This is a genomic window from Rhizobium sp. BK251 (assembly GCF_004345245.1).
In the GTDB taxonomy this organism is placed as follows: Bacteria; Pseudomonadota; Alphaproteobacteria; order Rhizobiales; family Rhizobiaceae; genus Rhizobium.
The window spans coordinates 342,934-451,549 of sequence record NZ_SLUQ01000007.1 but is presented as its reverse complement, the minus strand read 5'-3'; the positions used below and the strand labels follow the sequence as shown (position 1 = coordinate 451,549).

Annotated in this window: 128 protein-coding genes, 1 tRNA gene and 4 pseudogenes (1 of these 133 cut by a window edge); 82 read left to right on the top strand and 51 right to left on the bottom strand. The window is 59.8% G+C overall.

Going from position 1 to position 108,616, the window contains the following annotated elements; translation table 11 throughout:
• Positions 1-10 carry the end of an AraC family transcriptional regulator gene (locus EV286_RS20240; RefSeq protein ID WP_132958951.1) on the top strand. It extends 908 nt beyond the left edge of the window, so only the last 10 of its 918 coding nucleotides appear in the window; its start codon lies off the left edge, out of view; its stop codon occupies positions 8-10.
• 170 nt (positions 11-180) lie between these two features.
• On the opposite strand, the gene EV286_RS20235 is transcribed toward EV286_RS20240, so the two are convergent.
• Entirely contained in the window at positions 181-366 is a 186-nt protein-coding gene (locus EV286_RS20235) for a hypothetical protein (protein ID WP_245500772.1), read from the bottom strand.
• A 275-nt stretch (positions 367-641) separates the two neighbouring features.
• On the opposite strand from EV286_RS20235, the gene EV286_RS20230 reads away from it, so the two are divergent.
• The 3 genes and pseudogenes from EV286_RS20230 to eutB all read left to right on the top strand — a co-directional run bounded on the left by EV286_RS20230 (position 642) and on the right by eutB (position 4,743).
• A complete protein-coding gene (locus EV286_RS20230; protein WP_132958949.1) occupies positions 642-926 on the top strand; it encodes a GlsB/YeaQ/YmgE family stress response membrane protein in 285 nt (94 codons plus the stop codon).
• Between the two features lie 383 nt (positions 927-1,309).
• Positions 1,310-2,335 (top strand): annotated as a pseudogene (adhP, locus tag EV286_RS20225) (alcohol dehydrogenase AdhP); the annotation flags it as partial.
• A gap of 59 nt (positions 2,336-2,394) precedes the next feature.
• Positions 2,395-4,743, top strand: a complete 2,349-nt coding sequence (gene eutB, locus EV286_RS20220) for an ethanolamine ammonia-lyase subunit EutB (protein ID WP_132958948.1) — start codon at positions 2,395-2,397, stop codon at positions 4,741-4,743.
• Positions 4,744-4,925: 182 nt separating this feature from the next.
• Here eutB and EV286_RS20215 read toward each other — a convergent pair whose 3' ends face one another.
• From EV286_RS20215 to EV286_RS20160, 12 genes and pseudogenes are all read right to left on the bottom strand, one after another.
• Entirely contained in the window at positions 4,926-5,636 is a 711-nt protein-coding gene (locus EV286_RS20215; protein ID WP_132958947.1) for a cytochrome c3 family protein, read from the bottom strand.
• 3 nt (positions 5,637-5,639) lie between these two features.
• A complete protein-coding gene (locus EV286_RS20210) occupies positions 5,640-6,146 on the bottom strand; it encodes a nitrate reductase cytochrome c-type subunit (RefSeq protein ID WP_132958946.1) in 507 nt (168 codons plus the stop codon).
• Positions 6,116-8,620, bottom strand: coding sequence for a periplasmic nitrate reductase subunit alpha (gene napA, locus EV286_RS20205; RefSeq protein ID WP_132958945.1), 2,505 nt, complete (start codon positions 8,618-8,620; stop codon positions 6,116-6,118). Before napA ends, EV286_RS20210 begins: the two co-directional genes overlap by 31 nt.
• Positions 8,595-8,876, bottom strand: coding sequence for a chaperone NapD (locus EV286_RS20200; protein ID WP_132958944.1), 282 nt, complete (start codon positions 8,874-8,876; stop codon positions 8,595-8,597). The genes napA and EV286_RS20200 overlap by 26 nt, the downstream gene beginning before the upstream one ends.
• Positions 8,869-9,099 (bottom strand): annotated as a pseudogene (locus EV286_RS20195) (4Fe-4S binding protein); the annotation flags it as partial. The gene EV286_RS20200 and the pseudogene EV286_RS20195, both read right to left, overlap by 8 nt.
• A 79-nt stretch (positions 9,100-9,178) precedes the next feature.
• Positions 9,179-9,376 (bottom strand): periplasmic nitrate reductase, NapE protein, encoded by a 198-nt coding sequence (napE, locus tag EV286_RS20190; protein WP_132958942.1) that lies wholly within the window; start codon positions 9,374-9,376, stop codon positions 9,179-9,181.
• Positions 9,377-9,784: 408 nt separating this feature from the next.
• Positions 9,785-10,534 (bottom strand): ribonuclease activity regulator RraA, encoded by a 750-nt coding sequence (locus EV286_RS20185; protein WP_132958941.1) that lies wholly within the window; start codon positions 10,532-10,534, stop codon positions 9,785-9,787.
• A gap of 21 nt (positions 10,535-10,555) precedes the next feature.
• Positions 10,556-10,828, bottom strand: a pseudogene (locus EV286_RS20180) (enolase C-terminal domain-like protein); the annotation flags it as partial.
• A gap of 54 nt (positions 10,829-10,882) precedes the next feature.
• Positions 10,883-11,980 (bottom strand): ABC transporter ATP-binding protein, encoded by a 1,098-nt coding sequence (locus EV286_RS20175; protein WP_132958940.1) that lies wholly within the window; start codon positions 11,978-11,980, stop codon positions 10,883-10,885.
• Positions 11,981-11,990: 10 nt separating this feature from the next.
• The gene (locus EV286_RS20170; RefSeq protein ID WP_132958939.1) at positions 11,991-12,881 is read right to left on the bottom strand and encodes a carbohydrate ABC transporter permease; all 891 of its coding nucleotides are present in this window, start codon (positions 12,879-12,881) and stop codon (positions 11,991-11,993) included.
• Positions 12,878-13,837, bottom strand: a complete 960-nt coding sequence (locus EV286_RS20165) for a sugar ABC transporter permease (protein ID WP_132958938.1) — start codon at positions 13,835-13,837, stop codon at positions 12,878-12,880. Before EV286_RS20165 ends, EV286_RS20170 begins: the two co-directional genes overlap by 4 nt.
• Positions 13,838-13,913: 76 nt before the next feature.
• A complete protein-coding gene (locus tag EV286_RS20160; protein WP_132958937.1) occupies positions 13,914-15,392 on the bottom strand; it encodes a sugar ABC transporter substrate-binding protein in 1,479 nt (492 codons plus the stop codon).
• A gap of 208 nt (positions 15,393-15,600) precedes the next feature.
• Here EV286_RS20160 and EV286_RS20155 point away from each other — a divergent pair, with 208 nt between their 5' ends.
• The 7 genes and pseudogenes from EV286_RS20155 (at position 15,601) to EV286_RS32875 (ending at position 22,101) form a co-directional block, all read left to right on the top strand.
• Positions 15,601-16,311 (top strand): GntR family transcriptional regulator, encoded by a 711-nt coding sequence (locus tag EV286_RS20155; protein ID WP_132958936.1) that lies wholly within the window; start codon positions 15,601-15,603, stop codon positions 16,309-16,311.
• 52 nt (positions 16,312-16,363) lie between these two features.
• Complete coding sequence (locus EV286_RS20150; protein WP_132958935.1) at positions 16,364-17,530, top strand: mandelate racemase/muconate lactonizing enzyme family protein; 1,167 nt, start codon at positions 16,364-16,366, stop codon at positions 17,528-17,530.
• Positions 17,531-17,589: 59 nt separating this feature from the next.
• Positions 17,590-18,951, top strand: a complete 1,362-nt coding sequence (locus tag EV286_RS20145; RefSeq protein ID WP_132958934.1) for a mandelate racemase/muconate lactonizing enzyme family protein — start codon at positions 17,590-17,592, stop codon at positions 18,949-18,951.
• Positions 18,952-18,968: 17 nt separating this feature from the next.
• Positions 18,969-20,168 (top strand): mandelate racemase/muconate lactonizing enzyme family protein, encoded by a 1,200-nt coding sequence (locus EV286_RS20140; RefSeq protein ID WP_132958933.1) that lies wholly within the window; start codon positions 18,969-18,971, stop codon positions 20,166-20,168.
• A 677-nt stretch (positions 20,169-20,845) separates the two neighbouring features.
• Positions 20,846-21,019: pseudogene (locus EV286_RS32885) on the top strand (Arm DNA-binding domain-containing protein); the annotation flags it as partial.
• Positions 21,020-21,079: 60 nt separating this feature from the next.
• Positions 21,080-21,502: a site-specific integrase gene (locus EV286_RS32880; RefSeq protein WP_348633576.1), complete on the top strand. Its 423-nt coding sequence runs from the start codon at positions 21,080-21,082 to the stop codon at positions 21,500-21,502.
• Complete coding sequence (locus EV286_RS32875) at positions 21,433-22,101, top strand: site-specific integrase (RefSeq protein ID WP_348633575.1); 669 nt, start codon at positions 21,433-21,435, stop codon at positions 22,099-22,101. The genes EV286_RS32880 and EV286_RS32875 overlap by 70 nt, the downstream gene beginning before the upstream one ends.
• A 155-nt stretch (positions 22,102-22,256) precedes the next feature.
• On the opposite strand, the gene EV286_RS20125 is transcribed toward EV286_RS32875, so the two are convergent.
• The 3 genes from EV286_RS20125 to EV286_RS20115 form a co-directional block, all read right to left on the bottom strand.
• On the bottom strand, positions 22,257-22,691 hold the full coding sequence (locus EV286_RS20125) for a type II toxin-antitoxin system HicB family antitoxin (protein ID WP_132958932.1): 435 nt from the start codon (positions 22,689-22,691) through the stop codon (positions 22,257-22,259).
• Positions 22,692-22,705: 14 nt separating this feature from the next.
• Positions 22,706-22,879 carry a type II toxin-antitoxin system HicA family toxin gene (locus EV286_RS20120; protein ID WP_245500770.1) on the bottom strand — a complete coding sequence of 58 codons (174 nt, stop codon included), beginning with the start codon at positions 22,877-22,879 and terminating at the stop codon, positions 22,706-22,708.
• A gap of 189 nt (positions 22,880-23,068) precedes the next feature.
• Positions 23,069-23,611, bottom strand: a complete 543-nt coding sequence (locus tag EV286_RS20115; RefSeq protein WP_132958930.1) for a hypothetical protein — start codon at positions 23,609-23,611, stop codon at positions 23,069-23,071.
• 108 nt (positions 23,612-23,719) lie between these two features.
• Between EV286_RS20115 and EV286_RS20110 the strand changes: the two genes are divergently transcribed.
• The 10 genes from EV286_RS20110 (at position 23,720) to EV286_RS20065 (ending at position 29,461) form a co-directional block, all read left to right on the top strand.
• Entirely contained in the window at positions 23,720-23,956 is a 237-nt protein-coding gene (locus EV286_RS20110) for a helix-turn-helix domain-containing protein (RefSeq protein ID WP_348633570.1), read from the top strand.
• A gap of 127 nt (positions 23,957-24,083) precedes the next feature.
• Entirely contained in the window at positions 24,084-24,401 is a 318-nt protein-coding gene (locus EV286_RS20105) for a hypothetical protein (RefSeq protein ID WP_132958928.1), read from the top strand.
• A gap of 209 nt (positions 24,402-24,610) precedes the next feature.
• Positions 24,611-25,456 carry a hypothetical protein gene (locus EV286_RS20100; RefSeq protein ID WP_132958927.1) on the top strand — a complete coding sequence of 282 codons (846 nt, stop codon included), beginning with the start codon at positions 24,611-24,613 and terminating at the stop codon, positions 25,454-25,456.
• On the top strand, positions 25,453-25,701 hold the full coding sequence (locus tag EV286_RS20095) for a DUF6074 family protein (protein ID WP_132958926.1): 249 nt from the start codon (positions 25,453-25,455) through the stop codon (positions 25,699-25,701). The genes EV286_RS20100 and EV286_RS20095 overlap by 4 nt, the downstream gene beginning before the upstream one ends.
• A gap of 178 nt (positions 25,702-25,879) precedes the next feature.
• Positions 25,880-26,182: a hypothetical protein gene (locus EV286_RS20090; RefSeq protein WP_132958925.1), complete on the top strand. Its 303-nt coding sequence runs from the start codon at positions 25,880-25,882 to the stop codon at positions 26,180-26,182.
• The gene (locus EV286_RS20085) at positions 26,179-27,309 is read left to right on the top strand and encodes a hypothetical protein (RefSeq protein WP_132958924.1); all 1,131 of its coding nucleotides are present in this window, start codon (positions 26,179-26,181) and stop codon (positions 27,307-27,309) included. Before EV286_RS20090 ends, EV286_RS20085 begins: the two co-directional genes overlap by 4 nt.
• Entirely contained in the window at positions 27,302-27,523 is a 222-nt protein-coding gene (locus tag EV286_RS20080) for a hypothetical protein (RefSeq protein ID WP_132958923.1), read from the top strand. Before EV286_RS20085 ends, EV286_RS20080 begins: the two co-directional genes overlap by 8 nt.
• The gene (locus EV286_RS20075) at positions 27,520-28,173 is read left to right on the top strand and encodes a ribonuclease H (RefSeq protein WP_245500769.1); all 654 of its coding nucleotides are present in this window, start codon (positions 27,520-27,522) and stop codon (positions 28,171-28,173) included. The genes EV286_RS20080 and EV286_RS20075 overlap by 4 nt, the downstream gene beginning before the upstream one ends.
• A 63-nt stretch (positions 28,174-28,236) precedes the next feature.
• On the top strand, positions 28,237-28,752 hold the full coding sequence (locus tag EV286_RS20070) for a transcription termination/antitermination NusG family protein (protein ID WP_132958921.1): 516 nt from the start codon (positions 28,237-28,239) through the stop codon (positions 28,750-28,752).
• Between the two features lie 430 nt (positions 28,753-29,182).
• The gene (locus EV286_RS20065; RefSeq protein ID WP_132958920.1) at positions 29,183-29,461 is read left to right on the top strand and encodes a hypothetical protein; all 279 of its coding nucleotides are present in this window, start codon (positions 29,183-29,185) and stop codon (positions 29,459-29,461) included.
• Positions 29,462-29,678: 217 nt separating this feature from the next.
• Here the strand turns inward: EV286_RS20065 and EV286_RS20060 are convergent, their stop codons facing one another.
• Positions 29,679-29,918 carry a hypothetical protein gene (locus tag EV286_RS20060; protein ID WP_132958919.1) on the bottom strand — a complete coding sequence of 80 codons (240 nt, stop codon included), beginning with the start codon at positions 29,916-29,918 and terminating at the stop codon, positions 29,679-29,681.
• A gap of 155 nt (positions 29,919-30,073) precedes the next feature.
• Here EV286_RS20060 and EV286_RS20055 point away from each other — a divergent pair, with 155 nt between their 5' ends.
• The 19 genes from EV286_RS20055 to EV286_RS19965 all read left to right on the top strand — a co-directional run bounded on the left by EV286_RS20055 (position 30,074) and on the right by EV286_RS19965 (position 47,683).
• Positions 30,074-30,553, top strand: coding sequence for a DNA-packaging protein (locus EV286_RS20055; protein WP_132958918.1), 480 nt, complete (start codon positions 30,074-30,076; stop codon positions 30,551-30,553).
• Entirely contained in the window at positions 30,519-32,102 is a 1,584-nt protein-coding gene (locus tag EV286_RS20050; protein WP_245500768.1) for a terminase, read from the top strand. Before EV286_RS20055 ends, EV286_RS20050 begins: the two co-directional genes overlap by 35 nt.
• A 2-nt stretch (positions 32,103-32,104) precedes the next feature.
• Positions 32,105-32,413 carry a hypothetical protein gene (locus EV286_RS20045; protein ID WP_132958917.1) on the top strand — a complete coding sequence of 103 codons (309 nt, stop codon included), beginning with the start codon at positions 32,105-32,107 and terminating at the stop codon, positions 32,411-32,413.
• Positions 32,413-34,656 (top strand): hypothetical protein, encoded by a 2,244-nt coding sequence (locus EV286_RS20040; protein WP_132958916.1) that lies wholly within the window; start codon positions 32,413-32,415, stop codon positions 34,654-34,656. The genes EV286_RS20045 and EV286_RS20040 overlap by 1 nt, the downstream gene beginning before the upstream one ends.
• A 65-nt stretch (positions 34,657-34,721) precedes the next feature.
• Positions 34,722-34,952: a hypothetical protein gene (locus EV286_RS20035; protein WP_132958915.1), complete on the top strand. Its 231-nt coding sequence runs from the start codon at positions 34,722-34,724 to the stop codon at positions 34,950-34,952.
• Positions 34,949-35,140 carry a hypothetical protein gene (locus tag EV286_RS20030; protein WP_132958914.1) on the top strand — a complete coding sequence of 64 codons (192 nt, stop codon included), beginning with the start codon at positions 34,949-34,951 and terminating at the stop codon, positions 35,138-35,140. The genes EV286_RS20035 and EV286_RS20030 overlap by 4 nt, the downstream gene beginning before the upstream one ends.
• On the top strand, positions 35,137-35,418 hold the full coding sequence (locus EV286_RS20025; protein WP_132958913.1) for a hypothetical protein: 282 nt from the start codon (positions 35,137-35,139) through the stop codon (positions 35,416-35,418). Before EV286_RS20030 ends, EV286_RS20025 begins: the two co-directional genes overlap by 4 nt.
• Positions 35,415-35,786: a hypothetical protein gene (locus EV286_RS20020; protein WP_132958912.1), complete on the top strand. Its 372-nt coding sequence runs from the start codon at positions 35,415-35,417 to the stop codon at positions 35,784-35,786. The genes EV286_RS20025 and EV286_RS20020 overlap by 4 nt, the downstream gene beginning before the upstream one ends.
• Positions 35,787-35,826: 40 nt before the next feature.
• On the top strand, positions 35,827-36,894 hold the full coding sequence (locus EV286_RS20015) for a hypothetical protein (protein ID WP_132958911.1): 1,068 nt from the start codon (positions 35,827-35,829) through the stop codon (positions 36,892-36,894).
• A gap of 32 nt (positions 36,895-36,926) precedes the next feature.
• Positions 36,927-37,919 (top strand): phage major capsid protein, encoded by a 993-nt coding sequence (locus tag EV286_RS20010; protein WP_132958910.1) that lies wholly within the window; start codon positions 36,927-36,929, stop codon positions 37,917-37,919.
• A gap of 17 nt (positions 37,920-37,936) precedes the next feature.
• The gene (locus tag EV286_RS20005) at positions 37,937-38,458 is read left to right on the top strand and encodes a hypothetical protein (protein WP_132958909.1); all 522 of its coding nucleotides are present in this window, start codon (positions 37,937-37,939) and stop codon (positions 38,456-38,458) included.
• A gap of 57 nt (positions 38,459-38,515) precedes the next feature.
• Positions 38,516-39,139 carry a hypothetical protein gene (locus tag EV286_RS20000; RefSeq protein WP_132958908.1) on the top strand — a complete coding sequence of 208 codons (624 nt, stop codon included), beginning with the start codon at positions 38,516-38,518 and terminating at the stop codon, positions 39,137-39,139.
• A 3-nt stretch (positions 39,140-39,142) separates the two neighbouring features.
• A complete protein-coding gene (locus EV286_RS19995; protein WP_132958907.1) occupies positions 39,143-39,511 on the top strand; it encodes a hypothetical protein in 369 nt (122 codons plus the stop codon).
• A 10-nt stretch (positions 39,512-39,521) separates the two neighbouring features.
• Positions 39,522-40,463 carry a hypothetical protein gene (locus tag EV286_RS19990; RefSeq protein ID WP_132958906.1) on the top strand — a complete coding sequence of 314 codons (942 nt, stop codon included), beginning with the start codon at positions 39,522-39,524 and terminating at the stop codon, positions 40,461-40,463.
• Positions 40,464-42,080, top strand: coding sequence for a hypothetical protein (locus tag EV286_RS19985; protein WP_132958905.1), 1,617 nt, complete (start codon positions 40,464-40,466; stop codon positions 42,078-42,080).
• Between the two features lie 2 nt (positions 42,081-42,082).
• On the top strand, positions 42,083-42,517 hold the full coding sequence (locus EV286_RS19980) for a GNAT family protein (protein ID WP_132958904.1): 435 nt from the start codon (positions 42,083-42,085) through the stop codon (positions 42,515-42,517).
• Positions 42,514-43,461 (top strand): tail fiber domain-containing protein, encoded by a 948-nt coding sequence (locus EV286_RS19975; RefSeq protein ID WP_132958903.1) that lies wholly within the window; start codon positions 42,514-42,516, stop codon positions 43,459-43,461. Before EV286_RS19980 ends, EV286_RS19975 begins: the two co-directional genes overlap by 4 nt.
• 1 nt (position 43,462) lies before the next feature.
• Positions 43,463-45,616, top strand: coding sequence for a hypothetical protein (locus EV286_RS19970; protein WP_132958902.1), 2,154 nt, complete (start codon positions 43,463-43,465; stop codon positions 45,614-45,616).
• On the top strand, positions 45,617-47,683 hold the full coding sequence (locus EV286_RS19965; RefSeq protein ID WP_132958901.1) for a hypothetical protein: 2,067 nt from the start codon (positions 45,617-45,619) through the stop codon (positions 47,681-47,683).
• Here the strand turns inward: EV286_RS19965 and EV286_RS19960 are convergent.
• The gene (locus tag EV286_RS19960; protein WP_132958900.1) at positions 47,648-47,887 is read right to left on the bottom strand and encodes a hypothetical protein; all 240 of its coding nucleotides are present in this window, start codon (positions 47,885-47,887) and stop codon (positions 47,648-47,650) included. The two genes, EV286_RS19965 and EV286_RS19960, sit on opposite strands and share 36 nt — an antisense overlap.
• A gap of 99 nt (positions 47,888-47,986) precedes the next feature.
• On the opposite strand from EV286_RS19960, the gene EV286_RS19955 reads away from it, so the two are divergent.
• Positions 47,987-49,171 carry a hypothetical protein gene (locus tag EV286_RS19955; RefSeq protein WP_132958899.1) on the top strand — a complete coding sequence of 395 codons (1,185 nt, stop codon included), beginning with the start codon at positions 47,987-47,989 and terminating at the stop codon, positions 49,169-49,171.
• A 3-nt stretch (positions 49,172-49,174) separates the two neighbouring features.
• Positions 49,175-49,615: a hypothetical protein gene (locus tag EV286_RS19950; RefSeq protein WP_132958898.1), complete on the top strand. Its 441-nt coding sequence runs from the start codon at positions 49,175-49,177 to the stop codon at positions 49,613-49,615.
• Here EV286_RS19950 and EV286_RS19945 read toward each other — a convergent pair.
• Positions 49,612-49,890, bottom strand: a complete 279-nt coding sequence (locus tag EV286_RS19945) for a hypothetical protein (protein ID WP_132958897.1) — start codon at positions 49,888-49,890, stop codon at positions 49,612-49,614. The genes EV286_RS19950 and EV286_RS19945 overlap by 4 nt on opposite strands.
• A gap of 132 nt (positions 49,891-50,022) precedes the next feature.
• Here EV286_RS19945 and EV286_RS19940 point away from each other — a divergent pair, with 132 nt between their 5' ends.
• The 5 genes from EV286_RS19940 (at position 50,023) to EV286_RS19920 (ending at position 52,192) form a co-directional block, all read left to right on the top strand.
• Positions 50,023-50,718: a hypothetical protein gene (locus EV286_RS19940; RefSeq protein WP_245500767.1), complete on the top strand. Its 696-nt coding sequence runs from the start codon at positions 50,023-50,025 to the stop codon at positions 50,716-50,718.
• A 24-nt stretch (positions 50,719-50,742) separates the two neighbouring features.
• Complete coding sequence (locus tag EV286_RS19935; RefSeq protein WP_132958896.1) at positions 50,743-51,051, top strand: cell wall anchor protein; 309 nt, start codon at positions 50,743-50,745, stop codon at positions 51,049-51,051.
• A gap of 7 nt (positions 51,052-51,058) precedes the next feature.
• Positions 51,059-51,310, top strand: coding sequence for a hypothetical protein (locus EV286_RS19930; RefSeq protein WP_132958895.1), 252 nt, complete (start codon positions 51,059-51,061; stop codon positions 51,308-51,310).
• Between the two features lie 5 nt (positions 51,311-51,315).
• Entirely contained in the window at positions 51,316-51,768 is a 453-nt protein-coding gene (locus tag EV286_RS19925; RefSeq protein WP_132958894.1) for a hypothetical protein, read from the top strand.
• A gap of 145 nt (positions 51,769-51,913) precedes the next feature.
• Positions 51,914-52,192 carry a hypothetical protein gene (locus tag EV286_RS19920; protein ID WP_132958893.1) on the top strand — a complete coding sequence of 93 codons (279 nt, stop codon included), beginning with the start codon at positions 51,914-51,916 and terminating at the stop codon, positions 52,190-52,192.
• 134 nt (positions 52,193-52,326) lie between these two features.
• Here EV286_RS19920 and EV286_RS19915 read toward each other — a convergent pair whose 3' ends face one another.
• The 5 genes from EV286_RS19915 to EV286_RS19895 form a co-directional block, all read right to left on the bottom strand.
• Entirely contained in the window at positions 52,327-52,839 is a 513-nt protein-coding gene (locus EV286_RS19915) for a sigma-70 family RNA polymerase sigma factor (protein WP_207909893.1), read from the bottom strand.
• A gap of 310 nt (positions 52,840-53,149) precedes the next feature.
• On the bottom strand, positions 53,150-53,440 hold the full coding sequence (locus EV286_RS32265) for a hypothetical protein (protein WP_245500766.1): 291 nt from the start codon (positions 53,438-53,440) through the stop codon (positions 53,150-53,152).
• A 259-nt stretch (positions 53,441-53,699) separates the two neighbouring features.
• Positions 53,700-54,011: a hypothetical protein gene (locus EV286_RS19905; protein ID WP_245500765.1), complete on the bottom strand. Its 312-nt coding sequence runs from the start codon at positions 54,009-54,011 to the stop codon at positions 53,700-53,702.
• A 433-nt stretch (positions 54,012-54,444) separates the two neighbouring features.
• Positions 54,445-54,744, bottom strand: a complete 300-nt coding sequence (locus EV286_RS19900; RefSeq protein WP_132958891.1) for a hypothetical protein — start codon at positions 54,742-54,744, stop codon at positions 54,445-54,447.
• The gene (locus EV286_RS19895) at positions 54,741-54,965 is read right to left on the bottom strand and encodes a hypothetical protein (protein WP_132958890.1); all 225 of its coding nucleotides are present in this window, start codon (positions 54,963-54,965) and stop codon (positions 54,741-54,743) included. Before EV286_RS19895 ends, EV286_RS19900 begins: the two co-directional genes overlap by 4 nt.
• A 204-nt stretch (positions 54,966-55,169) precedes the next feature.
• On the opposite strand from EV286_RS19895, the gene EV286_RS19890 reads away from it, so the two are divergent.
• Positions 55,170-55,754, top strand: a complete 585-nt coding sequence (locus tag EV286_RS19890) for a hypothetical protein (protein ID WP_132958889.1) — start codon at positions 55,170-55,172, stop codon at positions 55,752-55,754.
• Positions 55,755-55,904: 150 nt separating this feature from the next.
• Here EV286_RS19890 and EV286_RS19885 read toward each other — a convergent pair whose 3' ends face one another.
• Positions 55,905-56,102, bottom strand: a complete 198-nt coding sequence (locus EV286_RS19885; protein WP_132958888.1) for a hypothetical protein — start codon at positions 56,100-56,102, stop codon at positions 55,905-55,907.
• Positions 56,103-56,241: 139 nt separating this feature from the next.
• Here EV286_RS19885 and EV286_RS19880 point away from each other — a divergent pair, with 139 nt between their 5' ends.
• From EV286_RS19880 to EV286_RS19865, 4 genes are all read left to right on the top strand, one after another.
• On the top strand, positions 56,242-56,517 hold the full coding sequence (locus EV286_RS19880) for a hypothetical protein (RefSeq protein ID WP_132958887.1): 276 nt from the start codon (positions 56,242-56,244) through the stop codon (positions 56,515-56,517).
• A gap of 74 nt (positions 56,518-56,591) precedes the next feature.
• Positions 56,592-57,314: a hypothetical protein gene (locus EV286_RS19875; protein ID WP_132958886.1), complete on the top strand. Its 723-nt coding sequence runs from the start codon at positions 56,592-56,594 to the stop codon at positions 57,312-57,314.
• A complete protein-coding gene (locus EV286_RS19870; protein ID WP_132958885.1) occupies positions 57,311-57,547 on the top strand; it encodes a hypothetical protein in 237 nt (78 codons plus the stop codon). The genes EV286_RS19875 and EV286_RS19870 overlap by 4 nt, the downstream gene beginning before the upstream one ends.
• Before the next feature lie 73 nt (positions 57,548-57,620).
• A complete protein-coding gene (locus EV286_RS19865; protein ID WP_132958884.1) occupies positions 57,621-58,301 on the top strand; it encodes a hypothetical protein in 681 nt (226 codons plus the stop codon).
• Between the two features lie 178 nt (positions 58,302-58,479).
• Here the strand turns inward: EV286_RS19865 and EV286_RS19860 are convergent.
• Positions 58,480-58,555 (bottom strand) — tRNA-Thr (locus EV286_RS19860).
• A 236-nt stretch (positions 58,556-58,791) separates the two neighbouring features.
• Here EV286_RS19860 and EV286_RS32035 point away from each other — a divergent pair.
• The 5 genes from EV286_RS32035 (at position 58,792) to EV286_RS19845 (ending at position 60,973) form a co-directional block, all read left to right on the top strand.
• Positions 58,792-58,944 carry a hypothetical protein gene (locus tag EV286_RS32035; RefSeq protein ID WP_165932892.1) on the top strand — a complete coding sequence of 51 codons (153 nt, stop codon included), beginning with the start codon at positions 58,792-58,794 and terminating at the stop codon, positions 58,942-58,944.
• Between the two features lie 67 nt (positions 58,945-59,011).
• Complete coding sequence (locus EV286_RS32030) at positions 59,012-59,149, top strand: hypothetical protein (protein WP_165932891.1); 138 nt, start codon at positions 59,012-59,014, stop codon at positions 59,147-59,149.
• 185 nt (positions 59,150-59,334) lie between these two features.
• Positions 59,335-60,108 carry an NAD kinase gene (locus tag EV286_RS19855; protein WP_245500764.1) on the top strand — a complete coding sequence of 258 codons (774 nt, stop codon included), beginning with the start codon at positions 59,335-59,337 and terminating at the stop codon, positions 60,106-60,108.
• Between the two features lie 17 nt (positions 60,109-60,125).
• Positions 60,126-60,629 (top strand): hypothetical protein, encoded by a 504-nt coding sequence (locus EV286_RS19850; RefSeq protein ID WP_132958883.1) that lies wholly within the window; start codon positions 60,126-60,128, stop codon positions 60,627-60,629.
• 116 nt (positions 60,630-60,745) lie between these two features.
• Positions 60,746-60,973, top strand: coding sequence for a hypothetical protein (locus EV286_RS19845; protein WP_132958882.1), 228 nt, complete (start codon positions 60,746-60,748; stop codon positions 60,971-60,973).
• A 72-nt stretch (positions 60,974-61,045) separates the two neighbouring features.
• On the opposite strand, the gene prfB is transcribed toward EV286_RS19845, so the two are convergent.
• The 3 genes from prfB to EV286_RS19830 all read right to left on the bottom strand — a co-directional run bounded on the left by prfB (position 61,046) and on the right by EV286_RS19830 (position 66,198).
• Positions 61,046-62,177 (bottom strand): peptide chain release factor 2 gene (gene prfB / locus EV286_RS19840; RefSeq protein ID WP_132958881.1). Its coding sequence is split into 2 segments (ribosomal slippage): positions 61,046-62,107 and positions 62,109-62,177, totalling 1,131 coding nucleotides; the frame shifts between segments, so codons are not numbered across the junction.
• 110 nt (positions 62,178-62,287) lie between these two features.
• Entirely contained in the window at positions 62,288-64,747 is a 2,460-nt protein-coding gene (locus EV286_RS19835; RefSeq protein WP_132958880.1) for a penicillin-binding protein 1A, read from the bottom strand.
• Positions 64,748-65,007: 260 nt separating this feature from the next.
• Positions 65,008-66,198: an N-acetylmuramoyl-L-alanine amidase gene (locus EV286_RS19830; protein WP_132959049.1), complete on the bottom strand. Its 1,191-nt coding sequence runs from the start codon at positions 66,196-66,198 to the stop codon at positions 65,008-65,010.
• Between the two features lie 715 nt (positions 66,199-66,913).
• Here EV286_RS19830 and EV286_RS19825 point away from each other — a divergent pair.
• Complete coding sequence (locus tag EV286_RS19825; RefSeq protein ID WP_132958879.1) at positions 66,914-69,742, top strand: ribonuclease E/G; 2,829 nt, start codon at positions 66,914-66,916, stop codon at positions 69,740-69,742.
• A 193-nt stretch (positions 69,743-69,935) separates the two neighbouring features.
• Here the strand turns inward: EV286_RS19825 and EV286_RS19820 are convergent, their stop codons facing one another.
• Together EV286_RS19820 and EV286_RS19815 are read right to left on the bottom strand one after the other, a co-directional pair.
• Positions 69,936-71,144, bottom strand: a complete 1,209-nt coding sequence (locus tag EV286_RS19820; RefSeq protein WP_132958878.1) for a cytochrome P450 — start codon at positions 71,142-71,144, stop codon at positions 69,936-69,938.
• Positions 71,145-71,230: 86 nt separating this feature from the next.
• Entirely contained in the window at positions 71,231-72,187 is a 957-nt protein-coding gene (locus EV286_RS19815; RefSeq protein ID WP_132958877.1) for a helix-turn-helix domain-containing protein, read from the bottom strand.
• A 321-nt stretch (positions 72,188-72,508) separates the two neighbouring features.
• On the opposite strand from EV286_RS19815, the gene EV286_RS19810 reads away from it, so the two are divergent.
• Positions 72,509-73,315: an SDR family oxidoreductase gene (locus EV286_RS19810; RefSeq protein WP_207909906.1), complete on the top strand. Its 807-nt coding sequence runs from the start codon at positions 72,509-72,511 to the stop codon at positions 73,313-73,315.
• 47 nt (positions 73,316-73,362) lie between these two features.
• Here EV286_RS19810 and EV286_RS19805 read toward each other — a convergent pair whose 3' ends face one another.
• On the bottom strand, positions 73,363-73,923 hold the full coding sequence (locus EV286_RS19805) for a dihydrofolate reductase family protein (protein WP_132958875.1): 561 nt from the start codon (positions 73,921-73,923) through the stop codon (positions 73,363-73,365).
• Positions 73,924-74,108: 185 nt separating this feature from the next.
• Between EV286_RS19805 and EV286_RS19800 the strand changes: the two genes are divergently transcribed.
• Complete coding sequence (locus EV286_RS19800; protein ID WP_132958874.1) at positions 74,109-74,894, top strand: alpha/beta hydrolase; 786 nt, start codon at positions 74,109-74,111, stop codon at positions 74,892-74,894.
• A 238-nt stretch (positions 74,895-75,132) separates the two neighbouring features.
• On the opposite strand, the gene EV286_RS19795 is transcribed toward EV286_RS19800, so the two are convergent.
• Entirely contained in the window at positions 75,133-76,290 is a 1,158-nt protein-coding gene (locus tag EV286_RS19795) for an aminotransferase class I/II-fold pyridoxal phosphate-dependent enzyme (RefSeq protein ID WP_132958873.1), read from the bottom strand.
• A 196-nt stretch (positions 76,291-76,486) separates the two neighbouring features.
• On the opposite strand from EV286_RS19795, the gene EV286_RS19790 reads away from it, so the two are divergent.
• The 5 genes from EV286_RS19790 to aat all read left to right on the top strand — a co-directional run bounded on the left by EV286_RS19790 (position 76,487) and on the right by aat (position 80,304).
• A complete protein-coding gene (locus EV286_RS19790; RefSeq protein ID WP_132958872.1) occupies positions 76,487-77,254 on the top strand; it encodes a DsbA family protein in 768 nt (255 codons plus the stop codon).
• A 142-nt stretch (positions 77,255-77,396) separates the two neighbouring features.
• The gene (gene aroQ / locus EV286_RS19785) at positions 77,397-77,834 is read left to right on the top strand and encodes a type II 3-dehydroquinate dehydratase (RefSeq protein WP_132958871.1); all 438 of its coding nucleotides are present in this window, start codon (positions 77,397-77,399) and stop codon (positions 77,832-77,834) included.
• 21 nt (positions 77,835-77,855) lie between these two features.
• Positions 77,856-78,326 carry an acetyl-CoA carboxylase biotin carboxyl carrier protein gene (accB, locus tag EV286_RS19780; protein WP_132958870.1) on the top strand — a complete coding sequence of 157 codons (471 nt, stop codon included), beginning with the start codon at positions 77,856-77,858 and terminating at the stop codon, positions 78,324-78,326.
• A gap of 10 nt (positions 78,327-78,336) precedes the next feature.
• The gene (gene accC, locus EV286_RS19775; protein ID WP_132958869.1) at positions 78,337-79,683 is read left to right on the top strand and encodes an acetyl-CoA carboxylase biotin carboxylase subunit; all 1,347 of its coding nucleotides are present in this window, start codon (positions 78,337-78,339) and stop codon (positions 79,681-79,683) included.
• Between the two features lie 6 nt (positions 79,684-79,689).
• Positions 79,690-80,304, top strand: coding sequence for a leucyl/phenylalanyl-tRNA--protein transferase (gene aat / locus EV286_RS19770; protein WP_132958868.1), 615 nt, complete (start codon positions 79,690-79,692; stop codon positions 80,302-80,304).
• Positions 80,305-80,307: 3 nt separating this feature from the next.
• Here aat and EV286_RS19765 read toward each other — a convergent pair whose 3' ends face one another.
• From EV286_RS19765 to gatB, 5 genes are all read right to left on the bottom strand, one after another.
• Complete coding sequence (locus EV286_RS19765; RefSeq protein ID WP_132958867.1) at positions 80,308-80,736, bottom strand: DUF2155 domain-containing protein; 429 nt, start codon at positions 80,734-80,736, stop codon at positions 80,308-80,310.
• 92 nt (positions 80,737-80,828) lie between these two features.
• A complete protein-coding gene (locus tag EV286_RS19760; protein ID WP_132958866.1) occupies positions 80,829-81,224 on the bottom strand; it encodes an NADH:ubiquinone oxidoreductase subunit NDUFA12 in 396 nt (131 codons plus the stop codon).
• A gap of 104 nt (positions 81,225-81,328) precedes the next feature.
• Positions 81,329-81,805, bottom strand: coding sequence for a GNAT family N-acetyltransferase (locus tag EV286_RS19755; protein ID WP_165932890.1), 477 nt, complete (start codon positions 81,803-81,805; stop codon positions 81,329-81,331).
• Positions 81,805-82,308 (bottom strand): GNAT family N-acetyltransferase, encoded by a 504-nt coding sequence (locus tag EV286_RS19750; protein ID WP_132958864.1) that lies wholly within the window; start codon positions 82,306-82,308, stop codon positions 81,805-81,807. Before EV286_RS19750 ends, EV286_RS19755 begins: the two co-directional genes overlap by 1 nt.
• A 5-nt stretch (positions 82,309-82,313) precedes the next feature.
• Positions 82,314-83,816 carry an Asp-tRNA(Asn)/Glu-tRNA(Gln) amidotransferase subunit GatB gene (gatB, locus tag EV286_RS19745; protein WP_132958863.1) on the bottom strand — a complete coding sequence of 501 codons (1,503 nt, stop codon included), beginning with the start codon at positions 83,814-83,816 and terminating at the stop codon, positions 82,314-82,316.
• A 136-nt stretch (positions 83,817-83,952) separates the two neighbouring features.
• Between gatB and EV286_RS19740 the strand changes: the two genes are divergently transcribed.
• The gene (locus EV286_RS19740; protein WP_132958862.1) at positions 83,953-84,270 is read left to right on the top strand and encodes a DUF1294 domain-containing protein; all 318 of its coding nucleotides are present in this window, start codon (positions 83,953-83,955) and stop codon (positions 84,268-84,270) included.
• Here the strand turns inward: EV286_RS19740 and EV286_RS19735 are convergent.
• Entirely contained in the window at positions 84,255-84,761 is a 507-nt protein-coding gene (locus EV286_RS19735; RefSeq protein ID WP_132959048.1) for a GNAT family N-acetyltransferase, read from the bottom strand. The two genes, EV286_RS19740 and EV286_RS19735, sit on opposite strands and share 16 nt — an antisense overlap.
• A 313-nt stretch (positions 84,762-85,074) precedes the next feature.
• On the opposite strand from EV286_RS19735, the gene EV286_RS19730 reads away from it, so the two are divergent.
• On the top strand, positions 85,075-85,332 hold the full coding sequence (locus tag EV286_RS19730) for a YjhX family toxin (protein ID WP_132958861.1): 258 nt from the start codon (positions 85,075-85,077) through the stop codon (positions 85,330-85,332).
• Positions 85,333-85,388: 56 nt separating this feature from the next.
• On the opposite strand, the gene EV286_RS19725 is transcribed toward EV286_RS19730, so the two are convergent.
• From EV286_RS19725 to EV286_RS19710, 4 genes are all read right to left on the bottom strand, one after another.
• Positions 85,389-85,664 carry a hypothetical protein gene (locus EV286_RS19725; RefSeq protein ID WP_132958860.1) on the bottom strand — a complete coding sequence of 92 codons (276 nt, stop codon included), beginning with the start codon at positions 85,662-85,664 and terminating at the stop codon, positions 85,389-85,391.
• Between the two features lie 105 nt (positions 85,665-85,769).
• Positions 85,770-87,251 carry an Asp-tRNA(Asn)/Glu-tRNA(Gln) amidotransferase subunit GatA gene (gene gatA / locus EV286_RS19720; RefSeq protein ID WP_132958859.1) on the bottom strand — a complete coding sequence of 494 codons (1,482 nt, stop codon included), beginning with the start codon at positions 87,249-87,251 and terminating at the stop codon, positions 85,770-85,772.
• 57 nt (positions 87,252-87,308) lie between these two features.
• Entirely contained in the window at positions 87,309-87,596 is a 288-nt protein-coding gene (gene gatC / locus EV286_RS19715) for an Asp-tRNA(Asn)/Glu-tRNA(Gln) amidotransferase subunit GatC (RefSeq protein ID WP_132958858.1), read from the bottom strand.
• Positions 87,597-87,709: 113 nt separating this feature from the next.
• On the bottom strand, positions 87,710-88,414 hold the full coding sequence (locus tag EV286_RS19710; protein ID WP_132958857.1) for a metal-dependent hydrolase: 705 nt from the start codon (positions 88,412-88,414) through the stop codon (positions 87,710-87,712).
• A 69-nt stretch (positions 88,415-88,483) separates the two neighbouring features.
• Between EV286_RS19710 and EV286_RS19705 the strand changes: the two genes are divergently transcribed.
• Both EV286_RS19705 and ruvX read left to right on the top strand, forming a co-directional pair.
• Entirely contained in the window at positions 88,484-88,798 is a 315-nt protein-coding gene (locus EV286_RS19705) for an alkylphosphonate utilization protein (RefSeq protein WP_281041095.1), read from the top strand.
• Between the two features lie 8 nt (positions 88,799-88,806).
• The gene (ruvX, locus tag EV286_RS19700) at positions 88,807-89,301 is read left to right on the top strand and encodes a Holliday junction resolvase RuvX (protein WP_132958855.1); all 495 of its coding nucleotides are present in this window, start codon (positions 88,807-88,809) and stop codon (positions 89,299-89,301) included.
• Here ruvX and EV286_RS19695 read toward each other — a convergent pair.
• The 4 genes from EV286_RS19695 to EV286_RS19685 all read right to left on the bottom strand — a co-directional run bounded on the left by EV286_RS19695 (position 89,238) and on the right by EV286_RS19685 (position 92,332).
• A complete protein-coding gene (locus tag EV286_RS19695; protein WP_132958854.1) occupies positions 89,238-89,570 on the bottom strand; it encodes a DUF6105 family protein in 333 nt (110 codons plus the stop codon). The genes ruvX and EV286_RS19695 overlap by 64 nt on opposite strands.
• Positions 89,567-89,740, bottom strand: coding sequence for a hypothetical protein (locus EV286_RS32025; RefSeq protein ID WP_165932889.1), 174 nt, complete (start codon positions 89,738-89,740; stop codon positions 89,567-89,569). Before EV286_RS32025 ends, EV286_RS19695 begins: the two co-directional genes overlap by 4 nt.
• Positions 89,741-89,869: 129 nt before the next feature.
• Positions 89,870-90,526 carry a TetR/AcrR family transcriptional regulator gene (locus tag EV286_RS19690; RefSeq protein ID WP_132958853.1) on the bottom strand — a complete coding sequence of 219 codons (657 nt, stop codon included), beginning with the start codon at positions 90,524-90,526 and terminating at the stop codon, positions 89,870-89,872.
• A 147-nt stretch (positions 90,527-90,673) separates the two neighbouring features.
• Positions 90,674-92,332: an acyl-CoA dehydrogenase family protein gene (locus tag EV286_RS19685; RefSeq protein WP_132958852.1), complete on the bottom strand. Its 1,659-nt coding sequence runs from the start codon at positions 92,330-92,332 to the stop codon at positions 90,674-90,676.
• Positions 92,333-92,514: 182 nt separating this feature from the next.
• Here EV286_RS19685 and EV286_RS19680 point away from each other — a divergent pair, with 182 nt between their 5' ends.
• The 8 genes from EV286_RS19680 to EV286_RS19650 all read left to right on the top strand — a co-directional run bounded on the left by EV286_RS19680 (position 92,515) and on the right by EV286_RS19650 (position 101,551).
• On the top strand, positions 92,515-93,471 hold the full coding sequence (locus tag EV286_RS19680; RefSeq protein ID WP_132958851.1) for an aspartate carbamoyltransferase catalytic subunit: 957 nt from the start codon (positions 92,515-92,517) through the stop codon (positions 93,469-93,471).
• Positions 93,468-94,766, top strand: a complete 1,299-nt coding sequence (locus EV286_RS19675) for a dihydroorotase (RefSeq protein WP_132958850.1) — start codon at positions 93,468-93,470, stop codon at positions 94,764-94,766. Before EV286_RS19680 ends, EV286_RS19675 begins: the two co-directional genes overlap by 4 nt.
• Before the next feature lie 24 nt (positions 94,767-94,790).
• Positions 94,791-95,411 carry a glycerol-3-phosphate 1-O-acyltransferase PlsY gene (plsY, locus tag EV286_RS19670; RefSeq protein WP_132958849.1) on the top strand — a complete coding sequence of 207 codons (621 nt, stop codon included), beginning with the start codon at positions 94,791-94,793 and terminating at the stop codon, positions 95,409-95,411.
• Between the two features lie 772 nt (positions 95,412-96,183).
• Complete coding sequence (locus EV286_RS19665) at positions 96,184-96,786, top strand: hypothetical protein (protein ID WP_132958848.1); 603 nt, start codon at positions 96,184-96,186, stop codon at positions 96,784-96,786.
• A 291-nt stretch (positions 96,787-97,077) separates the two neighbouring features.
• On the top strand, positions 97,078-97,581 hold the full coding sequence (locus EV286_RS19660) for a hypothetical protein (RefSeq protein WP_132958847.1): 504 nt from the start codon (positions 97,078-97,080) through the stop codon (positions 97,579-97,581).
• A 363-nt stretch (positions 97,582-97,944) separates the two neighbouring features.
• Complete coding sequence (locus EV286_RS32020; protein ID WP_165932888.1) at positions 97,945-98,121, top strand: hypothetical protein; 177 nt, start codon at positions 97,945-97,947, stop codon at positions 98,119-98,121.
• A gap of 314 nt (positions 98,122-98,435) precedes the next feature.
• Positions 98,436-99,962, top strand: coding sequence for a hypothetical protein (locus EV286_RS19655; protein WP_132958846.1), 1,527 nt, complete (start codon positions 98,436-98,438; stop codon positions 99,960-99,962).
• Positions 99,962-101,551, top strand: a complete 1,590-nt coding sequence (locus tag EV286_RS19650) for a hypothetical protein (protein WP_132958845.1) — start codon at positions 99,962-99,964, stop codon at positions 101,549-101,551. The genes EV286_RS19655 and EV286_RS19650 overlap by 1 nt, the downstream gene beginning before the upstream one ends.
• Position 101,552: 1 nt before the next feature.
• On the opposite strand, the gene EV286_RS19645 is transcribed toward EV286_RS19650, so the two are convergent.
• Complete coding sequence (locus tag EV286_RS19645) at positions 101,553-101,786, bottom strand: hypothetical protein (protein ID WP_132958844.1); 234 nt, start codon at positions 101,784-101,786, stop codon at positions 101,553-101,555.
• A 99-nt stretch (positions 101,787-101,885) separates the two neighbouring features.
• Here EV286_RS19645 and EV286_RS19640 point away from each other — a divergent pair, with 99 nt between their 5' ends.
• Genes EV286_RS19640 through EV286_RS19625 form a run of 4 tightly spaced genes read left to right on the top strand, consistent with a single transcriptional unit; the run spans position 101,886 to position 103,881 of the window.
• The gene (locus tag EV286_RS19640; RefSeq protein ID WP_132958843.1) at positions 101,886-102,872 is read left to right on the top strand and encodes a phage tail tip lysozyme; all 987 of its coding nucleotides are present in this window, start codon (positions 101,886-101,888) and stop codon (positions 102,870-102,872) included.
• Positions 102,869-103,255: a hypothetical protein gene (locus EV286_RS19635; protein WP_132958842.1), complete on the top strand. Its 387-nt coding sequence runs from the start codon at positions 102,869-102,871 to the stop codon at positions 103,253-103,255. Before EV286_RS19640 ends, EV286_RS19635 begins: the two co-directional genes overlap by 4 nt.
• On the top strand, positions 103,252-103,530 hold the full coding sequence (locus tag EV286_RS19630) for a hypothetical protein (RefSeq protein ID WP_132958841.1): 279 nt from the start codon (positions 103,252-103,254) through the stop codon (positions 103,528-103,530). The genes EV286_RS19635 and EV286_RS19630 overlap by 4 nt, the downstream gene beginning before the upstream one ends.
• 15 nt (positions 103,531-103,545) lie before the next feature.
• The gene (locus EV286_RS19625) at positions 103,546-103,881 is read left to right on the top strand and encodes a hypothetical protein (RefSeq protein WP_132958840.1); all 336 of its coding nucleotides are present in this window, start codon (positions 103,546-103,548) and stop codon (positions 103,879-103,881) included.
• 553 nt (positions 103,882-104,434) lie between these two features.
• Here EV286_RS19625 and EV286_RS19620 read toward each other — a convergent pair.
• Both EV286_RS19620 and EV286_RS19615 read right to left on the bottom strand, forming a co-directional pair.
• The gene (locus tag EV286_RS19620; RefSeq protein WP_132958839.1) at positions 104,435-105,622 is read right to left on the bottom strand and encodes a DUF3631 domain-containing protein; all 1,188 of its coding nucleotides are present in this window, start codon (positions 105,620-105,622) and stop codon (positions 104,435-104,437) included.
• 258 nt (positions 105,623-105,880) lie between these two features.
• Positions 105,881-106,180: a helix-turn-helix domain-containing protein gene (locus EV286_RS19615; protein ID WP_132958838.1), complete on the bottom strand. Its 300-nt coding sequence runs from the start codon at positions 106,178-106,180 to the stop codon at positions 105,881-105,883.
• Between the two features lie 627 nt (positions 106,181-106,807).
• Here EV286_RS19615 and EV286_RS19610 point away from each other — a divergent pair.
• A complete protein-coding gene (locus EV286_RS19610) occupies positions 106,808-107,275 on the top strand; it encodes a hypothetical protein (RefSeq protein WP_132958837.1) in 468 nt (155 codons plus the stop codon).
• Positions 107,276-107,279: 4 nt separating this feature from the next.
• On the opposite strand, the gene EV286_RS19605 is transcribed toward EV286_RS19610, so the two are convergent.
• Complete coding sequence (locus tag EV286_RS19605) at positions 107,280-108,608, bottom strand: tyrosine-type recombinase/integrase (RefSeq protein WP_132958836.1); 1,329 nt, start codon at positions 108,606-108,608, stop codon at positions 107,280-107,282.
• Between the last annotated feature and the right edge of the window lie 8 nt (positions 108,609-108,616).

Genomic DNA, 108,616 nt, shown 5'->3' with positions numbered 1-108,616 from the left:
CACACAGTGACATCAGAATTAGGCAGTGTAGCAGCGTCCCTCGTCGGCTCTGGAGGGGTGGCGCCCAAGCGCCCTGGGGCGCGACCATGCAGGGCGGTTCCTCCTGGCTAGTCGCGGTCGATCTGCCGACCGTTTCGAAGGATGTCCCGCCATATTCGCGGTCCGCCAGGATAGTGAAGATCAGTCTCCATAGTAAAAGACGGGCTCGCGCGTCAATTCGCCGTTGCCGAGATGGCCGTATACGTCCTTCCCCAGGATCCAATAGGTAATCCGCTGCGTCGTGAGGCAGAATGCATAGTCGCCGGAAACCCAGTGCTCGGCCGAACCGCCGTAGAGCGGATAAAGGTATTCGCCACGCTGGTACAAGACTGCTTTCTGTGACTTGAAATCATAAAGATAGCGCTCGCCCGGCATGGCTGCTCCCGAATCTATTCTTGCAACCTTTCCACAGGCATATGAGCGCGTCCACAAATGCTAAATTAGTCTTCGCCGCAGCTGCACGCAAAACGGGCAGTCGGCAGAACGCCTCCGGGTCCCTGCGACAACGTTCGACCGGAGATTTACGGTTGCGTACTTACCAATCCTCGGAGAGCGGCTATCTTGCTCCGCGGATGGCTCTGGGCCAATCGGGAGGAACCGGGATGAACGAAGGACCGGTCGGCTGGATAACGGCCATCGTTGTCGGCGGCATCGCCGGATGGCTTGCGAACAAGTTCATGCACGCCCATGCGCAGCTGCTCACGGACGTGATCGCAGGCGTCGTCGGCGCCGCTCTCCTGAATGCCTTGGCGGAATGGATGGGCTTCGATTGCGGCGGCTGGATCGAGTTCTTCGTTCTCGGCTTCTGCGGGACGTGCATCCTTCTCCTCCCCGTGCGGCTCATAAGGGTGCGAACGCGACCGCAACGCCCGCCGGAAGACTGGTAGCCAACAGGGCCGGCGGCAGATCCAGCGGTTCTTGCGGCAGATACCTGGCCATCGAGCACGCAGATGTCGGTCTGCATCGATGTTCTGAAGCGCGCGCGAGCCAACGTCGGGCAGGCCCAGCCGGCGACGCACGGAGGGCGCCTTACAATGGGCTCGATCTCCTCTGGGAGTTGCTGGCACGAGCAACGCAACGCTTCGTTGTTGTCGAGCGAGCCGAAGAGGTTTACTTTGAGTTTGCCGTCGGGGAGCGACCTGGTTTACTTCGCGCCTGGGCAGAGGTGCGGCACTTTGGGAGGTCCCGCGCTCTTCCGGTCTCATGGTGCGCCTCCAAATCGATCGACACCCCGCCAAGATCTTCGAGTATTGCAGTGGGAGGCAAACTCATGGTCAAGACGATGAAGGCCGCTGTCGTTCGACAGTTCCGTACACCTTTGGCAATCGAAGAAATGGCAATGCCCTCGCCGCGGCCGGGGCAGATACTCGTCAAATATGAAGCGACGGGAGTGTGTCATACCGATCTGCACGCGGCCAATGGCGATTGGCCCGTGAAACCGGTTCCACCGTTCATTCCGGGGCACGAGGGCGTTGGGTATGTTTCTGCCGTAGGAGCCGGAGTGAAGCGAGTGAAGGAGGGCGACCGTGTTGGCGTGCCCTGGCTTCACAGTTCCTGCGGCTACTGCCCGCACTGCCGGACCGGTTGGGAAACGCTCTGTGCGTCGCAGTCAAACACTGGATACTCGGTCAATGGCACGTTCGCCGAGTATGGGCTTGCGGACCCCGATTTCGTTGGCAACTTGCCGGATGGCCTGGAGTTCGGCCCCGCTGCGCCCGTCCTCTGCGCTGGGGTGACTGTCTACAAGGGATTGAAGGAGACGGAAGTACGTCCTGGCGAATGGGTCGCCATCTCGGGCGTCGGTGGCTTAGGCCACATGGCCGTTCAGTATGCCAAGGCGATGGGCATGCACGTCGTCGCCACCGACATCTTCGAAGAAAAGCTGGCGTTGGCGAAGAAGCTGGGGGCTGACGTGACAATAAATTGCAAGGCCGGAGAGGCCGTCGAGCAGGTACGGAAGGCAACCAGCGGTGGCGTTCATGGCGCCCTCGTAACCGCCGTCTCCCCTGCGGCCATGGAGCAGGCCTTCGGCTTCCTCAGGTCGCGCGGTACGATGGCGCTCGTCGGCCTGCCTCCAGGGGTGATCTCGCTGCCTGTGTTCGACACAGTCCTGAAGCGCATAACTGTGCGGGGATCGATCGTCGGCACTCGACAGGACCTGGAGGAATCGCTGCAGTTCGCGGCGGAAGGCAAGGTAGCGCCCCATTTCTCATGGGAGAGCCTCGAGAACATCAACGACATTTTCCAGCGTATGGAAGCGGGAAAGATCGACGGCCGAATTGTGTTGCGGATGCAGCAGCGAGCGGACGCACCTCAACCGCATCTGCCCGAACGGGACGACCTGTTGGTGTCGCCATGAGCAAGGGCCCGATCTCTGATCGGCGAATTGTTCTCTCCAGACGAGATCTGCTAGTCGCGGGAACTGCGGCCGCTGCGCTTGCAGGCTACAGTCATATCTCGAGGGCGGCGACCTCCGAAAACGCCCTCGCGATCGACGAGGTGAAAGACGGCGAGGACGTCTTTGCATATGTCGACAGGATCAAAGGCGGCTTCGACCTAACGGCCTACCAGCAGGTCATCGGCGCTTCGAATGACTTCAAGGAAGGAGATCAAACAATCGGAGTGGGTGCCGACAATGAAACAACGCGAAAGAATGCACGCACCCTCCTGGCAAATACGAGGCTCGAGGACATCTACAGCAGGCCGCTGTTTCAAGACGATCTGCAGCAACTGATCTGGCAGACCACGGATCAGGTCCAGTACCAAAAGGTCAAGCGCTGGACGATGGGCCAATTGAAGGAATTTCTTCTCGCCGAACCGGAGGACGAGATCAAGGGCGTCATGTACGGCCTGACTAGCGACACAATCGGCTGCGTTCCGAAACTGATGAGCAATGACGAGCTCGTCTCGGTAAGTCGCAAGATCTTCAACGTGCTGCCTGGCACCAAGCTGGGGGCGAAGGGGTACATGGGCGCACGTATCCAGCCCAATTCTCCAACAGACCATCCCGAGGACATCATCTGGCAGGTGTTCGATGCGTTCTCCTATGCCACCGGTGACATCGTCATCGGCACCAATCCGGTAGACAGCACGGTGGCGAGCGTCGCCGCGGTCGAGCAGGCGCTCAAGGACGTCGTCGATACGTTCGAGCTGCAGGAAGTGATCCCATGGTGCGTGCTGGCGCACGTCGACGTTCAGGCGGAGGTCGGCGACAGGTTCCCTAAAACGGTTTCCACGATGTTTCAGAGCCTTGCTGGAACCGACGATTGCAACAAGATCTTCGACATAACGAATGATAAAATCCTCAAGTATGCGCATGCCAAGAAGGGGGAAAGGCACGGCCTCTACTTCGAAACCGGGCAAGGCTCTGAATTCACCAACGGAGTGGCGAACGGCGTCGACATGATGGTCCTCGAGTCGCGAAAGTACGGCTTCAGCAGGGCGGTAGGATTCGTATTGGAGAAGGTGCAGCCACAGGGCGCCTGGCTGCACGTCAACGATGTTGCGGGTTTCATCGGGCCGGAGGTCTTCAAGACGCGTGACCAATTGGTGAGATGCTGTCTCGAAGACCTGGTGATGGGCAAGCTTCATGGGCTTACCATCGGGCTCGATATCTGCACGACCCTCCACATGACGGTCAGCCTTGATGACCTGGACTGGTGTCAGGATCAGATCATGCCGGCCAACCCGGCTTATCTGATCGCGCTGCCCACCAAGAACGACCCGATGCTGAGCTATCTCACCACCTCGTTTCAGGATCACGTCCGGCTGCGCAACAAGTTCGGCTACCGGGTCAACGACGCGATGTGGGACTTCTACAAACGACTTGGCATCGTGGATGAAAGCGACGGCTACACCTCAAACTATGGCGATCCTCTTTGGGTGTATTTCCAGTATCGTTTGGCCAAGGGGGACAAAAGAACGCGCGAAGAGGTCTACGCGGAAGGCCGGCAGAAGATGCGGGAAATCGAAGAGCGAGGCGTCGACATTGCCACGGGGCACGGACCGAACAAATGGGATATCAATCAGACGCTCGCAGCCAAGGTCAACGGCTTGTATGAGGACGCAAAGGAGTCTCTGTGGGCGGTACTCACGCCGGAGTTCATTGCCGCGGTGCCCGATGTCGTGCCGGTGCGTACCCTGTCCAAGGACCGCAACGACTACATCGCACACCCCGTCACCGGTGAGATGTTGAGCGTGGACTCAATAGGGGACGTCGAAAGAATAAGGGACTCCTGGGGGGAGGATATCCCTCAGGGCCAGATCGTCATCTCCGACGGGCTGAACGCGAAGGCCATCATGGACGATGGGCATCTCGCCCCGTATCTCGAGGAGATGCGTAGGCTGCTCGCCGAGGCGGGCGTCTCAATGAGCGACAAGAACATCCTGGTTACCAGTGGAAGGGTGCGAGCAGGCTACAGGATCGGCGAAGTGCTTTTTGCAAAGGCGAATCCCAATAGCTTCAGGGGCATTCTCCATGTCATTGGCGAACGGCCCGGAACCATGCACCACGCCTACTCCGTATACATCACTGTCGCCAAAGGAAAACGTTGGTCCGAGAAGGACATCGACCATGACATCACAAGGCTCGTAAGCAATGTCGCAGACACTGCCCTGCCCCCGAAGGAAGCCGCCAGAGAGACCCTGACCATCATCAGGGAAGTCGTCGGTCGGGATGTGAGTGGCAGTCGTCGTTATGGGTAGCAAGACGCCCACACAGATCCACCGGGTCGCGCAATCAGCCAGTTGGTCACACGGGACGCGCGATTGATCGCTGGGCCCAACGAATACGGTTCTCATGCGATGGTTCTGCCTAACGGAAGAGTTCAACTGCCTGGCGGCGCGATGTCCTCCCGAAGAGCACTGAAGGGTTAGCCTATAGTGACCTAGGGCTGCACCGCGTCCATGAACGCGGCCGCGTGGGCGTCGGCCATCGCACGCTGAAGATCATCGATGGCGGACGATGCTGAAGGCTCGCCCTGAAGTTCGGGCGCGATTTTCCAGCCTGGATCGATACCCTGCATATTCGGCAGTTCATGCGCGATACCCTTGTGGCAGTCGATGCAGGTCGCCTTGCCCGCAAGCAGGTAGCGCGTGTGGATCTCAGCGGCGCGGGTCGTCTGCTTCGACAGGTCCATGGCGACCGACGAGTGGCAGTTGCGGCACTCCAGGCTATCGTTCGCCTTCAGACGCGCCCATTCGTGCTGAGCCAGTTCCAGCCTGTGATCGAGGAATTTCGGCCGCGTGTTGATCGTTCCGAAGATCTTGCCCCAAACTTCCTTCGAGGCCTGCATCTTGCGAGCAATCTTATTCGTCCAGGCGTGCGGCACATGACAATCCGGGCACGTTGCCCGCACGCCGGAGCGATTGCTGAAATGGATCGTGCGCGTAAGTTCCTGGTAGACGTTGTCGCGCATCTCGTGACAGGAGGTGCAGAACTTCTCCGTGTTGGTCAATTCGAGCGCAGTGTTGAAAGCGCCCCAGAACATGACGCCGCCCACAAAGCCTCCGAGCGTCAGAAAAGCCAGGCTCAGCGTGGCTGCTGGTGTCGACAGCACTTTCCAGACCCAGCGAAGAACCCCCATGATCCAGGTCATCAGCTACTCGCTTCCGGCTTGCTTGACGCCCATGTCACTCATGTCGCGGAACTTGTTCGGCACGAGCGGAGGGACATCGGCCTGAGGCACATGGCAGGCAGTGCAGAAATAGCGCCGCGGCGAGACGTCGGCCAGCATCTGGCCATCACGGGTCATATAATGTGTCACGCTAATCATGGGCGCGCCTGAGCCCTGCGTAAACTCGCGCCTATGGCAGGAGAGGCAGCGATTGGTGTTTACGGAAAGCTGGTAGCCCTCGATAGAATGCGGAATGATCGGCGGTTGGTCCGGATAGTTTCGCATCCGGCGCATATCGTCGACCACCCATTTCGGTGTCGGCTTGGCCGGCTGGATGCTCATGGGCGGTTGCTGTCCGGTCAGTTGCGGCACCGTCGTCACTTGCACGACCTGGCCAACAGCGGCGGTTGCGACGAACAACAGAGCCACTGCTGCAGCCAGTTGCCATCGGCGGGATGGGGTCATGCGACCGGTATGATCTTGACCGCGCATTTTTTGAAATCCGTCTGTTTCGAGATGGGATCGGTGGCATCCAGAGTCACTTTGTTGATGAGTTTGCTGGCATCGAACCACGGCACGAAGATTACGCCGGGTGGCATTCGATTGCGTCCACGAGTCTCGATGCGGGACCTGATCTCGCCCCGCCGAGAGACCAGGCGAACTTCGCCTCCCTGGTTGATGCCGCGCTTGCGGGCGTCGTCGGCATTCATGAAGCAGACCGCACCCGGAAAAGCCTTGAAAAGCTCCGGCACGCGCAGGGTCATGGATCCCGAGTGCCAGTGCTCTAGCACGCGCCCGGTGACCAGCCAGATATCATATTCCTCGTCCGGCGATTCCGCCGGGGGCTCGTAAGGCACAGCGAGGATGACGGCGCGCCCATCGGGACGCCCATAGAACCGGACGCCTTCCCCGGGTTTGACGAAAGGATCGAATCCTTCGCGGTATCGCCACAGGGTCTCCTGTCCGTTGACCACCGGCCAGCGCAATCCGCGCTCTTGGTGATAGCGGTCAAACGGCGCGAGGTCGTGACCGTGACCGCGGCCGAAGCTCGCATACTCCTCGAACAGGCCTTTCTGGATGTAGAAGCCAAAGGCCTTTGCTTCGTTGTTGTCGTAGTCCGCGCTGGTTTCGCTGAGGGGATAGCGATCGACTTCGCCGTTGTGGAACAGTACGTCGTAGAGGGTTTTTCCCTTGAACTCGGGATTGGCAGCCAGGGTGTCGGCGGGCCAAACCTCGTCCGTTGTGAACCGCTTGGAAAATTCGACCAGTTGCCAGAGATCCGATCGCGCTTCACCGGGCGCCTGGACCAACTGGCGCCACATCTGCGTACGCCGCTCGGCATTGCCGTACGCGCCTTCCTTCTCCACCCACATGGCGGCCGGCAGGATCAGGTCGGCGCTCATGGCGGTAATGGTGGGATAGGCGTCGGACACGACGACGAAGTTGTCCGGATTTCTGTAGCCGGGATAGGTTTCGTTGCTGGTGTTCGGCGCCGCCTGGACGTTGTTGTTGACCTGTACCCAATAGAAATTCAGCTTGCCATCATGCAGCATCCGGTCCTGCTGTACCGCGTGATAGCCGGGTTTATCCGGAATGACGCTTTCTGGAACGTGCCAGATCTCGGCGGCCCGTTTGCGGTGTTCAGGGTTGGTAACGGTCATATCCGCGGGAAGACGATGGGCGAAGGTGCCGACCTCGCGTGCCGTGCCGCATGCTGAGGGCTGACCGGTGAGTGAGAATGGGCTGTTGCCGGGCTCAGATATCTTTCCGGTGAGCAGGTGGATGTTGTAGACCATCTGGTTCGCCCACACGCCGCGGACATGCTGGTTGAAGCCCATGGTCCAAAGCGACATGACCTTGCGCTTCGGATCGGCATAGAGTTCGGCAAGCTCAAGCAGGAACCCCTTGTCGACGCCGCTGAGTTCGGCCGTCTTTTCCAGCGTATAATCGGCTACGAAGGCCTTGAAGGTTTCGAAGTCGATTGGATCCATTTTCGTCGGATCAGCCGCGTTTGCCGCCTTCGTTTCCAGTGGATTGTCTGGTCTCAGGCCATAACCGATATCGGTGACGCCGCGCATGAAAACCGTGTGATTCTTCACGAAGTCCTCGTTGACGCGGTTGGTCTCGATGATGTGGTTGGCGATGAAGTTCAGGATCGCCAGATCCGTTCCCGGCGTGAAAATGATCGGGATGTCGGCCAGATCCATGCTTCGATGGGTGAAGGTCGAAAGGACCGCCACTTTGACATGCTCGCTACCCAGGCGCCGATCGGCGAGACGGGTCCAAAGGATGGGGTGCATCTCGGCCATGTTCGACCCCCAGAGCACGAACGCGTCGGCATGTTCGAAATCGTCGTAGACGCCCATCGGTTCGTCCATGCCGAAGGTGCGCATGAAGGCATAGGCCGCGGAGGCCATGCAATGGCGGGCATTTGGATCCAGATTGTTGGAACGGAACCCGGCACGCATCAGCTTGGTCGCAGCATAGCCTTCGAAAATCGTCCATTGCCCGGATCCAAACATGCCGATCGCCGTCGGCCCTTTCTCCTTCAGTACCCGGCGGCACTGTTCGGCCATCACATCGAAGGCCTCCTCCCAGGTGACGGGTGTAAACTCTCCATCCTTGCTGTAGGCGCCGTCCTTCTTGCGCAGGAGCGGCGTCGTCAGGCGGTCGGCTCCGTACATGATTTTCGATAGGAAGTACCCCTTGATGCAGTTGAGGCCGCGGTTGACCTCGGCCTGCATGTCGCCATGGGTCGCAACGACCTGGCCCTCCTTCACGCCGACCATGACGCCGCAGCCCGTACCGCAGAACCGGCAGGGCGCTTTCGACCATTTGATCTCGAGCGCGCTGACACCGCCGGGTACCGGCTGTGCGGAAGCCGGGAGGGAAATGCCCGCCGTTGCCGCAGCGACGGCCGCCGCATGGGCCTTCAGGAGATCACGCCGCGTCAGTTCGACAGTCATCGCTACAGGTTCCTTCTGTCAGGACGTGTTCGAAAACCATGTTTGCCGTGACGACGCCCGAAAGTTGCGAAATGCGCTGCAGGCAGGCGCCGAGCTCCCCCGTGCTCGCCCCCTCGATGACGACGACAATCTTGCCCCGTTCATGCGCATGGACCTCGACATTCGGCTCGGTCTTGAGCACCGCGAGAACGCTCGCTTCGTCAGAAGCTCGCGTGACAATGACAGCGCTCGATATGTGATGACGAACCTCAGCCATAGCCCACCTCCAGCGTCCGCAGATCACCAAGGTGGATCGCCGTCGTCGGACAAGACGAGAGACAGGCTCCGCAACCCGTGCAAAGGTTGTCGTCGATCGCGGGCATAAAGGGTCCGCCACGGCGCGGCACAAAGCGGATCGCCTCGCTCGGACATCGATCACGGCATGCCTGGCAGTCAATGCCGGATCTTGCCAGACAAGTCGCCGTTATGAATGCGACGTGGCCTGATCCCTCATCCTGCAGGCGCCCCTTCAGGAGACTTCGCCTAGTCACCAAAGCACTCGATAGAGTCATGATCGCCTCAATGGATTGCGGGCGGAGGTCCCGGAGGGCCAAAAACGATCTGAAGCATCCAAACGAGAAAGCCGTAGCCACCAACCACGCCGATGGCGACGATGGGCCATATACCGAAAGCAAGCACAAGGAAGGTGACGATCTCGCTTCGCCGTCGCGAGCGAAAGTCGGCATCCGAGAGTTCACTTGCGAGCGATTTGGACATGACGCGCGTCCCTCACGCGTGGCCATGCCTCATCTTAGCATCATAGAGCCACTGGAGAAAGTCGCCGGACCTGTATTCGCCCTCGGCTCCGGAAGAGACCATCACACGTAACGACACAGTAGTGGAAGCGCTGCGGCTTCTAGCTGTCGGCGTAGCCCGCTATCGCGTGGCGGCTCGCCGGCAGGTCCGCAATTGGCGAAAAGTAGCCGTGGCCGTATGGCGGCTTTCGGCCCATCTTCGTGGCCACGGGCGGGGGTAAGAACCTCTCTGCGAACGGACCCCGACGGCCGGATCCCGTCTCGCAAATCGAAAAGCGGATGTCCCACGGCGGGAATCGACTTCCTATTTTTCGCGTAGACGTCGGCGATACCCCGCAAGGCTCGTGGCCCGCCTAGGGTGATCAACAGGCTAACTTCGGTTCTCCGAGCGGTTTGTTTTGCGCCACTCTTCGTACTCTCCGCGGGCATCGTCATGCAGCGGATAGTAGCGTTGCAACGACCCGCCCCCCATGAGCTTCATTCGCGAGAACTCCTCCCAATCGTGATGCTTTTGCGACTCTTCGATTACCTTCGGGGCCATTGCGACTGGAAGCACCACCACCCCGTCGTCATCGGCGACAATGATGTCGCCGGGGATTACCGTGACACCGCCGCAGGCAATAGGAACGTTGACGGCATTGGGATAGATGCTGGTTTGCACATGGTAGTTGGGCGTCCAGCCGCGCAGCCATAGGGGAAGATCCAGCTTCTCGACATTGGGCCGGTCACGCATGCACCCGTCTATCACGATGCCAGCGCCGCCTCTGCCTTTGAAATACGTCGACATCATATCGCCGAAGACGCCCGAGCTCATGTCGCCCCGCGCATCGACAACGACCACATCGCCCTCTTGCGCGTGATAGAGCACATGCCGGTGCAACTGCGTCTCCGGATCGGCATATTCTCCCTCGTTGAAGAGGTCCGGCCGCTGCGGCATGAACTGGAGCGTCAGCGCCGGCCCGACGATCGACTTCCCGCGGTTCTGCGGCACGGGACCGACCATATGCGGATTGCGGAAGCCCATGTGGCCAAGCGTGCCGGCAACCGTCGCGGCGCCGATTTCTTTCAGTGCGTCGATCAGGTCTTTGGGCGGTCGCGTAATGTCGGCAGTATGCGTCATTTTAGACTCCGGTGGGTGAAACTACCAGTTCGTGACAGAACCATCTCGGCGCTTCAGATGAGGCGCCTCCCAGAAACGAAAGCTCTCCGCCTTGACCGCCTCTTCGTTGACCTCGACGCCGAGCCCCGGCAGATCGCCGACCGGATAGTCGGGGCCGTCGAGACGCGGTTGAACGGGGAAGAAGTCGGAATTGTCGAAGCCCAGCCTTGTTTCGGGCGCTCTGGTCTCGAGCCAGGCGAAATTCGGCACTGCGGCGGCGAGATGGATGGTCGCGGCCGTGCAGACTGGGCCAATGATCTTAAGCTTCGTAGTCATCCACGCCCTCGTTCCACAGCCATCCGCTCCGTCTCAGTTGGCCCTGAGGGCCATTTCTGTTTCGCCGTCGAACAGGTGCATCCGCTCCTGGTCGAACTCGAGCCAAATCTGCTCGTCGGGCGCGACGGGAATCGTCGGCGGCACGCTGACGTTGACGATGGCGCCGGACAGGAACGCCTGTACGAAGGTGACGTCTCCGGTCGGCTCCACAGTGTAGGCCTTGGCAGGAACACTTCCTGGCACCGCACTCTTGTGCAGCCTGATCGTCGAGTGGCGTGCACCGAGCACGACCTTCCTGGTGGTTGCCCTCGCGACCTTCTGGGCGTTGTGTGGCGAGAGCTCGAGGCGCCAGCCCTCCGCGCTGGTCAGCACAGTGTTGCCGCCTGCCGTTGATACCTCCAGCGGAACAAGGCTCATCGCCGGGCTGCCGACGAAGCTGGCGACGAACATGTTCACCGGATGTGCAAAGACCTGCGCCGGTGAATCGTATTGCTGCAGGTAGCCGCCGTTCATCACCGCCATTCTGTCGGCCATGGTCACGGCTTCGAGCTGGTCGTGCGTCACATAGATGATCGTCGCCTTGAGGTCCTGGTGGAAACGCTTGATCTCCGACCGCATCTGCACGCGCAGCTTCGCGTCGAGATTGGAGAGTGGTTCATCCATCAGAAATACCGCCGGATCGCGAACGAGGGCGCGGCCCAGCGCCACGCGCTGCTGTTGGCCGCCCGAAAGTTCGCGCGGCTTGCGCTCGAGCAGCTGCGTCATATCAAGCACTCGAGCTGCTTCCTTGACCTTCTTGTCGATCTCGTCGCTTGGCAGCCTGCGCATCTGCAGCGGGAACGCCAAATTTTTATAGACCGATTTCTGCGGATAGAGCGCGTAGTTCTGGAACACCATCGCGATGTCCCGGTCCTTGGGGTCGAGGTCGTTGACCACCCGGTCGCCGATGACGATGTCGCCCGATGTGATAGGGGTCAGGCCCGCCACAAGATTGAGCGTGGTTGTCTTGCCGCAGCCTGAAGGGCCGACGAGCGCAACGAATTCGCCGTCATTGACCGTCAGCGAAACATTGTTGACAGCTTTGAAGCTGCCATAGGTCTTGACGAGATCTTTAAGGACGACGTGCGCCACCGGCGACTCCCTAGTGCTTGACTGCGCCTTCTGTAAGGGCGCGTACGAAGTATCGTTGCAGGACGAGGAACAGGACCACGACGGGAACGCTCATCATGAAGCTGGCCGCCATCAGGCCCGGAAAGTCCGTCGTATTTTCCGAGAAGAAGCGCTGGACGCCGACCGGCAGTGTCAACTGGTCGTTCTTGGAGAGGAAGGTGTAGGCATAGATGTACTCGTTCCACGCGCCGATGAAGGAATAGATCGCCGTGGCGATGATGCCCGGCGTCGAGAGCGGCATCACGATCAGGAGAAAGGCCTGGAATCGCGTCGCCCCGTCGATCCGCGCCGCTTGCTCGAGTTGCACCGGGATGTTGTCGTAGAAACCTTTGAGGAGCCAGATTGCCAGCGGCAGGCCGAAAGTGAGGTAGGTGAGGACGAGCGACCCATGCGTGTTCACCAGCCCGATCGCGCGCATCAGGATGAAGAGCGGTACGAGAAAGATCACTGCCGGGAACATGTTGCGAAGCAAGACGGCGAAGAACAGAAAGTTTCGGCCCGGGAAGGTAAAGCGCGAAAACGCGTAGGCCGCGGGAACTGCAACTATCACCGACACGATGGTCGTGGCGGTGGAGACGAAAAGGCTGTTCCAGAAGAAACGGAGGAAGTCCTGACCGACGCTGTTTTGCGGATCGAGGAGATTCTTGTAGCTGGCAAGGGTCGGTTGGTCAGGCCACCATTGCGGCGGCAATTGCATCGCCGCGAAGCCGGACTTGATCGAGGTGAGCAGCATCCACATCATCGGCAATGCGGTGTAGAGCAGCATGAACACAAGGAAGATGCGTCCGCCCCACCGCCATCCATCGATGCGCGTGCGGCGACGCGCCTGGCCTCGAGAAGCAGTCTCGGCAATCGTGCTCATGCACTCCCATCCTTCCGCTCGTTGCCGCTTAGCGCACGGACGTAGAAGTAGCCCAGCGACATCAGGATCAGGAACAGCAGCACCGAATAGGCCGATGCCACCCCCCAGCGCTGGCGGCCGAAGGCGAGCTCATAAATATGGGTGATCCAAATATGCGATGCGTTCGAGGGCCCGCCGCCGGTCATGATCCAGGGGATGATGAAAGAATTGAAGTTGGCCACGGCCAGCAGGAGGATCGTCACCGTCGAGACGTTTCTCAAGTGTGGGAAGGTGACGTGCCAGAACCGCTGCCATGCGTTGGCTCCGTCGACTTTTGCGGCGCGCAGCAACTGATCGGGGACTGTTTGCAGGCCAGCCATCATCATGATCATGGCGAACGGAAACTCCCGCCAGATATTGACGACGATCAGGGCGGGCAGCACGGTGCTCACGCTGTCGATGAAATTCGGCGGCCGGTCGGCCAATCCGAGGCCGACCAGCACCGCGCCGATGATCCCGAAGTCCGAATGGTAGATCCACTTCCAGATATAGGACGCGGCGACCGCGCTGATGACCCAGGGAATGATCAGGATGGCGCGCAGCAGGCCACGGCCGACAAAGTCACGATGGAGCGCCAGCGCGCAGGCAAACCCCAGGACAAAAGCGATGGAAGTGGATCCCAGCGTCCAGATAAGAGTGTTCGAGGTAACCTTCCAGAAGACCGGGCTTGTGAGGATGGCGGTGTAGTTGTCGAGGCCGACGAAAATCTTGTCCCGGAGCTGCAGGCCAGGCGGCGTATTAAAGAACGAGAGCTCAATCGTGTAGTAGATCGGATAGGCTATGACGATGAGCATCACGGCGATCGAAGGGAGCACGTACGCGTAGTCAGCGCGATGCTCCCAAACCTTTCGCAGCACGCCGGACCTTTCGGGCTGCAGTCTTTGGCGAGTCTCTGCCTTGCCGATCAAGATCGTCACTGTGGAGTACCCTTATTCTTCGGAGCAAACCGGCCGCAGTCTCAGCGCGGCCGGTCAGATCGTGGTCAGGCTCGGACTAGAGTCCGCCGTCCATCAGGGTTTCCACCTTCTTGGCCGCATCGTCCGCTGCCTGGTCGACGGTCATGGCTCCGGTCAGCGCATTCTGCAGCATGTCCGGGACGATGATGTTCATGATCTCGGGAGACTGCGGCAGCGCCGGGAACGGGATGCCGTATGGCAGCATCGAAGTCGTCACATCAAGGAACTTGATGTTCTCCAGACGTTCCTTCATCCATTTGGTCTTGAAGCCGTTAAGGTTTCCCGGGTTTGAGCCGGCGTACGCCATCTTCAGCGACCATTCGGGGCTAGTCCACATGCAGATGATAGCCTTCGCAGCCGGCTCGTCTACCTTGCCGCCCTCGACATACTCGGGCTTCAGGATGTGAATGTTCGAGCCGCCAAACACGACGGCACGCTTGCCGTCGGGGCCAGTCGGAATCAGACCGTAGCGCATGTTGTCGATGACGGTCTGCGCCTTGTCCTTGTCGGTGCCCGTCGCCTTCTTCTGCAGGTCGAGCATGACGTTGTAGTCGGACGGGTGCGAGACCATCATGCCAAGCTGGCCAGCGAGGAAGAGGGGCTGGTTATCTGCCTGCTGGTTGGTGAGTGCCGAAACCGGAACCGACTTGTCGCGAACATACATATCGTACGAGGCTTGCAGCGCCGCCTTGCTTTGCGCGCTGTTGAGCTCGACCTGCTTATAGGTCGGGCTCGCGGTGGCTTCGTCGAAGACGCCGCCGCCATAGGCCCACAGCTGTGGCATGAAGCGGTACGGCGTATTGCCGGCATTCTTGCGCGCCACGAGGCCGTAACCGGCAATGCCGAGCTTGTCGTGGATCTGCTTGGAATATTTGACGACGTCGTCCCAGGTTGCCGGAGCCTTGTCCGGATCGAGGCCTGCACGCTTGAAGACGTCGGCATTCCAGATGAACGCCATCGTCTCATTATTGGTTGGGATGCCGTAGGTCACCCCCTCCCAGGTCACGGCTTTCATTGCGCCGGGCCAGAAGTCCTCGGCCGAATACCCTACATCCTCGGGTTTGAGCGGCTGCAGATAGCCCTTTGAGGCGAACTCGGTGCCGCCCAGGATTTGCAGGCGGACCGCCATTGGCGCCGCATTGCCAAGGAGCGCTGTGCGGAACTTGTCCAACAGGTCATTATAGGTGAGGGCTTGTTCCTCAAGCTGGATGTTTGGATAGGTTTTGCGGAAGTTCTCGAAGAACTCCTTGTAATATTGGCGCAGAAGGTCGGGGTCGCCCTCGAAGACGCCCTGATACCAGAAAGTCAGTCGCCCCTTATAGTCGAGCGGGGTGACCTTGGAGCAATCGCCCGCCGTGTCAAAATCCTGTGTGCCGGCTATGGAGCGCACATATTCCGGCGACCACTTGCTCAAGTCGATCTGCGCACCCAGCGCAGACGCGGACATCAGCGATACCATCAAAGCAGTGGAGACAGTGCCGCGCAGAACGGCACGGCCGAACGAAGTCCTCGTCATAGGTATCCTCCAGGTTTTCTCCCATGCCGCTCTGCGTTGAAGCGAGCGGTCTTTGCTCCCCGGCCACGGAACTTTCCACCCAATGTATTCCTTCGGCCTCATCATACGTTTCCAGATCATAGATTGTCTGTCAATCAGAGAAATCGTACATTGTTTGCAGAAGATTCACGTGATATCCGAGGAATGTGTGTATTGATTGGGGACAGCCTTGGCCGAAACAAGCGACTTTAAAGCGCAGCCACCCGAAGGGATCGACGCTATCGGGGCCTCCAGCGAGGGCGCCTCGCTTTATCAACTGATCAGGGAAGACATCATCGAAGGGCGGCTCGCTGCCAACGAGCGGCTTGTGGTCACCGATCTCGCCCGGCGCCACGGCACCTCGACCAACCCCGTGCGCGAGGCCCTGCAACTGTTGCGCGGGGAAGGCTTTGTCACGTTGGTTCCCAACCGCGGAGCGCGCGTCCGGCCCATAGATCAGGATTTTGTTCGGGACATCTACGAGATAGGAGTCCTGATCGAGCCGGCACTGACGCGATGGTTCGTGAATATGGCCACCGTCGAGGACATTGCTGAACTCGAACGCATCCAGGGCCTGATTGAAGAGAACGATTTCGCCGACACGTTCAGGCACAGCGAGCTGGACACCGCCTTTCATACCGTGATGTACCAGAAGCACTATAACCGCCATGCCGCTGAGCTTTGGTGGAAGCATCGCGAAGTGCTGCGAGCAGTGAGCCGGCGTTTCGACTTCACGCTCGCCCGGCGTGCCGCGATCCTCAGCGAGCACCGCGAGCTCATCGCGCATGTAAAAGCGGGAAATGCGAACGATGCAGCCGAACTCATCGCGCGCCATGTCGAGGGCTCCGGCCGGCACATCCTTGAACACATGCGTGCGCGTAACGCCGCTCGGGCAGGATAGAATACATAGTCTGCAATATTGTTTTCCAACCACTTCAGTAAGGGCAGTTGAGATGAAAATCACCAGCGTGCGGCCGTGGCTAATCAAGTCCGATGCTTCTTATTGGGGAGAGTTTCTGTTCGTTGAAGTGACCACCGACGAGGGGGTGAGCGGCTGGGGAGAGATCACCACCACGACAAGGCTCGCCAATCGCGCCCTCTGCACGATCCTGCGGCAGATCGGTGCCGCTGTTACAGGCGAGGACCCCGCGCGTATCGAGTATCTGTGGCACAAGATATTCCGCAGCTTCACCTACATGGGCAGTCGCGGTGCCGCAGTCGAATGCGTGAGCGCCATCGACATAGCCCTCTGGGACATCAGAGGCAAAGTCCTTGGCAAGCCGGTTTACGAGCTGTTGGGCGGACCGGTGCGCGATGAAATCGCGCTCTACACCCATCCCAACCAGGCCAAGTTTACCAGCAAGGAGGCTGTGATCCGGGAAATTCGAGACATCGTCGAGTCCGGCCACACTGCGCTCAAGTTCGATCCTTTCCCTCACCAGGGCCGCACCGCCGATGGACAGGCTCGCGAACAGCGGGACGGCTACCTCGATGGCAGCATGACCCGCAAGGATGAGCGCGAAGCCGCCGAACTCACTGCTCTGATCCGCGAAACGGCGGGCTCTGATGTCGACATCCTCATCGATGCGCATGGCCGCTTCGACGTCCCCACCGCCATTCGCCTTTGCCGGAGCCTCGAGGAAGCCGGTCAGATCGACTGGTTCGAGGAGCCCTGTCCGCCCGAGAGCCTCAACGCGCTCAAGCAGGTCCGCGAGAAGGTCAGTGCCCCTATCTCCTGGGGCGAGCGCGGCCACACGAAGTGGGATTTCGTGCCGGTTCTCGAAAACAAGCTCGCCGACTACATCATGCCTGATGTCACCTGGACCGGCGGCATTACCGAACTCAAGAAGATTTCTGCCCTATGCGAAGCCTACTACATCCCGGTCTCGCCGCATGACGCCGCAGGGCCGATCAACGTGGTTGCGGGAGCGCAGGTGATGATGACCGTTCCCAACTTCTACAAACTCGAGACGTCCGAGTGGAACCTGGGCAAATACGATCACCTCATCGACAAGCCGCTCGATGTTTCGAACGGCAGCCTCAAGCTTACGACGAAGCCTGGTCTCGGCGTTGAAATGAACCGCGACTACCTTCAAAGCCACGAGATAGAGCTCGACTAGCTAGCAACGCTCTACGCCACCCCAGCGACGTCTCCCACCGACCAAAGCGAGGATAAATCATGCCAGAGGCAGATGGAGCCGACGAGGCACTCAATCGGGTGAACATGCATTCCAGACCGTCGGATCTTCGCATCACCGACATGCGGGTCGCCGAAATTGCCGGTGCGCCGTTCACCTCGGCGCTGCTCAAGATTTACACCAACCAGGGCATCGTCGGGCTTGGCGAGGTGCGCGACGGCGCCAGCGCCACCTACGCGTTGATGCTGAAGAGCCGGCTGCTTGGCGAAAATCCTTGCGACATCGACCGTCTGTTCCGCCGCATCAAGCAGTTCGGCGGGCACGGCCGGCAAGGCGGTGGCGTATCGGCGGTCGAGATCGCATTGTGGGATCTTGCCGGCAAGGCCTATGGCGTCCCAGTCTACCAGATGCTCGGCGGCCGGTTTCGGGAGAAGGTGCGCGTCTACTGCGACACTGACGCCACCGTGCCGAGCGGCACCGAGACCGGCAAGCGCCTCAAGCAGCGCATGGATCTCGGCTTTACCTTCCTCAAGATGGATTTGGGGCTGATGCAGATCGCGGATGTGCCCGGTGCGGTCGTATTTCCTGCCGGCTCACTGGAAGGATACCGCGAGGGGCCCCGCCGCGGGCCGCTGAAGACCGTTGCAGAGCGGCGTCTCCGCAACGCTGCCTACGATCTGCACAATGTCCAGCACCCGTTTACCGGCCTGCACTTTTCCGAGAAGGGCCTCGACCTGCTTGAGCAATACATCGCAGAGGTTCGTGAGGTCATCGGCATGGATGTGCCGCTTGCGATCGACCATATCGGCCATATCTCCATGCAGAACGGCATTCGCCTTGCCAGGCGAATTGAAAAATACGTGCCAGCCTGGCTCGAGGATGTGATCCCCTGGCAGTATACCGAGCAGTACCAACGGCTGCAGGATGCCACTACAGTGCCGATCTGCACCGGCGAGGACATATACCTCAAGGAGGGCTTTGAGCCTTTGCTGAAGAGTGGCGGTGTCTCCGTCATTCACCCGGACCTGCTCACCAGCGGGGGCATACTAGAGACCAAGAAGATCGGCGATATGGCACAGGACCATGGTGTCGCCATGGCCATCCACATGGCAGAAAGTCCCATCGCCGCAATGGCCGCCGCACATGTCGCGACGGCGACCGAAAACTTCATGGCGCTCGAATATCACTCTGCGGATGTCGACTGGTGGGACGATATCGTCACCGGCCTTCCCAAACCGCTCGTCAAGGACGGCTTCATCACTGTTCCGGACAAACCGGGCCTGGGGATCGACGACGTCGTCGACGAGGTGATCTCGCAGCATCTGCAGCCGGGTGTTACCGGCATCTGGCAACCGACCGACCGCTGGGACGACGAGTATTCCTGGGATCGAACCTGGAGTTGAGGCGAAAAGGACCGAAGATGAAGATCACCGACCTCCGTTGTGCCGTTATCGGCAAACACCCGATCGTTCGCATCGTAACCGACGAGGGCCTGTATGGTTTGGGCGAAGTCGAGTTCACCAAGTCCTACCTCAAGCCCTGGGTGCTGCATTTCCGCGACGCGCTTGTCGGCGAAGACCCGACCGACGTCGAGAGAGTAATGCTGAAGATCCGCCAGCGCGGTTCTTTCAAGCCGTACGGCGCGGCGGTGAGCGCTATCGAGCATGCGCTGTGGGATATTGCCGGCAAGGCTGCGGGCGTGCCCGTCTACAAGTTGCTCGGCGGCAAGGTGCGCGACAAGGTGCGCGTCTACAACGGCTCGATCCGCCAGAAACGCACGGGCGACCGGCCGGAGGATTACGCCGCCGACGTCAAATGGATGATGGAGCAGCCGCAGAACTTCTTCATGGTGAAGCAAGGAATCTCGTTCCACTCCAACATGAAGGACACCATCGAGGGCTTCCACTACGGTGTGACGCAGACGAAGGCCGGCTATCACGGTGCCATGGATCAGGGCGTGATCAGCGAGCGCGGGTTCAATCACATGCTCGACTGCGTGATCGCGATGAAGGAAGTGCTGGGCGACAAAGTCAGCCTGGCGCTCGACTGCGGTCCCGGCTGGATGCTGCCGGATGCGATCAGGTTCGCTCGCGCCGTAGAGAAGTACAATTTGATGTGGCTTGAGGACATGCTGACGGGCGACTATGTGCCGTGGGTCAATCCGCAGGCCTATCGGGAACTGACCACCTCCACCTCGACGCCAATCCATACCGGCGAGCAGATCTACCTGCGGCACAATTTCAAGGAACTGATCGAAACCCAGGCGGTGCGCGTCATCGGCCCCGATCCAGCCGATATTGGCGGCATTGCCGAGCTCAAATGGGTCGCCGAGCACGCCTACATGCACTCGATCCTGATGGCACCGCACGGGACGGCCAACGGCCTGCTGGGCCTCGGCGCGTTGATCAATGTCTGCGCCACCTTGCCTGCAAATTACATCGCGTTCGAATATCCGAGTGCCTCTGACCCCTGGTGGGAGGATCTGGTAATCGGCTTGCCGCCGCAGATCGTGAGGGACAGCATGGTAGACCTGCTGGAAGCGCCGGGACTGGGCCTCGACATCGACGCCGAAGCGGCCAGGAAATATCTCAGGGAAGAGGATGCGGACTTCTTCGACTGAACCTCTCTCCACCTGCAGGACGTGAATCGTCCACGCAAATTACTGTCCGGAATGACACGCTTCGGGTCATGCATCATACAAGCGAGAGTCTCCTGCTTGTCGCAAGTCGTCAATCGCGGGCGCGCCCCACTACACTCACTAGCATGCTTTTCGCAATTTATGAGAGCGACTGGGAATACCCGATTGCTGAGGAGCGCGGAGCGGAAGGCAGACGCGCTCTGAACGCTAGCGAGAACTATATGTAGAGTTTGCGCCACGGCCGTGGAGTACTTGGCGTTGGATTTCTGAGGCAGCGGACAGTAACCAAGCCGGTTATGCCAAGCGAACCCCAGCCGACACGACGAATTACGCAATCGGTTACGACCTAGTGGCACCTTGCATTGCTGAGCGATATCGAAGCAGGGCAGCGGAAACTTGATTTAAGGAAATTTTGGTGCCCCCGGCAGGGTTCGAACCCGCGACCCCCTGATTACAAATCAGGTGAACATTCGTTTCATAGCGCTTCGCCGCTTTTCAACAGGATTCGCGCAAACCCTTGCTTTATAGGCCTTGCAGGGCGACTGAAAGCTGGTGCAAGTTACATTATGTTGCACTGCCTTTAGCCGACATTTGTTACCCCAGCGTTACCCCGAGGATATGGCGTGGCGAAAGCCCTTACTGCAAAGACCCTTGAGAACATGAAGCCCACCGGCAACCGGCGGGAAATCCCGGATGGCGGTCTACCCGGTCTCTATTTCGTTGTTCAGCCGTCAGGCGCCATGAGCTGGGCTGTACGATACCGAGCCGAGGGCAAGCCGAAGAAGTTCACGATTGGAGCCTACCCTGCCTTCGAGCTCGCCGAAGCTCGACAAGCGGCAAGCAAAGCCCTTCGTTTGATATCCGAGGGAGGCGACCCCGCCGCGGACAAGGCCTTGCGAAAGAAGGCGAAGGACGACGGCAGTTCATTGACTGAAAACGTGCTCGACGACTTTGCCAGACGCCACATCGACAAGAAATGCCGGCCGAATACGGCCAAGGAATACAAACGCCAGATTGAAACCGAGATAAAGCCGAAGTGGAAAGGCCGCGATATTCGCAGCATCACCCGGCGCAATGTCTCCAGCCTCATCGATGCCATCGCCGATCGGGCGCCGACCCTCGCAAACCGGGTATTGGCACTACTTCGGAAGTTCTTCGCCTGGTGCGAGGAACGCGACATTGTTGACCTGTCACCGCTGACCAAGCGCATCACCCCCCCGCGCCGGAGACGAGCCGGGAACGAGTCCTGTCCGACGATGAAATCCGGCTGCTCTGGAAAGCCTGCGACGAGGTCGGCTGGCCCTTTGGCCCGATGACGAAGCTACTATTGCTGACTGGCCAGCGCCGCAACGAGGTTGCGCATGCCGAGCGGAAAGAGTTCAACCTTGCCGGCAATGACCAGGAATGGGTCGTGCCGTCCACACGGGCCAAGAACAAGAAGGAACACTACGTCCCCCTCGCCGGCTTCGCTATTGAGGTCATCAATGGCATCCCTCGCGTGTCGAAGGACGGCGAGGTAAAGACCGACGCCAAGGAACGAGAGCTGTCTGGCTTACTGCTTACCACCAATGGCCAGACGCCCGTCAGTGGCTTTTCCAAGGGTAAGGCAGCAATCGACAAGGAAATGCTCAAGGTAGCCCGGAAGGAAGCACAGGAGCGCGGCGGCGAGGTCGAGGACGTTTCCCTAGATCCGTGGACGCTTCACGACTTGCGTCGAACAGCAGCAAGCGGCATGGCGCGCCTTGGGCACCCTGTGCACGTCGTGGAGGCGGCACTGAATCACCAGTCAGGCACCATCCGCGGCGTAGCCAAGACGTACAACCGGCATACCTACGCCGAAGAAAAGCGTGCGGCTCTAACAGAGTGGACGTATCTGGTTAAGCGCATCGTTGAGGTATCCAAGGAAGCCTCTTAGGCTCGCCAAAATCGTCACGGTGACGAATTTGGCGTCACTCTCCGTCACGTAACGTTACTGTAACGCGCATTACGCGTTACATGGCATTGCGGGCCTGGGTGCAAGTCGCCCGGTTGGCGACTTTCCCCGTCGGCGAGTTGGCGAACTTCTCAGATCTATGCTGCGTTCGGAAACGGAACATCTATTCTAAGCGGAGCGCCAAGTGCTCTGAACGCATCCTCAATGGCATCCAGCTTAGTTTGATGATCGAGCCGAAACAGACGGTCTATCTGTTCACGGTGAGGCCATCCTAAAGCTCGCTGCAGATCAGCTCTGGTCCATCCTTTTTCACGCATTATCATATAGATAGCAGACTTCAGATACACCATCATGGGGACTTCGATTAATTGACCATTGTCAGCATCCAGCAGCGGGTGCGGGATATCCTCACCGTCGGCAATCCGACCCGCGATAGCTTCCTCGATTGCGTTCCGTCCATTTAGGCGCGCCTCCTCCTGCGTCGCCCCGTACGTAACAAGCTCGGGGAAATCGTCGGACGTTACCAGCCACACATCGCCATCCGGCTGTATTGCCAGTTTGTACCACGCCATCTATCTATCCTCTCTTATTTTAGGCCGAGGTCTTTTTTGATCTTTGCGACCAGTTTTGGCCCAAGCTCTTTCGCGCCACCGTGCATAGGCAACTGCGATTTATTTTCACCGAGGTATACAGTAAGGTGACCACTACCTCCGCGGTGAGTTTCAAAGCGGCAACCTTGCTTGGCAAGGTATCGTTTCATCTCGCTTGCATTCATCTATATAAACTAGTCAACACAAGTGTGGAAGTCAACACAAGTGTTGAGTGCCCCCTATGCCATTGATTTATATGCATTTCAAAATGGATTTCACGCCTCTGAGCTTCTATAAGCTGGTGTATTACGTTCATATCAAGTTGATATCAACGAAACGTAACGTACCTCATCCTCGACCTAAAACGGGATATCGTCATCACTGAGCGGCTTAGTCTTCTCGACCACCCGCTTTGGCTGCGGCCATGCCGGCGGCTCTATCCTGGCTGCAGATAGTGCCTGCTGCATCGCCTCGCCGGCCGCAAAGTAATTGCTCTGCCGGCTCTCGTCGTGGATCCGGATAAATTCGTCGACGCGCGGCCACAACGTATCGACGTAGTAGTTGAGCGGATACTTGTAGTTCTCATCTGAATAGAAGAAGGGCCAGTGCTCACGCGCGAACACCAGGCGCCGTTCTTCGTCATAGGTTGGATACGTCTCGGGGACTGCCGCGATATTCAAAGCGCGCACCCCTTCGGATACATCCCATAGGTCGTGCCAGGTAATCGGATCCTCATACTCCCGAGGAATCGGGCTTTGAGACGCGGCCGACACTATAGCCCGCTCCACGACTGTCGTAATCGTCTGCCCCTTTAAGCGCGACAAATATTCCAGAATGAACCTTGTCTTTGGGTCGAGGCGGATCGAGAGCGTCTCGGTCTTTTTGTTCGGTTCGCGCGCCATGAGATTCCCCCGCTGTTGATATCCTCATAATTTCCTTGGGAGAACATGACAAGGGCTTTTCCATTACTTGAATGCTTATGTACGATCGTGTATTGATTAATCGACACAATGAGGTCGTCGACGAACACGAAAGAAAGGAGAACAAACTTTATGGGTGAAGGCGTAAAATATTTGACCGGGACGCAGGTCGCAGATCGGTATCACATCACGGATGTGACCTTATGGAGATGGCTAAAAGACGATGGGCTTTGCTTTCCGCAGCCCATGCGGATCAACAGGCGCCGGTTCTTCCGTGAGGATGAATTGGTTGAATGGGAGCGTACGCGCTCATCGGTGTCGGCATGACGGACACCACAAACGAAAGAAGCTGCCGCGGAAATGTCTTGGCGGACCCCACAGCAGCTTCTGAATCGAGAAAACCCAACGAGTGGGCAACTCCCCTTGCGTGCCACTCCAGAGACGAGGCCTCCGTATGACACCAGCAAAGCATGAACCATATACGCTGCGCGTTCAAGTCCTGAGCAACGGCCAACCACACGGCGACCCCATCACGGTTACCGGAAGGTTGGCATGGGCCTTGGAAAACCTCATCAAAGCCGGCTCGGATGGCTGCACGCCGGTCAGCCATCCCGCCATGCGTTGGGCAAGCTACGTTCACAAGTTACGCGGCGCTGGCTTTGCGATTGAGACCCAGCACGAATCGCACGGTGGTCCCTTCCCAGGAGCACACGCACGATATGTGGCCAGAACCGAGCTTCAGATCCTGCCCAACAAGCAGGTGCATGCATGATAGCGGCGCCGGTGAACACCTCTTCCCCCCCCCACATCGGGGGAACCTTCCACGCTCGTGTTGGAAGCCGCCGAATGGCTCGCTTCACAGCCCGAGGCCCCGAAAAACACAGTCAACGTCCTGCGCCAGCGCTTCAACCTATCGGCCCTCGGCGCCTGCAATGCGTGCCGGATTGCCACCGAGCTGCGCTCGAAGTCTGGAGGCCGCCATTGACGGAATATGTCACCCCGGACGGCGAAGTCCTCGAGATAGGAAGCAGGACGCCATACCAGATCGCGTGCAGCGAGCTCGTGGCCTTCAAAATGCGCACGATGGAAACGGTAGCCGCAGATCCGCGGCTGCGCGTCGCCAACTGTACAGAGGCGATGATTGCTTACCTGTCGTTCGTAGTCGTCGACAAGCGGACCCTCAAGCCTACCGCCGTATATGCGTCGTCCAACAAGCTCATGGCGCGCGGTAGGATGAAGTCCAAGACAACAGCGAAAGAGGCGCGGAAACTGCTGGTGAAGTGCGGCTATCTACGCAAGGCAGGTGAGACCAAGAGTGGCTGCACGAAGTACTTTGTCGAGAACCCGAATGTCGAGCGCGTCAAGCTTCATGTCCGGGATGCTGAAGAGCACTTCGCCGAGCTTGATGCAGCTCGAAAGCGAGAAGACAGGCGCAAGAAAAATGTCGCCGCAGTGAAAGGGGTAACAAACGACGACCCCCCTGAAATTGGGCGGGGGGTCGCGGATTGGTACGACGGGGGGCTAAACGGCGACCCCAAATACCATAGAGGAAACCTTAGAGGTTATATCTCTGAAGAGGGTGAGACCTTTCTAAGGGGGAACGACTACGCAACGATGAAGTCCGATGCTGATGATGAAGAGCCCTTTCCCATCCCCGAGACCGATGAAGAGGCCGAAAGCATGCTGGCCGACGTGATAGCCGGATGCGAACAGGGGATACAGCCCGCAATTCGGACAATGATGCTCGGCTGGATCAAGAAGGGCACCATGACGCGCGCCCGTGCGCGGCGGATGCTTGTCTCGGCGGAAGAGGAGAACGCAGCATGAGCGATACCTGCCGCATAATCGTGTTCCCTCTGGCAAAACGCGTCGGAAAAATTCGTCGGTTCGCCGCTGTGTTCTCCGAAATGAACCCGCGCGCCGCGGTCGGCTACTGGAACAAGAACCTCAACCATATGATCGAGCGGATGCAGACCCTGGGGATGACAGGGGCCGAAATCGATCGTCAGATCGTGGCCTTTATGTCCGCGGTACAGCGCGCCATCGATGAGAATGGAAAGGGCGCGGCATGACAGCGGTCAATCGCAACGGCCAATGGTTTGTCAGCCACGACGGGCTAGATATCGCCGGCCCCTTCCCCGATAGTTCGGCAGCGTGGCGCTGGATCGATCGACAATCCGGTGACCCGGTGAGCCCTGCCGAGAAGCGGGCGGAATTCGGGTTTTCCCAATATGCGAAAGGAGCAGGCCTATGACCCTCGTTTGCGAGGAAGATTTGGGCGGCTGCCCGAAGTGCGGCGGAAGCATAGTTCTCAGCGACGGCCCTCAGCACTGGGGCCACTGCTGGGACCACAAGACCAAATGGTACATCGGTCGCAATCTCTTCTCGGTCTGGGGTGACCTGTCGGAAGAGCAGCATCAGGACGTCCGCGAACTCTTGTCAGCATGCCAGGAGGTGGAGCCTCTCAGCCTGAACGAGCCTATCCCGGGCGCGGCGGAAGCTGCAGCGCTCGCGGCCGATGTTCTCCGCAAGGCGACTGGAGGTGCGGTATGATCCAGGCTGCAAACACCCTCGACGCCATCCGTGTCCATCTTGGCGGCGTCTACCTGCCGGTGTTCGATGAGCGCCCGTCCGACGAAGTAATCGAGGCGTTCAAGGAGCACCTGAAGGCGACCAGCCGGCCCGAGGATTTCGAATTCATATCGACGGCGCAGCCAACGACCATTGAGGGTTTGACGTTCCTGACGGGCGAGATGGACGTCGATCTTACCAAGCGCGACGACAGGGAGTTGGTCCCTTGCGCCATCTGCCGGCCGAACCGTCCGAAGTTCGCAACTGGGCGCCTGGTCTGGATACCGGAAATGCGGGCGAGCTACTTCGTCGGCCACGGTTGCTGCAAGCGGCACATGGGCGCCGAGTACACCGTGGCGGTCAAGCGCTACTCCCAGGAAGTCGAGGCCCGCGGCATCATTGCCAAATGGCCCGGGATGGTAGCCAACGTACCGGCCTGGCGGCAGTTCGTCACTGACCTGATGCCCACCGCGCGCGCCGTCGAGAGCGCCAAGAAGGCCATGGCGGCGGACGTTCCAGGGTTCATCAGGACCATGGACGTCGAATTCCTGACCCGCGGCGGCAAGGTCGAGCAAAAGCAGGATAGCGGCCTGAAGGACGACAAGGGCAAGCGCATCATCGAGACGGTGCACCTTGGCACCATGGTGGGCCGGGATTTCCTGGATAACTATCAGCCCGCGGCAACCTTGCGAGACGTGCTGAAGGTTCTCGACGATCTGGAAAAGCCCCTGCCCGCCTGGGTGCCCGGCGCAGATCCGGAAATTACACGTGAGGTCATCGCCCGCGGTCGTGCGGCGATGCCGACCCTGAAGCACATGCGGGAGGCCCGCGCCCACGTCGAGGACGCGCGCCTGTTTCTACACACCAACAACCTCGCGATGGTCCAGAAATGGGGAAACCTCGACAGCTCCCCGTTTGTGACCCTCGAGTTCCGGCGAAACGCCTCATGGGTGTTCCTTCGAGCGGATTCATGGGCCGGAAGCGAGAAGGCATATTTCGCGATATCCGTCGAAGACATGTTCCGGGCGCTCCCAACGCTTCCGGCATCGTTCTTCGACGCATCCCCGGCAAGTGCATCCTCCCAGCACAAGGAACATGACCATGCTTAAGACCCATGCAAAAGCAGCCGTCGCGACCATCGGCATCATCGTCGCAATCTTCCTCGTCGTGTACGGCGCGGTGAAAGCCCTGGAATTTTTCACCATCCCTCCGCTGCTGGCGGTGATGGGCCTGACCTTCGTCTGCAGCGCGATATGCCTCTACGGACTCTGCCTGCAGGGCCTCAGGCTGCGCGACAGCAACGCAAAGCGGGGTGCGAAGTGAAGAAACCCGGCTGGAAGAAATACAAGGCGGCGTCCGATCTTTTTGGGCGCCCACCAGAGCCGAAGATCTATCCGCACATGGTGGACCCGACGCAGTACGGGCGTGGCCTGCAGATCTTCTGCGACGGCGCTGCGGAGCCAAATCCGGGCGTCGGTGGATGGGGCGTGGCCGTCTATCTCGACGGTGTGGAGATCCATTCCGAGCATGGCGGGTTCGCCTACACGACGAACAATATTGCAGAGCTGACGGGACTCATCATGGCCATACGCTGGGCCAAGGTTGACGGCCGGCCGGCTACGATCCAGTGCGACAGCCAGTATTGCGTCAACGGTGCCAACCAGTGGCGCCACGGATGGAAAGCCCGAGGCTGGAAACGCGGTGGGCCAAACAGCCGGCCGGAGAACTCCGAAATCAAGAACCTGGATTTGTGGCAGGCGATCGACGCCGAGCTTACGGGCGCCAAGGGCATCACCATCCAATGGTGCAAGGGCCATGCCGGCATTGTCGGCAACGAGCGCGCCGACGAGCTGTCCAACATCGGGATGCGTGACATATCCGGTAATTCAAGAACCGATACCGCGCTTTCCCCTGCTTTTGGCGAGGAAACTGGTGATTATCTCACCGATCAATGCCGGGAAATAATGCGGTAATAGTGCAATTGTCTCAAAGGCTTGGTATAGTTCACGAAGCAGCGCAACGACCGAGGAAAACGAATGGCGTGGTTCGTAATCAAGGCTAAGGCAGGGCGTCAGTTCAAGGCGGTGGACGAGTTCGAGCAGGCGCAAATCAACGCCTACTGCCCCACGATGAGGAAGGAAGTCCGGCACCATCAGTCAAAGAAATGGATCGAGAAGCGGTTTCCGCTGTTCACGGGGTATTTCTTCGGCGACCTGCTCCACGAGGATTTCGATCGCGTCCATACCATGAAGCATGTCAGCTCGATCCTCTACGATACCCGGCCGGACGGTTCCCTGGTGTCCATCCCGGCGATGGAAATCAAAGCCTGGCGTGACGCCCAGGAGCGCGGTGAATTCGATGTCTTGCGTCCGCCACCAGTCGCGACACTCTCTCCCGGCTATCGGTTCAAGATCAACGAGGGTCCCCTCGCCGGCCACTATGGAAGTGTCACCAGCATGGCCGGGAAGCGTGCTGTCAAAGCCATCATCGAGGCCATCTCAAATCGCGAAGTCGAAATCCGGATCGGCTCCATTCAGCCGGTCGCGGCATAGTCCCGGAATTCCACAGGGCGGCAGATTTGCCGCTCTTGTCTTTTGGATATGACTACAGTAGTTTCTGCGTATCGCGATTTGCGGCCTGATTTGCAGTTGGGGGCCATTGAGTCACCCACGGGGCCATCGGAAGCTTCGCACTTCCGGCCTTGGCGGCATATTGCCGAAATTCCCACAAGAACTTCCGGTCATGGCCTAGCTGTGATTTCCGAACCATCTCGTCCCGAATGGTGGAATAATCGGGGCAACAAATCCGCCGCATAGCGGCAAACATATCGCTCGGGAGCACGTAAGTGTGTGAGGCTTCGGCCTCCCCGGCGTCCTTCCCGAGCCAATCCAAGGCACACACAGCCCCGCTCCGGCGGGGTTTCTGATTCCGAATGTTTCGGATAGGCGGCTGCGGCCGTCGCTTTCAGCAGAGGAACTACACATGAAAATCGAATACCGCATCAAGCCGGTAACCCGGTATATCGTCACGCGCTATGAAGAGAGTGAGAACGGAGCGGCCGCCACATCCATTGGGGGCGAGTACGACAATGCCGATATTGCTTATGAGGTTGGCTACGCTGTCTGCAAGGTCGAGCACGACAAGCTTGGGTGGCCAACTGGCGATGATCGCCTGCTGTATCCCCAGAAGTTCGACACTAACTATTTGCTGAACCAATTGAACCAAGCACAGGCGCCCAACAGGGTGCTTGGCTATGCCTAAAGGCCACATGTCAGACTGCTCTCTCCACATAGCCCCTGCAATGCGTCCCAAGTGGTGCGACTGCGGCGGACACGAGCACAAGCCCACGTTCCTAAGCAATCTAAAGGATTGGGCTCACTGCAATTACGGGTATTTCAAGGGCAAGATCGTCTAGTTGGTGAAGTGCTATCGCGGGGTTTAGCAGCGCGAGGAAGGGTACTAGCTTCCTCGCGCCCAGTCATTTCTGCCCCTTCTTCTCATCTTGGCCGAGAACGGAGGCAGCTAACCGTTCGGCATCGCCCTGTGTTGCTTTCTTTCTCCCGCTAAGAATGTCGGACGCGAGAGTAGAAAGCCCTGGGCTTGATTGCTTCTTGGGGCCAGCTTTCGTCGCGGGCGTGGAAGCAGGTTTTGCTGGTGGCTTAGCGGTCGGATTTTTCGACGCTGGCTTTGATGGTGGTTTGCTGGGTGTCTTGGCCATTTTCCCCTTCCTCTGGTTGCGGGACCGATTGACGCACGCACTCGGCAAATAGTCGAGTCCAAGGGAAGACAAGTCACATGAATTTCACCAACGAGATCGATCGCAGCCGCGCCGCCGGCTACCTGCTCCGCATCCTCAAAGAGATGGCATAAGCCGTGGGCGCTCCGAAAGGTAACCAGTTCTGGAAGGCACGCAGCAGCCACGGACGCAACCCGATCTTCAAGAATCCGGACGATCTATGGACCGCTGCCGTCGAGTATTTCGAATGGGTCCACGACAATCCGCTGTGGGAAGACAAGCTGACGTCCTACCAGGGTGTGAACATCCACGAGCCCGTCGCCAAGATGCGCGCCATGACCCTCGGTGGGCTCTGCATCTTCCTCGATATCGATCGCAGCACATGGGACGAGTACCGCAACAAGAAAGATTTTTCCCTAATCGCCACGCGAGTTGAGGAAGTCATCCGCACTCAGAAGTTTGAAGGCGCCGCCGCGGATCTGCTGAACCCGAACATCATAGCCCGCGATATCGGGTTGCGTGACAAGGTGGACATGGAGCACGGCGTCTCATCTGAAGTGTCGGAACTGCTGGAAGCCATCAATGGCAAATCGCGCGGCCTTCCAGGCAGCAGTTGACCAGTTCTCCGATTGGCGATGGAGGCTGAACAACCTCTATTACATCGTCGACAAGGACGGCCACCGCACGCGTTTCGCGATGAACTGGGCTCAGGAAAGCCTGTTCGACGAAATGCACTACATGAACGCCATCCTGAAGGCTCGCCAGCTCGGGTTCACGACGTTCCTGCAGCTCTTCATGCTCGACGCCTGCGTGTTCAACAAGGATATCCGCGCCGGCACGATTGCACACACGCTCGGCGACGCTCAGGTGATTTTCCGGGACAAGGTCAAGTATCCCTATGACAACCTGCCTGACGCCCTGAAGAACGCCGTGTCGGTTCTGAACAGCAATGCCAGCGAACTGATGCTGTCGAACAATTCGAGCATCCGCGTTGGAACGTCGCTTCGATCGGGAACGCTCCAATACCTGCATATCTCCGAGTACGGGAAGATTTGCGCCAAGTATCCCGAGAAGGCACGGGAAATCAGGACGGGCGCGCTCAACACCGTACAGGCCGGCCAGTTGGTGTTCGTCGAGAGCACAGCCGAAGGGCAAGAGGGGCATTTCTTCGATATCTGCTCCATGGCCCAGGTGAAGAAGCGCCAACGGGCGGAGCTGTCGAGCCTGGATTTCAAGTTCCATTTTTATCCGTGGTGGAAGTGCCCGGAGTACCGGCTTGAGCCTAGAACTGTCGTCATCGACGAGACATGGGCCAAGTACTTCGCGAAGCTCGACGAGTTGGGCATCGCCTTGGATCCGGAGCAGAAGGCCTGGTACGTCAAGAAGGCAGAGACGCAGCTCGGAGACATGAAGAGGGAATATCCCTCCACACCCGAGGAAGCATTCGAAGCCGCGGTTGAGGGCGCCTATTACGCCGAGCAGATGGCGAAGGTGGACGCCGAGGAACGCATAGGGCTCTTCCCGCACGTTCCGGGCTATCCGGTCCATACCATTTCGGACATCGGCATGGACGACGTAAACAGTGTCGTTCTCTTCCAGGTGCTTCCGGAACGTGTCCGCGTGATGGGCTATTTCGAGCACAGCGACACCGGCATGGACGGAATGCTCGACGAGCTCGACCGGCGCCGAAAGGCCAACGGCTACGTCTACGGCGTTCACTACATGCCGCATGACATCAAGGTCCGTGAATGGACGCGCGGCGGCATGACCCGGATCGAGGTCATGCTGAAGGAGGTCGCAGCCCGGGACATGGGCACCGTGCAGAAGGTCGAGCGGGCCTATGTCCATGACCGCATCAACGGGACGCGCAAGATACTGGCCAAGGTCGAGCTCGACGAGGCAGCCACAACGCAGCTCGTCAAGTGCCTGAGGAACTACCGCAGGGAATGGGACGAAAGCCTGGGTGTGTGGCGCGACCAGCCCCTGCACAACTGGGCATCGCACGGCGCAGACGCGTTCGGTGGCCTCGCCATCATCTTCACGGGACTCGCTCCAGAGCCCCTGCCCGAGAAAACGAAAACACTCGCAGTAGGTCCCGAAAACGCGGTGACGCTCAACGACCTTTGGGAATTTCAGGATTCCCATGTCGGGTTTGAAAGGATTTGACCATGCAGAATGGCTTTGCACCCGGGCCGTCCGGAACGATTGCTGTTACCGACACGAGCGACAATCTTGGGCTCCCGACCACGGGCAACAACGTGTATGTGGCCAATGTCGGTGACGTGGAATGCTTCATCGCGTTCGGTGGGTCTGACGTCGAAGCGGTTGCCGCCGGCGATACGACAGGAATTCTCGGCAGTATGTCCATCCCTTCCGGCTTCACAGCCTCCCTCTCCATGGGCAGCAACACGCACATTGCGGCTGTGACGGCCGATGGCGCGACGACGCTTCGTGTCACGCGCGGTGACGGTCAGTAATGGCGGAAGCTATGGCGCCGCAGCTCATGAGCGAGATGCAGGTATGGTCGCGCTGGAACGAAGAGATATCTTCGGCGCAGAAGGACCCGAAGTATGTCGCATGGCTGCAGTCATCGGAACTCATTCTGAAGCGCTACCGCGACGAGCGGAAGAACGCGTTCGACAAGCGCAAGCGCAAGCTGAATATCCTGTGGTCGAACGTCCAGACGCTGAAGCCAGCGGTTTACAGCCAGACGCCGAAGCCGGTGGTCGAGCGTCGTTTTCTCGATCGTGACCCGGCTGCCGCGCTGGCGAGCACTATCCTGGAACGCTGCCTTAGCGTTCAGATGGAAAACGGCTACTTCGACACGTCCGTTAACCGGGCGGTTATGGATTACCTGCTTCCGGGCGCCGGTTTCCTCTGGCTTCGTTATGAACCGAAGATTGAATCCGATCTCGTTGCCGACGAGAACGCCCAGGTAGAGGCGCAGGAGCGCACCGCGGAGGACGTCGAGGAGTATGGCGACGGGACGCCTTACGAGCGCCTCGCCTATGAGCGCGTCTGTGTCGATTACGTGTACTACAAGGATTACCTGTGGGGCTCTGCGCGCTTCTGGAACGAGGTTCCGTGGGTGTCTCGCCGGTCCTGGCTGACTACCTCGGAAATCGCCGAGAAGTTCTATGGCGGCGACATGGAACTGGCGAAGAAGATTTCGCTCGACTACACGCCTGACAAGACGAAGGACGCCAGCAACGACAACAACGGCGACAATTCGAGCTATTCGAAGAAGGCGGAAATCTGGGAAATCTGGAACAAGGCCGATCAGACGGTCTATTTCATTGCTCCCGGTACTCCTGGCATCGTCCTGAAGACGGAAAAGAGCCCGGTTCTGAAGCTGGAAGGTTTCTGGCCTACGCCTGCCCCGATATTCGCCACGCAGACGAACGATACCGTTGTGCCGGTGCCTGACTATATCGAGTATCAGGACCAGGCCGGCGAACTCGATGACCTGACCGGGCGCATTGCCGCCCTTACAACCGCTCTGCGCGTCAACGGCGTTTATGATTCCTCCGTGCCGGAACTGGCCCGACTGCTGCAGGAGGGACAGGACAACCGCCTGATACCGGTGGCGCAGTGGAACCAGTTCGCCGAGAAGGGCGGCGTTCCCGGTGCAATCAGCCTCGTGCCGATCAAGGAAATCGCCGACGTTCTTATCGGTCTCTACAGTGCGCGCGCCCAGGTCAAGAACGACCTCTATGAAGTGACGGGCATGTCGGACATCGTCCGTGGCCAGTCCGAGGGCGGCAAGAAGACGGCAACAGAGCAGCGCATCAAGGGCCAGTTCGCTTCGTTGCGCCTTAGCGACCGCCAGAAGGACGTCGCACGCCTGTGTCGCGATACCATCTGCATCATGGCGGAAATCATCTCGGAAATGTTCTCCGACGAAATCCTGCTGGAAATGTCCGGTGTTGGCCTGATGATCGAGGACGACGTCAGGAAGGCCGTTGAAGACGTCCCGCAGCCGCCTCCCCCACCGCAGGACGGCAGCATGACGCCGCAGAAGATGCAGATGGTCCAGCAGCAGGCCATGGCGGCTTACCAGCAGGCACAGGCTCAGGTGGCGCAGCAGAAGCGTGCCGAGTGGATGGAGAAGTTCTCCAAGGCCGTGCAGATCCTGCGCTCGGACAAGCTGCGTGGCTTCCGGGTGGATATCGAGACGGACTCGACGATTGCCGCGGACGAACAGGCCGATAAGCAGGCAGCGACGGAATTGGTGGCATCCACCATCCAGGGCTTGCAGAACGCGGGCCCGGTCATCGTCCAGGCGCCCGAGCTTATGCAGCCGATTGGCGAAATGCTGATGTTTGCATTCCGTCGCTATCGTGTCGGCCGGACCCTGGAGTCAACGCTCGAGCAGGCTCTGGACAAGATCCAGCAGCGTATCGATGCGCAGAAGAACCAGCCGCCACCGCCGACGCCGGAGCAGATCAAGGCCCAGGCAGAGGCTGCCAAGCAGCAGGCCGAGTCCGAGCGGGCCACGCAGAAGCACGGCATGGAAATGGAAGCCAAACAGGCAGATTTCGCTCTTCAGAAGCAGAAGAACGATATCGAGATTGCCCGCATGCGCGAGGAATTGGCAATCGACCAGCAGCGCCTTCAGATCGAGCGCGAGAAGCTGGAAATCGAGCGCGAGCGCAACGCCATGAAGGCTGCATCCATGGCTGCCTCAGTCGTGCCGCAGGGCAACGGCGCAATCCTCTAACCCCTCCCGTCAACCTTGGAAGCTGCAACACCCTCGCGGGTGAAGGCGAACCCATAGGAGAAAACATGATCAACGCGCACGGTTATCACGAAGGTAGTTGGGGGAGTCTCGCCCAGTGGCAGACGCTGCACCCGAACTTCCCGCCCAAGACCACGTGGACCGGGAAGCTGTACAGCGGCTTCGACACTCTGCATTGGCATCCTTATGAGGATCTGCCGCGCCTTCCGTGGGAGCAGCGGTTCAAGTCGTTCTCGGATCGTCTGGAACGCGCGAAGGCTCGGAGGGCGCAGTCGTGAGCGGACGTCCCGTAAAGCCGATGAACAACGCCCAAAAGGCAGCAACGAACCTGCAGACGGCCGAATGCAAGGTCTGCTCGACGAAACTCACCGGCCGGCACTATCTCCTCGTGGACAGCAGTGGCGCGCCGTCGGTTCCCCTTTGCTCCCTTGAGTGCCTCGGCTCCTGGTCGGGGGCGCAGCAATGAGCGCTCTCGAAGCCCTTGCAGAGTCCTATTGGAACGCCTTTCGAAGGGGTTTCGGTCGCGTTGGTGGTGACATCAAGGCATATCCGACATGGAAGGCCGGCCACGATCCGAACACGCTGGCTGTTCAGCAGGAGACATTGCGCTGCCTTAGGCACGCAGCAGAGGCCCTCAAGCCATATTGGGGCAAGCCGTTCGAGGAAGTCTTTCCCGAGCCTCCCGAAGAGCGCCGACTGCCTCGCACGAAGAATGACGACGCAATGGCGGGGAAGCTGAAATGAGACAACGCCTTTGCCGCGTCTGCCGCTGCTGGCACGACACCGACCAGCCATGGCCACATAACTGCATCGGACATTTCGGGGAACGCGGTCCCAGATCCGACGCTATCCCGCTCCCGCAGCTCATCCGTGATGGAATGGACCCGCTCCTGCACCATGGCAACGGCCTCTACTACGACAGCAAGTCGAGTTTCCGCCGCGCCACGAAGGAAGGCGGATGGGTCGAGGTAGGCAACGAGAAGCAGACAGATACCCGGTGGGTTGACCCTGTCACGGCCGATGACGTTGGTCAGGCCATCAACATGGTGAACCAGGGCTACAAACCCGAAATCCACGGTACGGCCTCCGAAGGCTGGAGCGACGGCGCCTGACGGGCGCAAGCAGCATCTCCTCAACACAAGGACAGCACTCATGAGCGAAGCGCTAGCAAACGCCGCGCCGGCAACGGATTCGGCAAGCGACAGCGTCATCAACGACAGCCCCGAAGCAGACGTAAGGGCAGCGATTGCCTCCCTGCAGGGCGCCAATTCAGGAACAGCCGGCGCCGATGATGGCTCGGACGCCGCAAGGGCGGATCGAGCACGCAACGAGCGAGGCCAGTTCACAAGGGCAGACGACACGGTAACCACCGGCGCCGTCGCCAAACCAGTTTCCGACGCAGACCCGGGTACGGACAAGCCAATTCAGCAGCCATCAACCGCTGCTGTCGAGCCTCCCAAGACCTGGTCGGCCGATGCAAAAGCCGAGTTCGCCACGCTCTCTCCCGCCGTTCAACAGGCGGTCCTCAAGAGAGAACGTGAAATGGACGAAGGCGGTCACCGGTGGTCCGAAGAGAAGAGACGCTACGAGGAAACTCTGGCCCCAATCCGTGCGGCTTCGCAACGGAACGGCGTTGACGAACGGGAAGGCCTCAACCGCCTTGTCGCAGCCAACGACTTTCTGGAGCGCTCCCCGGCGGAAGCTATCCAGTGGCTGGCGAAAGCCTATGGCGTCGATCTCGGCAATCTGAATGCACAGCCCCAGGCGCAGCAGCATGCTGACCCGGCGCTCTCGCATCTATGGAGTGAAGTTTCTTCGCTGAAGTCGAACCTTGCGGATCGACAGAGGCGGGAAGAAGAAGCCGCACAACGCGACACCGTGTCGGAAATCGAAAAGTTCGCTGCCGCTCCCGGCCATGAGCATTTCGAGGAACTCAAGGTGATGATGGGCAAGCTCATCGTTGCTGGCGAGGCAGCCGACATGCAGGACGCCTACGACAAGGCAGCCTGGGCCACCCCATCCGTACGCGCAAAGCTGATCGCGTCTCAAACCGCAGCAGCAGACGCCAACCGGAACAGACAAGCCAACGTCGACAAGGCGCGGCGCGGTGCAATCTCGGTCAGCGGTTCCCCCGCTGCCGGCGCGAGCCCTTCCCCCAAGAAGGATTACGACACCCCCCTGGATGCGGTCAGAGCGGCGGTACAGCAGCATATGGGCTGACGCCTTCCCCCTGAAAAATTGAGGAACACACAATGCCCACTCTTCCGATTGGCGACATTGTTGCGACCACGATCGAGAACCGTTCTCGAAAGGCCGCGGACAACGTCACGCGAAACAACGGCCTGCTGAACAGGCTGCAAAAGCGAGGCTCCATCGAAATGGTCGATGGCGGCTCGAAAATCATGCAGGAACTGGAATACGCCCAGAACCAGACGGCGATGTGGTATTCCGGCTATGAAAACCTGAACATCACCCCGAGCCAGATCCTGACCGCGGCAGAATATGCCATCCGTCAGGCTGCTGTCGCGGTCACCTTCTCGGGCCTGGAAGAACTGCAGAACGACGGCGAAGAGCGCATGATTAACCTCATCGCCAAGCGCGTCGGTAATGCTGAAACCACCCTCCAGTCCCTGATTTCCAACGGCATCTATTCGGACGGTACCCAGCCGAAGGAAATCAACGGTCTCCAGCAGCTTGTCGCTGCCACCCCGACCAACTCGGTCGGCGGCATCGACGGCAACACCTGGGATTTCTGGCGCAACATCACCTTCGGTGCAGTGACCGATGGTGGGGCGGCGGTTACCGCTGCCAACATCGTTCGGTACATGGATTCCATCTATGTGCAGCTCGTGCGTGGCGCCGATCGTCCGGACATCGTTGTCGGCGACAACAACATGTGGCGTCTCTACAACGAGTCCCTGCAGCCCCTGCAGCGCATCTCAGACCCGGATACTGCTTCGGCAGGTTTCCGGAACCTCATGTATCAGGACGCCCCCGTCATCCTCGACGGTGGTTTCCAGGGTTACGCGTCCGACCCGGTCCCCCCGGGTGGAGCACCGCAGGGCTACATGTACTTCCTCAACTCGAAGTACGTGAAGTACCGGCCGCATCCGAAGCGCAACTTCACCGCCATCAACCCAGACCGTTTCTCTATCAACCAGGATGCGACCGTTCGCCTGGTTGGCTGGGCCGGCAACCTCACGATCAGCAACCGCCGTCTTAACGGCGTGCTGCATCCGAACTGAGTGGAAGGAGAAGCACCATGGCTTTCAACACTCTCTATGGCTCGGGCGTCAACTTCTCGGCCATCTTCACCCCGCCGTCTGCCGGTGAGTACAATTACCCGTCCGAGCCTGATTTCGCCCCCGGGCAGATCATGTTCGGGTCCGATGGCTCCGCATTCATCTATGTGGAGTTCGGAACGGGCGGCGCTACCGGCCTCGGCTATACCCTGAACATCTCCCCTGCGTTCGAGGCAGTCATGTCGACCTCTTCGAACGACGCTTTCGGCGCGCCAGTCGGCGTGGCGCAGGCGACGGCTGCTGCCGGTGATTTCGGCTGGCTGCAGGTTTTCGGTCCCTGCCAGGTGTTCGGCGTGGTTTCGGCTCTCGCCAACAACCCGGTCGCTGCCACCACTGGCGGTATCGTAGACGACGCAGGTGCTGCAGGCACGCTCTACATCGACGGCATGATTTTCACCACGGCAGTGGGTTCCGGCGGCAATGCGCTCGCAGCCGCCTTCCTGTCGTGGCCGAAGTACTCGACCGTCCCGTCACTGACCTGACCTTGAGGCGGGGTTTCGGCCCCGCCTTCCTTCCACGCAATCCGGAGCACTTCCCCCATGTATTCCCAAGGACTTGAATTCGACGCACTGGCCGGCATCGACCCAAACACGGGCGTTGCAAGGTACGCTGCAGAAACCCAGGTTTTCCCGATCTTCTACCGCGGTTCGAAGCGGGACAACTTCTCCTCCCAGGAGGCGGGCTATCCCATCGAGAAGGGCGTGGACATGGTCGAAATTCGCCAGGCCGGCGAACGCGACACCACCAAGCGCGAGGTTACCGGGACGGATAAAGCACGGTGGCCTCGCCATTGGGCCGCTTATCAGGCCGGCCAGGAGCAGACGCAGGACGGCACGCCGCTTGATCTGCTCTTCCCGAAGAACCCGGAAATTGTCGCCACCCTCAGGGCGAACAACATCCACACCATCCAGTCACTGGCGGGTGTTCCGGACTCGACAACGCTGCCGTTCATCAAGGAGCACCGCCAGAAGGCGCAAATCTTCCTTGAAGGCATCGACAAGGGCAAAGGCTTCCACGCCCTCGAAAAGAAACTGGAAGAAGCCGAGTTTCGCAATCGCGACCTCGAACAGAGGCTGGCAGAAATGGAAGCGCGGCTTTCGGATGCTGGTGGCGAAGAGCAGAAGCGCGGCCCCGGCCGTCCCAGATCCACGCAAGGAGACTAACCCATGAGCCTCGCAAACGACCTCGTAGGCATTGGCATGGCACCGGAGCAGGCTGTTCGCCTCGGCTATACGCCGTCGTCGAAGGCCGGCGTAGGCACCACGCAGCCGACCGCAACGCCCATCACGTCCAACCAGACGACCGTCACCACGGCCAGTGGCCAGACGGCGCTGAAGCTGCCGGCGAATGCGGAACTGATGGTTCCGTACATCGTCAAGAATACGAGCTCCACCACTGCGCTGATTTTCCCACCGACGAGTGGCCAGATCAACGGCGGCACTGCAACGACCGGTTCCGTGAATCTCGCCCAGAACGCCGCGCGTCTCTTCCTGCGTCTGTCCTCGACGCAGTGGGCATCGTTCATCACGGCCTGAGGAATACTCCATGGATGCGCTTGCCATAGCACAGGCAGTAGTGGACGAGCTTGGATTGCCAGCCGTCACCTATGTCACCGACAACGTCAACACGACGGTTCGCCAGATCATGGCGCTTGTGAACCGGTCCGGTGACGAGCTTTACCAGGCGCACGAATGGACCCAAAGCCAGGAATACCACATCGTCAACATCGGTCCCCCGATCGACACGACAGGCGATGTTACGGCCGGCTCGGATATCGTCACGAACATTCCCGACACCTCGGGGATTGTCGCCAATTACTTCGCCATCACCGGCAATTATATCATCACGTCCGCGCGCGTGGTCGAGGTGATTGATGCCAATAGCGTTCGCATCGACGAGCCTGCCACCAACAGCCAGATTGGCGCTGCACTGGTGTTCTGCCGCGACACGTTCGATATTCCCGAGGATTTCTCGTGGTTCCTCAATCGGACGATGTGGGACCGCACGAACCGCTGGGAACTCATCGGCCCCGTATCACCCCAGGTGGACGAGTATAACCGCTCCGGCGTCGTCACCACTGGACCGCGTCGGCGCTGGCGTCAGGTCGGGCTTCCAAATACCTGCTGGCGCCTTTGGCCACCTCCGAGCGCTCCCGGGGATTTCCCGGCAACCCTGGTGTTCGAGTATGTCTCGAAATACTGGGTGAGGAGTGCGGCCGGTGTCCGCAAATCGAAGATGACGATCGACACCGACGAGCCTGTTATCGATGCGCAGGCCCTAGTTCTCGCAACCAAGTGGCGGCTGTGGCAAGCCAAGGGATTCGAGTACGCGGCAATGCAAGCCGAGTACCTCGATTATGTGCAGAGGCTTGGTGGACGCGACGGGGGCGCCGCAGACCTTACCCTCGCACGTCCTGTGCGCGACCCCTATCTGCTCGGTCCGGACAACGTCCAGGACGGCTATTTCCCAGGACCCGGGAACCCCTAAATGCGCTTCACAGCAAGACAGGCAGGCAGAGCCCGCGGCCAGGGCGGTAATATCCCTGCGCCACAGACGGCGGTTGGCGCCAGCGTTCCCGCGCCTATTGGCGGCTGGGATGCCTATTCCCCTATTTCGGACATGCCGCCACAGAATGCGGTCGAGCTTATCAACTGGTTCCCGCAGCCGGGATGGGTCGAGTTGCGCCGCGGGTTTGTGGAGCATTCCGACACCGGGACGGAAGACGCCGTTGATAGCCTCATGCCCTATCAGGGGCCGCTCATCTCCGATGCAAAGCTCTTTTCCGCTTCGGACAACACGATATGGGACGTCACCGACGCCACGGGCATTTCGATCGAGACCGGCCTTTCCAACAATCGCTGGCAGTCGGTGAACTTCGCGACGGCAGGCGGCAATTTCCTATGGATCTGCAACGGCGAGGATACCCCGCGATACTGGAACGGCACGGCGCTGCAATCAGCGACGATTACCGGCGTGGTTGCCGAGGATATGGTTGCCTGCACGATCTACCGCGGGCGTATCTGGACCATTCTGGCCAACAGCACGAAGGCCGCATATCTGCCGCTCGACAGCATCCAGGGCGTCGCTACCGAATTCGATCTCGGTCCATTCTTCCGCCTCGGTGGGCAGCTCCAGGCCATTGCGACATGGTCGACCGACATCGAGGGTGGCACGAACGAATTCATCATCTTCGTGTCGTCCTACGGCGAAGCTGCGATTTTCCTGATTTACGACCCCACGGACGGCAGCCAGTTTTCGTTTCGTGGTGTTGCGTCGCTCGGCTCTCCGATCGGGCGCCGATGTGTCGAGAAAATCGGCTCCGATGTCGGCATCATCACCATAGACGGCGTAATTCCGCTCTCGCAGGTGCTGAACTATGATCGAGCCGCGTTCCAGAACGTCGCCCTGACGAAGAATATCCGCACGGCCATGACGCAGGCAGCCCGCGATTTCAAGGAAGAATTCGGCTGGCAGATCATTTCCTATCCCCGAAACACTATGGCCATCCTGAACGTCCCGATCGTCGAGGGTGGCCAGCAGCAACAGTACGTCATGAACACGATCAACGGTGCGTGGTGCAGGTTCGTGGGCCAGAACGCCAATTGCTGGGCGATATTCCTGGATCGAGCTTATTTCGGGGGGAACAACGGGCTTGTCTATCTCGCTGACGAAGCGGCCGGCGACGAGGACGCAACGCTCGAGGCGGATATCCAAGGAGCCTATAATTATTTCGGCACACGTGGCCAGAACAAGCGCTGGACGACCGTCCGCCCGTTGGTGACGAAAGACGACAGCTATCTGGTGGACCTTACATTCGGGCTGTCGATCGACTTCCAACTCTCCGATGCGCAGGACCAGGTCATAGCAGATGTTCTCGGTGTTCGCCCTGCCATCTGGAACGACCCTGACACGCTTTGGAACGACCCGAACACAAGGTGGCCGGGAATGACCACCTCGGCGCAGTGGATGGCGGTTTCAGGCATCGGCTATTGCGCCGCTATTCGCATGAAAATCTCTGTGCCGTGGTCGGAGAGCCTGAGGGCTCCGCAGGTCCTGCGCGTCTACAGCCTTGATTTCCTCATGAACCCCGGAGGGTTCATCTAGCCATGCCAGTGAGAATTGTTGCCGGTCAGGACGTCGCCATAGCCGGATGGGCGGGCGAGCAGCTCGGCGTTCAGTTTCAGGAGCCTTACACCGCTTTCGGTTTCGTAGACGCAAGCGGCAGCCTTTGCGGCGCCTGTGTGCTGAACGACTACTATCCTGGCGGAAACGTCGAAATCACCTACGTCGGTCCGCAGTCCATCACCCGGCGCATTGCCAGCTTCATGGCCCGTTTCTGCTTCGAGGAGCTGCAGGCGACGCGGGTCACGGCCAAGACAAAGCGCTCGAACGTCACGGTCAGGCGGTTGCTGCCCAAGGGCGGATTTGCCTTCGAATACACCCAGAAACGCTATTTCGGCCCCCGCAGCGGCGACGATGCGCTGGTCTTTGTTCTCTTCCGGGAGAACGCAGGAAAATGGCTTAGGAGGCCCTCAAATTGAAAGCTCCAAAGGCGCCGGATCCAGTCAAGACCGCAGAGGCGCAGGGTCAGATCAACAAAGACACTGCAATTGCGCAGTATGGTCTCAATGCGACGAACCAGTACACGCCCTACGGCAACCTGACGTACAGCCAGATTGGCAACTGGTCGGACGGAACGCCGCGCTATGCGGCGACGCAGACGCTTTCCGGCAATCAGCAGCGCCTTCTCAACAATGAGGAGCAGCTCGGGATAAACCTCACGGGCCTGGGTGTTCAGCAGTCTGCCCGACTGGGGCAATTGCTTTCCTCGCCGTTCAACCTGTCGAACGAAGCGACGGAAAGCCGGTTGATGGAGCTCGGCCGAAAGAGACTTGATCCGGCGCTCGATCGTCGTCGCGCTTCCACCGAGCAGGACCTCTATAACCGAGGCGTGCGCATGGGCAGCGATGCCTACAACACGGCCCAGACGAGCCTCAACGAGGGCGAGAACGACGCCTACAATCAGTTGCTGCTCACCGGACGCCAACAGGCAGTCAACGAAGCTCTGACCCAACGCACGCAGCCGATCAACGAAATCCTTGCTCTTGCCGGCGCAGGCCAAGTCACGCAGCCGAATTTCGTCAACACGCCTGGCGCTCAGATATCGCCTGCCGACTATCAGGGTGCTGTGAACCAGCAGTACCAGTCGCAGCTCGCCAATTATCAGGCCGGCATGTCCGGTCTGTTCGGTCTCGGCTCCGCGGCAATCGGAGGCTGGGCAATGTCGGACGAGCGATTGAAGACCGACAAGGAAAAGGTGGGCGAAACTGACGACGGTATTGGTGTCTACAAATACCGCTTCAAGGGCAGCCCGATGATGCAATTGGGCGTCATGGCCCAGGACGTCAAGAAGAAGATGCCGGAAGCCGTGGCTCGGACTCCGAGCGGCTACTATGCGGTGAATTACGACAGGGTGGGTGTCTGATATGGCAATCAGCAGCGGCTACACGCAGGAAGACCTTGCACGCCTCGGCCCGGATGCGCTGACCCGCAAGCGTCTGCTGGCTGAAGCTCTTCTTGGCGACGCAACGAAGCAGCAGAAGATCGAAAACCCGCTTCAGGGGCTTGCCCAGATGGCAAATGCCCTCGTGGGCGGTCTGCGCGTGCGCAAGCTCGATCAGGCGGAATTGGCCGGAAAGGAATCTGCGGACAAGGCATGGAGCGCTGCTGTCCCTGCGCTGTTCGGTTCCTTTGGTTCGACGCCCGGTGCTTCCGGCGGCTCCATGCCTTCGGTGTCGCCATCCGGTGACGTAGCCGCCACGCCGACGAACTTGGACGGTAACCAGGTCTATTCCGGGTTCATGGACACGGTGAAGACGGGAGTTTCAAACCCCTATGCGCTCGCGGCCATTGCTTCGACAGGTAGGGCGGAAAGCGGCTTCTCTCCCGGTAATGCGAACCGCACATGGAGCGACCCCAGCCAAAGCGGCCAACCAGGTCGGGCCGGTGGCATCATGTCCTGGCGTGGCCCGCGCTACGAGGCTCTTGCAGCGACCGGCGACCTTTCTCCGCAAGGTCAGGCGAAGTTCTTCCTCCAGGAAAACCCGCAGCTCATTGCCAAGCTGAACAGCGCCAAGAGCGTCGAAGAAGCACAAGCGCTCATGAACAATGCTTGGGCATTCGCCGGCTACGACAAACCCGGCGGCGAGAGTGCGCGCCGTCTCGGTTATGCCAAGGGCTTCCTTCCATCGTTCCAGTCGGGTAGCCCGTCTGCTTCCGCGGCTCCCGCGGCGGCTCCCAATCAGGTTGCGAGCCTCGATCCGTCAATCGGCATGCCCGCGGCTGCCAGCGAAATACAGCGCACGTCTCCCCAGCCCTATCGCGACCCGCAGGTAACGACGGCCTATGCCAACCCTGCTCCAGCGCAGGGAATGCCTACCCTTGCGCCGCCGCGCGATGTAGCGAGTGCGCCTATCCCGCCGTCTTCGCAGCCTCTGACAGGTGCGCCCCCGGTTGCCCCGCGGCAGATTGCGCAGGCGAATGCCCTCATGGGCAATGACACTCAGATGCAGGCGTACATGGACATCATGTCCAATCCCTGGATCAGCGACGACAAGAAGCGGCTTGCACAGACCCTCATCGGGCAGCAGATCGAACGTCGGAACGCGCTCGAGGACGAGCAGCGCAAACGCCAGGACCCGGCCTATCAGGCGGATCTGGAATACAAGCGCGCCCAGATCGAGAACCTTCGCAATCCGAAAGGCGAGGTCAAAATCATGGGCAACCGAGCCGTTCGGGTCATGCCCGATGGCACGATCGAGGACGTCACGCCCACTACGGGTGGCGCAAAGCCCGGTCAATTCCGTTTCGAGGGAACCAGCGTAGAGGCTCAGGCCCTCAATGGCCTTATCGACAGCGGCGCCCTCACCCCCGACCAGGCGCAGCAGCTCGCCGCCGGCAAGCAGGTAACTGGCCCTAACGGGGAAATCCTCTTCCTCACCCCGCAGGGCATATTCAGCCAGCCTTCGCAGCAGCCAGCACAGCCCCAGCAGCAGGAGATTGACATCTTCGCCGGTCGCGCGCCCTCCGCAGCGCCTGTCGCGACTCCTGCGCCCGCTGTGGCAAAGCCCGCGGCGCCTGCTCCAGCGGCTGACGTCCCTGCCGCCCAGCGCAACGCCATTCCCCTCACCGGCCCGAAGGAGCCGACGCTGGAGGAAAAGAACGCCATGACGTTTGCGGACAGAATGGCAGCGTCCGGCACCACCATCGACACTCTCGGCGGTACCTCGGGAACCGATTGGGGGCAGAAGCTCATCAGCGGCCTTCCATTTGGCGTCGGCAACAATTTCGTCGACGAGAATTATCAGCAGTACGACCAGGCACGGCGCGACTTCATCAACGCCCAGCTTCGTCGAGAGTCGGGCGCAGTCATTTCCGATGAGGAATTCGACAACGCCAACAAGCAGTATTTCCCGCAGCCTGGGGATGGACCCGAAGTCCTGAAGCAGAAGGCCGAAAACCGCCGTATCGCGATCGAGGGCATGAAACGTTCTGCAGGCCCGAGCTACAAGGCCCCCGCATCTGCACCGAGGGCGCCGGCCAAGGTCGACGGATACACGATCGAGGAAGAAGGTAACTAAATGCCCACTTTCAAGATTACGGGTCCGGATAACAAGGTCTATCGCGTCAGCGGCGACAATGCCGAGGGCGCGCTCGAGGCCCTCAAGAAGCATATCGGTGCCCAACCCGAGCCCGACAAGCGCGACAATATCGTTGGCAAAGCCGATGCGTTCGCTCGCGGTGTAGCCGATACCGCGACATTCGGCCTGTCGGACGAAATCGCAGCCCATGCGAAGAGCGGCCCGTTGTCGGTCCCTGCAAAACCGGATGAATATTACGAGCGCGGTATCTATGCCGGGAAATACAATCCCCTCGGCATGATTGCCCGCGCCATCGATGCGCCGTTCGCCTCGGAGACGAAGAACGCTGACTATGAGAAGGCCCTTGCCGAAGAGCGTGCCGTTGACCAGTCCGACTACGATAACCGTTTCGGCTATCGCCTGGCGGGACAGTTGACGGGCGGTGTCGGTACGGGTGCGACGCTGGCCAAGGCCGGTCTTTCTCCCACGGCGAACGCCATCACTGCAGGTCGTGGCCTGGGCCGTGTTGCCGGCGTGTCTGCTGGCGAAGGTCTGGCGCTGGGCGCGGCTCAGGGTTTTGGCAGCGGTGAAGGCGTCAACGACCGTCTGGCAAAGGCTCTGATTGGCGGGTCTAGTGGTCTTGTTCTCGGCGGACTTACGCCTCTCGCCGTTGCCGGGGTTTCCAAGGTTGCCAAGGGTGCGGCAGCACCGGTACTCGCGCGTCTCTATCCTGAGAACTACGCCGAGGATGCCGTAACGACTGCGATGCGCCGTGCTGATCGGACGCCGCAGCAGGTTGCCGACGTCATGGACTACGCCGCTCGAGAAGGTCAGCCGGAATATAACGTCGCGGACGCTCTCGGATATACCGGTCAGCGTCTCGCCTCCGTCGTGGCCCGAAACCCGCACAACGAGCGCCAGCCCTTCGTGGAATCCCTGCAGCGCCGGCAGATGGGTCAGGGCGACAGGTTGGCGCGTGCCCTCGTGGAAGGCTTCGACGCGCCACAGACGGCCGATGCGGTGGCCACGGGTCTCAAGGCATCGCGCACGAACGAAGCGAACAAGCTCTATGGCGCGGCCCGCAACCAGGCGACGCCGGTCAACGTGACGCCCGTGCTCGAAACCATCGACAAGACCCTCTCTCCCGGCATCAACAGCATGGTCAATCCTCGGGACCGCATCGCCAACGACTCGATCGAGGGCGCGCTTTCGCGTGTCCGGTCGATGCTGAGTGACGGCAATTCCCAGATTACCGATTTCGACGCCTTGTTTCGTGTGAAGCTGGATCTGGACGATATGATTACCGCCGCAGAGGGGCGAGGAGCGAACAACCGCGCCTTCGCCCTCAATGAGGTCAAGCGCGCCATTGATAGCGCATTGGAGGAAGGAAGCCCCGCCTATCGCGCTGCCAACGACACCTTCAGGCAGCGTAGCGAGGTTATCGACGCCGTTCCGGTTGGATCTGCGGCCACGTCAGGCCGTCAGCGTGCCGACGACACAATCGCAGCTTTCAACCAGATGACGCCCGATCAGCAGCAGGCGTTTCGCGCCGGATATGTGGATCCGATCATCGCCAAGGTTGAGAGCACGCCCATGGGACCGCTCACCAACCGGGCTCGAGCACTCACCACACCGAAATACGAGCAGGAGTTTCCTGCATTCGCTGCTCCGGGCCGCGGTCCTGAACTTGGCCGTCGCATCGGCCGCGAACAGCGCATGTACGAGACGGCCAATGCTGCTCTGGGGAATTCGAAGACGGCCGACAATCTGGCAGATGCCGCGGATTTCAACCAGTTTGACCCCGGAGTGATTTCGGCCATCGTCCGGCGAGATATTCCCGGCGCACTCATGGCCGGCGCCACGCGAGCAATCAACGAGTTTCAGGGCATGCCGCCCAGCGTTATCGAGCGCATAGCGCGCACGCTGATGGAAACCGACCCGAATGCAGCGCGGGATTTGCTGACGACTGGGACTAGACGGCTTTCGAGGGCAGACCAGGCACGCGCTCGCGTTGTAGCGGCGCTTCTGGCGTCACAGACGGCGGCGCCTGGACGAGTTGCGCCATGAGTCTGGGACTTTGTTGCCGGTGACCTCGATAGCCCAGAGCGTGATGACACATGCCGTGCCGCCGCCAAGCGCGATCGAGTGCCAGTCGAGCTTGAAATAGAAAAACGAGCCAATCCACAGCAACGCGATAGCCGGAAACAGGAATGGCCACGGGCCGCGGTCACGCTCGTATTTCGGTTCTTCTGGATCGTGTTCGATCTGCAAGGTTCAGCTCCCGGTTTAGTGCCGCAATCATATGCGCGTCGAGTCTGGCTAGCAATACGCCTCCTCGCCCAATGCAATCCCACCACAGGATAAGCGAACATGCCGTATAATCCGTCGACGGGGGTTTACAGCCTTCCGCCCATATACCTGGCCGTGCCCGCGACGGTCATCATCGCCCAACAGCATAATGACCCGCTGGAAGATCTGGCGACGGCGAACAATTACCCACGCCCGATTATTGCCGGCGGCACGGGCTCGAATAACAAGACCTCCGCGGCCACGGAACTTGAGGTGGTGAGCTACGGCTCGTCGCAGTCTCTCGTCGCAGCGGACTCCGCTCGGGCTCGGCGCAATATTGCAGGCGCCTATTCGGTCAAGAGCGGCAACTACACTGCCATAGCTGATGATATCGGGGTTCCGCTTCGATTTACGGCAGCCGCTACCCTTTCCATTGCCGCCGCGTCTACGCTGGTAAGCGGTTGGTTTCTACCGGTGTTTGCCGGTGGGGGCGACGTCACGATCGATCCAGATGGTTCCGAGACGATCAACGGGCAAGCCACACTGACGGTCGGCAACGGAACAACCACGACCATCGTCTGCGACGGCACTAATTTCTTCACCTTCTCCAAGGGTCTTCGCGTCGTAACCCAATTCTTCACCACGTCCGGTACCTACACTCCAACCCCTGGAATGGCTTTTTGCATCATCGAAGGCTGTGGCGGCGGTGGCGGGGGCGGTGGAACTAACGGCAATGCGACTGCTGCTCTTGGCGGCGGCGGTGGTGGTGGTGGCGCATACAGCAGAAAGCTTTGCACACGCACTGATATTGGCGCGTCCCAATCCGTGACCATTGGGAGTGGTGGCGCTGGCGCGACCAGCACCGGGTCAACCGGTGGGACTACCAGTGTCGGGACACTCATAGGTGCGCCGGGAGGGGTCGGCGGGACTCAGGGCAATACTGGCCAGGTTGGCCTTGGTGGCTCCGGTGGTGGCACAGCGGCTGTAACTTCAGGGCAAATGACAACGGCAGGCTCTGCAGGAGGAAGCGGGACGTTCTCTGTTAGTGCAACGTTGGGCGCCGCTATTGGAGGTTTCGGCGGTCCATCCGTGCTTGGTGGCGGCGCACGTTCTGGGGGCGCAGGTAGTTCAGTCGGCAATGGCATTGCTTCGACGGGCTTTGGTGGAGGCGGTTCCGGTGGCTATGCCGATAGAAATGGCGGTGTCGGGACTGGCGGAAACGGCTTTGCAGGCGTCGTCATCATCACCGAATTTGTTGCGGAGTGACCAATGATCTACGTTCAAATTGACGGCTCATCCGTCATCAACAGGGCAGTCTTTGAAGAAGAGATGCCGAACGACTGGCCTGACAGGGAAAGCTGGTTTGCAAATGAAGAAGCGCAGATTGGATGGAGCTATCAGAACGGCGAGTTTTCGGCACCTGCGGTAGCAGTCCGGGTGCCGACGATATCCAACTATCAGATTGCCATTCAGTCGCTCATCGATACGACCGCCCTCACGAAGCAATTCAACGATGGGGTCACTCTCGCGTCCTACAAGGACAGCACTAACCCGGTTTGGGCAGCCCAGGCTGGAACCTTCATCGCATGGCGCGACAATGTTTGGCAGCACGCCTATTCGGAACTGGCCAAGGTACAGGCCGGCGAGCGCGAGCAGCCGACCATTGAAGCCTTCTTGCTCGAACTCCCCGAAATGGTTTGGCCGGCCTAATTGATCAGGTTCGCCAACGTGTTCGATGGCACAATTGCCATGACCATCAGGATGGCGAGCCCCAACTGACCGACCTTGGCACTGCTCACCGTCAAGCCTAGCAGGCCGATGCTGAGCGCCACAAAGAACGGGCTGGGAATCGCATATGTGTTTGCCTGTAGCAGCAATGTTGCGATGAGCCAGTATGAGGCGAAGCGAAATAGCATACCTGCGGACCTATTGAGATAGGCCTGCATTGCAGCCACTTCGCCGGCTGTATCCGGAATAGTCGTCATCTGCCCTCACTTTCGATCAGCCCACCGACCGAACGCCGGTAACCCCGAAAGGTTCCCGACAGGCGTCGGGGTGCCCTCCCTCTCGGGTCGCCTGAACATTCCGCATCACTAATGAAGCTCTGAGGAAAAAATATGGACAAGTCGAAATTCTTCGACGCTGTTCGCCAGCCGGTGTTCAGCGGACGCCTCTCCGTGTCCCAGGTCAAAGGACTTGAGGCCATTCTGGATGAAGCCTTGAAGCGCGGCACGCCGCAGCAGTGGCTCGCCTACATGCTGGCCACGACGTTCCACGAGACCGGTGCGGAAATGAGCCCCGTGTCGGAAAACCTCAACTACAGTGCCCAGGGGCTGCTTGCGACCTTCCCGAAGTATTTCAGCGCTGCGCAGGCCAAGGCATATGCCAGGCAGCCGGTGCGCATTGCCAATCGCGCCTATGCCAACCGTATAGGCAACGGCGACGAGGCGAGCGGCGACGGCTATCGCTTCCGAGGCCGTGGGCTCGTGCAAATCACCGGAAGGGAAAACTACCGCACCTACGGTATCGAGGACGATCCGGACGCCGCCCTGCAGTCCTCGACGGCGGTCAGCATCCTCTTCGACGGCATGGAGAAGGGGCGCTTCACCGGCAAGAAGCTCGCCGACTACATCACCGCCGGCAAATGCGACTACGAAAACGCCCGTCGCATCATAAATGGCACCGATAAAGCCAAGCAGATTGCCGGCTATGCCTATGCCTTCGACAAGGCCCTGAACGCCCCGCAATACGCGGTCCAGAAGGCTGCGCCGCAGACTGTCACCAAAGCAGCCACGACCAAACAGAAAGCCTGACCCTCCCAAACCGAAGGAAAAGACATGCGCACCATAGCTCTTGCTGTGGCGGTAGGCGTTGGCCTGTCCGCTTGCACGACCTCCCAGACCGCAAGGATTGATGCGGCGATCAAGAAGAACCTACCGCAGGCCTGCGCCTCGCTGAAGACAACTCACGAAACATTCGTGGCCCTCGAGCCGACCCTCAAGCCTGCGACCGTTGAAAAGGTCAGGGTCGCTTACAGCGGCGTTTCGTCGATCTGCGCAGATCCGGCAAACGCAACCGGCGCCGACCTCCTGGTCAAGGTTACAGCCGCATACGTCACCATCAAAACAGCCACGCAGAACAAGTGAGGCCGCAATGCCAAATTCCAACCTCGTTCACAACCTCCTCAATGTGGCCATCATTCTGATCGCCGCCATTACGGCCGGCCTGTCCGCATACGGATGCACGACCCTCCCGAACGGCTCGTTCGACTGCACGGCTTCAACCATTCCGCCCGAGTGGAGCGGCTTCATCATCGCCGCGCTTGGCGTGCTCAAGGTGGTGATCAACATCGGTCGGGACGGCCTCACCGGTCTCGCCAAGCCCCAGCCTCCGGTTCAGAAGTAGCACCCATGTGCATGAGCCTGTCCCTCGATCTGTCGATTGGCCACCGCCATGGCGGAAGTGAACCGCCTGACCCGAACCTTCTCGCCCCATTTGATTGGGAACCGGGCACAAATACGACGCTCTCCATCGTGAGCGGGCAGGCTCGCGGGGCAGCAGTCGGCACGAATAATCCGCGTATCCGGAAAGGCCCTGTCAATCTCGCGGCCGGTACTTATCGGTATCAGGGCGATGTCTTCATAGGCACGACTCCAGGCGGCGCGCGTTTCCGCATATCGACGGATGCAAACCTCTCCATGGGCGACGTCGTAGAGGTCATTTTCGGGTCTGACGACAGTCTGGACGACACGTTCACGCTGGGCGCTCCAACGGCGGTCTATGCTGGCGTCGTCGGCATTGGCAACTCGGATGGCCAATACATCGCCATTGCCAATGGTTTTGCCGTTCTGGTGGAAACCTGATGATGTCGCTGGCGCTGAATCTCAGCCTCAACGGCACGAGGCCCCCACCTCCCCCACCTCCACCTGAGGACTAGAATTCCAAAACACGATGAACGACCCGAGGTCGAACCGCGGGCATACTTATGGCATTCATGAAAGAGAATAGATGACGGCCCCAAGCGAAGCTGAAAACATGGACCTCCGAAGCCGAACCGTCGCCCTAGAGCGTCAAGCAGGCGACCACCATCTAAGACTGACCGAGTTGGAAAAGTGGCAGCGCCAGAGCGAAGTCGCGGACGCCAAGATGGATGTACGCTTCACGGAGATGGCCAACAAGCTCAACGCCATCAACTCGAACCTGTCAAAGCTCATGTGGCTGGTCATCGGTGGTCTGGTGGCCGGGGTGCTGGGCTTTATGTTTAAGGGCGGATTCTACGTTCCGTAGCCGAACAAAAAAGAGCCCCGCTGATGAGGCGGGGCCGCGAGAAATGATATGAACTTAGGCTACCGGTCCACGAGGGCATTCGTTCTCAGCCGCCAACCGTTTCTCTTCCTTCTTCATCGCGTGTTCTCCTGCTGTCAATGATGGACGCGGTGTGTGTCCCAGTCCATCTTTTCGGCCAGCTGATGGCGGGCACGGTTGACCCGGCTCTTGATCGTGCCAACCGCACAGCCGCATTCAGCGGCAATTGCCTCGTAGGTCTGGCCTTCCATGACCTTGATGAACACGTGACGAAGATGAGAAGGCAATTCATCGGCCGCTTCGTAGAGATGTCGAAGATCTATCGCCCATTCCTGCGCGGCCGGTGCCGGCTGACTGAAAATACTGTCCTCCAGGGGCATGCATACTTCGCGTTTGGCCTTCTTGCATCGGGTAAGGAAAGCGTTTCGCATGATCCGAAACAGCCACGCTTTCAGCTTTCCGTTTTCCTGGTATCCGTCGAGATGTGCCAGCGCGTCCATCAACGTCTCCTGGACTAGATCATCAGCGTCCGATCGCGATTTTGTTAGGCTCTTAGAAAATGCTCTGAGTTTCGGAAGCAAGGCAATAATTTCCCCTTCCACGGAGCCTGTCGGCGCCTGGTGAACCATCGTTTCCTCTCCGGATTTTTGTTAGGTAATCGTCAACGTGCTTAGAGAATTATTGTTCCGAGGCTCGCGGCGACCTGAGTTAACGGATCAACGGCGCGGCTCATTTCCCGAAACAGCACGGAAAAAGCCCCGCTGGAGGGCGGGGAAAAAGCGAAACAATATGACTACTGCTAACCTACAGCACGGCAGTCGGTTCCGGCGATCAACCACGTGAAATGGTGGAAATAAAGAAGAGGCCTGCCGGTCCCCGCATCGCAGGCCTCTTCAGAGGCGCCAGGTGTTGGAACCTTGCGCGTCACACGAAAAACCGTCATTGAATCCTTGGCCCATGCAAGCCTTGAATGGCGTAACGGCGGAGCGGCGACCGCGTGAGTCTGGTTTCCTTGACCGAGGAACCGAAATATCGTTCAAGCGCCGCAGTCAGCTGCACGCGTTCGGTGATACCTTCCTGAAACAGCCGGATCAGCAGCTTTGCTGCGATGTTAAACTCTCGCGGTGGATTCGCGCATATGTCGCCAGTGTAACCGGCATCGGAAAGAACGCTCTGAAGCATTTTCAGATCGGCAGACGTCAGGGATATTACGGATTGAGAGGAAGACACGATGTCCTCTTTTCTATTGGGGCTAGGGTATGGCAGCCCTCAAGCAGCAGCGCCCGGAAAATGGCTGCTGAAGCCGGGATAGTGGACACCGTCCCGCCCTTTAGCAAGTTCTCAATTAAGGTCAATTGAAGGCAAGCAGGTTTTCCACATGGCTTGCTCGGCACATATAAAAAAGCCCCGCTGGCTAGGCGGGGCAGGCGCGGGAAGTTTAGAACATGCGTAGGTGGAACCTGTAGAAGTGGGAAAGGTTCCCCACCGTTTATCCCTCGTGCCTCAATCCATTGAGAGCGAGCAGCTGATGGTAATAGTCTTCAGCCATTCGGGAGGCTTCCCTTGCTGTCTCTGCATATCCCTGATGCGGCAGGAGGCGCTTCTTGATACCGCGAAATGGACCTTGACCACTCCATTGCCATTGGCCTTTCAAGGGTCCGGAATCTTCGAGGCGGATCCTGCCGATAATCACCTCGCCATCGAAGCCGATGAAGTCCTGTAGCGGCTTTCCATCAAGGCCATTTTCCCCAGGCCAGGTTCTCCCCCATCTGTATTTCGGCTTGTATTCGTCTTCCATCATCTGCTTCGTGTCTAGGACAATGAAAAGCCCCGGCGCCATTTGGGATGCGTCGGGGCAGGCCGACCGGCGACGCGGATTGGGGGGTGGTATGCCGGTTTATTCGACCTGACGAGTAAACGACGCCTCGGTTGATTGGTTCCGCCAGGTAGAGGAGCGCTCAAAAAGAAGCCCCGGTACTGCTGGGGGGTGATACCGGGGCAATTCGCCAACTCTCTGGAGGAGCCGGCGGACATCGAGCGTGGGTACGATACACCCGGTAGACACGACCTTCCAGCGACTATAGCTAGCAACGTGCTCCGAGACAAAAAAGCCCGGCTGTGGCGGGGGTCGCTAGACCGGGGCGAACGACCGATTGTCAAAGTTGGATCGGCCGGGGAAAGTTTGCTCTGCAGCTTAACCTCCGACGATTGAAAAGGTTCCGATGTCTGCGGAGTTATCCCTTGTCGTCATGTGCCAGGATACGCAGCCGCCTGATTTCGTCAGCCGCTTCCAGAAGAGCGTGAGCAACGATTACTTCCGGAACCTCGTGCAGCATCGCGGACACCTGCTGCAGGTCCTTGCTGACGCCTCGCTCGAATGGCACGACCTTGCCGCTTGCTTCCAGGTAGTCCCGGAGTGCCAGAATGGTGGACACTGAGCGATCGAGCAACCGGCGGCGCTCCAGCGGCATCAACCTCTCGATCTCATTGGCGGCCCGGATCAGTTCGGCGACAAAATCAGTCGTCCGGGTCATTGCTTGGGGCCATATTGCCAGCCACGGTACGTCTTGGGGATATCCAGGGTGTCATGCGCCTTCGCCAATGTCTCAAGCCACGCCGCCAGTTTGGCTGGAATCTCCTCCTCGCCGCTCTCCCAGGCTTCCACAAGCGCCAGATCGCATTGCAGGGCACTCGCGAGATTGATCGGCGTCCAGCGTAGACGAAGCAGACATTCGGAAAAGCGAGCCGGGGTCATGCTAGGCGCAGGTTAGTCAATTGGGCTGTCATCGATCCTCCTCCGAAGCGTGACGATGTCACGTTACACCGGCTGCCGTTACGCGACATCCCTCATCGTACGGCATTCGTGAACAACAGGCGACAGTGGAAATCGGGGATATCCCTACCTGTGATTGGCGTTCATTAGCGAATCGGCGCGGACTGGCCATCGAGGGGGTGCGCCATGGATCTGGCCTATCTTGCCAAAAACGCTGCAATCGCTGAGCGCGCGCGCCGGCGCATGAGACGGGAGGGGGTGACTATGAAGGGCCACAAGCTCTGGACTGACGCCGAACGCGACGTCTTGCGGGAACTTGCCCCGGACTACAACGCCATGTGCAAAAGGCTGCCACATCGAACACATAAAGCCATTGAGGGTGAGTGTGCGAGGCTCGGGCTGCGCAAGAAAATCCATATTTGGACAGCAGCCGAGATATCGAAGTTGAGAAGGCTTTACCCCAACGCGTCGGTGGAAGAAATTTGTGCGACTTTCCCGCACTCGACTTGGACTAATATCCAACAGGCGGCCAGGTATCACAACTTGTTTCGAAGCAGAAAGCCCTACAAATTAACCGGCAATCATCCGGTCGATTCAATGTTGAAGCGGCTTCTGCCTGCGAACGTAAACCTCGCCGATCTTGATAAAGAGCTTCGGACGAAGAGATACTTCCGAAAGCAGAAATGGCGACATCAACGGCCGAACTACAATCGGCTCGTCAAGGCTATTGAATGGCTGGATGGGCGCCTGGAAGTCCACTGGAACGACTAAGCCCAGCGAGCCGGGAAGGTGATAAGGGTCGGCCCTCCCGGCTCCGGCCTGAAATACACCCCGTGGGACGGAGGGGATTTGGCCGAAGACCAAGCTACCATAACGACAGCGGCGCCGGAATGGATGTCCTCAACTGTTTCCCATCCCTCCCTAGTGTTGTGATGGCTTTGCCCCGCGAACACCAGCATCATCAGCAGCCTTCAAAAGCAGTTCCCGAACCCAATCGGAAACGCTGACGACGTCGGCCGCCCTGGCCGCGTCCTGGAGCAGATCGTACTCAGCCTCGGTTAGCAGTACGACGAGCCGCTTTTCCCTCTTCAGGTGCGGCGGAACCGGTGGTCTTCCCATTTCTATGTGCCTCGTTAATCGCCCCTCCCTTATAAACACAACCCATATTTATTACAATAACTATGTGCTCCTATATTGACACATATGGTAAACAGGTTCATAACTATGCACATATTAACCGTAATGGAAGGAAGGAACTATGACCGATGAAGAGATAAACAAGGCGCGCGTATCAGCGCTTCTGAACCTTGAGGCGCAGATCTGCGACCTCGCCGATATGGTCCAAGTCATGCAGACCCTGCTCAACCGCTACCTTGTCGACAAGGACACGCGCGAGCCGGTCGGCCAAATCATCAACATACAGCTCGGAGCCGGGGAAATGCGGATGCTCTCGTTCGCATGGACGGACGTTTCAAGCCGCGCCGAGAGTTTGCAGCACAAGTTCTACGAGGCCGCGGAAACCGGCGTCTGCTGACGCAAGCGGGTCGGAAAGGGTTGCAGCCCTCCCGACCCATCACCACCGACAACACCATGGAGAGGAGTTTCAAGATGGCTGACAAGACCTATACCACGATCGACCCACACTCCGATAGGTCGCTGACGCGGCGCTCTTTCATCGCAGCCGCCGCAGCAGCACCCGTCGTTGCCGCGGCGCCAGCACTCGCTGCAATCGACAAGCTTACCCCAGACACCACGCTCGCCAACCTCATCGAGAAACATTTCCCGCTGTGGTCACGCATCCAGGATCTGCTCGAGCAGGAGGATCGGTTGCTCTCCCGCGCCGATAAACCGAACACCGGCACTGTCCTCCCGCGCGAGGTGTTCAAGGGCCGCTCTTTTTTGTGCGAGGCTTCTCGCCGGCCGATCTGGAACGACGAGGGAATTGACGAAGCAGCAGACGGTTACATCCGAAGCCATCAATGGCACATCGACCAGCGCATCACGCCCGCGGGGCATCGGCGCCGTATCGCTGAGGTCGAACAGGAGCGCATTGAAGGCAAGCGGCTCCTGGCGGAACGCAAAGCGGTCTACAATGCGTGGTGGGATGCGACAGGCCTCACGGCCATCGTAGAACAGTGCCACGCCCTCGAAGATATCGAGGACCCGCTCTACCAGCAGATCATGAATTGGGAGCCGCAGACGATCGAAGACGCGCGCCTGATGGCTGGCTACATCGTTCGTCTCCACGATGGCGACGTCCCCGAGCTCCGTGCAGTCAACCTAGTCAAACGGCTCGCCGGCCTGACGGTATCGACTGGGGAGGAAGCATGATGGCCAGGGAAGCAATCAGCATCGATACCATCCATGGCGACGTTGCCAACCTCGCGCATCTTCTCGACGAAATCGCTGGGAAGGTCGTCGGGATGAACCATCCGCCGGAGATACGGCACGAACTCTACCGCGTGGGCGCGTTGCTTTGGATTGCACGCGACGCAGCGGAAAGCCTGGAAACACAGATCGAACAGAACATCGGCACTCTTCGTGCCGGGGAACGCCGCCAGTAGCGAGAACTATGGGCCGGAAAGGTGATGCCTGTCCCCTTCCGGCCCTACCACAACCACCCCGAGGATAATGATTATGGGTAAAACAATGCGTACCACATCAAAAACTGATGAAAACCCGGACCTGCTGGCGCTCGGAAAACGCCTCCGCAGTGTTGCAGAAGAGTATCAGGCCGAGAAGGACAAGTGCGCCGCCATCGTTGCTGAATGGTCGTCCCGTTGGCCCCTGGCTCCGGATGAACTCACCTACGAGACGCATGGAGACTGGGACTGCCGGGAATTGACCATTGACGGTGACTTTCTCGTGCGTCCTGGCGATACGGAGCCGCTAAGAGTGCAGAAGGCGGAATGGATCGCCCACTCCATCGACTACGCCGAATTTCTGCTCCGCGGCAAAACCTTCGAACGGCAGAACAAGGTTCGTCGCCTGACCCGCGAGCAATGGGAGGCACGACTCGCCGAGGAATACGAGGTGCTTCCAATCGCTCGAGAATACGAACGCCACCGCGAGCAGGTACGCGAACTTTCCGGCATCGACGACTCTAATCGCCGCTTAAGGGAACTGAGTGCGGTGTTGACGACGGTCATGAAGCGCATCCTCTCAGAGCCAGAGTACACGCTCGAAGGCGTCCGCATCAAAGCCGAGGCAATAGCTCTCGCTGGCAGCCTGGACCGCTTCCAGGTGGTGATGACGATCGAGGGCGAGGATTGGGGCGTCAAGCTCGCCCGCTGCGTCCTGCGCCACGTCGGCGCCTAAGCCGAGATATCTTTACTCCCGGTACCTGCCCGCTTCGCGAATGGAGCGGGCTTTTTTCGTTCAAGCGATTCGTCAAAGCCGACACCGTGTCGGGTGAGATTTAGCGCCGCCGTTACCCCAGATGTTACCCCAGAGGCATTTCGGATCAACGTCTTGGCGCGTAAGTTATTGAAAATTTTGGTGCCCCCGCCAGGGTTCGAACCCGGGACCCCCTGATTACAAATCAGGTGCTCTACCAACTGAGCTACAAGGGCAATGCGCAGCCAAGTAGCAGATTCTGATTTTCTGTAAAGGAAAATCAAGTGACAATTCGGATTTAGGGAGGATGCGGAGGCCGTGCTAGGAAAGCGTCGGCCTGCATTCCGCCTCGCGTGCCGCGTTTGCGCCTTCGTCACGGCCTTTGCGCGATTTTTCCGAATCTCGCCTCAAAATGAACGATCAAGGCGAGGATAATGCGTATAGTTTTCCCGATTCACAGAGAATGCGCCGCATGGCAATCCGACCACTCATATTTGGCCTGCTCTTTGTCGCCGCCTTTGTGCTGACGATCACCAGCATACTTTGGGTCGATCCGAATGAGCCTGCGCGTCCGCTGCCCGACGCCAACGTCTCGCCGACGCCGACCATCCCGCAGCGACCGTGATGCAGCTAACTGGAACCCCGAGCAGGCCCCGCGCGTTCGGCCGGATCATAAACCGGAAGGAAATTGCATGCGTCTCATGATCTTCATCGTCGGCCTAATGGTCGCCTCGGTCGTCGCAATCGGTCTGATGGACCGGCCGGGGGCCAGCGGGACCGGCGGTGGCGGCGCGCTCAAGGCGACCATCCAGAACCCTCCCGGCGACTAGCCGGCGCAAGAACCACAACGCGGCTGTGCTCTCGCCGCAGCCCCGTACCGGCACCCTCACCCCGGGGTCCGGCTTCTTTGCTCCCTCACAGGAATTCTACGATCGACCTGTCGGCACGGCGCGCAAAACGTCTTGTCGCACAAGGCATTTATCCTTTACCTAGAACAAGTTTCAAAGGATGCCCCATGTCCCGGTCGTTTCGCTCTCTTTGTTTTCTGGCCTCCTCCGCTTCCGAGGCACTCGCCGCCCGCGAGGAGCTCGTCCGGCTCTATGGCTGCGCTTCGATCGAGGAGGCGGAAGTCATCGTCGCGCTCGGTGGCGACGGCTTCATGCTCCAGACGCTTCACAACACGATGAATTCCGGCAAGCGCACCTATGGGATGAATCGGGGCTCGGTCGGCTTTCTCATGAACGACTATCGCACCGACAATCTGCCTGAGCGCATCGAGGTGGCCGTGGAGAACATCTTCCGACCCTTGCAGATGACGACGGCCAATGCCGACGGCAGCAATTCGAGCGCGGTTGCGATCAACGAGGTTTCAGTGTTCCGCCAGTCCTACCAGGCGGCAAAGCTGCGTGTGGAGGTCGACGGCCACGAGAGGCTCGAGGAGCTGATATGCGACGGGCTGATGGTGGCAACGCCCGCCGGCTCGACGGCCTATAATCTTTCCGCACACGGGCCGATCCTGCCGCTGGATGCGCCGCTTCTCGCCATGACGCCGGTCAGCGCGTTCCGCCCGCGGCGCTGGCGCGGCGCGCTTCTCCCCAACAAGGTCACCGTCGACATCCACGTCCTGGAGCCCGACAAACGGCCGGTGAATGCAGTCGCCGACAATACCGAGGTGAAGTCGGTGCTGCATGTGCGCATCGCCCAATCCGAGGACATGACCGCGCGCATCCTCTCCGATCCCGACCGTTCCTGGTCGGATCGCATCCTCGCCGAACAGTTCTCCGATTGAGGCGGGAAGGAGAACCCATGAAGCTGTTGCCCGTTCTTGCCGTGGTTGCCGCCCTGGCTTGGCCTACCCTCGCCGGCGCCGAGGATGCGCCCGCCCTTCCAGCGTCCGTCATTTTCGTCACCAGCACCGGATATTGGGAGGACGGCACCAACGGCCCGGCGATCGAACGAGCCCCGCAGGAGGACAAGGCGGCAACGGGCTCCGGCCAGCAGGGTCAGCGCCATGGCTATTACAAGCTCTTCGCCGTGCGCCAGCCGGACCGCACCGCGAAGATCTATCTGCAGCAGGTTGCCCAGTCACAGAGCGGACCAACGGTCGTCTCGACTGTCGAACTGGAGGAACTCAGCGACCTGAAGCCCTATGTCACCGACATCAGGCCGGAGAGTTCCACGGGCGTTGCCGCCCAACCCGGCCTCTTCGCGACGGTCTATCTGAGGACCGACCCGGCAGGCGAATCGGAAGGATGGACAGTCCTGATCGACGAATTCGGCGAGATCACCGTCGAGAGGGCGACGAACTGACAATCGGCAGCACCCTGCACCTCTGCTTCTTGGCGCCTTCATCGTACCGCAACAGCAGCAACAACAGGCCCCGCCGAGCAGGCAGCGGAACGTAACCCGCCCAGCGCACGCCGGCCATGGAGCCGTTCGACCCCCGTCCCGTCTTCATGCCGCTCGGCGATTGCGACGAGGAAATGCTGGTCGCCGTCGTCGAGAAGGGAGACGACGGCCTGACCGCGGCGTTCTACCTTGCTCTCAGCAATCCGGCCGTCGCCGGGCGATACCGCGCGGAGAACGAAAAGAACTTCATGGAGAAGCCCGTGGATGCCACCGGTAGCGGCGACGGCGTCACCATAAAATTCTGATTTCGACTGTTCGCGGGCGCCGGTGACAGGCGACAACAAAAAGGCCCCGTTCCGGGGCCTTTGAGCAGAGTGTCAATCGATGTCATCGACCGCCGCATCGGCCGCGCCGCTGATGCGGTGGGCAAGTGCGGCCTCCATGAACTCGTCGAGCTCGCCATCGAGCACATCATCAGGTGCAGTGCTGGAAACGCCCGTCCGCAGGTCCTTGACCAGTTGGTAGGGCTGCAGCACGTAGGAGCGGATCTGGTGGCCCCAGCCGATATCGGTCTTCGAAGCCGCCTCGGCATTGGCTGCCTCTTCGCGCTTCATGAGCTCGGCTTCGTACATGCGGGCGCGCAGCATGTCCCAGGCCTTGGCCCGGTTCTTGTGCTGCGAACGTTCCTGCTGGCACTGCACGACGATGCCGGTCGGGATATGCGTGATACGCACCGCCGAGTCGGTCGTGTTGACGTGCTGGCCGCCGGCACCCGACGAACGGTAGGTATCGATGCGGCAATCGCTTTCGTTGATCTCGATCTGGATCGAGTCGTCGACGACCGGATAGACCCAGATGGACGAGAAGGACGTGTGGCGGCGCGCATTGCTGTCGTAAGGCGAAATGCGCACCAGGCGGTGAACGCCCGATTCCGTCTTCAGCCAGCCATAGGCATTGTGGCCCTTGACCAGGAGCGTCGCGGACTTGATGCCCGCCTCTTCGCCGTCGTGAACTTCAAGAAGCTCGACCTTGAACTTCGAGCGCTCGGCCCAGCGGGTGTACATGCGCAGCAGCATGTTGGCCCAGTCCTGGCTCTCGGTGCCGCCGGCGCCGGAGTGGACTTCGAGATAGGTGTCGTTGCCATCGGCCTCGCCGGACAGCATGGCTTCCACCTGGCGGCGGGCGGCCTCGGCCTTCAGCGCCTTCAGCGCCTCCTCGGCTTCCTTGACGATCGCCGCGTCACCCTCCTCCTCGCCGAGCTCGACGAGTTCGACATTGTCGTTGAGCTGCTGCTCAAGCGAGCGAACTCCGTTGATGCTGTCGTCGAGCTGCTGACGCTCACGCATGAGCTTCTGCGCTTCGCCCGCATCATTCCAGAGGTTCGGATCCTCGGCCTTGTTGTTCAACCAGTCCAGTCGTCTTATCGCCTGGTCCCAGTCAAAGATGCCTCCTCAGCAGGCTTATGGCCTGCTTGGTCTCGTCGACTACGTTCTCGATTTCGGCTCGCATTTTTCCCGCTTCGTCTTGGTTTGAAAGCTGCCCGTCAATAGTTGTGGCGGCCGCGGAAGTAAAGGGCAGCGACCGCCGTTTTCATACGCGTAGATGGGATTTCGCTGGTCTCAGAACAACCCGCCGGCGCCCGATTGAACAGCCTGGTTGGCCTGCGGAGAGGTCTTGAGAATCTCCTCCGGCGCCATGGTGCTGTCCATGCCGATGACCGAAAGGCTGTCTGCCGGGCCCGTGCCGGGCTTGAAGGCCTCGATGATCGTATCAGGATCACCCTCGGCGGCTGCCATGCCCGTCTTCCGGTTGATCGGCATCAGATTCATGCCCTGGGGGATCACGAACTTCGAGGCGGGCATGTCCTTGACGGCCTGCTGCATGAACTCGTTGAAGACAGGCGCGGCGAGCACGCCACCTGTGCCGCCACGGCCAAGCGGAGCCGGCGAATCGAAGCCCAGGTAAAGGCCCGCGACCAGGTCCGGCGTGTAGCCGACGAACCATGCGTCCTTCTCGTCATTGGTCGTACCGGTCTTGCCGGCAACGTCACGATCGCCGAGATCGATCTTTCCGGCGGCCGTACCGCGCTTGATGACGCCCTGCATCATCGAGGTGATCTGGTAGGCCGTCATCGGGTCCAGCACCTGCTCGCGATTGTCGACGACCTGCGGCTCGTCCTGGTTCTGCCAGTCGCCGGCATTGCAGTTGTCGCAGAGGCGCTCCTCATGGCGGAAGATGGTCTTGCCGTAACGGTCCTGGATACGGTCGATCAGCGTCGGCTTGATCTGCTTGCCGCCGTTGGCGATCACCGAATAGGCCGAGACCATGCGCAACACCGTCGTCTCGCCGGAGCCGAGCGACATCGCCAGTACCGGCAGCATATGGTCGTAGACGCCGAAACGCTCGGCATATTCAGCGACGATATTCATGCCGAGATCGTTTGCGAGGCGCACCGTCATCAGGTTGCGCGACTTCTCGATGCCGGAGCGCAGCGTCGAGGGACCGGCGGTTTCGCCGCCGTAGTTCTCGGGCCGCCAGACCTGGCCGCCGGAGACGATCTCGATCGGCGCGTCCATGATCACCGAGGCCGGCGTGTAGCCGTTGTCCATCGCCGCGGCATAAACGAAGGGCTTGAACGAGGAGCCGGGCTGGCGCATCGCCTGCGTCGCACGGTTGAATTCCGACTGAGAATAGGAGAACCCGCCCACCATGGCGAGCACGCGCCCCGTCTTCGGGTCCATGGCGACGAGACCACCCTGCACCTTCGGCGGCTGGCGCAGGCGGTAGGTATTGGATCCGTCACCGCCGATCGGTTCGACATAGACGACGTCGCCCGGCTGCAGCGCGCCTTGCGGCGATGTCGCTGTCTTGCGATCGCCATTGGCGGAGCGATAGGCCCATTTCATGTCTTCCGCGCGGATCATGCCACGCGTACGCTCGGCCACCACCTTGCCGTTCGACTGCTTGTCAGGCTGCAGGCCGATATCGACGCTCTCGGACGAAACGGCAAGCACGACGGCAAGCTTCCATTCGGGCACATCGCTCAGCGCCGGGATATCGGCGAGCGCAGGACCCCAATCGGCGGCGACATCGATCTGCTTGACCGGGCCATGGAAACCGCGGCGCTCGTCGTAGCTGATCAGCCCGTCCTGCAGCGCCTTGCGCGCATAGAGCTGCATCTGCGGATCAAGCGAGGTGCGCACCGAGAGGCCACCTTCGTATAGCACCTTGTCGCCGTACTGATCGATCAGCTGGCGACGCACGGCCTCGGCGAAATAGTCGGAGGCGAAGAGCGAGGGACCGTTGCCGCGCGCAACGACGCCAAGCGGCTGCTGCTTGGCTTCCGCGCCGTCGCTCTGGCCGACATAGCCGTTTTCGACCATGCGATCGATGACCCAGTTGCGGCGCTCCAGCGCGGCTTCGGGATGGCGGAACGGATGGTAGTTGGCAGGGCCTTTCGGCAGCGATGCGAGATAGGCAGCCTCGGCAATCGTCAGTTCCGTCACCGACTTGTTGAAATAGGTAAGCGACGCGCCGGCAATGCCGTAGGAATTCAGGCCGAAGAAGATCTCGTTGAGATAGAGCTCGAGGATCTTGTCCTTGCTGTATGCCTGCTCGATGCGGAAGGAGAGGATTGCTTCCTTGATCTTGCGGTCGATCGTCTGGTCGGAGCTCAGGAGGAAGTTCTTGGCGACCTGCTGGGTGATCGTCGACGCACCCATCGGGCGGCGGCCGGAGCCGAAATTCTGCAGGTTGACCACCATGGCGCGGGCAAGGCCGCCCAGGTCGACGCCGGGGTGGTTGTAGAAATTCTTGTCCTCAGCCGAAAGGAAGGCAGCCTTCACCCGATCGGGGACGGCCTGGATCGGCAGGAAGAGGCGGCGTTCGCGCGCATATTCCGCCATCAGCGCGCCGTTGCCGGCGTGAACGCGCGTCGCGACCGGCGGTGCGTAGCTGTTCAGGACTGCATAGTCGGGCAGATCCTCGGATATGTGGCTGATGTAGATCGCCACAGCCGCCGCAACGCCCAGGAAAAGGACGCAGGCCAAGCCGAAGAAATATCCAAAAAGTCTGATCATATTTGAGCTACCGGTACTTTTCCCTCGATCGGCGCGGAGCGCGCATAATCGCACAGGTCAGGGCGTTTTGCACGCTGCGCGGATTACTTCAAGAGCGTGCCCCGCGGCAAGGCGATTCTATTTGTCTATTAGAACTTTATCCCGCTTCAACGCCGTGAATGTGAGCAAAATAGGGCTTCTTGGTGGATTGCCAGTCTCGGACGCTCCGTTTGCCGGGCCATGTCACTTGGAAGACACGGGCAGCCGTCGCACGCGATCCCTCAACCGCCGTTCGCCAGCGTCGAGGCGCGATAGCGCTTCACAGCATCGGCCAGAAGGTCGGTGATCTTTGTCCGCCAGGCCTCGTCGAGAAGCAGCTTCTCGTCGTCCCTGTTGGAAAGGAATCCGAGCTCCAGCAGGATGGAGGGAACGTCGGGCGCCTGCAGCACTCGGAAGCCCGCATGGCGATGCGGATTGTTGATGAGCCCCACCTGCCCGTCAAAGGAGCCAATGACCGAACGCGCCATCGATATGGAGAAGGCCTGCGTCTCCCGCCTTGTCAGATCGAGAAGGATGTCGGCAACCTCGGGCGGCTCGGCGGCAGCCTCCTTGCCGGCGATCTGGTCCGAGAGGTTTTCGCGATCCGCCAGATCGGCGGCCAGCTTGTCGGAGGCGCGATCCGAGATCGTATAGACCGTCGCGCCGCGAATATCCTTCTGCTTCAACGTGTCGGCATGCAGAGAGATGAAGAGGCCGGCATGGTTTTGCCGGGCGATCGTCACCCGCTCCGAAAGGGACAGGAACGCGTCGTCACTGCGCGTCAGGAAGGCCTTTATGCCCGGCTCTCGGTTCAGCCTGTCGGCCAAGGCCTTGGCGAAGGCGAGCGTCACTTCCTTTTCGGGAATCTTCGTATCCGTGGCAATCGCGCCGGTATCGATGCCGCCGTGACCCGCATCCACCGCGACGAGGAAGTCGCCTGGCGCGGCCTTCTCCACCGGCTCGACCGGCCCAACGGCGGCCGCCGTATCCGAAGGCTGCCAGGATTGCGCCTTCACGAGCTCGTCGAACTGCTTGGCGGGGACCATCTCCGCATCAAGCACCAGCCGGTACCCTTTGCCCTGCTCGTCGACCTCGGTCTTTGCCATCACGAGCTTCACCGGCTTCGTCGCCGTCAGGACGATGCGTGCACTCCCCTCATCCATGGTGCCGTAGCGGACGTCGCGAAAAAGCCCGCGCGCGCGCAGCTTTTCGCCCGGGAAGCCGAAGGCGGTCGCCGGCAGGTCGACGACGACACGCTCCGGCTTTGCAATGTAGTGGACGACGAATGTGGGCTCACGGTCGAAATCGATGACGATGCGGGTCCGGGCGTCGTCGCCGGCAATGCGCGCATCGTAGGCGAGAAGCGGATCCTTGCCGTCTGCTGCATGCGCGACGAGGGAATGCCCGCTGAGGAGGACGACCGTCACGGCCATCCTGCATGCGAACGACAGGAAGGAACGAAACGACCCCTTCCCCATTTGCGCTCCCTTAAACAACCGCCCGCAATTCCCTATATATGTGCAGCATGAACCTTGCCGTTTCGCCTTGATGCATGCGAACGTTGCGGCGACCTAAAAAGACGCGCCGGAGAATGCCAGCGAAAGGACGAATCGGGAAGATATCTGCACTATGGCTTGAACTGCTAAATCCATCAATATTATGGCACACTTGGCTTTTCCCTTGCTATTGTGACAGATAAAACATACAAGGCATGTTGGGCCAGACGTGTTGACGGGATAGAGTCGTCGCAAAGGCAGCCATCCCTCGGGGCCTGGCGCCATAAGCGATTTTCATCCGCCGTTGCACGCATGTCTGTTCCAAAACTGGATCCTGAATTTCCGGCGTGATGCGGGAACTTCATCGGTGGGCAGACCACTAATCGCTCTTCAAGAGAGCACATTCATCGGGCTCGAGGATGGGCCTAACTATTGTCGATCTCGCTTGGTTGTTGATGTTGTCGCAGCAGATTTTATCTGAAGTCTACAGGCCCCGGGGCAAGCACTTCCCGTCTGCTGCCTGGCTGCTGCTCTCTCTGACCAATCAATCGCGATCACCACTATCCGGCGCGGCAATCACTGACAGGACCTTAGCTGTTTCAACCACAGCAGGGAGTGTCACCGCATGGCTGCGCCGAGGAGCACAGCTTAAATGGCAGACAAAATGCTTATCGATGCGTCTCACGAGGAAGAGACGCGCGTTGTTGTCGTTCGCGGCAACCGCATAGAGGAATTCGACTTCGAGTCAGAGCACAAGAAGCAGATCCGCGGCAACATATATCTAGCGAAGGTCACGAGGGTCGAACCCTCGCTGCAGGCCGCGTTCGTCGATTACGGCGGCAACCGGCACGGCTTTCTCGCCTTCGCGGAAATCCACCCCGACTACTACCAGATTCCGCTTGCGGACCGGCAGGCCCTCCTGAGGGCGGAAGCCGAGGAGCACCGCAGGGACGACGACGTCGAGCCGGTCGAGACGGCGCACGTCGATCTTTCGACGCAGGAACAGCCGGACGTCGGCATCCCTCCCCTGGGCGACGGCCCCGAAGCTGCTGCTTCCCCGGAGCCGTCCGCAGCCAGCGAGATCGCAGCCGAAGAAGCCCCGGCAAAGAAGGCAAAGCCTCGCCGCAGCCGCAAGAAGGCTGCCCCTGCCGAGACGGCAGCCGAGAGCGAAGCAGCCGCCGGCACGGACGACGATGACGGCGGCCCGTCCGGCGAAATGGCCGCGGCGGTCGAGACCGACGAAATCTCCGAGGACGTCGAGGTTTCCAAGCGTCGCAAGGACGACGATGACGACGATGACGATCACGACGGCGAGGAAGAGATCATCGAATCCGTCGGCGCCGAAGACGCGATGGAAGAGGTTCCGGACCGCGTCCAGCGCAAGCCGCGCAAGCAGTACCGCATCCAGGAAGTCATCAAGCGCCGCCAGATCCTGCTGGTGCAGGTCGCCAAGGAAGAGCGCGGCAACAAGGGTGCTGCTCTTACCACCTATCTCTCGCTTGCCGGTCGCTACTCGGTTCTCATGCCGAACACGGCGCGCGGCGGCGGCATCTCCCGCAAGATCACGCAGCCCCAGGACCGCAAGCGCCTCAAGGAGATCGCTCGCGGTCTCGAAGTGCCGCAGGGCATGGGTGTCATCCTGCGCACCGCCGGTGCCAACCGCACCAAGGTCGAGGTCAAGCGCGACTTCGAATATCTGATGCGCCTGTGGGAGAACGTCCGTACGCTGACGCTTGCCTCCACCGCGCCCTGCCTCGTCTACGAGGAAGGCTCGCTGATCAAGCGTTCGATCCGCGACCTCTACAACAAGGACATTTCCGAGATCATCGTTGCCGGCGAGGAAGGCTATCGTGAAGCGAAAGACTTCATGAAGATGCTGATGCCGAGCCACGCCAAGGTGGTCCAGCCCTACCGCGACATCCATCCGATCTTCTCGCGCTCGGGTATCGAAGCACAGCTCGATCGGATGCTGCAGCCGCAGGTCACGCTGAAGTCAGGCGGCTACCTGATCATGAACCAGACGGAAGCGCTGGTTTCGATCGACGTCAACTCCGGCCGCTCGACGCGCGAGCACTCGATCGAGGACACCGCGCTCCAGACGAACCTCGAGGCAGCCGAAGAGATTGCCCGCCAGCTTCGCCTTCGCGACCTGGCCGGCCTCATCGTCATCGACTTCATCGACATGGAAGAGAAGCGCAACAACCGCTCCGTCGAGAAGAAGCTGAAGGAATGCTTGAAGAACGACCGCGCCCGCATTCAGGTCGGCCGTATCTCGCATTTCGGCCTTCTGGAAATGTCGCGCCAGCGTATCCGCGCCTCGGTGCTCGAGTCGACCACGCAGGTCTGCTCGCATTGCGGCGGCACCGGCCACGTCCGTTCGCAGTCCTCCGTTGCGCTGCATGTGCTGCGCGGCATCGAGGAGTACCTGCTGAAGAACACGACGCATGACATCACGGTGCGCACGACGCCGGACATCGCGCTCTACCTGCTCAACCACAAGCGTCAGAGCATCGTGGACTACGAGAGCCGCTTCGGCGTTTCCATCATGATCGACGCCGACGCATCGGTCGGCGCGCAGCACTTCGCGATCGATCGGGGCGAACCCGTCGCCAATCCGGTCAAGATCGAGACCCTCTTCAACTTTGCCGCCATCGAGGATGACGACGACGATGATGTCGTGATCGAGATGGAGGAGGATGAAGAAGAGGAAGTCGCTGAAAAGCCTGCCTCTGCTGAGCCGGCCGCCGCCCGTGCGGAAGGCGAAGGCGGGCGCAAGCGCAAGCGCCGCCGCCGCCGTCGCGGCAAGAATGGGCAGGGCGCGGCCGAGGGCCAGTCTGGCCACGACGCTGCGTCGGGCACTGACTCCGAGGGCGATACGGACGACGACGAGGGCGATGAAGACGATGCGTCTCCAGTCGAGGAGCGTGCCGCCGGCGAGGAACAGCAGAAGCGCAAGCGCCGCAGGCGCGGCAAGCGCGGCGGACGCCGCAGCCGTGAAGACGGTGCGGACGCTGCAAGCGGCGAGTCCGATGCGGATGATGACTCCGGCGAAGCCGAGGGTCAGGAAGTGGCCTTGACCCAGGCGGAGATCGTCGAAGCGGTCGCCGAAGCAGCGGCTGCGGAAGGCGAAGCGGCCATGGCTGCCGTCGAAGCCGCTCCTGTCGTAACCGAGGACGTTAAGCCGAAGGCGCGTCGCAGCCGCAAGAAGAGCGCGCCGTCACCTGTCGAGGAAGTCGTCGCTGAATCGGTCGTCGAGGCGGATCCTGAAGCGGAACGTGTTGCGGAACTCGCGAGCGGTCTCGAAAGCGAGAGCGTCGAGCCAGCCGAACAGGCAAAGCCGGCACGCGCCAATCGCGAGTCGAACGTTGCTTCCTCGGAGCCGGTGGTGAAGTCCAGCCGCACGACGGAGGCACCCGAAGGCGAAGGCGATGCGACCAAGCCGAAGAAGGCCGGCTGGTGGCAGCGCCGCGGCTTCTTCTGAAAGCTGATTTTCGGCGAAGAATGATTTGACGATCCGGCCGCAACAACGCGGCCGGATTTTTTTCGTCCAGGCTCCAGAGCCAGAAAGACCTATCAGGCCGGCACGCTTGCCATCCGGTCGCCGAACCGAAGGCCCTTGTCGCGATGCCGTATCGTGCGAGGTTCGTGGTGCGCGAGCGACGTCAGTAGTCCTGTCAGCTATCGTCCGCGTCGACCGTCACGATCAGCCTCTTGAAGCCGCGCAGCGTGTTGTTGATGTTGCGCACTTCCTCCTCGATGTGGAACTGCTTCACGCGCGTGGCGAGCGCAAAGAACAGGGCAACCATCTCGAGCTTGGCCAAGTGCAGGCCGATGCAGGCATGCGGTCCGGTACCGAATGCGACCTGGTCCATCGGATTGCGCATCACGTCGAAACGGTGAGGATCGGGGAACCTGCGCTTGTCGCGGTTAGCCGCGCCGAAGAAGATGATGGCACGCGCGCCCGCCGGAAGCGTCACCCCGTCCATGTCGTAGTCGCGCGCCGCAAGTCGCGAATAGCCCTGGAGCGGCGTCTCCATGCGCAGAATTTCGTTGACGGCGCTGGGAATGCAGGACGGATCATCGCGCACCTTCCGCCATTCCTCGGGATTTCGGGCAAAGAGCCAGATGCCGCTGCCGATCGCGGAGATCGTCGTCTCCAGGCTTGGGCCCAGATAGTCGATCATCAGCGCGGGAAGGACATCCTGGTCGGCCTCACCGCGCTCCACGGCATCGATGATGCCATCGGCCCAGCTTCCGGGCTTCAGCTTGCCGCGAACGGCCTGCGTCGCGGCGTAATGCATCATCTCGCCGAGCACGGGAAAGGCGTCGCGTGCGCGATCGTTCAGCGGGCCGAAGCAGTTGTACATCTGCTCGGCCCAGACCAGCATGCGCTCTCGCCCCTGCAGCGGAAGCCCGACAGCATTCGCCACGATCTCTACGGGCAGCACGGTCGCAAGTTCCGTCGCCGCGCAGAAGGTTTTCTTCTCTACCAGTCGATCGGCAACGTTCACCGCCGTGGCGTAAATCTCGGATTTGAGAGCGTTCAAGACTGTCGGCGCCAACGGCTTGGCCGTGATGCGTCGCAGCCGCTGGTGATCCGAACCGTCGCTGCAGAGCGTATTGCCGCGAAGGATCGCATTCATCGGATCGTTCATCATGACACCCGATGCGGAGGAGAAAGCGGTCGCGTCCTTCAGAGCCCTCACAACGCTGTCATAGCGCGTCAGCGCGAACATGCCGTATTTCTCCAGCCACACGGCGGGGCCCATGTCCTGCAGCTTCTCATAGGCATCCCATGGATCGGCAAGTATCTCGTCCGCATAGGGATCGATCGGCGAACTCGGCGTTTCGTGGTCAACGATGAATAATTGCGCGTCGCGCATGTCTTTTCCTTTCACGTCTCAACCAGTGAGACGTGAGAGCCTACGCCGACCGTCATGAGGCGTCGCGAGCGGGGAGCGCACTTCCTTCAGTCGCCAAGCGTACTGATGCGGGAGTTTGGCTCGCCCGCAGTGGCACCCGGCGCGGAACCAAAACGGCCGCGGAATGCACGCGCGAAATGGGTGTAGTCGCGAAACCCCGAGTCATAGGCGATCAGGCTGAGCGGCTGGCCAGTCTTCATCGCGCCGCGGCGCCGGATGAGGCGGGCGGCGTGCTCAAGGCGCAGCCGCTGGATGAAGCTGCAGCAAGTGGAGCCGCGCTGCGTGAACAGCTTCTGGAGGTAGCGGAGCGATATTCCCGCCTCTGCGGCAACCTCGCAAGGGCCGATGTCGGGGTCCGTATAGTGGCTCTTGATGATGTCGCACACGCGAACGAACAGCCGGTCGGAGTGAGGATTGACCGCAGGAATTTCGGATGCACCGAACAGCGCTCCCAGCAGGTCGTAGACCGCGAGATGGAGATAGGGATCGACCTGGCCGGGTTCCGGCGCCCAGGCTGCTTCGCTGACGAGCCGGTATAGCAGGCGGCCGGCGGCGGTGTTGCCGCGACCATGGACCCCGCCCTCCAATTCAAGGCCAAGGTGCGAAAGCAGCGACTGGCGCGGCAGATGCAGGCTCAGCCACCGACCGGGGCCGTCGTCCGCGTGATACGTTACCGGCCGGGTCGAATCGACCAGCGCGACATCCCCGACCTCGAGCGTGGCGACGTGATCGTTCTGCATGACGGTCGAGCGGCCGTCGAGCTGAAACACCGCGTAGTAATGGTCCATGCTGTCGAGGCGGCAATCGCGCCCTGTGCGTTCCACCCGCCGCGCATTGCAGCCGATCTCCACCGTGTCGCAGCCGCATAGGCTGTTTGCGCGGACGCGGCCGATGAAGCCGGTCGGCTGCGCCTGTTCGGGACTGTACCTGCCGCAGACATCGCGAAGCAGCACCCTCCATGCCTCGAAATCGAATACGACGTTGCTCGAAATATCATCCGGCATCGGCCATCAACTCCACTCGGCGGCGATGGACATCGCCGAGGCGCGATCGGCGAAGGAGGCTGCGCTCCAAGAGCGTCCAAATTGCGAAAGCCGGCCGGGATTTCATGCGGCAAATGGTACCGCAGCCGGAGGCTTGCGCGCCGACCGCAAGTGGCGCAGGACTCGCGGCGCCCAGGCATTCGTGACAGCGGCGGCGGAATGCGTTCTCGTCCGGCTGATTGTGCGCGATTGGCTCACGAGGCCCGACCTGCCGCGCTGTAGTTTCTTCGCCGAGACCGCACTGCCCCAGGGCGGACCTCAGCAATGGAGCGACGAGAGATGATGTTCCCAGGCATCGACACCGCGATGGTAACCGGCGCATCGTCGGGCATCGGTGCGACCTATGCCGATCGGCTTGCACGACGGGGGTTCAATGTCGTGCTCGTTGCGCGCGACGTCACCAGGCTGCGCGAACTTGCCAACCGCTTGAGCAGGCAGATGAATGTCAGGGCCGATGTCCTGCAGGCGGACCTGACGAACAGGCTCGACATCGCCAGGGTGGAGAAGCGCCTGCGCGGCGACGAATCTATGAAGATGCTCGTCAACAGTGCCGGCGTGGGGCCGAGAGGTCGGCTTCTCGACAATGACATCGATCACCTCGACAGAATGATCGCGCTGAACGTCACGGCTATGAACCGCCTCGCCGTTGCGGCAGCGCAAGCCTTCGCCGCGCGTCGAAATGGAGCGATCATCAACATCGCGTCGATCGCACTGTTCCGTCCTGGTGCCTATTCCGGCACCTACAGCGCCACAAGCGCCTTCGTGTTGACCCTCACCATCGGTCTGAGCGCCGAACTGGCAGACAAGGGCGTCAGGGTGCAGGCCGTACTACCCGGCATCACCCGCACCGAACTGTTTGCACGCGCGGGATATCCGGTGTCGATCGATAACATGGACCAATCGACGGTGATGGATGCCGGCGACATGGTCGATGCGGCTCTCGCCGGGTTCGACCAGGGAGAGCTCGTCACCATTCCGTCGCTTCCGGACAGCAAGGATTGGGATGCGCTGATTAATGCCCAATCGGCCCTCATTCCAAACCTCTCCCATGATCGCCCGGCCGCGCGCTATGGCGTGAAGCGTCCATGAGGGCTGGCGCCCTGCCAGCACAAAACGCACCCTTTTCAGTGATATACCTAGTCTGACGTGATGTGGCTCAGCAGGACATTGCCGTTACGGAAGGCTCGTGTTCCCGTCAGTTTGAGGTGCAGCTGCCTCGACAATCCCTCAAACACCGAGCGGCCTCCGCCGAGAGCGATGGGCACGACAACGAACTGATAGTCGTCGACAAGGCCGGCCTCCGCCAGCTGGCGAACGATACTGGCGCTTCCCAACACCACCATATCCCTGCCCTCGCCGGCCTTCATGCTGCGCACCTCCTCGACAAGGCTCCCGCTGACGAGCCGTGAGTTGCTCCAGCCCGCCGCCTTGAGCGTGCGTGAAAAGACAACCTTCGGCAGGCTGTTCATGCCTTCTGCCGTCTCCGGTTCCCTCTCCATGGCAAAGGGAGTGGGCCAATAGCTTGCCATCAGCTCGTATGTAACTCGCCCCATCAGCAACTCGCCGCCCGAGGCCGCGTTGCCGGTGACAAAGGCCTTGAACTCCGGATCCTCCCGGTGGGCCCAACTCATGTCGCCGTTCCGGTCGCAGTAGTACCCGTCAAGGGACAGACTCAGGAAAATACCTAGCTTGCGCATGACCTTGCACCTCTCCATCAGGCTTGGCTCTGCATCAAGGACGATCCACGCGCCCACCTTCCGACAAGAGAATAATCGTTCACGCGACTTCAACTTTTTTTGTTTAGCACAATTAAATTGCACACAATACAACTTCACTGCGAACGGCACTTCCGCCGGAACATCAGCAAAGAGAGGAATTGACGATGCTCAACAAATTCATTGGTCCCGCCGTGCTTTCTGCGGCAGCGCTGCTCGGCTCGACCGCGGTCGGCCTCGCCGATGACCAGAAGCCGACCATCGTGCTCGTCCATGGCGCCTTTGCAGGCACCTCAAGCTGGGACAAGGTCGATGCGTTGCTCGCGGCCAAGGGATACAAGATCATAAGCCTCGCCAATCCGCTGCGTGGCGTCGCCGCCGACAGCGCCTACGCGACGCAGCTGATCGACCAGATCGACGGACCCGTCGTGCTAGTAGGCCATTCCTACGGCGGCGAGGTCATTTCCAACGTCCAGCCGAAGAAGGCTGACGTGAAGGCTCTCGTCTATGTTGCCGCGTTCTCGCCGGAGGTCGGCGAAAGTGCAGGCAGCCTCTCCGATCGCTTCCCGGGCGGCACGCTCGGCCAGGCACTCGCAAAGCCCGTTGAGCTCTCAGGTGGCGAGAAGGATCTCTATATCGACCATGCCAAGTTCCACGACCAGTTTGCCAAGGACGTGCCCGAGGAACAGGCAAAGATCATGGCGATCGGCCAGCGCCCGATTGCCGCCTCGGCGCTTGCCGAACCCGCCAAGCAGGCCCTGTGGAAGACCATTCCCTCCTGGCACATCTACGGGAGCGCCGACCGCAACATTACCGCCGAAGCGATGAAGTTCATGGCGGAACGGGCCAAGTCCAAGGAAACGGTCGAGGTCGAGGGTGCCTCCCATGTGGTCATGGTGTCCAACCCGGAGAAGGTCGCCAAGCTGATCGAGGACGCGGCCGAGTCGAAGTAAGCCATGCAGCGGCGGCTGCCGGCTTATCCGGCGGCCGCTCCTCTCTGTCCTCAGCGGCCGGAGAGTTTCATGAACGCATCCGGATAACGTTCGCCCTCCACCTCGAAGCGCGCAGATATATCGCCGATCTCCGAAATGTCGTCCGCGTCAAGCTCCACCGAAAGAGCCATCCTCACAATTCGATTCAAGTCGTTGCAGAACTGATTCCGGAAACCGGTGCAAGCGGCTGGTATTCGACCTATTTAAGCCAGGCAGCGATGCGTTCCACCGCTTCCTCGATCTCTGCATTCGAGCCGGCATAGGACATGCGCAACGTGCGCTGGCCTTCCAGCGGGTCGAAATCGAGGCCCGGCGTCGTGGCGACATTGATCTGCGCGAGCATGGTCTTGGCAAATTCCATGCTGTCGTTGGTAAAGCGCGTGACGTCGAGATAGGCGTAGAAGGCCCCGTCCATCGGAGACGCGATCGAAAGACCGATTTCCGGTAGCCGCCTCGTCAGGAAATCGCGGTTGCGCCGGTAGCTTTCGCGGTAGACGTCGAGTTCGGTCGAGGCCCCGAGCGCGCCGGTCGCCGCGATCTGGGAGAGTTCCGGCGGCGAGATGTAGAGGCTCTGCGCTACCCTTTCGATCGGCCGCACCAGGCGTTCCGGCAACACCATCCAGCCAATGCGCCAACCCGTCATGCAATAATACTTCGAGAAGGAATTGATGACGATCGCCTCGTCTGTCAGTTCCAGCACGCTCGTCTCGTCGCCGACGAAGGTCAGGCCGTGATAGATTTCGTCGGAGATGAAGGCGATCGAATTGGCGGCGCAATATTCGGCCAGCGCCCGCAGCCCCTCGCGCCCGGTCACGGTACCGGTCGGGTTGGCCGGGCTTGCGAGCAGCACGCCCTTCAGCCGCTCGCCGGTCGCCTTCTGCACCGCCTCGAGGCTTTCCGGCGTCAGTGTGAAATGCGTCTCCGCACTGACGGGCACCTCGACAACCCTGATGCCGAGCGCGGCCAGAATGTTGCGATAGGCGGGATAGCCCGGCCGCGCGATCGCGACGCAATCGCCGGCGTCGAAAAGCGACAGAAACGCGAGGTTGAACCCCGCCGAAGAGCCCGTCGTCACCGCGATGCGCGATGGATCGATGCTGAGGCCATGCCGCTTCTCGTAGTGCCCGGCTATGCCATAGCGCAGTTCCGAAAGGCCGAGGGCATCGGTATAGCCGATCCGGCCGCCGGCGAGAGCATGGCGCGCCGCATCGAGTGCAGCCTGCGGCGCGGCATGCGAAGGCTGGCCGACCGCAAGCGATATCACAGGATGGCCGGCCTGCCGGCGCTTCGTCGCCTCAGCAAGCACATCCATGGCATGAAAGGGTTCGACTGCACTGCGATTCGAGATGGAGAACAAGGTCGGGTCTTCCTGCAGATGGGATTTGCGGGCAACAATTGGCGGAATAATCGGCCGTTCACAATCCCGCGATTGCTGCTTCGCCGTGAAAATAGCTGTTTAAGGAGCCAAAAGCTCACCGTAAACTCCCGGCGCGAGTTGACGGACGTTAACTGCGCTGTGCTATTGCGAATACCTTCAACAGACGAGGAACATTATGGCACTTCTTCCAAGAACCTTGCTTGCGGTCTCCGCGCTGGCTGTCATCGCCGTCACGGCCCTGTCTTCCCCTGCCGCCGCGCTCGATGCCAAGCAGAAGAAGGAACTTGGGGAATTCATCAAGCAGTACCTCATCGAAAATCCCGAGATCATGCTCGACGTCCAGTCCGCGCTCGAAAAGAAGCAGGAGGCGGCGCGCCTCCACCAGGCAACCAAGGCCGTCGGCGAAAACAAGAACGCAATCTTCAACGCCAAGTATGATGTCACCCTCGGCAATCCGAAGGGCGACGTCACCATCGTTGAATTCTTCGACTACAATTGCGGCTATTGCCGGCATGCGTTGAGCGACATGGATGAAATCCTGAAGAAGGACAAGAACGTTCGCTTCGTGCTCAAGGAGTTCCCCATCCTCGGACCGGATTCCGTGGCTGCGTCGAAGGTGTCCGATGCCTTCCGCAAGCTTGCTCCAGAAAAATACGCCGACTTCCACCGCACGATGCTGAACAGCGACGGCCGCGCCTCCGAGGAAAGCGCAATCGGCGTCGCCACGTCACTTGGCGTTACTGAAGAGGCGATCCGCAAGGAGATGGAGGAGAGCCCCAACGACGACTCCGTCAAGGAGACCTACATGCTGGCGACCAGCCTTGGCCTTACCGGAACGCCATCCTATGTCATCGGCAACGAGGCGGTCTCGGGTGCCGTCGGCGTAGATACGCTCGAGCAGAAGGTCGGCAACATGCGAGCCTGCGGCAAGACGGTCTGCTGAGCATCGCCGATCAAATGGCCAAACTCCCGGTGTTCCGGGCTTGTGGACAAGCGCAATCGGATTCTGTCTGGCGATTTCCAAAGGGCTTTCTTTAAAGTGCCCGGGAGTCTATAGGTTGCGCTGAACTTTTGACGGAACACCGATGACAAGAACCGTATTCGTCCTCAACGGACCCAACCTCAATGCCCTCGGCAAGCGTGAGCCCGGCATCTACGGCGGCAAGACGCTGAAGGATATCGGGAACGACTGCCGCGTGGCAGGCGAGGAAATCGGCTTCGACATCGATTTCCGGCAGAGCAACCACGAGGGCGTGCTGGTCGATTGGCTGCATGAAGCCGACGACAAGGCAATGGGCGTTGTGATCAATGCCGGCGCCTATACGCACACCTCGATTGCACTTCACGACGCCATCCGGGCAATTTCCATTCCGGTGATCGAAGTGCACATTTCAAATATCCACGCGCGGGAAGAATTCCGCCACAAGTCGATGATCGCGCCTGCGGCAAAGGGCATGATCGCCGGCTTCGGGCCTTACGGCTACATCATGGCGCTGCACGCGCTGAAGAACATCACGGCATAAGAAGAAGACAGGGCAAAGCAAATGGCTGACAAGAAGAACGGCATCGATCAGGCGCTGATCCGCGATCTTGCCAATATCCTCAACGACACGGATCTGACCGAGATCGAGGTCGAGCAGGACGATCTGCGCATCCGCGTTTCACGCGCCGGAAACACGCAGTATGTCCAGGCTCCGTTCGCCGCGCCCGCCTTTGCCGCCCCGGCTCCGATGGCAGCAGCGCCGGCAGCCGCTGCGCCGGCTGCAGCCGGCCGCAACCCGGCCAACGTCGTGAACGCGCCGATGGTCGGCACCGTCTATATGGCCCCTGCACCGGGCGCACGGGCTTTCATCGAGGTAGGCACGGCCGTCAAGGAAGGCCAGACGCTGCTCATCATCGAAGCGATGAAGACCATGAACCAGATTCCGGCGCCGCGCTCCGGCACGGTCACCGAGATCCTCGTCGAGGATGGACGTCCGGTCGAATATGGCGAAGCCCTTGTCGTCATCGAATAGGCCCGGCCCCATGATTTCGAAGATCCTCATAGCCAATCGCGGGGAAATCGCCCTCCGGGTGCTTCGCGCCTGCAAGGAGCTTGGCATTGCAACCGTCGCAGTCCACTCGACTGCCGACGCCGACGCCATGCATGTGCGCCTGGCCGACGAGAGCGTCTGCATCGGCCCGCCGCCTTCGCGCGACAGCTATCTCAATATCCACCAGATCGTCGCGGCCTGTGAGATAACCGGCGCCGACGCCGTGCATCCCGGCTATGGCTTCCTCTCGGAGAATGCGAAGTTCGCTGACATCCTGGAGGCCCACGGCATCACCTTCATCGGTCCGACGGCGGATCATATCCGCATCATGGGCGACAAGATCACGGCCAAGACGACGGCGCAGGAACTCGGCATCCCCGTCGTTCCCGGCTCCGACGGCGAAGTCAAGGACGAGGCCGACGCGCTGAAGACTGCCGCCCAGATCGGTTACCCGGTGCTCATCAAGGCGACGGCCGGCGGTGGCGGACGCGGCATGAAGGTCGCAAAGTCCGAAGCCGACCTGATCGAAGCCTGGTCGACGGCGCGCACCGAAGCGGCTGCCGCCTTCGGAAACGACGCCGTCTACATGGAGAAATACCTCGGCAAGCCGCGCCACATCGAGATTCAGGTCTTCGGTGACGGCGAAGGCAACGCCATCCACCTCGGTGAACGCGACTGCTCGCTGCAGCGGCGCCACCAGAAGGTCTGGGAAGAAGCCAATTCGCCTGCGCTCAATGTCGAGCAGCGCATGAAGATCGGCCAGGTCTGCGCCGATGCGATGAAAAAGCTGAAGTATCGCGGCGCCGGCACAATCGAGTTCCTCTATGAGGACGGCGAGTTCTATTTCATCGAAATGAACACGCGCCTGCAGGTGGAGCACCCCGTTACCGAAGCCATCACCGGCATCGACCTCGTGCACGAACAGATCCGCGTCGCCTCCGGCGCCGGGCTTTCGGTCACGCAGGACGAGGTCGTCTTCCATGGCCACGCGATCGAATGCCGCATCAACGCCGAGGACGCGCGCACCTTCGTGCCCTCGCCAGGCACGATCACGCACTTCCACGCCCCTGGCGGCCTTGGCGTACGCATCGATTCCGGTGCCTATCAGGGCTACAAGATCCCCCCCTACTACGACAGCCTGATCGGCAAGCTCATCGTGCACGGCCGCACCCGCGTCGAATGCATGATGCGTCTTCGCCGCGCGCTGGACGAATTCGTCGTCGACGGGATCAAGACGACACTGCCGCTGTTCCAGGATCTTGTTTCCAACCAGGATATCGCCAACGGCGATTATGATATCCACTGGCTGGAACACTACCTGGCAAATCATCCGGCCTGATCAAGAATGGCGGGGCCGCGCAGGAGAACTCCAGGTATCACGCCGGAAATTCTGCTGCGCGCCTATTCGATCGGCCTGTTTCCCATGGCCGAGTCTGCCGATGATCCGGAAATCTTCTGGGTAGAGCCGGAAATTCGCGGCGTCCTGCCGCTCGACGGCTTTCATGTCTCCAAGAGCCTTGCCAAGGCGATCCGCCAGAAGCCCTTCGATATCCGCTTCGACAGCGACTTCGACGCCGTGATCGCAAGCTGTGCCGAGCACACCGCAGTCCGGCCAAGCACCTGGATCAACGACACCATCCGCTCGCTCTATTCGACACTCCACCGCATGGGCCATGCCCATTCGGTCGAGGCGTGGGAGGGCGATGAGCTGGTCGGCGGTCTCTATGGCGTTTCGCTGGGCTCGGCCTTCTTTGGCGAGAGCATGTTCTCGCGGCGCACCGACGCCTCGAAGATCTGTCTTGTCCACCTTGTGGAACGCCTGCGGGAGAAGGGCTTCACGCTCCTCGACACGCAGTTCACCACCGAACACCTGAAGACGTTCGGCGCGGTCGATGTTCCGAAGAGGAAATATGTCCAGATGCTTTCGCGAGCGATGACGTCGCCGCATCTGGAATTCTGACGTTTACTTGGCCGTCGCGCTCTGGGGCGGTGGCACGTCCGAATTCTGCTTGCAGTCCTTCAGCCAGACGTCATAGATCGGATGCTCGACGGCGTTGAGGCCGGGACTGTCGGCAAACATCCAGCCCGTGAAGATACGGCGGATCCTGCGATCGAGCGTTATCTCGTCGACCTCCACGAAGCCGTCGATCTTCTGCGCTTCGGCCTGGTCGCGCGAATAGCAGGCCTTGGGTGTCACCTGCAGCGCGCCGAACTGCACCGTCTCGTCCAGATAGACGTCAAAGGTCGTAATGCGGCCGGTGATCTTGTCCAGGCCCGAGAAAACGGCAACGGGATTTGAGATGCGCTCGGCGTGGACGCTGACGGGCAGCATCGCGGCCGCAAGGGCCGTGATCGCAGCACACAGGAGGCCGCTCCGCATGAAATAGATCATATCCGCGCCTCCCTACGGCAGCATTCCGCACCGCGACCGAACAGCGTCGCCAGCATCCTGCGGTTAAACGTCAATTGTGGCCAAATCCGGGGTCAGTTGCCCGGCGTCCAGGCGTCGTAGTCGCCGGTGACGCGCGGACGTTCGCCGGTCGCGGCAAGCGAACCGGGCGGTCGATAGGCGAGAGCGCTACCCGTGGCATTGGCGCGATGCGGCTTCTGCCATTCCTTGGCGACGTAGTTCTCCTGCGACGGGGGCACGTCGGTGCGGTGATGCATCCAGCCATGCCAGCCGGGCGGAATGGAAGATGCTTCCGCGTAGCCGTTGTAGACGACCCAGCGCTTCGGCAGGCCGTAGGAAGCCTTGCCGCCTTCGTAATAAACATTGCCGAGCTCGTCCTCACCGACGCGCTTGAAGCCGCGAAGCGCAACAAGCGTACCCACAGTGTACTTGTTCCACCAGGTGAAGGTAAGCAGCAGCAAGTTCTTCATGTCTTTTCCTCATGCCCGCCGACGGCGGGCGAATGCAGAATTCGATTTCTCGCTTATGCCGCCTGAGATGCGCCTTGTCCAGTGATTCCGGGACACAAACGCCTTCATCTCAGCGACATCTTGAAGCCGATGTGGCTCGCCCGAAAGCCGAGCCGCTCATAGAAACGGTGGGCGTCCTTGCGCGTCGCGTTCGATGTTAGCTGCACGAGACGCAGCCCGAGACGCTTTGCCTCGCCAATGCAGAAATCGATCAACACAGCACCGATCCCCTGCCCGCGGAGATCCGGGCGCGTCTGGACTGCCTCGATGATCATCGAGGAGGAACCGCGCCCTGTAAGCGACGTCGTGATCATCGTCTGGAACGTGCCGACGATCTCGCCGTCACGCTCGGCGACGTAGAGGTTCTGGTCCCGCGACGCGGAAATTGTCCGGAATGCTCGCAGATATTCTTCGCGGGCGGCCGGATCGGTCGTGTCTCCATGCCCGCCCAGTCCATCGGCGGCAAACATTGACACGATCGCCTCAAGGTCGGCCTCGCGAGCTTCGCGGATCAGGAGTGCGGATTCCACGCGCTTGTCCATCAATGTGCCGGAAGCAATTTCTCGAGGATGAGCGCCGGAATTCCGGACTGGCCGGGTGCGTCGTTCTCGTTGCGCCCGACATCCTCGAAGCCGTGTGCGTGGTAAAAGGCAATCGCCGTCGAGTTCTGCGGCTCGACTTCAAGCCGCATAATTTCGGCATCGGGAAAGCAGGTTTCCAGTTCGGCAAAGATCTCCCGCCCGATGCCCTGACGATGCAGCGGCGGGCGCACGTAGAGCAGGTGCAGCATGACCGTCTTCGTCATTTCATCAGACATGGCGGCATAGCCGACGCCGCCAATATCCTTACCGTTGTCGGCAACAAGGAATTCCGCGTTCTTCCTGGCCAGCCGCGCCTGCAGCGCGGACGGCGAAAAGAGATGCGCGACAAGCTCGCCTACCTTCGCCTCGCCGTAAAGGCCCGCATAGGTCGTGCGAAACGCTTCATCCAGCAAGGTGCGAATCTTGCCCAGATCAGGCTCGCTGGCTGTGCGCACGAAATACACGGTCCTTACTCCTCGATGCCGAGCTTGGCCTTGACGAGGGCCTGAACGGCCTGCGGATTTGCCTTGCCGCCCGTCGCCTTCATCACCTGGCCGACGAACCAGCCGGCAAGGGTCGGCTTGGCCTTGACCTTTGCGACCTGATCCGGATTTGCGGCGATGATATCGTCGACCGCCTGTTCGATTGCGCCGGTGTCGGTGACCTGCTTCATGCCGCGGCTCTCGACGATTTCGGCCGGATCGCCGCCATCGGTCAGCACGATCTCGAATAGATCCTTGGCGATCTTGCCGGAAATGGTCTCGGCCTTGATGAGGTCGATGATGCTGCCGAGCTGAGCCGGAGAAACCGGCGTCTCTTCAATGTCTTTGCCGGTTCTGTTCAAAGCACCCAGGAGATCGTTGATGACCCAGTTGGCAGCCGTCTTGCCGTCGCGTCCCGCAGCTACCGCCTCGAAATAGTCGGCGATTGCCTTTTCGGAGACCAGAACGGAAGCGTCGTAGATGGAAAGCCCAAGCTCACGCACGAAGCGCGCCTTCTTGTCGTCCGGCAGCTCCGGCAAGTGGGCTTCCAGTTCCGTCACGAAGGCTTCGTCGAATTCCAGCGGCAGCAGGTCCGGATCGGGGAAATAGCGGTAGTCGTGCGCATCTTCCTTGCTGCGCATGGAGCGCGTCTCACCCTTGTTCGGGTCGAAGAGCCGGGTTTCCTGGTCGATCGTGCCGCCATCCTCGATGATCGCGATCTGGCGACGAGCCTCGTACTCGATCGCCTGGCCGACGAAGCGGATGGAGTTGACGTTCTTGATCTCGCAGCGCGTCCCGAATTCGCCGCCGGGACGGCGCACGGAAACGTTGACGTCGGCGCGCATCGAGCCTTCGTCCATGTTGCCGTCGCAGGTGCCGAGATAGCGCACGATCGAGCGCAGCTTGGTAAGATAGGCCTTGGCCTCGTCCGACGAACGCAGGTCCGGCTTGGAAACGATCTCCATCAGCGCCACGCCCGAGCGGTTGAGGTCGACGTAGGACATCGTCGCGTGCTGGTCGTGCATGGACTTGCCGGCATCCTGTTCCAGGTGCAGGCGCTCGATACCGATCTCGATATCCTCGAACTGGCCCTGACGATCCGGGCCGAGCGAGATCACGATCTTGCCCTCGCCGACGATCGGGTCCTTGTACTGGGAGATCTGGTATCCCTGCGGCAGGTCCGGATAGAAATAGTTCTTGCGGTCGAAGACCGAGCGATGGTTGATCTGCGCCTTCAGGCCGAGGCCGGTGCGCACCGCCTGCCTGACGCATTCCTCGTTGATGACGGGCAGCATGCCGGGCATGGCCGCATCGACCAGCGAGACATTGGAATTTTGCGGCTTTCCGAACTCGGTCGAGGCACCGGAGAAGAGCTTCGACTGGCTCAGCACCTGCGCGTGAACCTCCATTCCGATGACGATCTCCCAGTCGCCGGTGGCGCCGGGAATAAAGCGTTTCGGATCGGGCGTACGGACGTCAACAATGGTCATGAGATGCTCTTCGAAGGCTGCTATTCGATCCTCGTGAGGTAGAGCAATTGGCTGCCCGGCGCAAGGCTTTCGGCGCAGTCCGGAACTCCGGCTCGCGCTTTGGCAGCCGTTAACTCGATTACACTAGTGTAGCCCGATGCTGGCTACCGATACCCTCAAATTTATGGCTCTCTTCGTCGCGATGAATGCCTTCACCTTTTCGGTCTATCTCCTGGACAAGGAAGCTGCCCGAAACGGGCGGTGGCGGATCAGCGAGAGGACCCTTCTGACCCTCGCCCTCCTTGGCGGCAGCCTGGGAGCGGTCAGCGCGCAACGTCTTTTGCGCCATAAGACGCAAAAGGAGCCCTTCCGCTCGATTCTAAAGGCGATAGCCATTCTCCATATCGTCGGAGCGCTGCTCCTCGTGGTCGGTTATGGCTACATGACGCTCGGCAACTATCAGAGCGGACTGTAGATGCCGCCATCCTCGGCCCCGAGGGGCTTTGACAGGCCGACGGACGGCACGTCGCGGTCGAGCTTGGGATTGTAGGCGACCGAAAGCCAATGGATGGCATAGCCATGCTTGCGGAAGAAGCCGATCGCCTCGCTGTTGCCGGAATGCGTCTGAAGGGTCACCCGCTCGAAGCCCTGCTCGGCAATATCACTCTCGATGCGCTCGAGGAGTGCGGAGCCGAGGCCCTGCCCCGTGAAGGCCGGATCGATCCAGAAATCGGATATCGTCTCGTCCAGTCCCTCGCGGGCCGCCCAGCCGGCCACCTGGCTGCCGACCTCGACGACGGTGATCGTCAGCCAGGCACTTTCGACGAAGTTTGCGAATGCGCCACGGGCCGCATCGATCATTGCGTCCGACTCGCCGATAGCGGCCATGGCCTTGCGCCACGCCCTGAGACCGACCTCGCTCAGTAACTCGGCTTCTCCTTCGCGGGCATTGCGAATGTGGATCAACAGCACCTCCGGCTCTTCGCAGAAATAGAGCATCGACGGACGACCGTTTCCAGTGGAGCAAGGGCGGATCGCCGAAGAATGCGGCGTTATCAGCCGCTTTATTTGCGCCCGCACTGTCTTGACCTCGCCAGGACGCCTGCTAAGAAGTTTCCGAGAGGTGTTTATGTCAAATCTGCCTGAGACCCGGTAAGGGCCCTGCCCGCAAACTTCATTGCGCGCACGGGCCTGAAAAGACGAAGCCCTGACGCTCTTTTCGAGCGCGCCAGATCGTTTTTGTGCGCCCTGATACGGCGCAATTCCGGATCTCAAATCAATGGACATATCACGCGCAGAGCAGCGTATCCTGCATCTGTTGGCCCAGGGTGGGCGCATCGAAATTACCCGTGACGAACAGAGGAAGATCGCGGCAGCGAGCTGCTTCACTCGCGATGGCTGGGTCTATCCCGGCTTCGGCCTCGACCTGTTTCGCAAGCTCAAGCAGAAGAAGGCGATCAAGTCCTCGGGCGGCAAGCCCTACCGCATCACCGAACGTGGACTGGTTCTCGTAAGGGCCGAACAGGACAACAGATAGTCTCGGACATCAATCCGGGCCGTGCGTCGCCATCGGCGCGCGGCCTCGCCGTATTTTCAGAGGGAGGCGGAAAGCTCGGCCTTTGCGGCCGCCCATTCCTCCGCCACCGAGCCCGATGAGCGCTCCTTGCCGGCCCGGCGGTACCAATAGCCGGCATTCCAGTCATCGCCTTCGATGCGATGGCAGATCGCGTGGCCCCAGTCGAAGGGCTTCTCGCCTTCATGGGCCTGGCAGATTTCGTGCACGGCCTCCCATTCCGGTCCCATCGCGAAGCCGGCTTCCGCAAGCCGGTCGAAGGCCTCAACCATCCGCACGAGATCCGGTTTTGACATGAGCCCTCCTCCGAGCAGCGTCAAATAAGCTTCAATACCCTTCCGCCATTTCAACAGCGGGCCGCCTGTCGAGCGGCGGCCGTTACCATGCGCAATTGCGCCTCGTTACCACCACTTGGCCGGCGAGAAGCGGCCCGCTGCCTGCTCGATGACGTGAGCGGTGCGGAAAAGCGTCTCTTCGTCGAATGCCTTGCCGATGACCTGCAGGCCGAGCGGCAGGCCCCTGTGGTCGAGACCGGCGGGAACGGCGATGCCGGGCAGGCCCGCCATGTTGACCGTTACCGTGAAGATGTCGTTGAGGTACATCTTGACCGGATCGGAGGCGAGGTCCTCGTCGGCAACGCCGAAGGCGGAGGACGGAGTGGCGGGCGTCAGGATCGCGTCGACGCCGGCAGCAAAGGCAATCTCGAAATCGCGCTTGATAAGCGTGCGGACCTTCTGGGCACGCAGGTAGTAGGCGTCATAGTAGCCGGCCGAGAGAACGTAAGTGCCGATCATGATGCGGCGCTTTACCTCAGTGCCGAAGCCGGCAGCACGGGTCTTCTCGTACATGTCGACGATGTCCTTGCCATCGACACGCAGGCCATAGCGCACGCCGTCGTAGCGAGCGAGGTTCGACGAGGCTTCGGCGGGTGCGACGATGTAATAGGCCGGCAGCGCATATTTGGTGTGCGGGAGCGAGATGTCGACGATCTCCGCGCCGGCATCCTTCAGCCAGGCGATGCCCTGCTGCCAGAGAGCCTCGATTTCGTCCGGCATGCCGTCGACGCGGTATTCCTTGGGAATGCCGATCTTCATGCCCTTCACGGACTGGCCGATTGCGGCCTCGTAGTCCGGAACCGGCAGGTTGACGGAGGTCGTGTCCTTCGCATCGACGCTCGCCATCGACTTCAGGAGGATTGCGGCATCGCGGACATCGCGGGCGATCGGACCGGCCTGGTCGAGCGACGAGGCGAAGGCGACGGTACCCCAGCGCGAGCACCGGCCATAGGTCGGCTTGATGCCCACGGTGCCGGTGAAGGCGGCGGGCTGGCGGATCGAGCCGCCGGTATCGGTCGCGGTGGCGCCGGCGCAGAGATGGGCCGCCACGGCTGCGGCAGAACCGCCGGAGGAGCCGCCCGGCACGAGCTGCTGGTTCGAACCTGCCGCACGCCAGGGGTTGATGACAGCGCCGTAGTGGGAGGTCTCGTTGGAGGAGCCCATGGCGAACTCGTCCATGTTGAGCTTGCCGAGCATGACCGCACCGTCGTCCCACAGGTTCTGTGTGACGGTGGATTCGTAATGCGGCTTGAAGCCGTCGAGGATGTGGCTGCAGGCCTGGGTGTGGATGCCCTCGGTGGCAAACAGGTCCTTGATGCCGAGCGGGATACCCTCCAACGCACCGGCCTTGCCGCTGGCGATGCGGCCGTCGGACGCCTCGGCCATCTGCAGCGCCTTTTCCGGCGTGACCTTGATATAGGCGTTCAGCGCATCATTGGCCGCTTCGATCGCCGTGATATAGGCCTCGGTCAGTTCGGTCGCTTTGATTTCCCTGGCGCGCAGCTTCGCGCGGGCTTCGGCAATGGTCAGGCTGGTGAGTTCGCTCATCGTATTTCGCTTCAAATCTGGAACAAGGCAACAGGTCGGAAATCGGCTCGGACGGCCTTATTCCACGACCTTCGGCACCAGGAAGAAATTCTGGTCGGTCACGGGCGCATTGGCGACGATATCGGCGGCCTTGCCGCCGTCCGTCACACCGTCCGTCCGCTTCTTCATCTCCATGGGAGTAACGGAGGTCATCGGCTCGACGCCATCGACATCGACCTCGGAAAGCTGTTCGACAAAGCCGAGGATGCCATTCAGCTCGTTGACCATGCGATTTGCGTCGTCTTCGCTGACGGCAATTCGGGCAAGGTGGGCAACGCGCTTAACGATGGCTAGATCGACGGACATGGCATTCTCCGGGTGGGATTTCTCCCACCCGCTATAATGGCCCCGTCCGCCGCGCGCAACGGGGATTGCTGCGCGGCGGCTTCAATTGATGCGCAACGGGCAAGGCCAGTGCGTCAGAAGGAAATGCTTTCGCCCGGCTTCGGCGTCTTCACTGCGCTCGAGGCACCGTCCATGCCCGCCACGAACTTCTCCGGCGTCTGGTCGACGAACGGGAACGAACCGTAGTGGCAGGGAATGGCCGTCTTGAAGTTGAAGAAGCGCTGGCAGGCAAGTGCGGCAACGGCACCGCCCATGGTGAAGCGATCGCCGATCGGCACGAGACCGATATCCGGCTGGTGCAGTTCGTTGATAAGGCCCATGTCGCCGAAGATGTCGGTATCGCCCATGTGGTAGAGCGTCGGCTCGTCGTCGAAATGCAGCATCAGGCCGTTGGCACTGCCGAGCGAGTGGGAGATGCCGTCTTCGGTCACCTGCGCGGAGGAGTGCAGCGCGTTCGTAAAGGTGACCGTAAAGCCGTCGAAAGCCACGGTGCCGCCGGTGTTGCCCATGTCGATATTCTCAACACCCTTTACAGCGAGCCAGGAGGCCAGGTCGGCATTGGCGAAGACGGTTGCGCCGGTCTCGGCGGCAAGGGCGATCGTGTCGCCGACGTGATCACCGTGACCATGGGTCAGCAGGATATGGGTAATGCCCGAAGCGGCCTCCCTGGCGTTCAATCCGGCAAAGCCCGGATTGCCGGTGAAGAACGGATCGATCAGGATTTTGGCCTTCGCCGTTTCAACGCGAAAGGCGGAATGGCCGAGCCACGTGATTTTCATTGTTCACTCCTTTGGCTTCTTACGAAGAGTATGAGATAGGTCGATATACGCAATGATATTGAGTGTGAATTGGAAACGACCATGGCCGCTGACGATGACGAATATGTGTACGACGACGTGACAGGCGAATGGCGCCCCGCCGCGGAAATGGCTGCGGTCGCCGCAGAAAAGTCGGTCGTACACGATTCCGCAGGCAATGTGCTTGCCGATGGCGATTCAGTGGTGCTGGTCAAGGACTTGAAGGTGAAGGGTGCCAACACGACCCTGAAACAGGGCACCGTCATCAAGTCGATTCGCCTGACCGACAATCCCGAAGAGATCGATTGCCGGCACGATGCGATCAAGGGCCTCGTGCTGCGCACCGAATTCGTCCGCAAGCGCTAGGTAGCCGCATGGCAACGCTCACCATCGAGGAACTGGCGGAAACCCTCACGTCCGGACAGGCGATCGCAGGACTTGACCTCGGAACCAAGACGATCGGGCTGGCAATGTCGGATCTCGGACGCAGGTTCGCGACCCCGCGTCCGGTCATCAAGCGCGTGAAATTCACCATCGACGCAAATGTGCTGCTCGAATTCGCCGTCAGGGAGAAGGTTGCCGCCTTCGTGATCGGCCTGCCGATGAACATGGATGGCTCGGCTGGGCCCCGCGTCCAGGCGACGCGCGCCTTCGTGCGCAGCATGAGCGAAAAGACCGACCTGCCCTTCGTCTTCTGGGACGAGCGGCTTTCGACTGTGGCCGCCGAGCGGGCGCTGCTCGAAATGGATGTCTCACGCGCCAAGCGCGCCGAGCGGATCGATTCCGCCGCGGCAAGCTTCATTCTTCAGGGAGCGCTCGACAGGCTCTCGTCCCTGGAAAGATCGCGTTCCGCCGATGCGGACGGCTGACGTCCCCTCCACCAGGCAAGGATCGCCTTGCGCCTGCGAAAGCCCAGGATCGCGAAGAGCACTATGCTGTCAACGATGATCGCGCGCACGACGAGCGGCGGTATGGTTTCCGGCGGTATGCCGAGCGCCTTGCCATAGATCTCGAAAACGAGGTCATGGACCTGGCGCGTGAACATGAAGACGCCGAAGCTCATGTCGTAGTAGGAAAGCCAGTACCAGGCGCCGAGAAAGACGATCGGGCCGGCCCAGAAAGCCAGAAGCCACTTCATGCTGCTCCCCTTTGATGCTGCCCGCCTGTGAGATCAATAGACAAGAGCAGCCGGTTCGACAGCGCCATGAGGCAAAGCACGAGCGCAGGCACCGCGATATCCAGCGCCAGCGCCGCGAAAAACATCACGGCGAGCAGCAGCAACGCGGTTCTGGCAAGCTTGGTTCCCATCGATTTTATCGCCGTTAACATTGCGTGAAGGCCCACACTGGCGCGTTAACCATTGGGACGCAACGTAAACCATTTGTTAAGGTTAACGGGCGAGCCAGAGGCTGTGGATGAACCCGCACTACTCGAAGATCAGCCGTAGACGCCGCGAACGATGCGCTTCAGCGCAGTCGCCGCCTTGTCCCAGTCCTTCTGCGTCTTGAGGGAAATGCCGGCGCACTGCCCGCCTATCGCCGCGGCAAGCACCAGGTGCTGGATCGCGGCGATGAGCACTGCGTTGACCGCGGGCGTATCAATGCCCTTGGGCGCCGGCAGCGAGCCGCGCATCCGTTCCAGCCACTGGGAAAGCGCCTTTGAGCGCGCCTCAGAGAGCCGCCTCACCTGCTCGGTGTTCTCTGAAACCTCCCAGGCGACGATGCGGCGCATCAGCGGATCGGAGCGCAGCGCATCGAGGTAGAGAAGCGCCAGCCGCTCCATCAGATCGCCGTAGGTCAGCAGGAACATGCCGCCGCTGTCCTCGGGAATGCGCTCCTTCACCCAGCTGCCAAGATCGGCGCCGATCGTCTCGACGAGGCCGTCGAGCCCGCCATAGTAACGGTAGATCAGTTGCTTGTCGCAGCCCGCCCGACGCGCCACGGCATTGATGCCGAAATTCTGGAAGCCCTCCTCCGCCAGGAGCCCCTTGGCGGCATCGAGGATTGCCCGCTCTGTTGCGGCGCGATCGCGGATACGCTTTTCCGGCTCTGCCGGCAATTCCGTCCTCTCGAGGACGGCAGCTGCACTCGACATTCTCTATTCATCCCAGCCTGTCACCGACCGGTGAGTAGCAGCGGCGCAAAGGCCCCGCAATAACGACGGCGCGTAACACGCTGCAAAGACTGTGGATACCGATAGCAGAAGACGGCCTGGAGAATGCCAATCTCACGTTGAGGAACTTTACGTAGCGGGAGGATAAAGCAGGTCAACGATATAGCTGGCGTCGAAGCGGGAATCGAGCATGCCATAGGTGGAGCGCCAGCCGCCGGCGAGACGCGTCTCGATGAAGGCATCGGCAATGCGACCGGCACCGAGACGGTAGAGTTCGGCAGCGCCCGCAGCCAGAGCCAGTTGCTCGATCAGCAGGCGGCCGGCGCCCTCGTCCCTTTCGCAAAGTGCGATCGCGGCACGCAACACGTCGATGGTCTTCTTGCCTGCCGGGCCGAGATCGCGGGCAAGTCCGGCGAAGACGGTCTCGAAGAGATCCCTGCCCCGGTTCAGCACCCTGAGAACGTCGAGCGCCATGACGTTGCCCGAGCCTTCCCAGATCGCGTTGACCGGTGCCTCGCGGTAGTGGCGGGCAATCGGCCTCTCCTCGATGTAGCCGCTGCCTCCGATGCACTCCATCGCCTCGTAGATGAGCGCGGGAGCGATCTTGCAGCACCAGTATTTCGCAACCGGCGTCATGACGCGGGCGAAGGCGGCATCCTCGGCACTGTCTCGAGCCCGGTCGAACGCGTCGGCCAGACGGAAGGAAAGCGCCGTCGCAGCGGCAACGTCGAGCGCCATGTCGGCGAGCACGCGCGTCATGATCGGCTGGTTCACCAGCATCTTGCCGAAGACGCTGCGGCCGCGAGCGTGATGGACGGCCTCTGCGAGCGAGGCGCGCATGATGCCGGCCGACGCCAGCGCGCAGTCGAGCCGCGTCAGCGTCACCATGTCGAGGATCGTGCGGATACCGGCGTCTGGACCTCCGAGCAGGAAGCCGAAGGTATCGGTAAACTCGACCTCCGAGGAGGCATTGGAGCGATTGCCGACCTTGTCCTTCAGGCGCTGGAACTGCAGCCCGTTGGCCGATCCGTCCTCGAGCAGGCGGGGCACGAGGAAGCAACCCATGCCATCCTTCGTCTGGGCCAGCATCACGAATGCGTCGCTCATCGGCGCCGACATGAACCACTTGTGGCCCGACAGGCGGTAGATGCCCTCGCTGACCTTTTCGGCGCTGGTGATGTTGGCGCGCACATCCGTGCCGCCCTGCTTCTCCGTCATGCCCATGCCGATCGTGATCGCAGTCTTCTGCATCGCCGGCTTGTTGGACGAATCATACTTGCGCGACAGGATCTTCGGCGCCCAGTCCTTCTGGACTGCCGGCGAGGCGGTCAGCGCGGCAACGGAAGCGCTGGTCATGGTGAGCGGGCAAAGATGGCCGGATTCGAGCTGTGCCGTCAGGTAAAAACGGGCGGCGCGCACCTTGTGCGCTTGATCCTTGGCCTCGGCATCTGCTTGCGCATCCCATACGGAGGAATGCAGCCCGATGGACATGGAGCGGCGCATCAGCGCATGCCAGGCGGGATGGAACTCGACGATGTCCAGCCGCTCGCCGCGCGGGCCGTGCGTGCGCAGCTTCGGCACGCCCTCGTTCGCCATGCGTGCCAGCTCCTGCGCCTCATGCGAGGTGACGTAGCGACCCATTGATTCCAGCTCTTCGCGAATCGCGCGCGGAAGCGCCGAGGTCAGATCGACGATCAGCGGATCCGTTCTGTACGCATTGATGCCGGACCAGAGCTTCGGCTGGTTCAGCTCGGCTAATCGTTCTTCTGTACGATTTGATTGGGTCATGAAACGCTTCTAGAACAAGAAAGATACAAAAGGAAACCGGAAGTTTGGCCGCCGCCCGTTACGGCTGTAGCGGGATTCGAGTCAAATTGCATGATGCCCGGAAAGGCTTGCCCACAGGCCGCGCTTGCCCATGGCGTTCCTACTCATTATAGACCGCCTGACCAATTCCGGAGGACAGTTTCATGGTCTTCTTCCCCCACCGTCATCTGATCGGCATCAAGGGCCTCACCGAACAGGACATCACCTATCTCCTAGACAAGGCCGACGAGGCGGTGAAGATCAGCCGCCAGAGGGAGAAAAAGACGTCGACGCTGCGCGGCCTGACGCAGATCAACCTCTTCTTCGAGGCGTCGACCCGCACCCAGTCCTCCTTCGAGCTTGCCGGAAAGCGGCTTGGCGCAGACGTGATGAACATGTCTGTCGGCAACTCCTCGGTGAAGAAGGGCGAGACCCTGATCGACACGGCGATGACGCTGAATGCGATGCATCCCGACGTCCTCGTCATCCGCCATTCGAGCGCGGGTGCCGCCGCCCTGCTCGCCCAGAAGGTCTCCTGCTCCGTCGTCAATGCCGGCGACGGCCAGCACGAGCATCCGACGCAGGCCCTCCTCGACGCGCTGACGATCCGCAGGGCGAAGGGCAAGCTCTCGCGCATCATCGTCGCGATCTGCGGCGACGTGCTGCATTCGCGCGTCGCGCGCTCCAATATCCTGCTGCTCAACGCCATGGGCGCGCGGGTTCGCGTGGTCGCCCCGGCAACGCTGCTTCCCACCGGCATCGCCGAAATGGGCTGCGAGGTCTTTCATTCGATGAAGGAGGGGCTGAAAGACGCCGATGTGGTGATGATGCTGCGCCTGCAGCGCGAGCGCATGTCGGGCGCCTTCGTGCCGTCGGTACGGGAATATTACCACTATTTCGGCCTCGACGCGGAAACGCTGAAGGCGGCCAAGGAGGACGCGCTCGTCATGCATCCGGGTCCGATGAATCGCGGCGTCGAGATCGCCTCCGAGGTGGCGGACGGGCCGCAGAGCGTGATCGCGCAGCAGGTTGAAATGGGCGTGGCGGTCAGGATGGCGGTCATGGAAGCCCTGCTCGTCTCGCAGAACCAGGGCCCCCGAACCGATGGAGCAGGCGCATGAGCCACTCTCTCGTCCTCAAGAATGCCCGCATCATCGACCCGTCGCGCAACCTCGACGAGATCGGCACGATCATCGTTCGCAACGGCCGCATCCTGGCCGCCGGCAGGGATGCGCAAAACCAGGGCGCCCCTGAGGGTGCCGAGATCAGGGATTGCGACGGCCTTGTCGCCGTGCCGGGCCTTGTCGATGCGCGCGTCCATGTCGGAGAGCCGGGTGCCGAGCATCGCGAGACGATCGCCTCTGCCAGCCGGGCAGCGGCTGCCGGCGGCGTAACCTCCTTCATCATGATGCCGGATACGGACCCGGTGATCGACGACATTGCGCTGGTCGAATTCGTCAAGCGCACGGCGCGCGATACCGCACTGGTCAACGTCTATCCGGCCGCCGCGATCACCAAGGGTCTCGCCGGCGAAGAGATGACCGAGATCGGCCTGCTTCGGGAGGCCGGCGCGGTTGTCTTCAGCGATTCGCATGCCACCATCCACGACACGCAGGTTCTGCGCCGGGTCATGACCTATGCGCGCGAATTCGGCGCGGTGATCTCCTGCGAGACCCGCGACAGATATCTCGGCGCCAACGGCGTGATGAACGAGGGGCTGCTGGCAAGCTGGCTTGGCCTCTCCGGTATCCCGAGAGAAGCCGAACTCATCCCGCTTGAGCGCGATCTCAGGATCGCGGCGCTGACGAAATGCCTCTATCACGCCGCCATGATCTCCGTGCCGGAGTCGGTGGAGGCGATCCGGCTTGCGCGGTCGCGTGGGGCCAAGGCGACCTGCGGCATATCGATCAACAATCTCGCTCTCAACGAGAACGACATCGGCGAATATCGCACCTTCTTCAAGCTCTATCCGCCACTGCGCTCCGAGGACGACCGCACTGCGATGATCGACGCGCTTGCTGACGGAACGATCGATATCATCGTTTCCTCGCACGACCCGCAGGACGTCGATACCAAGCGCCTGCCCTTCTCCGAAGCGGAAGACGGCGCGGTCGGCCTCGAGACGATGCTTGCCGCCGCCCTTCGCCTGCATCACAGCGGCCAGGTGAGCCTGATGCGCCTCATCGACGCCATGTCGACGCGGCCGGCGCAGATATTCGGTCTCGATGCCGGCACGCTGAAGCCCGGCGCCAAGGCCGATATCACGCTCATCGACGTCGACGAGCCTTGGCTTGTTTCCAAAGACATGCTTCTCTCCCGCTCGAAGAATACCCCCTTCGAAGATGCGCGCTTCACCGGCCGTGCCGTTGCCACTTACGTGGCCGGGCAGTGCGTGCACTCGTCGAACGCAGGCTGATCGAACCGAGGACTCGAAACCACCATGACCGCCGACTTCACCACATGGGACATCACCCTGCCGATCGCGCTCGCCGCGCTCGCGATCGGCTATCTCCTCGGCTCCATTCCCTTCGGCCTCGTGCTCACGCGCGCCGCCGGCCTCGGCGACGTGCGCAAGATCGGCTCCGGCAATATCGGCGCGACCAACGTACTACGCACCGGCAACAAGAAGCTTGCCGCCGCGACGCTGCTGCTCGACGCGCTGAAGGGGACCGCCGCGGTCTGGATCACCCATCACTTCTTCGGCGAGGAGGCGGGAATCCTCGCGGGCTTCGCCGCCTTCATCGGCCACCTTTTCCCGGTTTGGATCGGCTTCAGGGGTGGCAAGGGCGTCGCCACCTACATGGGCATCCTGCTCGGCATGGCGCCGGAGATGGTCCTCGTCTTCGCCGTGGTCTGGCTCGCGCTCGCTTTCACGACGCGCTATTCCTCGCTATCCGCGTTGGTTGCAACCCTTGTCATTCCGGTTGCATTGTGGATACTGGGCGCCGAAAAGATTGCGGCTGCCATGGCGCTCATGACGCTGATCACCTGGTGGAAGCACAAGGCAAACATTGTCCGGCTGATGGCCGGGACGGAAAGCAAGATCGGGGCGAAGGGGTAGCATGGATTCGCGCAGCGCAAGGCCGACCGGAATTGCGCTGACCGAAAGACAGAGCTAGGCCATTCCAGATAACGCTTTTATTTCAATATGTTGGCGATATATTCGGCGCTTTATTTTCGCCGTGGGTAGCGTTGTGGGTACACATTTGATGGCACGCCGCGCTAACGCTGGCTCTGCGAAAGGGTCTTCATGTGATGCCGAAGATCAAGAATCACCAATCCAAGGTATGCAAGAGGTCGTCGGTCACAGATATCCATGACATACCTCATCTGTGAGTTATGACTCATAATCTTCGGTGATATGTCGACTACTCCTTCCTGGATAGCAGTCCTAACCGCATTGGCCATACGCGTAAGTGCGTCGTGCGCCTTGTACATGTCTGCCGGGTGCACGAAATCGTCACTTGTGTAGTCTTTCGGGTCGAGGCGTACGCGGTCTCTTATATCCAATGCCCCCATGTTCATTCCCGTCAGAAACCCCTGTATCCACGTTAAATAAATCGTCTCTGTCGCATCAGGCGCTCTACGGTATTCCTCTGCAAATTGGGCGCACGTCATGGATAGTGGCCCGACTATTACAGTTTCTTCGCTAAAGCTTGGAGCAGGCCATATCCCTAGAGCCAGTACCAGTACGCCTGATTTCCTAAGTCCGCCTAACATCGCCCTCGTCCCTATGAGCAATGAGGCTAGTCCCACACTAAGTTGTAGGCAAGGGCCTATGCAATCACCGAAGAATATGCAGATTAGTGTGCATTGCCTCGGCGAGGATTATCATGGGTCTGTTGGACTGGCTTTTCGGGAAGCAAGGAACCTCCTCTGAGGAGCGCCGCGCTCCTCAGTCACAGGACGAACTATGGAGCATATCCGAGAATGGCAATCCGATGATGACCTATCGAAATCGCCGTATAACGGTCTTTGCCGGCAATGATGGCTGGAAGTTCTGCGTTGCCAAGATCACAGCCGACAACGACCCTTATTTTTCGGAAGTCTATGCCAGCGAGGCGGCGGCAAAGTATGAAGCCCTTGCTTGGATGAATGGGTCGCCATCCCTGCATCAGTCGTTCCAGGAGCAGCGCCGAGAAAATCGAGCAAGTAAGTGGGAAGAGTGCATTCTCGCGACCGAGACCCTTGCCAATGACCTTCAAGCGGCCTTGGCGGACCACTCCTTAAACGTGACCGCGCTTCGGAAGATTGAGGCCAAGATAGCACCCAACGTTAAGCGGTTTTCTTGGCAGATAACTCAGTACTATCGTGATGGTGTGAGCGATGAGCTGATCCACAAGGCCGAAGGTTTGGAAAAGCGGTTTCAGGCTTTGGCGCTTGTGGTTGATACGCGAATTGCAGAGGCTAAGAGCCGACCGCGCAAGAAGACCTAGCAACGCCTACAGAAAAGCCCCCGGTGCTTAGTTTCCGGAGGCTTCTCAGTCTGTTGCCGTGCGTGCGGGGACGGTGCCACACAGCAAATCGGACCTAGAGCGGTCCTTGGGGTCAGATTAGACCCTCGCGTATATTAGCAACATACAAAATACCGTGATCCCCTTGTGACGGATGAGACCCAAATGGCCAAATCGGCCCATTTGGCGGGGCATTGTTGCGTCCCATGGGGGTGGTATCATAAGCCAAATCAATGGCTTAGATACCCATAAACCACCCCAGGAGATACCCGAATGCCAATCACTGATCAGGAAATCGCAGATCTGATGTACGTGGACCCCGGTAAGGCCGTTGCCCTCCTCCGGGAGCAGACCAAACAGGAAGTGCGCCAAGAATACGCGCAGCATCAAAGCCGAGAACAATTCTTCAAGGACTTCTATCGGGAAAATCCCGATCTATCGGAAAATCATGTCGATGTGCTCGGTGTCCTGAATAGCAGGTGGGCGGACCTCGAAACCATGCCAGTTTCCAAAGCGGCAATCGAGGTTGCGTCTCTAACCCGCCAGAAGCTCGAACGCGACCGTCGCCGGATGAACGATCCCGCAGCCGCTGAGCGCAGGGTCATGCGAGGCGGACCCGGTCTTGATGGTATGAGTGCAGCCGACGCAGCCGTGATTTCCAACTCTCAAGACTTCGATGAACCGGAGAGCCTAAGCAGCATCATCAACCGACGCAAAGAGGCTCGCTACGAGTCTGCCGGTTCTCGCCGACTGTCCCGCCGTGGCCGCTCGGAGTGATCCATGGCCGAATCCCTTGGAGCACTCATCAACCAACGTAGGGCTGATCGCCGTAGGCTCTCGGACCCCGAGGAGCGAGACCGGGATATCGCGAAGTCTCTGGCCGAAGAAGCCATTGAGAAATTGAAGGCCAAAGTGGCTACTCGGACAGGAGGTGTGTGATGGACAGGTCCCGCCTCATCATCCGTCCTCAGGTTGGCCCTTATGTCGATCAAACCGAGTTGGACCATCAAGCCACCCTCCAGGAATTACTCCGTCAGGAGTCAGCCGAACCCTATGACCGTGGCGAGCGCCTACGGCAGGACCGGGAAGCCCGAAGGGCACGGCAGCACCGTCTTGGCTTTTCATGGAAGGAGCCTAGCGATGGAAAGGACTGACTGGCAAGCGTGGACGCAATACGAGGATATGCAGGTGCTGTACCTGAGCCGAGAACGGCGAATGACCCCCGAAATGATCGCCCAAGAGATGGGCCGCAGCATCGGTTCTGTCCAAAACAGATTGATGACGTTGCGGTCTGTGGATGGGAGGAAGCAGTTTTGATCCGGATTGGCCTCCCTCCCTACAAGCGGTGGACTGCGGATGAGCTTGCCGAGCTTCTGCATTTGAGGAGCCGAGGCGCGACGGTCGAGGACATGTGCTTGGCACTCGACCGCAGCAGAAATTCAGTTCGGAGCATGTTGGGAAAAAATCCGGTGCAGCGAAAGGACTCGAATAATGGCTAAGAAACCAACCCCTAAGCCGACCACTGTCAACTACGACCTCTCGAAGGGTTATGGGACGATTAGTGACCCCGGCAATTCCCCTCGTGCAGTTAGCCCGACTAACGAGGCGGCACCTGGGAAAGGGTCATAACCATGGCCGATGCAGGTGGACTTGGTTCATTCGCCTCCGGGTTCTCGGAAGCCTTCAGCAACGCGCGAAACCGCCGTGCTGATCGAGATGCGGCCCGTAGGCAGCAGGCACTTGAGGAAGAGCGCAGCCGACGCCAACAGGCTCAGTTTGAAGAGCAGATGCAATTCCGCCGTCAGCAGGCCGATGCACTGGAGCAATATCGCGCCCAGAGTACGGAAATCCAGCAGCAGACACAGGCCCGACTTGCTGAGAACGAGAAGAAGCAACAGGACTTGAATATCATTGAGAAAATGATGTCCATTTCTGACCCTACCGTTCCCAAACAGGTCCGAGTGCTGAGCTACACAAAGCTCTTGCAGCAGCTAGGCGAGGACCCGAGCACAGCGGACAGCAAGGCAGCGATCAAGGCGATTGCCGATCTGGACTCCGAAGCTCTGGCCGGGGTCAAGAGCTACATCATGAACGCCCTGCCAAATTCTCAGCCCGGCGAAGCGGCAACCATGGCAGCAGCAGCCCTCAGCGGGAAGCTCGACCTCTCCGATATCATCAAACAGGGGAAGGAGCTTAGGCAGGAGCAATTGCGGCAGGAGGCCTTTGGTGCTCCCATGTCCGGTGCCCCGGCCTCCTCTGGTCGTCTCACTTCTCCGACGCCCATGGCTCAACAGGGCGGAAATATGCCTATCCCGGGCATGGCGCAGCCTCAGGGAGATTTGACCCCTGCCCAGCTTCGCCGGAATGCCCAACAGCTATATCGCTCTGGCGACATGGATGGTGGCGATGCTGCCTTGAAGCTCGCGAAAGAGATGGAAGGTGGGGGCGACCAAGGGACGCTTGGCCCGCTTCCGGCTGGATACGAAGCTTATGTTGGTGCGGACGGTCGTCGGGCAATTCGCCCTCTCTCCGGTTCTCCTGCCGAGGCAGAGCAAAACGCAGCCCGAGACAAGGAAAGCAACCGCCAGCAGCAGACGAAAACCTCGGGTGGGATCGTCCTGCAGGATATTGGTCGTGCCCTGAATGTAATGGGAAATGCCAGCGAGTGGCCGTCTGGGCCTGATAGGGCGGTTCGTCGCAATTTCTCCGATAGCACCGTCGGCCAGGTGGATAGGCTCATCGGGACGATCAAAGCCAATGTCTCGGCGGATGCTATCCAGCAGATGCGGCTGAACTCCCCGACAGGTGGAGCGCTCGGCAATGTCTCGGATAGAGACCTAGAACTGCTGGAACGCACCAAAGGCAATATCGACGTAAACCAGAAGTTCGATGTCCTACAGGACAATCTCCGCCGTCTGAAGAATGTCTATCTCGACTTGGTCTATGGAACCCCGGAGCAGATTGATGGTCTCGTAGATCAGGGCAAGCTCTCCCCCGAGGATGGTTATCGCCTGCGAAAGCGGGAGAAGCTGAGCTTTGACGAGTTCGGTAATCCTGCGGACAGCAGCCCTAAGGCGATCACCAAAGAACAATTCGACAAGCTCCCCAGCGGGACAACGTTCCTCGCTCCTGATGGCAGCATTCGGAGGAAACCCTAATGGTCGAATGGTGGGAAAGCGCTCCAATAGTGACGAACAACGAAAAGGCCGCTCCACTCCGAGGCGGCCCTCCGAAGAGTGATGCGAGCCAGTCCGGGTATCTTAGCAGTGGTTCTGGTGTCCGCTCCTCTTCGGCTCCCTCTTCCGATCGGGAGTATCTCGACAACCGTGAGAAAGGTTTTGTCGATAAGGTTTGGGATTGGACGCAGAAAGCAGCGGGCAATGAGTGGGAGCGCACAAAGCGTGATTTTCAGACCATAGACGACCTTGTGCGAGTGACCGCGCGAGGCATGACTTTCGGTTGGGCAGATGCTGCCGCTGGATATATGTCTGGAACCGGGACCGAGGCCGAGCGGGCTAGAACCGACGCTGCGAAATCCCGTCAGGGTGTGACAGGCGCACTGGCCGAACTCGGCGGATCGATGGCAACCACAGGCGGGCTTATGAAGCTAGCGCCTGCGGCTTTTGGCGCGGCTCAAGGTCAGAGCATGGGTATGCGGGCCGTGGCTGGTGCCGGGTCCGGTGCCGCCATAGGTGGCCTCGACGCGGCTGGCCGGGGTGAGGATATTGCCCGAGGTGCCGCGATTGGTGCCGCTGCTGGTGGAGTGCTCGCCCCTGCTGGTGAACTCGCCGGGAAGGTTGGCGCTAGGTTCATGAACCGAGGCGTTGAACCTCGTACATCGGAAGCCATCACTGCAGAGGCTCGCAAGCTCTATAAGACGGCAGACGATGCAGGAGTTAGGCTTTCGCAGTCATCTTGGAACAATGCCGTCGAAGAAGTGAACCGAGCCGCAGCCAAGGCGAATATTGATCCTCGCACCGACCGTGCAGCCGTCACGGCTCTTGATGCCTTTCGAGAACTCCAAGGCCAGCAGATGACGTTGACGCAGGCGGAGGCACAACGGCAGTTCCTCAACAAGGTGATTTCGAACCTACCGGAGAGCGATCAATCTTCCATGCCTGTGCTTATGAGCATGAAAGGCGCACTGGATGATTGGATAGGTGGGCTGAAGGCGGCCGACATCGTGGCCGGTGATATCGACGTAGGCCGACAGTCGCTTGTAAGTGCCCGCAAGTTTTGGACTGCCCGTGGCAAAGTCGAGATACTGGAACGGGCTTTCGACAAGGCCGAGAACGCAGGCCAGCCATTTGATGCAGCTATCCGAGGCCAGTTCCGCAGCATCGCTAATGCGAAGGATTTCAACAAGCGTTGGACTGCGCCTGAGAAGCGGGCAATTCAGGCTGTAGCTCGTAGTGGTGGGATCGATAGCCTTATGAGTTCTCTAGGCCTGCTTGGGAAACTCGCCGTTGGTCCTGCGGTTGCAGGTGGTGGAGCTGGTTACGCCGTTGGTGGCCCGCTTGGGATGGGGATCGGTGCAGGCGTGGGAGCCGTTGCCCGAGGTGCAGAATATCTGGCCACGACTGGTGCGGCTCGTGATGCTCAGTTGCTAATAAGCAACGGCACAGTACCGGCAAGCATCGGCAAGGCGGGAACTCTAGGCCGGGTGCTTGGCATGTCTGGAGGTATGGAGGCCGGGAAGCGGGCTTTGGCCCCGGAGAAGCTCAGAAACGGGAGGGTCGTGGAATGACCTATTCCTCTTCTTTGTACGCCCACCCGAGGTATTCAACCGGTAGAAGCCCAAGCTTCCTGCGTAGTTCATTGTCAGTGATTTCGAGGCACTGGGCGCTTCTCGCCTGTTCATCCGTCATAGGCGGGAGCCATACCGGCTCTGGCTTCCAGCTATCCCGCTTCGCTGTTTCCCGCATGTCTGCGTTGGTCGCAAATATCAGCAGGATGATGACGACAATCAGAAACGTAACCATGTGGGCCACTCCGAAACCGCTGGAATACGGTTCATTATACCACAACCCACGCGAGAACAAAACGAAAACTCCACCTGCATCGCGAGCGGAGGCCCTGACATGGCGATAGGTTTCTTGTTCGAGAAAAACGACAAGACGGCGAAAATTCGCGTCGATGGGAGGACTGTGGAAGTGCCCTTGAGCGAATTGCCAGAAGGGGCGGAAGAGCTTGGGGATGTTGATATGGGCGGGGCCGGATCGCCGTCAAATGGGGTCGGAAACCCGCCAAATTCGGCCCGTGGCGAGCGTATAGGTATCCCCGGCACCGGAACGCCATCCGCCCCATCGAACGCGCCCACGGCCCCCAAATCCAATGCCGGTCATCGCCAGCAATACGCCATGCAGAAGCTTGTCAGCCTCGGCTGGTCTCCGGTTCAAGCCGCTGGTGTGGTGGGCCGGTTCATGCAGGAGGCTTATGCAGACCTGCGGACAGGTGCCATCGGAGATGCAGGGATTTCGCTAGGTATCGGGCAATGGAATAAGGAACGTCGCCAAGCTCTGGTTTCCTTCGCGAAGGATCGCAAAACCTCCCCATACGACTTCGATACACAGCTAGAATTCTTCGACCACGAAATCAGGAATAGCCCTAGTGAGAAGCTTGCATTTCGCTCGCTGAGCACTGCCGAGACGCCAGAGCAGGCCGCCGCAGCTATGATGCACTACGAGCGTCCTCGGGGCTACTCGGTCAAGAACCCTAGCGCAGGCCACGGCTACAGCAACAGTCTGCGAAACACTGCCAGCGTCCTGCAAACCTATGATCCGAATGCACAGATTGCCTTGGCCTCGAACCCAGGCAACGGGGACCCGAGCCTGTTTCAAACCATAGACCCGGCAGAGACGGGCACTGAGGACGATCCTAGCGGCTCAACCGGCAACAGGTTCGTGCCCCCTGATCTTAGCGTCATGACGCCGGATACATCGGAGGACGATCAACGGAGTGCTGTGGCCCGCCAGCGTATTGCAGCCATGCTCGCTCTCGGCCAGACGCCCTCCATCCTTCCAACCGAGTCAACATTTGGCGACTTCTTCCGAGGAGGCAACTCATGATCACTTTGATAAACGAAACCGAGTTCCGGCAGCGCTTGCTCAAGGCACAAGATGCCAGAGAAGATGCCTTCCTGGCGGATGCCCTACCCTTGGACGACACCACCACATACCAGTTGATTTTCGTCTTTGTCCGGCGACGCTACGACGACCGCAGAGGCCTCGCATATTGGGACAAGGCGACACTTTGTTTCGAAAATCGAAATGACCCCCGCTGGGAAGAAACGGACTCCGATTGGCTAGTCGAGAGCACTGACCTCGCACGTCTAGCCCACCTAACAGACTACAACCTTCGAGCCGTCCAAGATGGCTTGGCTAACAACCGCTCAGGCATGTTTTATCACATCACATCCGAAGGCGGATACGTCATCAGGAGAAAGCCATGACTTACGAAATCATCCCTCTGAAAGGTGCTCTGCGACAGCTATCCCCTGTGGAGATTTCCGAAGCTCTCGAAATCTCAGGCTATCTCACAGAGCTTATCGGCACACCTCTGGTAATCGACACCCTAGACGAACTTGCGGAGCCAAACACTATCGCCTTCCTCGGTCATGCGCCTAGCGTAACCGGGGTGGAAAAAGCCCTCCGCTCTCGGAAACCCTCCTCAGTGTTCGTCGGCCCAACTTACGCAATCCGCCATAACTCCGGCACTGCTTGGTAGGAGCTTAACCGAGTTATGGGCCGACCTGTAAACAAAGCGAAGATGGAGCAAGTAGGCTCTCCGATCATCATAGGGCTGGATGAAATCGCCGCTATGTTTGGTCGAACGCGTCAGACTATTGCCAACTGGCGACTGACAGAGGGCTTCCCTATCGCGAGACTGCCCTCCGGTGAGTGGTTCACCACTATGTCGCTCATAGAAGATTGGCTACTCGCCCGAAATGCCGTCGATCCCTACTGTGGTGCTCCAAAGCCGCTCCGGGATCGTACCGAACAGGCGAAGAGACTAGCGCAGGCCGTGCCAGATGATGAGGTTTTGAGGATTTTGGAGGAAATCGATGCCTCGGTTTGACACTGTGACGAGGGGGACAAGGGGCATGACCCAAGAGCGTCGGGGGCTAGCAAAGCGGCGAGGATGCGAGGTCATAGCCGATAAGATTGGACTGCTAGCAGTGCGGGACACTGAGCATTGGATGGAGATTATGCGAGTGGTGGCGATGCTCTCAGGGACGTATCAGCCTGAGGCTACAAGGTCCGTTCTGACGATGAGGGAGAGATGAATAAGTGGGCACTCACAACGAGTGATGTGGAGGTCCTCAGGATAATGTCACTGGCGCACTTGGTCGCCGATCTTGCGGAGGCTGGGGAGATTGGGGCTACGCAGGAGGTAGTCAGGAGACTGGCGTTGGTGCAGGAGTTTCCGAGCACAGCACATGCGTTGCTGGTGATCGCTCGAGGGATGCAAAGGGTGGCATAGGGGTATTTCCGCAATCAATGGATGGGCGATCCTAGCGGTCTAGCGTTTGGCCCAAAAAACCTAGCGGATGGAAATGCCAAATTTCATAATAAAAACAACGTTCTAGCACTTCTAGCGGTTGCGTGGGAGGGGATGGGAAACGCTACAATTAAGTGTAACGCTTCCACGCATCTTCAAAATCAGCCTTCTTATAACCACGCTTGTTAGTAGCGTGCTTGAAGACCTGAGTAGGTTTGATATCGAATGGCTCTAGGAGCTTCGCAAGCTGGCGAGAGGTGACACCTGCGAACAAGTCACCATCATCATGCTTCCTAATTCCTTCAATTATCTCATCTGACCAGAGGGCAGAGTGGTTCCTAAAAACACCTTTGATGATTGTCAGAAGCATCTCGCCTCTGGGCGGATCACGAGTGCTGTTGGATAGAGCCAAGGCTGCTTTGCGCGCCGTCTCCGGCCAATGACCTCCAACAAGATCAGCAATAGCAAGAAGCGGATGCCAGTTATCAGCAGTACGGTTTGCGATGCCTTCTGGCATCTTTGGGTTGGCTTCACGGAGTAGTTTGATCGCCTCTTTGGACCATTTATCAAGCTCTGCGTTCAGGAGCTTAAATGCGTCTTTGTTTTTGCGTGTAGGATGAGGGTGATGCTCATCAGGGCGTTTCTTCTTCATATGGATGATGATTGACCGAGTGGCCCATGTGTCATGCAATCTGCCAATCTTCGCCATGCCTATGGGCATCCACGTGGAGTACGTGTTTGTCGCCCAGTCGGACTTGGTTTCATTCCCGTCTGATTTGGCTGTGCGTAGAACGGTAGCGCCCTCCCTTGAGTGACCAGAGTTTAGAATTCCCCTTAGGGCCTCATTGCCATCAACCTGCGTATCAAGCTCATCCAGGAGGAGTGTGCACCCTGCTGGAATTCGATAAATCGCCGCTGAGGATATGTTGCTTGCCAGGACGGCATTTTTTGCCATGTGGGAGATGATTTTAAACGTCTCCGTTTTCCCGCACCCAGCCACAGGGCTGAGGAATGCCAGTCGTGGTGAAATATCAAATGCATCGAAGCAGTGAGTAAAACTGACCCACAGGGCAATCGCCTCTGCTGCCATGGGAGGCAATACAAGGTGGCGTTTCAACGCCTCTGCAATCATATCCAAGATGCTTTCGATACTTTCCATCCCCCCCATTGGAACCGCTAGATCCGCTAGAACATTGATATTGTTGTTATTTTCGCAATTCTCAAGCGCTAGGTTTTTGGGGCGATCTGCTAGACCGCTAGGTCCAATTGCGGGATTGGCCTCGTTGAATGGCGCTGTCGGTGTGGTTCTGTTATTCATTTTTTGCTCGCAAACGAGGTCGGCACGGCCTCAGGTTGGCGTAATCTCCGAAAAAGCGGGGTGGGATCGGGAGTTCCAATTACCAATCCCACCCCATAACCCTACGGCTACATTTCGTAGGGGAATGCTCAATCCCAATCAGATATTGCAGTTGGCGCTTTAGGGATCGGCTTTGGCTTCCGCTGAGGCTTGGGGGCTTTCAGGTGTGCAGGGAGTCTGACCCGCTTTGCTTTGGGCGGATATGCCTCAGGATGCTCGTCACTTCGCTTGCTCATGTTCCAAAGCTCTCTTTCTCTGCTTCGACACATGGTTTTTGCTTCCCACACTGGCGGCAACAGCCGCTCGGGTCTTTGCTGGATTGATATCGTGTTCTTTGAACTCCTGAGCGTGGTGGGCCAACAAGTCGCCACCCTTAATAAAGGTCTTGCCATGAGCAGTATAAGCTTTCACAAACTTCAATCGAAGAAGTTTAAAAAGCTTTGTTCTGCCGATACGCAGAACATCTGCGGCTTCTTTAACAGTGTAAAATTGGTTCTCTTCTACATCTTCGATCTTCATTGGTTTAATCCCGTTTATTGATATTCGTTTCCATTTCGATTTCCGAATATAAGCGATCCTGAACGGGCAGAATAGCTCACAAATAAATGGAATTACTCACTAAATTCACTTTTTTACCCCACATAAGCGGAATTCATACCAGTGAGACTTACTCACTGACAAAACACGGCTCAGAAATTGGGGGGAAACCAGCGAAATTTGACTCTGTGTCAGGAGTTCACGTGGAGATTTGCACCAGATAACCCAACATTTTCATGCGGATAGCGGACGACCGACTGAAGCGCTCTCGCTTGGGTAGACGATTTGGGTAGAGAAACAGGCGATTTCCCACTGGGATTTATACGACCCGTATACATCCCTCTGGCAATTGGGAGCATCCCAGTGGCACCACCATGGAGGGCTGTGAATTTCGCTCAGACCCCTCCGGGGGGGGGGTGGGTGCACTCAGTGCCCGGTAATTGCACCTATAGCCTCTCACACTGAGCACGTGCCCGGACTAAACCCCGCAATATTACGGATACCGCCCTAGCGTCGCGAAGCTCCTTGGTTGCCGTATAGTTCTCTTACAATCTCTACTAGATCGTAATATAAGTAATTACCAATGTTGTAGTCTTGAAGGTGATGCAAATGGACAGGAAAGATTTCCTTCTCGCCATGTATCAGGAGCACGTTACTCAGGCGAGGCAACATGAGGAACAACGATCAGAGGCGACAAGCATGATTTTCGTCTTTGGTGCTGCTGTAGTTTCAGTTCTTTACGGGAGCAATCAGTCGATTATCCATCCAACGGTTCTAGCTGGAGTACTGGTCGGTGTTGGAGTGCTTGGATTTCTTCTTTCGCTGAAGCACTACGAAAGAAATCGATTTCACTCAAAAATTGCCGGTAAATTCCGAGATGCACTAGACGACGAGATGAATCCATCAGCTCCCCGCACAAAGTATCAAAACATGAGCATCAGCGACATCAGAGAATTAGGAAGGATTGAGAGTGAAAGAAACCATCTAGTCCTGTCAAAGATACGTTTGAATTTCTTGTGGAGCCTTAGTTTCTTCGCCTTTATTGCAGTTGGTGCTCACTATTTTTATACAGCATGATTTCTCACAACACCCTGCCGTGCAAAGCCACTACGTTGTCAGCGCCCTCGCCTGTCAGGATTTGCGTTAGCCAAGTGCAGTAAGCATTCATCGCAATTCGCCGAGGCTCCAAGTTAATCGCCTTGTTATAGACTCGTCGCGTCACGTCTGGCGGAGTGTGGTTCACTAGCGCTTGGAGAATTTCCAGCGGAGTGCCTAGCTCACCATGCGTAGTGGCGAATGTCCGACGCAGGTCATGGATTGTAGCATCCCCTACCCCAAGCAAATCCCTGCAACGGTTCCAGCCTGTGGTTAGTGCCGGTGCCCCAATGGGCTTTCCGTTCTGAGGAGACGGGAACAAGTAGGCGGATGGAGTTGGATCGTAAGGCCGACCGTCCTTGCGGTCAGGACGGAGGGGCATTTTGCGGACACGCAGGGTTTCCGCCTCTCGCAGGACATCCATCGCAAGCGCAGGCAATGGAATGACATTGGGCTTGCCGTTCTTAGTCCGCTCCTTCGGCAGGTTCCACAGGGCATTCTCCATATCAATCTCCGCCCAAGGTGTCCCTGCAACCTCCCCTCGTCTTTGACCGGTGACAAGGCAGAACTTGATAGCGAGCACCGTAGCTCGGTCCATGTTCAAGTCTGGGGTATCCAAGGCGGTCCAGAGTGAGCGGATTTCGTCGGGGGTTAGCGTCCGCTCGCGGCTTTCTTCCTTCAGCCTTTCGATATTGAGATAGGGACCCGGAGGCGCAATATAGCCCTTGCTGATAGCGAACTTGAAAAGCCGGGACAGCAGCGAGGCTATTCGGTTCCGCATAACTGGGCTGCCTCTATCCTCAATCCTATCCAGCAGTATCGCAATGTCTCGCGTGGTGATGTCCTTCGCCTTCCGCTTGCCCCAAGCGGGCCTGATTGTGACATCGAAGTTCCGGCGATCCTGATCAATACTGCGCTTCTTGATACGACGCAGATATTCGTCGCATAGATCATCTATCGTCTCGGCCTCTCGTTCAGCCTTGCGAGCCGCCACCACCATTGCGCCAGGATCGATCTTATTGCTCTTACGGTCATTCACTGCGGTAGCATGGGCCTGTCTGGCTTCACTGAGGCTCATCTCAGGGTATGAGCCGTAAGTGATCTTCCGCACCTTCCCACCGAAACGATAAACGCCAACAAACGACCGCTTGCCGGTCTTCCCAACTCGGACACCAAATCCCTTGCCCTCCCAGACCGTATAGCGATCTGCCGTCACCTCATCAGTGACGCTAAAGCTGCAATTCTCAGGAATTCGCCCCCCTTTCAGCCTTTGAATGAATACATCCGTGAATTGGCTTTGTTGGCTCTTGGGCATCGCCGTTC

What these genes read in the sequence shown, in the direction of transcription:
- EV286_RS19695 (WP_132958854.1), bottom strand. Translation starts at nt 89,570, where the DNA reads ATGAAGTGGCTTCTGGCTTTCTGGGCCGGCCCGATCGTCTTTCTCGGC.
- accB (WP_132958870.1), top strand. Translation starts at nt 77,856, where the DNA reads ATGGCTGACAAGAAGAACGGCATCGATCAGGCGCTGATCCGCGATCTT.
- EV286_RS32035 (WP_165932892.1), top strand. Translation starts at nt 58,792, where the DNA reads ATGGCAATCCGACCACTCATATTTGGCCTGCTCTTTGTCGCCGCCTTT.
- EV286_RS19835 (WP_132958880.1), bottom strand. Translation starts at nt 64,747, where the DNA reads ATGATCAGACTTTTTGGATATTTCTTCGGCTTGGCCTGCGTCCTTTTC.
- EV286_RS20025 (WP_132958913.1), top strand. Translation starts at nt 35,137, where the DNA reads ATGAGCGCTCTCGAAGCCCTTGCAGAGTCCTATTGGAACGCCTTTCGA.
- EV286_RS20110 (WP_348633570.1), top strand. Translation starts at nt 23,720, where the DNA reads ATGAGGTCGTCGACGAACACGAAAGAAAGGAGAACAAACTTTATGGGT.
- EV286_RS19965 (WP_132958901.1), top strand. Translation starts at nt 45,617, where the DNA reads ATGCCCACTTTCAAGATTACGGGTCCGGATAACAAGGTCTATCGCGTC.
- EV286_RS20060 (WP_132958919.1), bottom strand. Translation starts at nt 29,918, where the DNA reads ATGGCCAAGACACCCAGCAAACCACCATCAAAGCCAGCGTCGAAAAAT.
- aroQ (WP_132958871.1), top strand. Translation starts at nt 77,397, where the DNA reads ATGACAAGAACCGTATTCGTCCTCAACGGACCCAACCTCAATGCCCTC.
- gatC (WP_132958858.1), bottom strand. Translation starts at nt 87,596, where the DNA reads ATGTCCGTCGATCTAGCCATCGTTAAGCGCGTTGCCCACCTTGCCCGA.
- EV286_RS20070 (WP_132958921.1), top strand. Translation starts at nt 28,237, where the DNA reads ATGGCGTGGTTCGTAATCAAGGCTAAGGCAGGGCGTCAGTTCAAGGCG.
- napE (WP_132958942.1), bottom strand. Translation starts at nt 9,376, where the DNA reads ATGTCCAAATCGCTCGCAAGTGAACTCTCGGATGCCGACTTTCGCTCG.
- EV286_RS20115 (WP_132958930.1), bottom strand. Translation starts at nt 23,611, where the DNA reads ATGGCGCGCGAACCGAACAAAAAGACCGAGACGCTCTCGATCCGCCTC.
- EV286_RS19930 (WP_132958895.1), top strand. Translation starts at nt 51,059, where the DNA reads ATGCCAAATTCCAACCTCGTTCACAACCTCCTCAATGTGGCCATCATT.
- EV286_RS19845 (WP_132958882.1), top strand. Translation starts at nt 60,746, where the DNA reads ATGGAGCCGTTCGACCCCCGTCCCGTCTTCATGCCGCTCGGCGATTGC.
- EV286_RS20035 (WP_132958915.1), top strand. Translation starts at nt 34,722, where the DNA reads ATGATCAACGCGCACGGTTATCACGAAGGTAGTTGGGGGAGTCTCGCC.
- EV286_RS19675 (WP_132958850.1), top strand. Translation starts at nt 93,468, where the DNA reads ATGAGCCACTCTCTCGTCCTCAAGAATGCCCGCATCATCGACCCGTCG.
- EV286_RS20050 (WP_245500768.1), top strand. Translation starts at nt 30,519, where the DNA reads ATGGCAAATCGCGCGGCCTTCCAGGCAGCAGTTGACCAGTTCTCCGAT.
- EV286_RS19925 (WP_132958894.1), top strand. Translation starts at nt 51,316, where the DNA reads ATGTGCATGAGCCTGTCCCTCGATCTGTCGATTGGCCACCGCCATGGC.
- EV286_RS20230 (WP_132958949.1), top strand. Translation starts at nt 642, where the DNA reads ATGAACGAAGGACCGGTCGGCTGGATAACGGCCATCGTTGTCGGCGGC.
- EV286_RS19655 (WP_132958846.1), top strand. Translation starts at nt 98,436, where the DNA reads ATGGCCGATGCAGGTGGACTTGGTTCATTCGCCTCCGGGTTCTCGGAA.
- EV286_RS20170 (WP_132958939.1), bottom strand. Translation starts at nt 12,881, where the DNA reads ATGAGCACGATTGCCGAGACTGCTTCTCGAGGCCAGGCGCGTCGCCGC.
- EV286_RS19995 (WP_132958907.1), top strand. Translation starts at nt 39,143, where the DNA reads ATGAGCCTCGCAAACGACCTCGTAGGCATTGGCATGGCACCGGAGCAG.
- EV286_RS20145 (WP_132958934.1), top strand. Translation starts at nt 17,590, where the DNA reads ATGCCAGAGGCAGATGGAGCCGACGAGGCACTCAATCGGGTGAACATG.
- EV286_RS19880 (WP_132958887.1), top strand. Translation starts at nt 56,242, where the DNA reads ATGACCGATGAAGAGATAAACAAGGCGCGCGTATCAGCGCTTCTGAAC.
- EV286_RS19955 (WP_132958899.1), top strand. Translation starts at nt 47,987, where the DNA reads ATGCCGTATAATCCGTCGACGGGGGTTTACAGCCTTCCGCCCATATAC.
- EV286_RS20185 (WP_132958941.1), bottom strand. Translation starts at nt 10,534, where the DNA reads ATGACGCATACTGCCGACATTACGCGACCGCCCAAAGACCTGATCGAC.
- EV286_RS19790 (WP_132958872.1), top strand. Translation starts at nt 76,487, where the DNA reads ATGGCACTTCTTCCAAGAACCTTGCTTGCGGTCTCCGCGCTGGCTGTC.
- gatB (WP_132958863.1), bottom strand. Translation starts at nt 83,816, where the DNA reads ATGACCATTGTTGACGTCCGTACGCCCGATCCGAAACGCTTTATTCCC.
- EV286_RS20160 (WP_132958937.1), bottom strand. Translation starts at nt 15,392, where the DNA reads ATGACGAGGACTTCGTTCGGCCGTGCCGTTCTGCGCGGCACTGTCTCC.
- napA (WP_132958945.1), bottom strand. Translation starts at nt 8,620, where the DNA reads ATGACTGTCGAACTGACGCGGCGTGATCTCCTGAAGGCCCATGCGGCG.
- EV286_RS19905 (WP_245500765.1), bottom strand. Translation starts at nt 54,011, where the DNA reads ATGATGGAAGACGAATACAAGCCGAAATACAGATGGGGGAGAACCTGG.
- EV286_RS19605 (WP_132958836.1), bottom strand. Translation starts at nt 108,608, where the DNA reads ATGCCCAAGAGCCAACAAAGCCAATTCACGGATGTATTCATTCAAAGG.
- EV286_RS19685 (WP_132958852.1), bottom strand. Translation starts at nt 92,332, where the DNA reads ATGACCCAATCAAATCGTACAGAAGAACGATTAGCCGAGCTGAACCAG.
- EV286_RS19895 (WP_132958890.1), bottom strand. Translation starts at nt 54,965, where the DNA reads ATGACCCCGGCTCGCTTTTCCGAATGTCTGCTTCGTCTACGCTGGACG.
- EV286_RS20150 (WP_132958935.1), top strand. Translation starts at nt 16,364, where the DNA reads ATGAAAATCACCAGCGTGCGGCCGTGGCTAATCAAGTCCGATGCTTCT.
- EV286_RS19725 (WP_132958860.1), bottom strand. Translation starts at nt 85,664, where the DNA reads ATGTCAAAACCGGATCTCGTGCGGATGGTTGAGGCCTTCGACCGGCTT.
- EV286_RS19810 (WP_207909906.1), top strand. Translation starts at nt 72,509, where the DNA reads ATGTTCCCAGGCATCGACACCGCGATGGTAACCGGCGCATCGTCGGGC.
- EV286_RS19915 (WP_207909893.1), bottom strand. Translation starts at nt 52,839, where the DNA reads ATGGTTCACCAGGCGCCGACAGGCTCCGTGGAAGGGGAAATTATTGCC.
- ruvX (WP_132958855.1), top strand. Translation starts at nt 88,807, where the DNA reads ATGGCAACGCTCACCATCGAGGAACTGGCGGAAACCCTCACGTCCGGA.
- EV286_RS19940 (WP_245500767.1), top strand. Translation starts at nt 50,023, where the DNA reads ATGGACAAGTCGAAATTCTTCGACGCTGTTCGCCAGCCGGTGTTCAGC.
- EV286_RS20120 (WP_245500770.1), bottom strand. Translation starts at nt 22,879, where the DNA reads ATGAAACGATACCTTGCCAAGCAAGGTTGCCGCTTTGAAACTCACCGC.
- EV286_RS19765 (WP_132958867.1), bottom strand. Translation starts at nt 80,736, where the DNA reads ATGATCTATTTCATGCGGAGCGGCCTCCTGTGTGCTGCGATCACGGCC.
- gatA (WP_132958859.1), bottom strand. Translation starts at nt 87,251, where the DNA reads ATGAGCGAACTCACCAGCCTGACCATTGCCGAAGCCCGCGCGAAGCTG.
- EV286_RS20000 (WP_132958908.1), top strand. Translation starts at nt 38,516, where the DNA reads ATGTATTCCCAAGGACTTGAATTCGACGCACTGGCCGGCATCGACCCA.
- EV286_RS19985 (WP_132958905.1), top strand. Translation starts at nt 40,464, where the DNA reads ATGCGCTTCACAGCAAGACAGGCAGGCAGAGCCCGCGGCCAGGGCGGT.
- aat (WP_132958868.1), top strand. Translation starts at nt 79,690, where the DNA reads ATGGCGGGGCCGCGCAGGAGAACTCCAGGTATCACGCCGGAAATTCTG.
- EV286_RS19870 (WP_132958885.1), top strand. Translation starts at nt 57,311, where the DNA reads ATGATGGCCAGGGAAGCAATCAGCATCGATACCATCCATGGCGACGTT.
- EV286_RS19875 (WP_132958886.1), top strand. Translation starts at nt 56,592, where the DNA reads ATGGCTGACAAGACCTATACCACGATCGACCCACACTCCGATAGGTCG.
- EV286_RS20045 (WP_132958917.1), top strand. Translation starts at nt 32,105, where the DNA reads ATGCAGAATGGCTTTGCACCCGGGCCGTCCGGAACGATTGCTGTTACC.
- EV286_RS19760 (WP_132958866.1), bottom strand. Translation starts at nt 81,224, where the DNA reads ATGAAGAACTTGCTGCTGCTTACCTTCACCTGGTGGAACAAGTACACT.
- EV286_RS20105 (WP_132958928.1), top strand. Translation starts at nt 24,084, where the DNA reads ATGACACCAGCAAAGCATGAACCATATACGCTGCGCGTTCAAGTCCTG.
- EV286_RS19680 (WP_132958851.1), top strand. Translation starts at nt 92,515, where the DNA reads ATGGTCTTCTTCCCCCACCGTCATCTGATCGGCATCAAGGGCCTCACC.
- EV286_RS19820 (WP_132958878.1), bottom strand. Translation starts at nt 71,144, where the DNA reads ATGCGCGACGCGCAATTATTCATCGTTGACCACGAAACGCCGAGTTCG.
- EV286_RS20065 (WP_132958920.1), top strand. Translation starts at nt 29,183, where the DNA reads ATGAAAATCGAATACCGCATCAAGCCGGTAACCCGGTATATCGTCACG.
- EV286_RS19650 (WP_132958845.1), top strand. Translation starts at nt 99,962, where the DNA reads ATGGTCGAATGGTGGGAAAGCGCTCCAATAGTGACGAACAACGAAAAG.
- EV286_RS19990 (WP_132958906.1), top strand. Translation starts at nt 39,522, where the DNA reads ATGGATGCGCTTGCCATAGCACAGGCAGTAGTGGACGAGCTTGGATTG.
- EV286_RS20200 (WP_132958944.1), bottom strand. Translation starts at nt 8,876, where the DNA reads ATGGCTGAGGTTCGTCATCACATATCGAGCGCTGTCATTGTCACGCGA.
- EV286_RS20005 (WP_132958909.1), top strand. Translation starts at nt 37,937, where the DNA reads ATGGCTTTCAACACTCTCTATGGCTCGGGCGTCAACTTCTCGGCCATC.
- EV286_RS19615 (WP_132958838.1), bottom strand. Translation starts at nt 106,180, where the DNA reads ATGAAGATCGAAGATGTAGAAGAGAACCAATTTTACACTGTTAAAGAA.
- EV286_RS19855 (WP_245500764.1), top strand. Translation starts at nt 59,335, where the DNA reads ATGTCCCGGTCGTTTCGCTCTCTTTGTTTTCTGGCCTCCTCCGCTTCC.
- EV286_RS19805 (WP_132958875.1), bottom strand. Translation starts at nt 73,923, where the DNA reads ATGCGCAAGCTAGGTATTTTCCTGAGTCTGTCCCTTGACGGGTACTAC.
- EV286_RS19980 (WP_132958904.1), top strand. Translation starts at nt 42,083, where the DNA reads ATGCCAGTGAGAATTGTTGCCGGTCAGGACGTCGCCATAGCCGGATGG.
- EV286_RS19635 (WP_132958842.1), top strand. Translation starts at nt 102,869, where the DNA reads ATGATCACTTTGATAAACGAAACCGAGTTCCGGCAGCGCTTGCTCAAG.
- EV286_RS20125 (WP_132958932.1), bottom strand. Translation starts at nt 22,691, where the DNA reads ATGGCGTGGTACAAACTGGCAATACAGCCGGATGGCGATGTGTGGCTG.
- EV286_RS19665 (WP_132958848.1), top strand. Translation starts at nt 96,184, where the DNA reads ATGGGTCTGTTGGACTGGCTTTTCGGGAAGCAAGGAACCTCCTCTGAG.
- EV286_RS19890 (WP_132958889.1), top strand. Translation starts at nt 55,170, where the DNA reads ATGGATCTGGCCTATCTTGCCAAAAACGCTGCAATCGCTGAGCGCGCG.
- EV286_RS19730 (WP_132958861.1), top strand. Translation starts at nt 85,075, where the DNA reads ATGGACATATCACGCGCAGAGCAGCGTATCCTGCATCTGTTGGCCCAG.
- EV286_RS19690 (WP_132958853.1), bottom strand. Translation starts at nt 90,526, where the DNA reads ATGTCGAGTGCAGCTGCCGTCCTCGAGAGGACGGAATTGCCGGCAGAG.
- EV286_RS20095 (WP_132958926.1), top strand. Translation starts at nt 25,453, where the DNA reads ATGAGCGATACCTGCCGCATAATCGTGTTCCCTCTGGCAAAACGCGTC.
- EV286_RS20210 (WP_132958946.1), bottom strand. Translation starts at nt 6,146, where the DNA reads ATGCGCGGTCAAGATCATACCGGTCGCATGACCCCATCCCGCCGATGG.
- EV286_RS20215 (WP_132958947.1), bottom strand. Translation starts at nt 5,636, where the DNA reads ATGACCTGGATCATGGGGGTTCTTCGCTGGGTCTGGAAAGTGCTGTCG.
- EV286_RS19740 (WP_132958862.1), top strand. Translation starts at nt 83,953, where the DNA reads ATGCTGGCTACCGATACCCTCAAATTTATGGCTCTCTTCGTCGCGATG.
- EV286_RS19850 (WP_132958883.1), top strand. Translation starts at nt 60,126, where the DNA reads ATGAAGCTGTTGCCCGTTCTTGCCGTGGTTGCCGCCCTGGCTTGGCCT.
- EV286_RS19620 (WP_132958839.1), bottom strand. Translation starts at nt 105,622, where the DNA reads ATGAATAACAGAACCACACCGACAGCGCCATTCAACGAGGCCAATCCC.
- EV286_RS20040 (WP_132958916.1), top strand. Translation starts at nt 32,413, where the DNA reads ATGGCGGAAGCTATGGCGCCGCAGCTCATGAGCGAGATGCAGGTATGG.
- EV286_RS19885 (WP_132958888.1), bottom strand. Translation starts at nt 56,102, where the DNA reads ATGGGAAGACCACCGGTTCCGCCGCACCTGAAGAGGGAAAAGCGGCTC.
- EV286_RS19710 (WP_132958857.1), bottom strand. Translation starts at nt 88,414, where the DNA reads ATGAAAATCACGTGGCTCGGCCATTCCGCCTTTCGCGTTGAAACGGCG.
- EV286_RS32025 (WP_165932889.1), bottom strand. Translation starts at nt 89,740, where the DNA reads ATGGGAACCAAGCTTGCCAGAACCGCGTTGCTGCTGCTCGCCGTGATG.
- EV286_RS19660 (WP_132958847.1), top strand. Translation starts at nt 97,078, where the DNA reads ATGCCAATCACTGATCAGGAAATCGCAGATCTGATGTACGTGGACCCC.
- EV286_RS19610 (WP_132958837.1), top strand. Translation starts at nt 106,808, where the DNA reads ATGGACAGGAAAGATTTCCTTCTCGCCATGTATCAGGAGCACGTTACT.
- EV286_RS20085 (WP_132958924.1), top strand. Translation starts at nt 26,179, where the DNA reads ATGATCCAGGCTGCAAACACCCTCGACGCCATCCGTGTCCATCTTGGC.
- EV286_RS20020 (WP_132958912.1), top strand. Translation starts at nt 35,415, where the DNA reads ATGAGACAACGCCTTTGCCGCGTCTGCCGCTGCTGGCACGACACCGAC.
- EV286_RS32020 (WP_165932888.1), top strand. Translation starts at nt 97,945, where the DNA reads ATGGAAAGGACTGACTGGCAAGCGTGGACGCAATACGAGGATATGCAG.
- EV286_RS19755 (WP_165932890.1), bottom strand. Translation starts at nt 81,805, where the DNA reads ATGGACAAGCGCGTGGAATCCGCACTCCTGATCCGCGAAGCTCGCGAG.
- EV286_RS19920 (WP_132958893.1), top strand. Translation starts at nt 51,914, where the DNA reads ATGACGGCCCCAAGCGAAGCTGAAAACATGGACCTCCGAAGCCGAACC.
- EV286_RS19950 (WP_132958898.1), top strand. Translation starts at nt 49,175, where the DNA reads ATGATCTACGTTCAAATTGACGGCTCATCCGTCATCAACAGGGCAGTC.
- EV286_RS19825 (WP_132958879.1), top strand. Translation starts at nt 66,914, where the DNA reads ATGGCAGACAAAATGCTTATCGATGCGTCTCACGAGGAAGAGACGCGC.
- EV286_RS19865 (WP_132958884.1), top strand. Translation starts at nt 57,621, where the DNA reads ATGGGTAAAACAATGCGTACCACATCAAAAACTGATGAAAACCCGGAC.
- EV286_RS19815 (WP_132958877.1), bottom strand. Translation starts at nt 72,187, where the DNA reads ATGCCGGATGATATTTCGAGCAACGTCGTATTCGATTTCGAGGCATGG.
- EV286_RS19630 (WP_132958841.1), top strand. Translation starts at nt 103,252, where the DNA reads ATGACTTACGAAATCATCCCTCTGAAAGGTGCTCTGCGACAGCTATCC.
- EV286_RS20140 (WP_132958933.1), top strand. Translation starts at nt 18,969, where the DNA reads ATGAAGATCACCGACCTCCGTTGTGCCGTTATCGGCAAACACCCGATC.
- EV286_RS19935 (WP_132958896.1), top strand. Translation starts at nt 50,743, where the DNA reads ATGCGCACCATAGCTCTTGCTGTGGCGGTAGGCGTTGGCCTGTCCGCT.
- EV286_RS19640 (WP_132958843.1), top strand. Translation starts at nt 101,886, where the DNA reads ATGGCGATAGGTTTCTTGTTCGAGAAAAACGACAAGACGGCGAAAATT.
- EV286_RS19945 (WP_132958897.1), bottom strand. Translation starts at nt 49,890, where the DNA reads ATGACGACTATTCCGGATACAGCCGGCGAAGTGGCTGCAATGCAGGCC.
- EV286_RS19625 (WP_132958840.1), top strand. Translation starts at nt 103,546, where the DNA reads ATGGGCCGACCTGTAAACAAAGCGAAGATGGAGCAAGTAGGCTCTCCG.
- EV286_RS20015 (WP_132958911.1), top strand. Translation starts at nt 35,827, where the DNA reads ATGAGCGAAGCGCTAGCAAACGCCGCGCCGGCAACGGATTCGGCAAGC.
- EV286_RS19830 (WP_132959049.1), bottom strand. Translation starts at nt 66,198, where the DNA reads ATGGCCGTGACGGTCGTCCTCCTCAGCGGGCATTCCCTCGTCGCGCAT.
- EV286_RS20090 (WP_132958925.1), top strand. Translation starts at nt 25,880, where the DNA reads ATGACCCTCGTTTGCGAGGAAGATTTGGGCGGCTGCCCGAAGTGCGGC.
- EV286_RS20010 (WP_132958910.1), top strand. Translation starts at nt 36,927, where the DNA reads ATGCCCACTCTTCCGATTGGCGACATTGTTGCGACCACGATCGAGAAC.
- EV286_RS19645 (WP_132958844.1), bottom strand. Translation starts at nt 101,786, where the DNA reads ATGGTTACGTTTCTGATTGTCGTCATCATCCTGCTGATATTTGCGACC.
- plsY (WP_132958849.1), top strand. Translation starts at nt 94,791, where the DNA reads ATGACCGCCGACTTCACCACATGGGACATCACCCTGCCGATCGCGCTC.
- EV286_RS32030 (WP_165932891.1), top strand. Translation starts at nt 59,012, where the DNA reads ATGCGTCTCATGATCTTCATCGTCGGCCTAATGGTCGCCTCGGTCGTC.
- EV286_RS19800 (WP_132958874.1), top strand. Translation starts at nt 74,109, where the DNA reads ATGCTCAACAAATTCATTGGTCCCGCCGTGCTTTCTGCGGCAGCGCTG.
- eutB (WP_132958948.1), top strand. Translation starts at nt 2,395, where the DNA reads ATGAGCAAGGGCCCGATCTCTGATCGGCGAATTGTTCTCTCCAGACGA.
- EV286_RS19900 (WP_132958891.1), bottom strand. Translation starts at nt 54,744, where the DNA reads ATGACCCGGACGACTGATTTTGTCGCCGAACTGATCCGGGCCGCCAAT.
- accC (WP_132958869.1), top strand. Translation starts at nt 78,337, where the DNA reads ATGATTTCGAAGATCCTCATAGCCAATCGCGGGGAAATCGCCCTCCGG.
- EV286_RS20080 (WP_132958923.1), top strand. Translation starts at nt 27,302, where the DNA reads ATGCTTAAGACCCATGCAAAAGCAGCCGTCGCGACCATCGGCATCATC.
- EV286_RS19970 (WP_132958902.1), top strand. Translation starts at nt 43,463, where the DNA reads ATGGCAATCAGCAGCGGCTACACGCAGGAAGACCTTGCACGCCTCGGC.